The following is a 111,555-nucleotide window of genomic DNA, read 5'->3' on the forward strand; positions in this document are numbered from 1 at the left end:
ACCGTTCACCTGGTTGAAGAAAAGTTGATTTCCGCCGGGCTTGGCGGAGACCTGCAACGCCTGTTGCTGATGGACAACGTTTCCGACTGGAGCCATCGGCCCGAACCCGACCAGTTGTTCTATTTCAGCGGCGGCCCAGGTGACTTCGATTTGCCGAAGGACCTGCGCCATCTGGATCGTGGTTTTCACGAAGTGTTTCGCGAACAACTGTCCTATCACGCCATGGTGGAAATCGTCGACGGTCGGCATTACGTATTGCTCCAGGACCAGAGCGATTTCGAAGAGCGCGAGCGGGTACTGTTCGCCGTGGTGCTGGTGGGCTTCGTGCTCAGTCTGGCGCTGGCGGTATTCCTCGGTTGGGTGCTGGCACGCAGGGTGATGGCGCCGGTCGTGCGCCTGGCTCGCCAGGTTCGGCATCGCGACCAGCTCCTCGGACTTGCTCCTCCGCTCGCTCCGGACTATGCCGCCGACGAAGTGGGCGAACTCGCCGTGGCGTTCGATGCTACGTTGGGGCGACTGCGCCAAGCCTTGACCCGTGAGCGGTTGTTCACCAGTGACGTCAGCCATGAGCTGCGTACGCCACTGATGGTGCTGGCTACTTCCTGCGAATTGCTGCTGGAGAACCCGGCGCTCGACCCGCGGGGTCGTACCCAGGTTGAACGCATCAACCGCGCCAGTGAAGAAATGCGCGAATTGGTGCAAACCTTCCTCATGCTTGCCCGCGCCCAGCGCGAGGACAATGCAATCTCCCCTCGGTCGACCCTTGGACAGGTCGCGGACAACCTGCTGGGTGTCTGGCGCGCGCCGATCGAGTCAAAAGGGCTGAGCTTGATCTTCGAACCAGGACAACCCGCTGATACGCAATACAACGCCACGTTCCTGACGGCCGTCATGGGCAACCTGCTGCGCAACGCCTTGCATTACACCGACCAGGGGTTTATCCGCGTCTCCCTGACGGCCACTGGATTTGTGGTCGAGGACAGCGGCGTGGGCATTCCCGAAGAGAAGCGCGAGGCGATGTTCGAGCCGTTCGTGCGCGGCAATGAAAAGCGTGGCGAGGGCTTGGGACTGGGTCTCTCGCTGGTTCAACGAATCTGTGAGGACCAGGGTTGGACAGTGAGCCTCAGCACGATGGAGCCGAACGGTTGCCGTTTCGAGGTGGAGCTGAGTCCAAGAGGTGAAAGGCGCTTCGGAAAATCTTGAAATGACTTGTTCGGTTCGGTGACGGGTTTTTCACAAAGCGATGACATAGCTGTTCATAGGGTGGGGTCCTATCTATAACGGAGAGCCCCCATGTCCAAGGCCATCGAGCTGAATTTTTCCGCAAAGTATGACGAACAGCACGCCAGGCAATATCTCCATAAACACCGCAGCGGCTTGAGCCGCCGCCTCTCAAACCGTCGCGACCGTCAACTGGCCCGCCGCGCCCTGGCGTTGGCCGGTGATCCTGGCTTGGTGTTGGACCTTCCCTGCGGCGCCGGGCGGTTCTGGTCGTTGCTTGCCGAAAAATCGAATCGGGTCATCATTGGCGCGGATAATTCCGAAGCCATGCTGCAAGCGGCGATGAACTTCCAATCCGCCGATGTCGTAAATCGGGTACAGCTTTTGCACACATCTGCATTCGACATTGCCTTGCCTGATAACGCCGTCGACAGCATTTTTTGCATGCGCTTGTTGCACCACATTGGTGAGCCCGCGCACCGGCTGGCGATGCTCCGCGAATTCGGGCGTGTCAGCCGCGACAGTGTGATCGTTTCATTGTGGGTTGATGGGAATTTCAAGGCTTGGAAACGCAAGCGTCTTGAGCGCACTCGTGGGCAAAAAGACTACCAAAATCGATTTGTGTTACCAGTCGCTACAGTTGAGAGTGAATTTCGACAGGCTGGCTTTCGTGTCCAGGAACGCCTGGATTTCCTACCGCTGTATGCCATGTGGCGAGTTTATGTCTTACGCAAGGGGTAACGGGCATGGTGGTATTGGCAACGGAAGCCCCAATGGCTTCTCGTGGTTGCTTTGAGCATTTCTGGAGTCTGTGCGGTGAATGGGTGGAGCCAGCCAACACGCGGCGGGGCGGTGAAAGCGGTGTGCAGCGGATCCATAGCGACGGTGGATTGCTTTATTTCAAACGCCAGACCGGCCACATCTACCGTAGCCTGCTATACCCATTTGGCCGTCCCACTGTGTTGCGCGAAGAACAAGCGCTGGCGGCGTTGACGGAACTTAACATCACGGTACCGCGAATCGTTTTCTGCGGAGCGCAGAGGGATCCGGTACATAAGTGGCGCGCACTGCTGGTTACCCATGCACTGGATGGCTTCGAGCAAATCGACCATTGGTATGCAGCAGGCGGCCGCGAACGCCATGGCGAGGCCGTGCATGACTGTGTCCTCCAGGCGTTGGCAGAAGACCTGGCCCGCATGCACAAGGCGCGTTGGCAGCATGGTTGTCTCTATATCAAGCATGTATTCGTTCGCGTGACAGCGGAGGGCGAGTCGATCAAGGCCGAGGTGGCATTGCTGGACCTGGAAAAAAGCCGTCAACGTTTGACTGCCCGCAGCGCCGCCTCCCATGACATGAGGCAGCTACGGCGCCATTCGTCGTTCCATGAGGATGACTGGGAAAAACTCGTCTACTTTTATACAGCGGCGTTTGGCAGCGCTATCAAAGGTTTGTAGCGATGAAACTAGAAATTGCTAGAGGTTTGTTTTTGGTCGGAGCCCTGGCAGTTGCGTCAATGGCGGTGGCGGTATGGGAACAGCCGCGCTCGCAGATTCTCAGTGCCTCCGCAGTTGGCGCTCATTGTCCGGTGCCTCGAGTTGCCAAGGCCAGCGAGGCGATCCGACCGGACAACGATCTGTTGTTGTTCATGTTTGGCCTGTCCCAGGGGATGAAACCTCAGAGTTGAGCTTCGATTAAAACAAAGGCCTCGCAATTGCGAGGCCTTTGTTTTTGCACGCCAGCCAGCATCGCAACCGGCAACGTGTCTTAATGCTTGTCCGGTTTTGCCAGCAATGTGTAGACGCAAGGCAATACGAACAAGGTGAACAGGGTGCCAATCGACATCCCCGTCGCGATCACCGTACCGATGTCGAAGCGGCTCACGGCCCCGGCACCGGTGGCCAGGATCAACGGCACCATGCCGAACACCATTGCCGCTGTGGTCATCAGCACAGGCCGCAGACGAATCGACGCAGCTTGCTCCACGGCTTCGCGCGGGCTCAGGCCTTGTTCCTTGCGCAATTGGTTGGCGAACTCAACGATCAAGATGCCGTGTTTGCTGATCAGGCCGATCAACGTCACCAGCCCCACCTGGGTATAGATATTCATGCTCGACCAACCGAGGAACAGCGGAATCAATGCACCACAAATCGATAAAGGCACGGTTACCAGGATCACCAGCGGATCCCGGAAACTCTCGAACTGCGCCGCCAGCACCAGGAAGATAATCGCCAAGGCCAAGGCAAAGGTCGCCCACAAGGCGCTGCCTTCCTGCACGAACTGGCGCGAAGCCCCTGCGTAATCGAAGGCGAACCCCACCGGTGCTTCCTCGCGGGCAATCTGTCGGACGGTCTCGATGGCCTCGCCCATGCTCACCGTGGGAAAACCCGAAATCGTTACGGCGTTGAGCTGCTGGAACTGGTTCAGTTGCCGCGGTCGTGCCTGGTCGCTGACCTTGATCAACGTCGAAAGCGGGAGCGATTCGCCCTGGGCATTCTTGACGTAGTAATTATTCAGCCAGTCCGGATTGTCCCGGAACGGTCGTTCGACCTGGGCAATGACCTTGTAGCTGCGTCCCTCGAGGGTGAAGCGGTTGATCTCCGATTCACCCAATAACGTGGCGAGGGTTCCGCCCAGGTCCTGCATCGAAACGCCCATCTGGGCAGCCTTGGCGCGGTCGATGTCCACGACCACCTCGGGTTTGTCGAAGGCGAGGTCGATGTCCATGAACGCAAACTTGCCCGACTCCAGCGCGCGTTTCTTTACCCGTTCGGCAATTTGCAACAGCGTCGTGTAGTCCTTCGGCGAGTTGATGACGAATTCGAAGGGCAAGCCTTCGCCAGTGCCCGGCAGCGAGGGCAGGTTGAAGCCGAAGATCTGAAGCCCAGGGATGCTTTCCAGTTTGGCCTGGACTTCGGGCAGGATTTCCATCTGGGTGCGGCTGCGTTCGTTCCAAGGCTTGAGCAGGAAACCGCCGATGCCTGACTGCACACCGTTATAGCCGTTGATCTGGAAGGAGGAATAGTACTCAGGGAACTCCTTGAAGATCGTGATGAAGTGATCGGTGTAGGCGTTCAGGTAGTCGAGGTTGGTTGTCTTCGGCGCGTTGGCCATCATGAAGATGATGCCCTGGTCTTCGTCTGGCGCCAGTTCGGATTTGGTGAACATGACCAGCACAGGAATCAGCAGCAGGACCACCACCGCGAACACCAGCACGACTGGCCGAGTTTCGAGCGTGCCGTGGAGCATGCGTTGGTAACGGGTCTTCAGGCGTTCGAAGATCACGTCCAGGCGATGGGCCAGCCCCGAGGGATTCTGCTCATGGCGCAGCAGCATCGCGCACATCATCGGCGACAGGGTCAGTGCGACGATGCCGGATATCACCACCGCCCCAGCCAGGGTCAGGGCGAACTCCTTGAATAATGCCCCCGTCAGGCCTTCGAGCAGACCGATGGGCGCATACACCGCTGCCAGCGTGATGGTCATCGAGACCACCGGCATGGCGATTTCCCGGGCGCCTTCGATCGCGGCGTCGAACGGGGTCTTGCCTTCCTCGATATGCCGATGGATGTTTTCCACCACCACGATCGCATCGTCCACCACCAGACCGATCGCCAGCACCATGGCCAGCAGCGTCAGCAGGTTCATGGAATAGCCCATCAACTGCATGAAGAACATGACGCCGATCATCGACAGTGGAATGGTCACGACCGGGATGAGCACCGAGCGCAAGGCGCCGAGGAACAGGAACACCACGACGATGACAATCAGGACCGCCTCGAACAGTGTCTTCACCACCTCATCGATGGAGGCCTGGATGAAGAGGGTGGCGTCGTAGGCGATCTCGGCCTTGAGGTTGGTCGGAAGCTGGGCTTCCATCTCCGGCATGATCTTGCGCACTTCCTTGATCACATCCAGAGGGTTGGCGCCGGGGGTGGCCTTGATGCCGATGTACACCGAGGGCGTGCCACCAAAGGAGCTGATGGTGTCGTAGTTTTCGGCGCCCATTTCCACTCGCGCCACGTCCCGCAGTAACACGCGGCTGTCACCGTCGGTCTTGAGCGGGATAGCGGCGAAGGCTTCGGCGGACTTGAGTTCGGTGTTGGCGTTGATGCTGGTGACGACGTACTCGCCTTTCACTTCGCCGGCAGCGGAAAGGAAGTTTTGCTGGCGCACGGCATTGGTCACGTCGGCGGCGGTCAGGCCAAAGCCCGCGAGCTTGACCGGGTCCAGCCACAGGCGCATGGCAAAGACCTGGTTGCCCAGGATCTCCGCTTCAGCCATGCCGGGCAGGGTCGCCAGCTTGGGCTGGATCACCCGCGACAGGTAGTCGGTGATCTGCGGGTTGTTCAGTTCCTTGCTGAAGAAGCTGATGTACATCAGCGCCGAGGCATCGGCTGCCTCACGGCTGAGTACCGGGTCCTCGGCGTCCTGGGGCAGTTGGTTCTTGACTTCGTTGGCCTTGGCCAGCAGTTCGGTGAAGAGCCGGTCGCTGTTGGAGCCGATGCGGGCATAGACCGAGATCACCGAGAAATTCTGCCGGCTGACCGAGGTCATGTAGTCGATACCCTCGGCGCTGGCCAGGCTCTGCTGCATCGGCTGGGTGATATAGCCCTGGATGGTCTCGGCGTTGGCGCCGGGATAGGCCGTGGTCACCGTGATCAGCGCGTTTTCCATCTGTGGGTACTGGCGCAGGGGTAGTTTGCTCCAGGCCTGGAAGCCCAGCAGCACGATCAACAGGCTGACCACAGTGGCGAGCACCGGGCGGCGGATGAACGGATCGGTAAAAGCCATGGGGGTTCCTTGATCAGTCCGCGCGAGGCGTGCTGTTCTGTTCGGTCAGGGTCGTGTCGTCGCTGATGGCGATGTGCGTGCCGTTGTCCAGCTTGATCTGGCCGGCTATCACCACTTCCTCGCCGCTTTGCACGCCCTTCGTCACCAGGACCTGCCCGTCGCGACGCTCACCCGTCTCGACGAAGCGTCGCTCGGCGATCAGGATCGGCTGGCCCTTGTCGTCTTTCTCGACGTTACCGTCGGAGGTTTTCTTCTGGGTGACCACGTACATGGAGTTGCCGTAGAGCGTATAGGTGACGGCGCTTTCCGGGACGACGATCCCGGCAGCCACGTCTGGCAGGATCACCTGAAGGTTGGCGAACATGCCCGGCAACAGCTTGCCGTCGGGGTTGGCGAGGGTGGCGCGCACCAGCACGTTGCGGGTGGTGTCCTCGACCTTGGGGTTGATGGCGCTGATGGTGCCGACGAAGGTCTGGCCTGGGTAGGCCGAAACACTGACGTTGACCGGTTGGGCAACGGCTAGCCGAGGCACCGTCTGTTCCGGGACATAGAAATCGACGTACAGGCTGCTGAGATCCTGCAGGGTGGCGATCACCGTGCCGCTGGCGAGGTAGTCGCCGACGTCCACCCGGCGAATGCCGATGGTGCCGCTGAACGGCGCGACGATGTGTTTCTTTGCCAGCGCGGCCTTGAGCTGGTTGACCGTGGCCTCGTCTTTCTTCAATCGGGCCCCAAGCCGGTCGAATTCACCTTTGGAAATCGCCTGGCTGCCCACCAGTTGTCTGCCCCGGCCGAAATCCAGCTGTGACAGGCCGAGGTCGGCCTTGGCGGTTTCCAGCAGGGCGCTTTCGACTTCGCTGTCCAGTTGCAGGAGCGGTTGGCCGGCCTTGACCTTTTGTCCCGATTCGAACTGCAGCTTTTGTACCGTCCCGGCAATTTCCAGGCTCAGGTCAACGCCTTGCGAGGCCTTGAGGCTGCCAACGGTGGGCAGGCGAGACTGCCAGGGCTGCTCGGTGGCCTTGGCCACGGCAACACTGACCGGCGGTTTCGGGGCAGAAAACATCTGGATCTGCTGGTAGATGGAGAAGGCCTTGTAGCCTGCCAGCAACAGCACCACCAGCAGGACAACACCCAACATGATCAGCATGCGGCGTCGCAGCATGTTCCACTTCCTTGGAAAAGAGCTGAGAGAAACTACAGATAGGCGGGCACATTACCCTGAGTACGCAGGGTATTCCAGATGCTGTCGGGTCCGTGGTGCGTGGGATTTTTCCGAAATTTCATAGCTCCCCGCACCAACGGGCTTCGCTTCTCCCCTCAGACCAGATGCAAATGGTTGTCCCAGAGCCCCGCCGGCAGATCCAGCGGTTTCGCAGCCAGTTGTGATTGCCGGCAATCGTAGTAGCGGCAACGCCCTTGGCCCGACGTCACGACGAAACCGTCGGCCACCGCGCCGACTCCTGCGCAGTCCGGCAAAGGCGCATCCAGGCGAACCTCGCCGCTGTCCAGGTCCCAGATGAAAAAGCGGTTGCCCCGTGGTGCCGTCAGGGCCACCAGGCGCAGTTCGCTGTGCACGGCGACGCTGGCAGTGTAATGCCCCATGGCTTGTAATTGATGTTCGGGCACGGGGAACGCCTGGAACGGTTGGCCCGGACGCTTGATCGCCAGCAGTTGCGACGGCTCGTGCGCCGCGCCCATGAATTGCTGGCCGGAGACGATGGTCCCGTCGCTGGCGATACCCAAATGGCGCACGCTGTTCATTTGCTGGGCGAGGGTTTCCTTGCTCAACAGTGTGCCATCGCGCTGCATCAGCACCAGGCTCGGTTCCATGGCGTCGAGGTTCATCTCGACCCGGCTCTCGGCCTCGGTGCGGATACCGCCGTTGGCCACCACGAGCGTTTCACCGTCGGGCATCCACGACACTTGATGGGGGCCAATGCCGTGGGTGGAGATCTCGCCGTTGTGCACCAGCCGCTCGCCTTCGAAACGGTATACGCCCAGCAAGCCGCGGCCCGGATCGCGGGTGTCGTTCTCCGTGGTGTACAGCCACTCGCCACTCTTGTGGATCACCGCATGGCCGTAGAAATGCCGGTTCGGCAGCGAAGCGATGGTCTGCAGCAGCGTCCCGTCGCGCAGGTCGACCAAATAGCTTTCGGTGCCCGGACGGCGGGCGACGAACAGTGCGATCGGCAGCGTCGGGTGATTGATGATGTCATGGCAGCGCTGACTGACCCGGGTAGCGAACACCCGGGTGCCGTCCAGTCGATAGCCGACGGCATAGTGATTGCCGTCGCGATCGTCTCGTGCCGAAAGCAATAGCGGACTCTTGTCCTTTTGCTTGAACAGCGTCCAGCCGCCCAGGGTGACGGCGCCCAGCAGCAGACTGCCGAGCGCCAGAGCCTGACGTCGAAACATGATCAGTCACCGTCGTTGGCGTTGAAGCCCAGTTGAATGCCCAGCGCCTTGGCCAGTTCGCCTTCATGCAGGCGATGGACGACGTTGAGGCTGTCGTACAAATCGTTGAGTTGTTGGCGCCCGGCGTCGTCACCGAGCATTTCGGTCAGCGAGCGCTGGCTGCTGGCGAACAACTTCAGCGATGCGTCGTAGGCAGCGTCGATCTTGTCGGCCAATGGTTTCTGGTCGCTTGGCAGCAAGCCTCGCAGGCCCTTGTTGTCGACGCCGACCCACACGGTCCTGGCGGCGTTCAGGCTCGCTTCAAGCCCTTGCAGTGACGACTGGCTGCGCCAGGCATCGGCTTGGAACGGTTGCGGCACGCCCTTGCTCTGGCGGCCCATCGGCGTGCCGAGCTTTTTCTTCAGGGTGTCCAGGGCGGTGACCTGGACTCGCAGCAGATCGGCGATCGCTTCGTGGGAATCGGCGTAGCGCTGGTTAGGAAACTTGCTCATCTGGGCGAGCATGCCGTCGTTGCTGTTCCAGCTCGACAGGATCTCCTCGGCCAGTTGCTTCTGGCGTTCGCCGATGGCGATGAGCAGCGGGCAGTACTTGGCTTTCTGGGCGCTGTCAGCCATGTCGATTTTCGCGTCGAACAACAGATATTCGTAGGCCGAAAGCCCTTGCACGACCACGCTGGACTTGGCCAGGCCGGCGGCGTCGATCTGCGGCTGGCTATTGACCAATTGCTCGACCTGGCGGCCGACCAGGTTTTTCTTGTCGGGCCAGAACTGCACCTGCCAGGCACGGTTGCCTTCTGCCAGCGGGCCGATCAGCAGCGGCTGCAATTCGGCCCAGGCCTTTTGCGCCTTGAGGAAATCGGCGCGCGCGGTTTCCAGGTTTTCCTTGCCTTGGCAGAACGCCAGGGCACTGCTCGCCAATTGCCGGTCGGCCTCGACCCAGCGGCTGTAGGTCGGCAGGATCACTTGCTTGGCGATGGCGGCCGACGTAACCGCTTGCGGGTCCTGGGGCGAGCAGGCACCGAGGACGATGGCAGCGAGGCTGGTGAACAACAGCTTGGGACGGAACATGTCGGGCTCCCGTTTCGGAAATTACGTTTAAAGGGAATTCAGGAAGGCCAATAGCGCTGCGCGCTGCTCGGCGTTGAATGCTAGAACCTGTCGCTGCGCCGCCTGGGCTTCGCCACCATGCCAGAGCACGGCTTCGAGCAGGTTTCGGGCGCGACCGTCGTGCAGGAACTGGGTATGGCCGTTAACGGTTTCGGTCAGGCCGATGCCCCACAGTGGCGGGGTCCGCCAGTCACGACCGCTGGCCTTGAACTCGCTGCGGTTGTCAGCCAGGCCTTCGCCCATGTCATGCAGCAACAGGTCGGTGTAGGGACGGATGACCTGGTTTGCCAGCTCCGGTTCGGCAGCCTTGGCAGACGTGGTGTATTTAGGGGTGTGGCAGGACTGGCAGCCCGCCTGGAAAAACAGATTCTTGCCCGCCAGCACCTGGGGCGAGTCCACGTCGCGGCGGGCCGGCACCGCAAGGTTGCGGCTGTAGAACAACACCAGGCGCAGAATGTTATCGCTGACTTCCGGCTCGCCCTGCGGGCCGTTGCCGTTGGGTGCGCGCTTGCAATCGACCTGGGCCTCGGTGCAATCGTCGAACGGCCGCAGGCTGGTGGTCAGGCCCATGTCGCCGGAAAACGCATGGACGTTCTGTTGATTGAGGTTCGGCTGCCCGGCCTTCCAGCCGAAACGCCCCGGCACGGTCTTTTGTTGGACATCGTCCCAGACCATGTTCGGACGGCCGGCAATGCCGTTTTTCTCCTGCGCCTGAGCCTGCGCATTCGCCAGGATGGCGTCGTCGGGGATGGCCTCGAGCAGACCCAGGCCGATCATCGGCGGGGCGACGCGGGCCGAAAAGCGCGTGTCGGGGTGCATCGGGCCATAACCCAATTGGCTGATCCGCAAGGTCGGCTTGCGCAGTTCCACCACGGTGCCGTCGGCAAAACGTACCGGCACCGGGGTGTAGTCGACTCGTACCTTGCCTTCCGGCGCGACGCCTGGAACCGACATGTCTTGCAACTGGCCGCCGTAGACCGGCTCCGGCACGACGCCGAGTTGCTCGATGACCTTGGCGTACGGCGCTGCATCGGGGATCGACAGGCGTACCAGCATCGATACGGCGCTGCTCGCATCTGGCGCTGGCGGGTGGCCGCGCCCGTCCTTGATATGGCAATTCTGGCAGGCGTTGGTATTGAACAGCGGTCCGAGGCCATCGCGGGCAGTGGTGGTCGACGGCGCAATCACCCACGGGCTGCGAAAGAAACTGTTGCCAACGCTGAAATCCAAACGCCGCGACGGCGTCAGGTTGGCCGAAGGCAGGGAGAACGCGTTCTGATCGGCCTTGCGTACCGTCGCGCCGCCGCCGGACTTGGCTTCGCCGGGTTCGGCCTGGGTGAAGCGCGGGGCGTCATCGCAGGCACTCAGGCCCAGGGCCAGAAGCAGAGCACATAAGCGAAGAGGCAACGACAACATCGGGAATCCTGCGGGACGAGTGAAACGCGGGCGCAAAGTCTAACAGGGCGACGCGGTTTGAATAAGAGGAATTATCGTTTGGTTTGATCGGGGCGTTTGATTTCCTGTGGCGAGGGAGCTTGCTCCCGCTGGGTTGCGAAGCAGCCCCAAAACCAGGCGCCGCGGTGCAACAGGTAAATCCTGCCAACCGGTTTGCGACTGCTGCGCAGCCGAGCGGGAGCAAGCTCCCTCGCCACGGGATTTACTGTTGGTCTGTAGGGGGGACTACCGCCCCCGGCACCAACGGCAATTCCAGCGTCGCAATGAACCCGCCCTCAGGATGGTTGGCCAGTCCCAATGCACCGCCATGGCGTTCGGCGGCGCGGCGCGCGATGGCCAGGCCCAGGCCGTGGCCGGCGGCGGTCTGGCCGGGGGCGCGGTAGAAAGGTTCACCCAATTGGCCCAGATGCTCGGCCTCCACGCCTGGCCCGTGATCGCGCACACTGACCAGGATTCGCTCCCCCTGGCGCACCGCGCGCATTTCGACGGGCTGCCCGTCCGGACTGAAGCGCTGGGCATTGCGCAGCAGGTTATCCACGGCCCGTTCGATCATGGTCGGCCAGCCCTTGAGGATCAGGTTCGGCTCCGCTTCCAGTTGCACGATCTGTTCTGGCGAAGCCATCTGCGCGTCTTTTTGCAGGTTGACCAGCAGGCCATTGAGATCGACCTCTTCGGCGCTGGCGTTGTCGGCATCGACCCGCGCCAGGACCAGGATTTCACTGATCAGCGCCTCCAGGCGATCGCACTCGCGGGTCAGCCTCGGCCAGAGCTTTTCACGCTCTTCGGGGCTGGCCCGCTCTGCCAGTGCCAGGGCGATGCGCAGTCGGGCCAGGGGCGAGCGCAATTCGTGTGAGACGTCGCGCAGCAATTGGCGCTGGCTGGCAATCAGGCTTTGCAGGCGCGCGCCCATGCGGTTGAAATCCGTGGCCAGCACGCCGAACTCGTCCCGGCGGTTGGCCAGTTTGGCGAGGCTGTTCTGCTGATAGGTCGCCTGTCCCAAATCATGCACCGCGCCCCGCAGGCGGCTCAGCGGCCGGGTGATGGAGAGGGTCACCAACAGGCTGAACAAGGTCAGTACTACCAGGGCAATCGCCAGGGCACTGAGGGGCCAAAGCAAGCTGCCGCGGTGCCAGGCGTCCAATTCGGGGTGGGGTATGCGGTAGATGAACAGGTACGAGTCGCCGGTCTTGGCACTGGTGAATTCGTCGGTCAGGCGCCGCCAGGGCAAGCGTCGATCATCGTTGTTCTGTCGCGCTTCGAAGGCCGCGGCACGATGCGGGAACGTGCCGCGCACCACTGGATCGCCACTTTCATTGAGTACCTGGACGTCAATGTGGTACTGACGCTTGCGCTGTTTGAGGATGTCTTGGGCTGCGTCTTCGCCCAGGCTTTCGTAAGTCTGCGTCCACTCCTCGGCCAAGGTGTTGAGACCCGGATGGCGGCTGAGGATCCAGGCGTCCTGGTTCAACATGTGGCCCAGGAGAATCGAAAGTCCCGCCACCAGAGCAATGGCCAACCAGAAGCTGGCCAGGACGCGCCAGAACAATGAGCGCACGGAGTTATCCTCGAAAAACAAAGAAAGCCCAACGGCGGCGTGCCGTTGGGCTGGGGCATTTCATTTCATTATTGCGCTTTTTGCGGTTGTTGCGCTTTCCAGGCCTTGAATTCGGCCCACTCGGCCCGACGCTCGGCCTGTTTTTTCTGAATCGCGTCGAATTCCTTTTGCTGCTCAGGTTTCAACAGGCCGCGGATCTGTGCGTCGACTTTCTGATGCCGAGCCTCCATCTCGTCCTTCATGGCTTTCTGGTCGGCCGGCGACAGCTTGGCCAGGTATTTGTCGATCAGTTCCCGTTGCTCGTGGCGCTGCTCGCCCATGATCTGGCGAATCTGCTGGCGTTGCTCGCGGCTCAGGTCCAGTTGGCTGTATGGGCCTTTATCGTGCATCTGGCCGCCGTGACGCGGGCCGTCCATCGGCCCCATCGGACCTGGGCCTTCGGGCATGGCCATGGCGACGGTCGGCAGGGCAGCGGCGAACAGCAGGGCGGTAAGGGTCTTGCGCATGGTGTCTCTCCTTGTCTCATTCCCGGTCAGTTCCGGATGTGTGCAGATTACGGAGATCAAGGTCAGCGGCGGTCAGGGGTGGGTAAAGCTTGGGTAAAGACGGTTTGCCGAGGTGCTTACAAACCGCCCCCCCATGTGACGAGGATGCTTGTTGTGGCGATCAGTGTTGCTCAAAGGCTGTAGTAATAGCCCCGGCTACGCAGCGCCACGATCCGTGGACGGCCGTCGGCGTGGGGGCCGATTTTCTTGCGCAGGTTGCTCACGTGCATGTCGAGGCTGCGGTCGTACAGCGTCAGCTTGCGGCCCAGGGCGAGCTGCGCCAGCTCCTGTTTGTCCAGCGGCTCGCCCGGTTGCTTGAGCAGCGCTTCGAGCAGGCGGCTTTCGGACACGGTGAGGGTTTGTTCCTGTTCATCGATACTAACCACGCCCCGGACCGGGCTGAAGGTCAGGTCTCCCAGTTCGATCTGGCTGGACACGGCCGCAGGATGGCTGCGCCGCAGTACGGCGCGCAGGCGGGCGGTCAGTTCCCGAGGGTCGCAGGGCTTGGCCAGGTAATCGTCGGCGCCCAGTTCCAGGCCGAGGATACGGTCCAGCGGTTCGCCACGTGCCGAGAGCATCAGCACCGGCAGCTCCGGATGTTCGTTACGCAACTGCTTGAGCAGTTCCAGGCCGCTGCCGTCGGGCAGCATCACATCCAGCACCACCGCCGCCGGGGCGGTTTCGGCCAGGGCCTTGCGGGCGCTCAGGCCATCGTGGCAAGCGCGGACCTGAAAACCTTCCTGGCCCAGCCAACTGCCGAGGAGCTCACACAGCTCCTGGTCATCATCTATCAGTAACAGCTCGCTCATGACTCACTCAATTTAGCCATTGCCGACGTTGTCTACGTCCACCGCTGGCAAAGATACCGCAGAGCAGGGCCAATAGCGCTACCCCTGCGCCGACGACGAACCACTGTTGCTGTTCGGTCAGCAGGCGGGGCAGGGGACTGGACTGGGCTTCCTTGAGCTGCAGCTTCAGGCGCTGGTTTTCCTGGCGCAACCGTCCCACCAGCGCAGTCTCGCGTTCGCCATTGGCATTCTGCAATTGTTGGGTCAGTTCTTCGCGCATGCGCTCGCTGTCTTTCAAGCGCTGTTGCAAATCGGCGATCTGGCCGCCTGCGCTCAGGGACAACGGCGCCGAATGGGCGGCCTCGGTGCTTTCCTCGCCATGGGCGGGCGCCCCGATCGCCAACGTGACCAACAACAGGCACAACGGACCTTTGCGCATTGCAACTCCTGAATTCCAATCGAGATTAAGCAGATTAGACAGGTTGTCGGCAGGCCGGCGAGAACAATGAGCAATTGAACGCGATGAGCCAGGAAGGCCCACCGCGTCGAGGGCGTTACGGCAGGACTTGCTTGAACGGCTTGACCACGACATCGGCATACACGCCGGCTGTCACGAACGGGTCGGCCTTGGCCCAGGCTTGCGCGGCGGCCAGGGAGTCGAACTCGGCCACGATCAGGCTGCCAGTGAAGCCGGCAGCGCCTGGGTCGTTGCTGTCCACCGCCGGATGGGGGCCGGCCAGCACGATGCGGCCTTCGGCCTTGAGCTGTTGCAGGCGTTCCAGGTGTTCGGGGCGGGCGGCCAGGCGTTTTTCCAGGGAGTTGGCAACATCGGTGGCAATGATCGCGTAGAGCATGTCAGTCCTCGGTTTTTGGCGTGGTGGGGTCGGCATCGTGCAGGTGACGGGACAGGTAGATACCCTGGCCGATCAGGAACAGCAACGTCATGCCCAGGCTGCCGAAGACCTTGAAGTCGACCCAGTACTCCTGGAACGTGAACGCAACGAACAGGTTGGCGGCGCCGCAGAACAGGAAAAACGCGATCCAGGCGATGTTCAAGCGGGTCCAGATCACCTCGGGCAGGTTGATGGCATGGCCCATGATGCGCTTGATCAACAGGCGATCACCGATGAAATGGCTGCCGATGAAGGCCAGGGCGAACAGCCAGTTGACCACCGGGGCTTTCCATTTGAGGAAGGTTTCGCTGTGGAACGCCAGCGTCAGGCTGCCGAATACAAGGCAGGCGATCAGGGTCAGCCACTGGCTTTTCTCCAGCTTGCGCTGGGAAATGAACAGCGCGCCGTAGACCACCAGGGAGCTGATGATCAATACCGCGGTGGCGCTGTAGATGCCACCTACAGTCAGGGAATGACCGGCGAGGTCGACGGTACGGGGATCGAGCTTGTAGACGATGAAAAACAGCAGGAGCGGGATGAAATCGATGAATTGTTTCACAGTGGCAGCCAGGAGCAGGATGTGGCGGCATAATAACAAACATCCTTGGCCGCGATAGGGCCAGCTGATTTGAGGTAACAAAGTCTCGTGAATGTTGATTTGCACTGCCACAGCACGGCCTCCGATGGCGCCCTTGCGCCTGCGGTTCTGGTGGCGCGGGCGTTCGAGCACGGCGTGCGAGTCCTGGCCCTGACCGATCACGACACGCTTGAAGGCCTCGACGAGGCGCGTAGCGCCGCGACTGCGCTGGGCATGCAACTGGTCAACGGGGTCGAGTTGTCCTGTACCTGGGGCGGGGCGACCATCCATGTGCTGGGCTACGGTTTTGATGTGTCGGCACCGTCCCTGGTCCAGGCCATCGCCGAGTTGCGCGATGGCCGTTGGCTGCGCTCCGAGGAAATCAGCCGCAAGCTTGCCCTCAAGGGCATGCCCGGCGCGCTGGAAGGGGCCCGGCAGATCCAGCAGGAGCTGGGCGACAGCGGCAATGCGCCGGCCCGTCCGCATTTTGCCGACTGGATGGTGCGCGAAGGCTTCGTCAAAGACCGCGCCGAAGCCTTCCGCAAATGGTTGGGGGCCGGCAAGCTGGGGGACGTCAAGCAGCACTGGCCGACGCTCGAGGAAACGGTCGGCACGCTGCGGGCCGCGGGCGCCTGGATCAGCCTGGCACATCCCTGGCACTACGATTTCACCCGCAGCAAACGCCGCCGCCTGATAGCCGACTATATTCAAGCAGGGGGCCATGCCATCGAAGTGGTCAATGGCCATCAGCCGGCCGAGCAGGTCGGCAGCCTGGCGATCCTCGCCCGGGAGTTTGGACTGTTGGTGAGTGCCGGCAGCGATTTCCATGGCCCGGGGGGCTGGTCCGAGATTGGCGAATACCGCCCGTTGCCGGAAGATCTGCCACCACTATGGTGTAGATTCAAACATGATCCCGTTATCGCCGACGTCTGAACAGGTAGAACACGTGAGTCAATTTTTCCAGATTCATCCGGAAAACCCGCAAGCGCGCCTGATCAAACAGGCAGTGGAAATCATCCGGAGCGGTGGCGTAGTGGTTTACCCCACGGATTCGTCCTACGCCATTGGTTGCCAGATCGGCGACAAGAATGCCGTCGAGCGGGTAAGACGCCTGCGTCAGTTGGATGACAAGCACAACTTCGCGCTCATCTGCAGCGATCTTTCGCAGTTGGGGCTGTTCGCCAAGATCGACACCGGTACTTTCCGTCTGCTCAAGGCTCACTTGCCGGGACCGTACACGTTCATTCTCAATGCGACGCGGGAAGTCCCGCGGCTGCTGCTGCATCCAAAGAAACGCACCATCGGCCTGCGCGTGCCGAGCCACCCCATTGCCCTGGCGCTGCTGGCGGAGCTGGGTGAACCGCTGATGAGCGTGACGCTGATCATGCCCGGCGAGACCGATCCGCTGACCGACCCCTATGAAATTCGCCAGCTATTGGAACATCAGGTCGACCTGATCATCGACGGCGGTTCCGGTGGCATGAAGGCGTCCACGGTGATCAACCTGGCCGACGGCGAGCCGCAGGTGGTGCGCGTCGGCTGCGGCGACCCGACGCCGTTCATGGTCGAGGCCTGAATGTCCGTTGTGGAAACTGCCGTCGACAGCGTAGACAGTCAGGCCGGCGCACAACAGGAGCTGCCATTCGCTATGGTCTATGGCCAGGCGGTCATGGAAATGCCCCTGGACTTGTACATTCCGCCGGATGCGCTGGAGGTTTTCCTCGAAGCTTTCGAGGGGCCGCTCGATCTCTTGCTGTACCTGATCCGCAAGCAGAACATCAACATCCTCGACATTCCCGTGGCGGAGATCACCCGCCAGTACATGGGCTACGTCGAGTTGATGCAGTCGGTGCGCCTGGAACTCGCGGCGGAATACCTGGTGATGGCGGCCATGCTGGCCGAGATCAAGTCACGCATGCTGCTGCCGCGCTCGGCCGAGGTCGAAGCGGAAGAGGACGACCCACGTGCCGAGCTGATCCGCCGCCTGCAGGAATACGAGCGCTTCAAGGTCGCCGCCGAAGGCATCGATGGCCTGAGTCGCGTCGGACGTGACGTCGTGGTGCCCAAGCTCGACGCTCCCGAGGCGCGGGCGCGCAAGTTGTTGCCCGATGTCAGCCTGGAGGAATTGCTGATGTCCATGGCCGAGGTGCTGCGCCGTGGCGATATGTTTGAAAGCCACCAGGTCAGCCGCGAAGCGCTGTCCACCCGCGAGCGCATGAGCGATGTGCTGGAACGGCTCAAGGGCGGCGGCTTCGTGCCCTTCGTCGAGCTGTTCACCGCCGAGGAAGGGCGTCTGGGCGTGGTGGTGACGTTTATGGCGATCCTGGAATTGGTCAAGGAATCCTTGGTCGAGCTGGTGCAAAATGAGCCGTTCGCAGCGATCCATGTGCGAGCCCGAGCCGAATAACGAGCAAATCAATGAACCTGACTGAACCCCGCGAGCTGGCCCCCTTGCTTGAAGCTTTCCTGTTGGCCTCGGGAAAGCCGCAATCGATGGAACGCCTGTTCGAACTCTTCGAAGAAGGCGAGCGACCCGAGCCGGCCGTCTTCAAGAAAGCGCTGACGCTGCTGGGCAAATCCTGCGAGGGGCGGGCTTTCGAGCTCAAGGAAGTTGCGTCCGGCTATCGCCTGCAGATCCGCGAAAAATTCGCGCCTTGGGTAGGGCGCCTGTGGGAAGAACGGCCGCAGCGTTATTCCCGCGCATTGCTCGAAACCATGGCGCTGATCGCCTATCGCCAACCGATCACTCGCGGCGAGATCGAGGACGTGCGGGGCGTGGCGGTCAACAGCAACATCGTCAAGACGTTGCTGGAGCGAGAATGGATCCGCGTCGTTGGTTATCGCGATGTGCCGGGCAAGCCCGCCATGTTCGCCACCACCAAGGCGTTTCTCGATCACTTCAACTTGAAGAACCTCGACGACTTGCCGCCGCTGGCCGAACTGCGGGAACTGGAGCCCGAGCCCATGCTGGAGTTCGACGACGCTCCGGTGCCCCAGGGCTTGCAGGAACTGGCGGACGCCAGTGCCGAGCCCGAGGAGCCGAAGGAAGAGACCAGTTTCCATTCGTTGCTGTTGGAACTGGACAGCATGGAGGAGGGCTTGAAGACCGACTTCGATGACCTGCTGCGTGAAGGTCCGGGCGCCGAAGGCGAGACGGGTGAACCGGCGCCGCCCCTGAGTGAAATCGAGCACGCACCGGAGCCTGAGCCTGAGCCGGAAGAGGATATGCTCGGTGTTGCCGAAGCCCGTGAAAAACTGCTGGCCGCCGTCGCCGCCCTTGAGCCGCCGGAACCCGAACTGAGCGACGAAGAGGCCGAGGCTCGCGCCTTGGCTGAAGCGATCGAAAACGAACGGCGCCAGTTCGACGACTGATCCTGCCTAAACTCCGCCTCTGCGAGGGCAAGTGAATCATGAACTCCACCAAAGACCCTTGCATCAGTCTCTGCAAGTTCGACGCAGATATTTGCATTGGCTGTGGGCGCAGCAAGCGTGAGATCAAAGCCTGGAAAAAACTCGATAAAGACGACAAGCGCGTCGTGTTGGCCGAGGCGGCGCTGCGCCTGATCAAGCTTGGCGCCACCGGTCGGCGGAAAAAACGCTAAGCGCGTTTCTATCAGCTAGTCTCTGATGCGCAATCACCTCAACGAGCGTATGATTCGCGACCCTTTGACGATCCCTTCGCCGAAGACCTGTTTTCAAGTGTCAGGCCAAGCCTGGCTCGACCACACCGGGAGGTGCCCAGAAATGAACGACCAAGACCAGAACGACAGCCAGGAAATCGGCCCAGCAGGCGAAAAACTGCAAAAGGTCCTCGCCCGCATCGGCGTCGGCTCGCGCCGTGACGTGGAAGCCTGGATCACCCAGGGCCGCATCAAGGTCAACGGCAAAGACGCCACCTTGGGCCTGCGTGTCGACATGCATGACGCCATCACCATTGATGGCAAGGTGATCAAGCGTGAAGAGGCCGCCGAAACGGTGCGCCGCGTGATCATGTACAACAAGCCAGACGGCGAGATCTGCACCCGTGACGACCCGGAAGGCCGTCCTACCGTGTTCGACAAGATGCCGCGTCCGAAAGAAGGCCGTTGGATCAACATCGGTCGCCTGGACATCAACACCACCGGTTTGCTGATGTTCACCACCGACGGTGAGCTGGCCAACCGCCTGATGCACCCGTCCTACGAGATGGACCGCGAATACGCGGTACGTGTGCGTGGCGAAGTCGATGACGAGATGATCGAGCGCCTCAAGGCCGGCGTCGTGCTGGAAGATGGCCCGGCGCGTTTCACCGACATCAAGCAGGCGCCCGGCGGTGAAGGTTTCAACCACTGGTACCACTGCGTGGTGATGGAAGGTCGTAACCGTGAGGTGCGGCGCCTGTGGGAATCCCAGGGGTTGGTGGTGAGTCGCCTGAAGCGCGTGCGTTTCGGCCCGGTGTTCCTCAACTCCGACCTGCCGATGGGCCGCTGGCGCGAAATGACCCAGCAGGAAGTCGACATCCTCGCGGCTGAAGTGGGCCTCAAGCCTGTGGCGATGCCGCAGATGACCGCCAAGAGCAAGGACAAGCTGGAGCGGATGCAGCGCAAGTCCTCGCGTCCGATGGGCAAGACCGAGCGCGTGCGTACACTGCGCCCGGCGGCCGACGGTGTAGCGACTGGCCCACGTCCGTCCCGTGAGCCGCAGATCGAAGGCGAGCGCCCGGCCCGCAAACCAGCAGCGCGTCAGGACGGCGAGCGCGGCCCGCGCGCGCCACGTCCGGCCAACGGTCGTACCGAGCGTGGCGAAGGCCGCGCCCCGGCCGGTCGTGGCACGCCAGTCGCTGATCGTCCAGCCGACACAAAGCGTCCGGCCAAACCGGCGCCGAAAAAGCGTCCGGGTATCATCCTGGCCGACCGCGACGCGCCATCGGGTAAACGCCGTGGCGCACCGGCAGGTTCGGGTCAGCGTCCGGGGTTTGGGCGTCGTAAGCCGGAGTGATCGGCGAGCGCCCATGAAAAAAAGCCAACTTTCGAGTTGGCTTTTTTTTTGAGCTGGCTTTAGTGATGAAGCGCAGGTGAGCATCACCGCTGCCTTAAAGCACAAACCGCCCATCAAACATCGGCTCATTATCCAGCGCCAACATCCCCTTCTCGAAAATCAGATCCAGGTGATGGCTGCCCTTGGCCCCGCCACCGAGCCCCAGGTGAAGGCCGCAATGGCGCTCTTCAAAACCGGCATTGCGCGCGTACAGGCTCTTGACCCCTTCGTTGGTGCCGATCCCCAGTTCCTCGATGCGTCGGTTGGACGGGTTGGCGTCCAGGTACCGATTGAAATCGTGTTCAAGACCCGGGACATCGGTGGCGATCTTCTGGATCGTGGAGTCTTCGATCCACAGCTCCAACGGCGACTGCAGCACGCCATATTTGCGCGCAAAGGGGATGGTGCTGAGGAAGGTGCCGACGAATTTTACCCGGCCATTGATGGTGTCGCTGTGGGTGGCGATTTCGCCAGGCGCCAAATCGTAGTTGCCGACGCCGTTGATGTCCGTCCACTTCTTGATACTGTTCAGCGCGGTGTCGAAATACGAGCCGTGCTCGTCCTCGAAGCTCAAGGTGGTGGCCTGGGACATGCGGCGGATCAGGTGGCTGTTGAGCCCGGCAATACGCTGGGGAATTACGCTGAAGGTGTCGTAGAAGTATTCACCGTAATCTTTGAATAACAGTGATTTTTTCCAGTTGTCCGCCATCACCCCTTGCAACGCGCGGACAAAATCGGGGCCGTCGGGGCGCGGGTTGGGAAGGGTGGAAGAGTCGTAGAAGAAAATGTACAGATCGCTGTCGGCAATCGCTTGGGACAGGCGCTCCGTGGTTTCAAGGTCCAGGCGCATGGCGCTGAATCGGAACGGTGATGTGCCGCCGGCCTGTTCGGCAATGCTGCCGGCCAGCGCTTCGTAATCGGCGGTGTGGCCGAGCAATACCTTGGCGGGCTGGATGCCGGCCAGGGCGGGATGATGTTCGAGGTAGTAAAGGAAATGTGAGATGGCTCGTTGTGTGTCCATGCTTATTCTTCCCTGACGATTGATTTGGCTTCCTGGCAGCAGGATGGCGGAGCCGACCGGCCGGATCAGCTCCGCCGGGTATCGCTTACAGAGGCCACATCGCCGTGCCGAACGGAACGACGGCGTCGGCTTGCATCATTTCAACGGCGGCTTCATGGGTCGGTGCCTCGAACCATTCGTCCAGTTGCAGTTCGGTTTCCAAGTCTTTGTCCAGTGCTTGCATAGTGAATCTCCTAGATGACTTTTGCGGAAAACGCGGGCCGATTCGGCGAGTCAAACCCGGCAGAATCGGCACCGCAAAAACTCGCCGGCACGATGCCTGGGCAAGTGGCTGAAAACCTAGTCGAGGGTTTTTTGGAATGCAAAAAAATATTTTAGTTTTTTCTTTTGAACTTTTTGTTCCATTTTTGAAGCGTTGGTTAACCGTTGGAAAACAGCTGATTGCCCCTCTTATTTTGATAGGTAGCTACCTACCGTCAATTTGCAGTCAGTCCTCGATAGTTTCCCAAGTGGAAATCCTGCGTTACGTCTCGTAAAGAAATGCTGACGGAAAACGCCCGTCGCCTTGGCGGCGAGCGAGGTTTTGTTCGCCTGTAAGAAAAAGCTTCCGCACCGCCGTGGCTTAAGTCGTTTTGAAGGCTCTGGCCCGGTTGTTTCAGGCGCGCTTCAAGGGTGAGATGCGCTCCATGCCTGTCGTGCAGGCGAATAACAAAAAGGAGGCGCAATGAACGCCGTAGCTCCGTTTCCATTCTCCCGTGGTGGCGTTTTTTGCGTCGCTCACATCAACGGCTCGCAAGGGCCCGGACATCTTTTCGCAGCCGCCCGACACGCTCGGGGTGGCCCCGTGCGATCCCGGCAACTGACACGCTGATCCGGTGGTGTCTGGCAGCAGGGGGTCAGCGGTGTACAATGCGCCGCGTTTTACTGTGACCCTTCGCGTACCCACGCACTTTCAAGGTTATCCGCCTTGTTCACTCCGCCACGCCACAAGCGTGTCGGGTTCGATTTCGTCACAGATAAAAACAAACAGGTGACGCATGACCGTTGTAAAAACGCTGAATTCCTGGTGCCTGCGCTGGGGTTTGATCGGCGCTGCTTGAGATCCGATTCGAGCGGCAACGTCTAACGAACATCATCAAACCTTGCGTGAGACTTTTTTCATGAGTGGACAAAACTCGCATTCGGGCGAGCTGAAACGCGGCCTGAAAAATCGCCACATTCAACTGATCGCCCTCGGTGGCGCGATCGGCACCGGCCTGTTCCTCGGCTCGGCGGGGGTGCTGAAATCAGCCGGCCCGTCGATGATCCTCGGCTACGCCATCTGCGGCTTCATCGCCTTCATGATCATGCGCCAGCTCGGTGAAATGATCGTCGAAGAGCCGGTGGCCGGTTCCTTCAGCCATTTCGCCCACAAGTACTGGGGCGGTTTTGCCGGGTTCCTGTCGGGTTGGAACTGCTGGATTCTCTACATCCTGGTGGGCATGTCCGAACTGACCGCGGTCGGCAAGTACATCCATTATTGGGCGCCGGATATTCCGACCTGGGCGTCGGCGGCGGCCTTTTTCATCCTGATCAACGCGATCAATCTGGCCAACGTCAAAGTCTTCGGCGAGGCCGAGTTCTGGTTCGCGATCATCAAAGTCGTGGCGATTGTCGGCATGATTGCCCTGGGCAGCTATCTGCTGGTCAGCGGTCACGGCGGCCCGCAAGCGTCGGTGACCAACCTGTGGTCCCACGGTGGGTTCTTCCCCAATGGCGTCAGCGGCCTGGTCATGGCCATGGCAATCATCATGTTTTCCTTCGGCGGCCTGGAGATGCTCGGTTTCACCGCCGCTGAAGCCGACAAGCCGAGAACCGTGATTCCCAAGGCCATCAACCAGGTGATTTACCGGATCCTGATTTTCTACATCGGTGCCTTGGTGGTGCTGTTGTCCCTGACACCATGGGACAGCCTGCTGACCACGCTCAATGCCTCCGGCGATGCCTACAGCGGCAGCCCGTTCGTGCAAGTGTTCTCGATGCTGGGCAGCGACACCGCCGCGCACATCCTCAATTTCGTGGTGTTGACCGCTGCGCTGTCGGTCTACAACAGCGGCACCTACTGCAACAGCCGTATGTTGCTGGGCATGGCCGAGCAGGGCGATGCGCCCCGGGCCTTGGCAAAAATCGACAAGCGCGGCGTGCCGGTGCGTTCGATCCTGGCTTCGGCGGCGATCACGCTGGTGGCAGTGCTGCTGAACTACCTGATCCCGCAACATGCGCTGGAGTTGTTGATGTCGTTGGTGGTTGCCACCCTGGTGATCAACTGGGCGATGATCAGCTACTCGCACTTCAAGTTCCGCCAGCACATGAATCAGTCCGGCCAGGCACCGCTGTTCAAGGCGTTGTGGTATCCGTATGGCAACTATGTCTGCCTGGCATTCGTGGTGTTCATCCTCGGCGTGATGCTGCTGATCCCTGGCATTCAGATCTCGGTGTACGCGATTCCGGTGTGGGTGGTGTTCATGTGGGGGTGCTATGTGATCAAGAACAAGCGCGAGGCTCGGCATGAGCTGGCGGTGGCTGCTGCTGCCAAGTAAGCAAGCCCGAAATACAACAAACCCGGCCAAGTGCCGGGTTTGCTGTTTCAGGCAAGACACCAATCCCCTGTGGGAGGTGTTGTCTGGGGGATTCGCGGTATCCTGTGGAACCTGACACCGGACACTTTCCATGCTGGTCATTTCCAACACCGTGCACATCCCGGACGCCGAGATCGAGCTGACGGCCATTCGCGCCCAGGGCGCCGGCGGGCAGAACGTCAACAAGGTGTCCAGCGCCGTGCATTTGCGCTTCGACATCCCTGCCTCGTCGTTGCCCGAGTTCTACAAGGAACGGCTGCTGGCCCTGCGCGACAGCCGCATTACCAGCGACGGTGTGTTGATCATCAAGGCCCAGCAATACCGCACGCAGGAACAGAACCGGGCGGACGCATTGGAGCGCCTGACCGAACTGATCCTCAGCGCCACCAAGGTGGAAAAGAAGCGTCGCCCGACCAAACCGACGCTGGGCTCGAAAAAGCGTCGCCTCGAATCGAAGACCAAGCGCGGCTCGATCAAGGCCGGGCGCGGCAAGGTGGATTTCTAGTTCTTCTCCCGCTCCTCACGGTAGCGAGGCGCCTGACGGAACAGGTAGACGCTCAGCGCCAGCCCAACCAGGGCCGCCAGCGCAGCGAACAGAAAGATCGAGGCAAAACCGAAACCGGCGGCAATAGCACCGGCCAGTGGCCCGGTGATGCCCAGCGACAAATCGATGAACAGCGAATAAGCCCCCACCGCCGCCCCACGGCTTGAGGCCGGAACCAGGTTGACCGCTTCCACGCCCAACGCCGGGAATACCAGTGAGAAGCCGAAACCACTCAACGCCGCGCCCGCCAGGGCCCATTGCGCATCCGGGGCCAGCCACAATAGCAACAGGCCCAGGGTTTCCACCGACAGGCAGGCAATCGCCACCCTGAACCCTCCGAGACGGTTGATCAGATTACCGAACAACAGGCGCGCGCCAATAAAGCTGGCGCCGAACAGGCTCAGGCACAGCACGGCGTTGTCCCAATGCTGCGTGGCGTAATACAACGTAATGAAGGTGGCGATGGTGCCAAATCCGATGGAACCCAGGGCCAGCCCGCAGCCATGGGGCAGCACGCGCCCCAGCACGTGCATGAATGGCAAGCGTTCGCCGACGACGATGGGCGCTGCGGTTTTTCGCCAGGCCAATGCCAGCCCCAGCACGCCCAGCAAAATGATACTGACGCCCATGCTCCACAGCCCGAGCGCATTGACCAGCCACACTCCCAACGGCGCGCCGATCGCCAGCGCGCCGTAACTGGCGATGCCGTTCCACGAGATGACCTTGGCGGTGTTCGCCGCGCCGACCCGGCCGATGCCCCAGCCAATCGATCCCGAGCCCACCAGGCTCTCTGCGCTGCCCAGCACCAGGCGACCGATCAGCAGGCTGGTCAGGCTCAGGACCGGCATGCTGGCGGACCAGGCGGAAACCAGCATGAATACGCCACTCAAACCACACCCGGCCAGGCCAAACATGACCGCGCGCTTGCTGCCCAGGTTGTCGATGATGCGTCCCGCATACGGACGGCTGAGCAGGGTGGCCAAGTACTGGACGCTGATCACCAGCCCCGCGATCACCGCGCCAAATCCCAGCTCGCCATGGACGAACCCCGGCAGGACGGCCAAGGGAATGCCGATGTTCAGATAGCCGATGAAGGTAAACAGGACAATGGAAACGACTTGCAGCGTGACCGCCATGGGGCGCTGGAGATCTGGCATGGGGAAAAGGTCCACGGGCAGCAGGATAGATAGGCTGCTTATGATAACGGTGACCGCAGGGGTGGAGCGTGGAAAAGTAAAACTATTTGCCGGACGGCGGTTCAGTGGTGGGCTTGCCAGCGACCAGGTGGGTGGTGACCAGCGCGGCCAGGGCATTCTCTTGCGTGCCGAACCGAGCCAACAGGGTGGCTTGTTTTTCGGGAGAGAGGCGGGTCCAGATTTCGACCATTTTCTCGGCGGTGCCGATCAGCGCACTGGCCTGGGCCGGGCTGAAGGAGGAAGTGTCGTCGGTCATGGTGGGGGCTCGGATTCAGGCGGTGTGGAAAGCGCATCTTAGCGCTTTCCACACAGTCTGGTGGTGCGGGTGAATCAATCCTCGCTGTCGGCCAGGCGGCGTTCAGCGGCTTGCTGCTGCTCGGGTTGCTGGGCGTCGGGTTGCCCTCCGGCTTGTTGCGGGGTCGTCTGCTCAGGTTCGTGCAGGCTTGGGAAGGGGAGATTAGGGATCTCGTGCATATCGCGCTCCTCGCAAAGTCTGTTGATAGATCTGGTAGATCCGCGCTTCTAAAAAGCCTGGGCAGGATACCCCAGGACAAATGACAAAAAGACTTTTAAATCCTGGCGGAGCGACCGATGGGCTTGTCTGGACAAGTCATGTCCAATCCGCGGACCGCTGTCGCTACCAGTGGTCGCCACGGCTCAAGAACGGTAGCCGCGGGCCGATGCCGTGTACATATCCTCCACATTCAGTAGCGAGAGTGGACCCTGGACATGGAGGTCCTTTATTCGAAGAGATCGACTCCATGTTTCTACAAAAATCCCTGAGAGCGCAGATTCTGGCCCTGTTGAGCGGCAGCCTGCTGGCGATGCTGCTGATCGCCCTGGCGTCCTTTCACTTCCTTTCCGATGGCATCCATAATTATCGCAACCTGATCGATGGTCCGTTGCGCGCCTCGCAACTGATCGATGAGGCCAATTTGCAATTCAAGGTCCAGGTCCAGGAGTGGAAGAACGTCCTGCTGCGTGGCAAGCAGCCGGCGGACATGGAGAAATACTGGAAGCAGTTCGAGGAACGCCAGCGCGACGTTCAGAATTTGCTGGGTGAGTTGATCAAGCATGAAGGTGTTCCGACGTCGATCAGGACACGTATCGAACGTCTGCGGGGCGAACACGCACAATTGGGCGCGGCCTATCAAAAGGGCCGTGATGCGTTTGTCGCTTCTGGCGCGGACGCCGCGGCGGGGGATGCGGCGGTCAAGGGTGTGGACCGTGCCGCCAGCGAGCAGATGAGCGAACTGGTGGTAGAGCTGCATAAACTGGGCGACGAACAATCGGCGCTGATCAGTGCCGGTGCTGATCGCACGATCCTGCTGGGCACGGTGATCATGCTGGTGTCGGGGTTGCTGGTCGGCTTACTGAGTCTGTGGTTGATCAACCGCAACCTGGTGCAGCCAATCCGTAACCTGATCGAATACGTGACTCAACTGAGCCGTGGGCGTTTTGCCGAGCGCGTAACGAGCACGCGTCAAGACGAATTGGGCGACTTGGCCCTGGCGGCGAATACGCTGCGTGATTTCCTCGCTGAAACCTTTACCCGCCTACAACGCAGCGCCACGGAGCTGGACAGCGCCAGCGGTGAGCTCAACGCCATCGCCAGCCTGATGAGCCAGGGCACCAGCGAACAATTCGAACGCACCGACCAAGTGGCAACCGCGATGAATGAAATGTCCGCCACCGCCCAGGAGGTCGCCCGCCATGCCGCCGACGCGGCGCGGGCCGCCGATGATGCCGATCATTCGGCGCAGCTGGGTGAAAAGGTCATGCAAGGCACTATCCACACCATCACCCAGATGCGCGGCGAAATCTCCAACACCGCCACGGTGATCCGTCGCCTGGAAACCGACAGTGGGCGCATCGGCAAAGTGCTGGAAGTGATTCGCGGGATCGCCGAACAGACCAACCTGCTGGCCCTCAACGCCGCCATCGAAGCGGCCCGGGCCGGTGAGGCCGGGCGTGGTTTTGCGGTAGTGGCCGATGAGGTGCGCAGCCTGGCCCAGCGTACGGCGTCGTCGATCATCGAGATCAACCAGATCATCCAGACCGTTCAAACCGGTGCGGTGGACGCGGCCCAAGCCATCGAAAGCGGGCAGTCGCGCAGCGAAGAAAGCGTCGAACAGGTGACCCAGGCCGGCGAGATGCTCGAACGCATCACCCAGGCTGTCGAAGCGATTCGCGACATGAACCGCCAGATTGCCACGGCGGCTGAAGAGCAGACTTCGGTGGCCGAGGACATCTCGCGCAACCTGACCGAAATCACCTGCATCGCCAGCACTAACCTCGACAACGTACAGCGCACCGAAGCGGCCAGTCGCGATTTGCACGGGTTGTCGGGGCAGTTGAATGAAGTGACGGCGCGGTTGAGTGCCTGATCACTGTTTGGAATAACACACCCGTGGCGAGGGAGCTTGCTCCCGCTGGGTCGGCTGGCGCTCCAGTGCGCAGCGGCCCCAAACCCATCCAGCGTGGTGCGACAGCTTTTACGACTGCTGCGCAGCCGAGCGGGAGCAAGCTCCCTCGCCACGAAATAGCGGATTGGATTCAATAATCGCGCCGCTTGCGAAACGCCCAGCGGCCGGCGAACAGGGTGAAAGTAGCAACCAGCGCGACGAGAATCCAGAAGCCGTGGGGGTCCCCCTCCAGCGGCACGCCGCCAACGTTCATGCCGAAGAAACCGGCGATGATGTTGATGGGCAGCGCGAGCACCGTGACCACCGTCAAGGTGAACAATGACCGGTTGGTTTGCTCGTTGAGGTTGGCGGCGATTTCTTCCTGTAACAGCTTGATCCGTTCGCCCAACGCGGTGAGGTCGTTGATGATCAGCGCAAATTCCTCGGTGGATTTGCGCAGTTCCTTGACGTCTTCTTTCTGCAACCATTGCGGTGGTCGATTGAGCAGGCGCAGCAGCGACCCGGGCTCCAGCGCCAGAAGGCGCTGCAGGCGAACCAGTATGCGGCGTTGGCTGCCCAGTTCGGCGCGATTGGTCGACACTCGCGAAGACAGCAATTGGTCTTCGATCTGGTCGACGCTGAGGCTGGTTTTGCGCACGATCTGGGTCAACACTTCACCTTGGTCGCGCAGCAGATGCACGAGCAACTCCAGCGGTGAGCGAAAGCTTTCCCCGGCCTTGACCGATGAGCGCAGCTTGTCGACCGAGTGCAAGGGTTGCAGCCGTGCGCTGACAATCAGCCGACTGCTGACGCAAACCCACAAGGTGGAGACGTCCGAAGACACCAGGTTGCTGAGGTTGAACACAACGTCGTTCACTACGGCGAGCAAGGCCGAGTCCACATGCTCGATGCGGGTCGAGCGCGAGCCTTCATGCAGGGCTTCGAAGAATTCCTCGGGCAAGGCCAGATGATTTTTCATCCAGCGCTCGCAAGCCGCGTGGGCGAGGTTCAAGTGCAACCAGAGGAATTCATCGGCATCCTGGGGTTGTTGCAAGCATTGCAGGGCCTGGGCCGAACCGATCTCCCTGCCGCGCTCACCGGGGCGAAAGCGAAAGCCGTAGAGCAGGCCAAACAGGTCCGGATCGCGATGGCTTTGGTCGATGCTGTGGTTCATGGAGGCTCGCTGGCGGGGAGCGCCTGTCGCGGCGATGACAGGTTCACTTGAGCGGCATCATTGCAGGGATTCTTGAAGGTTTTGTGACGGTTGGGTTGCGGTAGCAGTTAGATACATCCACGAAAAAGCCGCGCAACTTGAAAGTTGCGCGGCTTTTTTTACGACTGATTAGTTATCCTTTCTGTCGCTCAGGACTTTACCGGTGGTGGCGTCGAAGTCGACATCCCATTCTTGACCGTTGGCGTCGCGCAACTCCACTTCATATTCATAACCATTGAAATGGTTATCCAAATCGGTGTCGGTGATAGTGGCACCTGGGTGCAACTTCAGGGCTTCTTCATTCATCGACTCGAGGGATTTGATCTTGCCGTCCTTGACCAGTTGAGGAATCTGATCGATACGGACGTCCGCCTGGGCAAGGCCAGCGGTGAGGGTCAGGGCGGCAGCGGTGAACAGGGCAGTCAAAGTTTTCATATTGTCTTTCCTTGGTGTCGTTAAAGGGTGATTCGTTTAAGTGGGTTCAGATTATCCCTGGCAACTTAATTCACCCTTAATTCGAAAAACTTGCAGCGACTGCACCGATCCGGCCCTGATTCTTCAGTAACCGACCTTCTCCAATAGTTGCGTCACACTGCCTGCTTCGGGACGCTTGAAGTACTTGAGCAATTCACTGGCCCGGTTGGTGAAAATACCATCGACGCCGGCATCTACCACTTTCTTGAAGTCCACCGGCTCATCCACAGTGTAGACATGTACCAGCAACCCCTGCTCATGGGTGTACTGGTTCATCCACGGTTTCACCAGGTCCGAATAGCTCTGGCTGCCGCCGTGGGTCAACGCCGCCGAAGGGCCGGTGCCGATCGCGCCGTGGGCCTTGGCGTACTGGACCCATTGCTCGAACTCGGCCTTGTCCTTGGGCTCCTGCTTGGCGTAGTACGCAGCCTTGTCGGTTTCGCCAGACTCGGCGAACGTCACTTTGGATTTAGGCTCGATATTGCCTTCGCCCACCCACAGCAGCAGGATCTTCGGCACCTTCGGCATCTCTTTGTGCAGCAGTTCCAGGCTGCTCTTCTCGAAGGTCTGCAAAACCACCTTGCCTTTGCCCTGGCCCACACCGAGGGCGCGCTTGGCCAGCTTGGAGCCGGATGGGCTCAGCCAGCCACGGTCCTGCAGCTTGTCCTTCAGGTCGCGCTCGATGCCTGGAAACAGCTTTGGCTCCTTGGTCTCGATGTACAGCCCTGGTTTTTGCTTGGGGTTGCCCTCGGCGATGTCGATGACTTCATCCAGCGTCAGGATCTTCTGGCCCGCGAATGACGGCCGAGCACGCTCCGGATAGGCGGCGTTGAACCAGCTGCCGGCATCCAGCGTCTTGAGTTCCGCCATGGTGAATTCGTTGGCGGTGCTGTCCTTGCGTTCGGGAAACTTGGTCGCGACATCGGTGGTGCGCAGCAGGCTGTCGTCATGCAGGACAAACAAGACCCCATCCTTGCTGCGCTGCAGGTCCAGCTCCAGGTAATCGGCGCCCAGGTCGCGGGCCAGTTTGTAGGCGGGGGCGGTGGATTCCGGTGCGTCGAACGAGGCGCCACGGTGTGCGATGACCGCGGGATGAGGAATACCCTGAAGGTTCGCCAGGGCCTTGGGGGACGGGGCCTCGGCGGCATTGGTCTGACTGAGGCCGAGCAGCAGGCTCAGCATCAGGGCGCTGCGGGAAAAGGTGACGGGCATGCTCGAAATCCTTTCGTGGGTTTCTGTAAAACCTCTCTTTTAACAATTGAACGCGGCGGACGCTATCGCCATTCCGACATTGACCTGCGTAAAGCAGATTTTCCCCACGCACTTACGAACCACTTTGAAGTACCCTTGGCCGCACCAGTTTCCCCGGCAGAGGGAAACCTGAATATCAACATTCGCTTGCCCTGCGTGTAAACCATCGATCAGACGTCCCGAGGGACGCATCCATGAGGTTTACCATGCGCACCACTTCGACACTCATCTGCCAGGCCGCCGACCAGCTCAAAGGTTTTGTCGGCCTGAACCGCAAGACCGGCCACTATATCGTGCGATTCAGCGAAGACGCCTTCGGCATGGACGTGGCCGACGACGGCATCATCCCGACCAGTGAGTTTGTCTGGATTCCCGCGGCAGACGGCACCATGGCCCTCAAGCGCGAGCGAATCCAGCTACTGCTGGAGCAGAATATCGACGATCGAATCAACCTTACCGAACCCCTACGGGTGTACATGGCCCGCGGCGATCTGCCGGAGATCGTGGCGGTGCGGCAGTTGATGGAAGGCTGAGCCCCAATCTTGAAGTGAACAAAAAACCTGAGGGAGCGAGCCTGCTCCCACAGGGATTTGTGTCTTGGCATCAGTTCTGGCGTTGGAAGGTATAGTCCCGTTCGACTTTGCACACCCTCGTCTGGCAATGGGCATACCAGGTCGATCGGCCTCGCTCACGGATCGCGGCGTGTTCGGGATGTGTCTTCCAAGCCAGGATCGCCGCCTCGTCGCGCCAATAGGACACGGTAATTCCCAGGCCGTCGTCGCCACGGGCCGATTCAACGCCTAGAAATCCGGGCTGCTCCCTGGCAAGGGCCAGCATGCGCTCGGCGGCCTCGGCGTAGCCTTGATCCCCCTCGGTACGCAGGGAAGTGAAAATCACGGCGTAGTAATAAGCGCTCATGCCATTTTCGCTGCGCAGGCTTCGACAAACGCGCTGACCAGTGGCGGCACGCGGCCTTCCAGTGCGGCCCGTTCAGGCTGGAACAGCGTTGCGACAAAAAATGGATGGTCGCGCAATTCCACTGCGCGCAGGTCCCCGGCCAAATCCCGGGCCACGGCGTGCAAGTGTTCGCCCAGCAAGTCTTGTTCAAATTGTGGATTGACCCCGAAGCGGCAGTGGTAACCCTCGAACGCGTTCTGTCGGCCGTAAGCCTTGGCAATCAAGGAATCCGCATTGAGCTGAAGACTGTCAATGGTTTCGATCAGGGCACAGCTCAGCGGCGTCAATAATGCACGTTCAGCTTCGGGCGCCGTCTCGCCATGGACGGCGTCGGCCCAACCCACCACGTTACGGGCATATTCCAGCACGGCATGCTGGAAGCCACCGCAGGTGCCCAGGAACGGGCGACGCTGTTCACGGGCAAAACGAATGGCTAGCAAGGCGCCGTCTTCGTTCTGATAGGGGCTGCCGGGAACACACCAGACACCGTCGAAATCCTCCAGCACGGCGGTACCGGCGATGAGCGAGGTTGCCAGCCAGTGAAAGCGAATGGCATGGCCGGTTTGCTGGCCAGATAGCTCAAGTGCGAGGGGGATCGCCCGGTGAGCGGTGATGGTTGGGTCATGATCGCCGATCAGGGCGATGTTCAAAGCATGCTGTTTTTCCATGGGAGGCTCGCCGCTTGTTGATTCCTGGTGGCCACTATAGATTGGCGTTCACGCAATCAATATTGGCGTTTACCCAAGTGATCAATGCAGCTATGCACTATCGACTGGACTATCCCGATCTGTCGCTGATCCTGGCGCTGGTCCGTGGCGGCTCGCTGGCCCGGGCCGCCCGGCTGCTTCAAGTGGATGTGTCGACGGTGTTTCGTTCGGTACGTCGGCTGGAGGCGGCCCTGGGCCTGCCTTTGTTCGAAAAAAGCCGTTCCGGGTATTTGCCCACGAGCCTGGCCCAGGCGTTGGCCGAACAAGCCGAGCGCGCCGAGCAGGCACTGGAGGCGGCGCGGGTGGGGGTGGAGCAGGGTGGCGAGGTCATCAGCGGGACGGTACGCCTGACCTGCAGTGACTCAGTCCTGCAAGCGTTATTGCTGCCAGCGCTGGCGCGTTTCATGCCCGCTTATCCGGCATTGACCCTTGAGCTGAGCACGTCGAATGACTTCGCCAACCTCAGCCGCCGCGATGCCGACGTCGCTTTGCGACTGACCCGTGCACCGCCGGAACACCTGGTCGGTCGCAACCTGGGCAACGTGGCTTACCGGGTCTGCGCCGGCGCCACGTACCTGCGCTCGGCGGATGCCGATGACCTGGCTGCCCTGTGCTGGATCGCGCCGGACGATTTCCTTCCGGATCACCCCACCGTGGCCTGGCGCCGCCAGCATTTGCCCGGCGTGATGCCCGCCTATCGCTGCAACAGCATGCTCTCGGTCACCGAGCTGGTGCGGGCCGGTCTTGGGGTTGCGGCGCTGCCGGACTTTCTGATCGACGAAAACAAAGGCCTGGTGCCCCTTGGCGAACCGCTGGAGGGATACGACACTGCATTGTGGCTCCTGACCCGACCGGACTGCCGAGCCTTGCGCTCGGTGGTGACTTTGTTCGATGAGTTGGGGCGCAATCTGCGCTGGGGTTGAGACTCAGGCTTGATAACGACTCAGGAACATGTCGAGGGCCGATTCGATCACCTGGGTCTGCTCCTGCTCGGTCAGGCTCGGTTGCCCCATCGAAACCTGCGGCCAGAACGCGAACGTCTTGAGCAGCCCATGCATTTGTTGGGCGGCGAATGCCGGCTCCACGGGTTTCAAGCGGCCATCGGCCTGGGCCTGGCGAATCCAGGCAGTCAGGCCTTCTTCGCGCTGCCCCATGCGCGACACCATGTCCTGGGCTCGCTCCGGAGAGTGAATCGTTGCGGCGATGGCAATGCGCGCCAGGTCGAGGAAGTTCTCGTCCGCCAGCATATGCAGTTTGGCTTGTAGCAACGTTTGCAGCTGTTCCCGTAGAGGCGTTTGCGGGTTATAGGGCATGTCCTGCTCAGCGGTGATGCTGTTCCATAACCGATTCAGAATTTCGGAAAACAGTTCTTCTTTACTCGGGAAGTGGTTGTACACCGTACGCTTCGACACGCCTGCCGTTGCTGCAATCTTGTCCATGCTGGTGATTTCAAAACCGCTGCTACGAAATTCAGCAATCGCGGCCTGGAGAATCGCTTCGCGTTTTCGCTCGGTAAGGCGTTGCGGTACGGTCATGGGTACTCGTCGGTAGAAAGAGAAAACTTACACTCGGCAGTTTACTTGCTCTTGCGATTCATGCAATCTGGAAACTACACCGAGTGGTGTAGTCCTGAGTGAAGCGGCTGAGCGTGCATGCAAAGGCCATCCAGCGTCCACAACGGCGAAGCACATAGGTGCCGACGCCCTTGGAGTTATCGCACCATGACCCATCCCTCTTTTTCGACCGACAATCCGTCTGCCCCTGAGCCCTCGCGGCAAGACCACGGCAAATATCGCAATCACGCTTTCACACCGCGTGAAGGCTTTGGCACAACGCTGCGCATCATCTGGAACATGATCTTCCACAAGCCGCGCACAACTCGGCCCGCAGGGGCCATCGACGTTCAGCCGCTGACGCGCGCCGCACTGCTGGCCGCCCCGAACCACAGCGTCTTCCGCCTCGGCCATTCCACCGTGCTGCTCAAGCTGCGGGACAAATTCTGGCTCACCGACCCGGTGTTTTCCGAGCGTGCCTCACCCGTGCAATGGGCCGGCCCGAAGCGTTTCCATCAGCCACCCATCAGCCTGGAGGAATTGCCGCCGATCGAAGCGGTGATTCTGTCCCATGATCATTACGACCACCTTGACCATCAGGCCATCCTCAAGCTGGCGGCCAAGACCCGCCACTTCCTGACGCCCCTGGGCGTGGGCGACACCCTGGTCAAATGGGGCGTCGACGCCAGCAAGGTGCGCCAGCTGGACTGGTGGCAAGGCACCGAGGTGGACGGTATCGAGTTCGTCGCCACGCCCTCCCAGCATTTCTCCGGACGCGGCTTGTTCGACAGCAACAGCACCTTGTGGGCGTCGTGGGTGATGATCGACGGCGCCACGCGAATTTTTTTCAGCGGCGACACCGGTTACTTCGAGGGTTTCAAACGCATCGGCGAGCGATATGGCCCCTTCGACCTGACGCTGATGGAAACCGGCGCCTATAACGTTGATTGGCCCCATGTCCACATGCAGCCGGAGCAAACCCTGCAGGCCCATATCGATCTGAAGGGGCGTTGGCTGCTACCAATCCACAACGGCACGTTCGACCTGGCGATGCATGCCTGGTATGAACCCTTCGATCGCATCCTGGCCCTGGCCTGGGAGCGCAACGTTTGCATCACCACACCGCAAATGGGCGAAGCATTCACCCTGACGCAGCCGCAACGTGGCCGGGCCTGGTGGTTGGACGTGGAACCCTCGGCCTATCAGGACCAGGCCGGTATCGCCTAGGCTTTGTACGACAAGTGCCTGCTCAGAGGGGGTTATTCGATCATTGCGTAATCGGAGCGCCCCATCGGGTCTGGCGTCGCGCCCTTGATGTTCATGCCGCGCCCCGGTGCGAAGCCGGGGAAGAACACCAGGCCCTCGGCCTCCAGGCGGAACGCCAGGGCCAGGCGAGTCACGTCGAGCAATTCGCCACCGGCCTCAAAGCGGCGGATGGCCTGGACCGAAACGCCGGATTGGCGGGACAGCTCCTCGACACTCCAGTCCAGCATGGCTCGCGCCTGTGCACTGTGGGCGGGGGTGAATTGATAGACAGCGATGCGTTCCAGGGTGGTTTTGATTGCGAGAGAGGCCATGGGGTGCTCCAAAGCTGTGGGAATAAAAAAACACTGTGTTTTTGTACAGTTGTTTTGAATCCCGATCAATCTCATTTTTTTGATCAATGACCGGCGGTCTTCTCCAGCCAGGCGCTTGGGGCGTGACCCAATACCCGACGGAACATGGTGGAGAACGCAGCGGGACTGTCGTAGCCCAGATCCAGGGCTATGCGTGTCACCGAATCCCCCTCGGCCAGGCGGGCCAACGCCGACATCACGCAAGCCTGTTGTCGCCACTGACCGAAACTCAGCGTGGTCTGTCGGCTGAACAGGCGATTGAATGAACGCAGGCTGATATGCAATAGCGCCGCCCATTCCACGGGCGAGGCGTGGGCGTCGGGGTGTTCCAGGAACGCCTGGCACAGGCTGAGCAGGCGAGGGTCCTTGGGCAGCGGAAGGTGCAGCGGCAGGTGGGTGCTGCGCAGCAACTCGTGTAGCAGCAGATGAATCAACGCCCCGTCCCGACCCGCCTCGTCGTAGTCCGGCGCAAGCTCCACGGCCTCCATCAGCAACTGGCGCATCAGCGGCGACACACTGATGACCTGGCACCGCGTGTCCATGGCCGTTACCGCGGCCGGTTCGATGTACAGGCTGCGCGTACTCACGCCCAGCATCAGCACTGCATGATCGACCCCCGGCGCAATCCACACCGCCCGTTGCGGCGGCACCACCCAATTGCCATCCGCTGTGCTGACCTGCATGACCCCGGTGGCACCGTACAGCAACTGCGCTCGGCGATGGCGATGCAACGGCAAGACTTGCCCGTGAGCGTAATCGGTGCCGATGGCAACGACGGCCCTGGGTGTCGCATCCAATAAATCGATCGAACTGTTGCGCATTGGCAGGGCATCCAGGATTGGCGTGAACGCAAACATTATTGGCCTGATTGCTACAGCAGGCCAAGCTTCGCGTCCCCTATCGTGGAAGTCTTTCCACTCCACGGATTCGCCTCGATGTTTTATGTATTGCTCGCCTGTTTCGGCTGCCTGAGTGGCACCACCGCCGTGCTGTTCGGCTTCGGCGGCGGCTTCGTCGTCGTGCCCTTGCTATACCGGATGCTCACCGCCAGTCACGGTGCCGACGACCCTGTCGGCCAATCGGCGATGCACATTGCCGTGGCCACCTCGACCTGCGTCATGATCGTCAACGCACTGATCGCCACCGTGAAGCATCACCGCGCCGGCAACCTCATTCGCCATTATGTGTGGCCGTTGGGCGGCTTCATCGGCCTGGGCGCTGTCATCGGCGCCATTGCCGCGATGTGGGCGAGCAGCGAAGCGATTCGCTATGCCTTCATCGTTTATTTGGGCATAACCATTGTGGACTGCTTGTTCAGACGCGGTTTTCTGACTCAGTCTGACGCTGCAGTCCCACGGCGATTGGGCAGCGCAGAGGTCTCGGCAGGCGGGATCAGCATCGGTGTCATTGCTACTTTCCTGGGCGTGGGTGGCAGCGTTATGACGGTCCCGCTGTTGCGCCGTTGCGGACTGAACATGTCACGCGCCACGTCCATGGCTAACCCGTTGAGTTTGCCGGTTGCGGTGGCTGGGACGCTGACTTACATGGCGCGTTAGTGGGGATTCGTCTGGCAACGCCGTGGATCGGGCGGATACCGGATGGGGTTCATGCCTGGGTCTATATTGGATTGTTGGTCGTTGTGATGCTGGGCATATCGATACAATAAAATTTCCATGCAGCGTTGCCGATGTCTTGTAGAAGGAGGATGGCATGTCGGTATCCGATAGTGACTGGAAGCTTTACAACGGACTCCGCGATCTGGCGCTGGAGCGCTTCTGCCAAGGCGTTCTTTCGGATGCGCAGGCGGTGGTCCAGAACGAAGCGTTATCAGCTCACGCTCGATATCGCACGCTCTACGACCTCATGCGAGAGCGGGACAAGAGCTTGGCGATGGCGTTCAACATAGGTCGACGTCGAGACATTTCTTTATCTTTGAGATTGCTGATTGCGTACGATCTGCTGAGCGATGAGGAATTGGCGATTCTGAGCGAGGAGCTTCGTGAAAGGGTTTCCGACGCTGTCCGTCAACCCTTTGGAATCGAATGGGCCGAAGACGCCTGATATTTTCCGAGAGTTTAAATGCTGATCTTCAACTGCACCGAAGCGGCCAGCAATTTTTTCAGCCGCGTGAGCAAAGGTAAGAAAGTCACCCCGGTAGGAAAACCGCCATCCCCTGTTATCGAGGACGATGAGCTGGTTGAGCTCGACGAGCAATGGCTGGTGCATGTGATCACTGTGCAGCGCAAACATGTGTTGTTCGTCATCCATGTGCAAACCCGTTACTGCATGATTTTCGCCGGTGCCAAAAAAGCGGACATCGAAGGTTTTGTTTACCGGTTTTCCGAACGATGGATCCATGGCCTGATGCGTCACGCGGGGCAGCACGATCTCCTTCGCTGGGTCGATGACGAACCGATGATGGAGCGCTTCCAGGAAAGTTGTCGTGAGTACATCTTTTATAAACGTGGCCACCGTGGTGCGCAAAAGCACCTCAACGAGATTTCCTGGATTTTTGAGGACTGCGCCGCCGAATGGGGCACGTTACCTTCCGATGAGTTCTCTGCAGGCCGCTTCGACGGCAATATGAACGACACTCCCAGAAGCAGTAAGGGGCATAAAGATTATTACTACCCGGACGAGGAAATGACCGTCCACTGGTTGCGGCGTTATGGCGGTTTGGATGAGTCCGCCGCCCAGGCCGCACGTGAGCGGCGCATGGAAGTGAAACGGGAGATGCGGGCGTTCGAACGTCAACTTGCTCAAGAGGCGCAATGAAGAAGGCCTAGCGCCACGGCTAGCCTAGGCGAAGTCACTTATCGGCCAACCCCGGTGCCTCCCGAATAATGAAGTGATCCAAGTTCTCGATATTGGCACTGAACACCCCGAACGTTTCTTCGGGGTTCTTCTTGCTCGGCACCTGCTTCAACTCCGGCGTCACGCCATAAAAGAAGCAATACAACGGCGCGTCACTGTCGATGGCATGCTTGATCTCTGCCAGGAACGCCTTGCGCTTGCGGTAGTTGTCGATCAGCTTCTTGCTCAGGTAAACGTTGACCGAGTAAGGCTTCTTCTTCGCCTCGTCCGGCTGCTTGAACCAGACCTTTGCTTCGAAATCGATACGAAAGCTCAGGGTGTAATCTTTGATCTCCTTGATCTTGCCCCAGTAAATCAAGCCCCTGTTGTCCTGCAAATACTCGATCCTCTTGAAGAACGAGCCATAGGGCGCCGTGTGCTCGCCAATCTTCAGCGGCTTGCGCTTGAGCAAATCCTTGTTATCGAAATTCGAAACGAAACACTCCACCGGATGGGCGAAGACACTGGTCTTGTCCGGTGTTGAATCCTGCGCGGAATGAGCGCTATCACCGTGGAAAGATACGGAGGGAGGCGTAGGCCGAGTCGCGTCAACGTCCTTCGATGGGTCGGACGGCTTACGCAGGTACTGACGCCGTGTCAGCAACAGCTCCGACGGAAAATGTTCTTCGCGATCATCCTCCGCCTCAATACTATCCGCATCCAGCCCCGGCGTTTTCGGACTGACATAAGGACAGCCCTCGATATGCTGGGTCGTCGGCTGGTTCTTGAAATGCGGCGTGCGGATGTAATTGACGTTCTTGGCATTGAACGTCGTCAGCCGATTTCCCTCATCGAACGCCGCCCGATAGACATCATTGGGGCACTGAAAGCGCTCCTTGGCCGAATCGAATGCCATGGTCTCGTCGAAATTCAAATCCCGAACGTCATAGATCGAAAGCTTGGCATCGAGGCTGAGGCAATAGGCGGTATCGAATTTCATCGGGGCTCGGGTCCGTGAGAGGAAGTGTATTAATACCGAAGGACGCGGCGGGCTGCACCCAAAGTTTCAACCCACCACAAACCCCCTGTGGGAGCGAGCTTGCTCGCGATTCCCAAAACCAACCCCGCCATCAAGCCTGCCACCCACCTGCACCCTGACACGCGTGGCGAGGGAGCTTGCTCCCGCTGGGCTGCAAAGCGGCCCCCGTTCCGCAGTTTCGTACTCGGGGAAATCGATATCATAATGCTGGTTCTCAGCTCGATCTTTCAGGTGGCCGGAATTGTTATGCCTGCTTAGCTAAATCCATGGAGGCCGTTGTATGAGTGAACAGGTGCAAGTAACCCTGCAAGAAGCAAAATCCCAGCTCTTACAACTGGGCGCACGTGCATGGCAGGGCGACAGGGTGGTGATCACCAAGGCCGGCAAGCCTTATCTGGATCTGCTGCCCCATGTCGATACACCGCAGGCGCGCAAACCTGGACGGTTGAAGGGGACGATTCGGATGCCGGCGGATTTCGACCGCACCCCCGAGGACATCATCGATGGTTTTGAGGGCCGGCTCTGAATGCAGACGAGTCTTCCTGATCTGAGATTTCAGCAGATACCTCAGCCATGCAGGCCTCGTCAAACTCTCGCATAGCGGCCTTGTCGATAGCGCCGATTTTCAACAGCGCCTCGGCCGAACTGTGAATCGACTCGAAGGCCTCACTTTTTATTTTTTTAGTCATTTGCATATCCCGTAGATTATTTTCGTCCAATAAAAGCCGGACTGAACGCTGGTGTTCTCAAGGCTAACACCCGTGGCGAGGGAGCTTGCTCCCGCTGGGCTGCGCAGCGGCCCCAATCCACATTCCCAACAAAAAACCGCCGCCCGAACAACGGACGACGGCTTCCGATTGAACCTCAAAACCCTCGCAAAATCCGAGAAGCTTTTCGCCACCAGGATTCATGCTGGCTAAACGGATCATCCACCAGCACCGCTGGCATATCCCGCAAGCGAATCCATGGCTCATCCTGCCAGTGCAGCATGCAGAGCGACATCTTCGGCCAATCCAGCACGCTCAAGGTAGGCCGTTCCACCTTATGCGAGTAGCGCTCATCTCGCAGGGTTGGCACTACCTGATGCGTGATCCACTCACGCAGCAATCGATATTCAGGGCAGTAGTGATAAACCAGCAATGCATAGACGCCTGACTCGCTCAGCATCAGACGCTCTTCGGTCAAACCGTGGACATGCACGAACATCATCCGGCGCTGGTCAGGGTCAAGCTTGCGGGTCATGCGTTCATCAAGGTGCTTGCTCATCAAACGACCCAAATCGGACGCGCTGAACCAAGCTTGGTTTTCAACCAAGAGGGCATGCAGATGAATATTATGTCGAATAAATTGAGTAGGAATCAGTGGATCAGACATGACAGACCTCCAGAAGCGGCTGTGCATGAGCTGACGTGCGGGTAGGGCTGGTTACCTTCATCGTGAAGGTCAGGTTTGCAGGCATATCCTTTACCTCTGGCTGCTTTCTTAGGGCATTCGTTATGGGTGTCGGGAGCTAAGAAACCCACCAGAGACGGGCCGGACATATTCCCCTTTCGGGTCTTGTATTCGCCCACTCCCGACATAACGGGGAATTTTCGCAGGCGTAGAGAAACCGCAGACGAAAAAAAGCCGCTGGCTGTCGGGTGCGGAGGACCGCTCTGGTTGAGGCGTTTCTTAGGCGCCGGATGCAAAGCGTAGGTGGACATTATCGTATCGTCAACCCTACGAAACACTTTCAGTGTTTTTCCGTTTTAAATGCGTCGGGCATTAAAATCGACCGTCCTGTGGTCTCCAGACCTTAGAATTTTCTATTTCTACTCTCGCATTTTCGACGGCCGTCACTCAGCATTAGCGAGAGCGATTTTGTGAGTGTTCGGAGCTCGTCCAATGTTCCCAACTGCTTCGATGGCTACTACCAGAGTATTGCGAAAACGTTAAAGGAATGAATAATAGGATAGATGGACGTGATTTTGGTAGCGAGTTGTGTGCTGATAATTTGGTTTAAATCACTCTAGGAGGGTGTATGCACTGTGTTTTTAGGGGGGATGTATATGAATTGGCAAAAAAAATTCGTAGGGGAGTCATAAAGAAAAAAGATATTTTATCGATTATTAATTCTAAGGATGACGCTTCTGCCTTTTTGGTTTCGGGGCGAATATTTTCCCTGCCTGGAGAAATACGTGAAAAGGTGTTGGAAAAAATAATTGCCATTTATTCAAGAGAAGGTGGGCTGGATAATGCAGTCTTTCTCAAATGGGCTATGGGCGTAGCCGAGCGAGCATATTCTGATGCCGAGAGTAAAATTTTTGAAGTGGGACAGGATCGCATTTTAGAGTACCTTGAAACGGCGATTATGCGGATGGAGGTGAGTGGGGTAAGCGTTGATGGGAAAAAATATCCAGAACATATATTAGTGTCCCAAGCAGGGCATTTGGTTTCGACGTTAATTTCAGTTTTATATTTTCTGTCTAGAAAAAATATCTCTACCAAGAAGGTAAAGGATAAAAGGGGTGATAGCGAAGGTGCTATTGCTAGTTTCTGGAATGATATGGCTCATTATGAATCCATAAAAGAATTTATTCAGGAGGTTTCATGTGGGAACTGTATCCCTGTTGACGTCTCATCCTTAAGTCCGGCAGTTTCGGCAAAAGGCCTTGAAGGATTTGTACAGCGGGCAAAATATTATATGGATTGGGTTGATCCTAAGTGGCGAGACTTGGAGATATATCGAGATCTTAATTATAAGTTCTACAATTTGTATGAGGATGATGCAACGAGATTGGAGGGGGTAATTAAGCGTAGCGGAATGGGGAGGCTCAATGGTGGTGTTATGCATTTTGATTTGAGTCGTGGAAAAGATTTTGAGTTGGAGTTAAAGCGTTCTAATATCATTAAGTTGTTAGAGCTTATGTATGACGTTGACGCTGTCTGCACATACAAGCGCTGCGTCTTTACGATAAGAGAGCTGGTGGAATACCTTATTTCCTTGTATGTGTATGCCTGTGCGTTGGATGAGGAGAATCGAGGGCGAGTTGCTAATGGAGGAGCTGCTAGAATTCAAAAATTGGGTATTCATCGTATTTGCAAAATTTTAGGGTTGCCCGCAACAAAAAAAGAGTTGCTTGATTTGCTTTCGTGTAATTTAAATATTCAGAGTCCAAGTGCGGATGTGAGTATTTATTTGCTGGGACAAGATCACTATGTAATACCATCTCGTATTATGTCGCTGTGTTTTGAGAAGGTTGTTGATCGTATTGTTGTTCGTGACGATGTTATATTTTCCGACGAGGTGTCCATAGATAAAGGATACTTTTTCGAGGGCGTGGTTAAAAGCATTGTTGAAAATTCGGGCCGTAATTTCTACAAGATTAATCGCGACGCCCGAAAGGGAACGCCAGAAATAGATGGCATCTTTAAGGTTGATGGTCATGCGTGGGCAATTTGTGAAGTTAAGTGTAGTGTGAAGCCGGAATGTAGACGTGATGCTTATCAGTTTACTGAAAATCATATTTCCGGAGCTCTAGCTCAATTGGATGAGCGTTACGATTATCTTGCGCGTGTCAATAATGTTGTGCAGGGGCTGGTGTTTGATGAAAACGAAATTTTACTTTTGATTGTTACTAATCATAATTATTTTACAGGTCTGGGTTTGAGGACTCCCAAGGGGCGTGAAGTTTTTGTTGTGGATTCCTTGTACTTAAATGACGTGTTAAACGGCGGGTTTGTTCCTGTGTGGGATTATAGCGGGGAGGGGCAGAAATATATTAGAACGCAAAGAAAGGTTAAGGTGGGTGAGGTGGTTGATGCCATAAAAAATCCTATTGCGAATCTTCAAAGTAAAGAAAAAACCTCTTTTCAGATTCAAGAGTCCGGTATCGCTATCCGAATTCACAAAGAATCCGTTGTGGATGAGCGCTCTTTTTATGATGAGAAATTTAGAGCGTTTGTTGAATGATAGTAAGAAGGAAGCTACTTTTCTTCGCTGCTTTTCGTAATAAGTAATCCGGATATCACATATAAAAATATGTATGGCTAAGAGCTTTGAATCAATGCTTTCTGAATTTCGGTCTGTAGGATTTCTCTGTTTTTTGTCTGGCATTCCCAAATAATGGTTACGCGCCATCCAAGCGTTTCCAGCGCCTGCAGGGCATGGAGATCTCGTTCCACGTTTCTTGCCAATTTAGGTAGCCAAAATTCCGGCCTGCTTTTGGGCGTGTAGGCGTATTTGCAACCAGGATGTCTGTGCCAAAAACAGCCGTGAACGAATATGCACAATCGATGCTTGGGTAAGACCAAGTCGGGCTTCCCTGGAAGATTTTTCCGATGCAGACGATAGCGAAGCCCCATCGCATGGCACACCGATCGCACGATCATTTCGGGCTTGGTATTTTTCCCCTTGATTGTTGCCATGATCCTGGAGCGGTGTTCGGGGGTGACTATATCTGCACTCATTCAGAACTCACTCAGCGGAAAACTCGTCTTCAGCCATGTCTGGACAGCAGAACTATCACGTAATCCCGTTTCCCGCAGAAGCTCAACGACGTCTCTGCCCGCAAGAATCATCACGGGATGGCCATCCTCCACGATCTCCTTGTAGGCTTGGTCATGCAACCAGGAAGTCGTAATAATCACTCCGAATTGACGATGGCGCAGGCGAGAGATCAATCTTGATACCTCTCGCACGCCAACCGAATTGCTCGTTCCATAACACTTGGCCTCGATTGCGAAATCCACGAGAACAGACGTCTCTGCTCGTCCGATCCTGAGCTTGCCAATGCCGTCCCTACCACCATCTCGATAACGTCTTGTCAGATCTAGATCTACGATGTCAGGCAGACATATCCTTATCAGATGCGCGGCACAGGCTTCGAACGCATAAGGATCCGACTCAAAATGCTTGTGCAAAATTGCGAGCATCTTGATGTCCTCTTTCGCGGAGGGAAGCTGATCTTTCTTCGAGCGTATGGGTTGAGAGCGTTTGGTAATCAGTGGTGTGTACTGCCCGGATCTGACCCATTTCAGCCATTCGGTTGGCGCGTGCTCGCTTTCACTTGCTCGGACTCCATTGATTACGTCCTCCAGCCATGATCTCGGTATCTCTGGCAAGTCAAGGATGGTGAAGGTGGCTCTGTAATTCTGAAAGCGCTGACCTTTGCTTGCGTGCCACACAGCCACCAAGTCGTCATTGTGAGTGCTGCCTATCCGGCCGGGGACTGCCAAACCTCGGAAAATCACATCTCGATAGATTCCTGCCTTGGTGAAAACAAGAATGGGTGGGATTAATGCACGTAATCCTGAATGCTGCCGCTCGAAAATCAGCTCCAAAAGGTTGTTGCCATACCGGTTGGTTTCGTCCAATTTACGCCCGGGTTTCTTGTTGTCACCGTAGTAGGTAAATACGCCCGTGGAGAGGTCCAGCTCATCGGGCCAGTCAAAATCCTCCATGCTCGATAAAAGTGCTATCAGGCGCGGATCATTGCGTTTGCCTCTGATCCTGAAGCCGCCTTGGTTGCTGAGGCTCAGCAGTTTCGTCAGGGGATCATCGCTGGAGTTGCCATTTCGGCTCCCTGAGTAGCGAGCGTCGATCCTCAAATCTGAGCTTGACAGCTCGTCAACAGAGTAAACCAGATTGTCGGTCATCGTGGTGCCCTAGTGCCATTATGGTTGAATGGTGCCGGGAACCTGGTAACCTGGCTAGAAGATAAATTTGAAGGTTTCCAAATGGATCAGATTCGTACGTTTGACATGTTTTGTGGGGCGGGGGGGAGCAGTTTGGGCGCGCGGGAAGGGGGCGCAAAAATTGTTGGTGGTGTGGATTTATGGGGGCCAGCGGTAGAGTCCTTTAAGCTGAATTTTCCGGAGGCCCACGTTTTTCAAGAGGACCTTCGAATTCTGACGCCAGAGCGTGTATTAGAAAAAACTGGGCCAATAGATCTTTTAATTTCCTCGCCTGAGTGCACCCATCATACCTGCGCTAGAGGAAGCAAGCCTAGATCTGAGGAAAGTAAGGATACGGCATTCCAAGTAATCCGATATGCAGAAGTTATGAAGCCGCGATGGATTACATTGGAAAATGTCGTTCATATGAAGCCTTGGGGTCGGTACAAAGAGTTGATGGCGGAACTAGTTAACTTGAAGTATAAGGTACGAGAGCAGATTATAGATGCTTCAGGTTTCGGAGTTGCCCAACGTCGACGAAGACTTTTCATGATAGCTGACCTGATGGAAATGCCTTCTCCAGTGATGCCCGTCAGAACTACATATAAAAATGTATGGGATGTCTTGGATAAAACTGAAAAATATAAGATGACTCTGTTGCGGCGGCCGAATCGTGCAAAGGAGACGCTTGCTCGAGCTGACAGGGCTATTGCTGAGTTGGGAGAGGATAAGCCATTTTTAATTGTTTATTATGGAACTGATGGAGGGGGGGGGTGGCAACGGATGGACTCTCCTCTTCGTACCATTACCACCGTTGACCGGTTTGCATATGTAAAACCGACCGCAGATGGACATATGATGCGAATGCTTCAACCTGACGAGCTTAGAAGCGCAATGGGCTTTCCTGAACATTATCGCTTTCCCAATGTTACGAGACGCGAAAAGGTGAAGTTGATGGGGAATGCCGTCTGTTCACCTGTTATGGAAGCTATTGTCGCGTCATTACGCTCTTCAGAAAGGCTTAATAAAAATAGTAAGGATGCTGCCTGAAATATTCATGCCGTCCTTTGCGACGGCATGCTGGCCTGAGTTGACGATGAGGCTAATAGAACCGCATAACCCCAGGGCGTCTCGCGTGTGTAGTGTAGTGGTGTATTATTTCTTCCAGCGTGTTTCGTCTTAATCTAGCAATAGGATCCACAGGAAAAGAAAGGCTGGCTGAATGCTCGCTGGTGAAACGCCGACATGAAACCAAAATGCATTTGGCTGCTCCTCCTACCATGATCATTCCGATATTCTGTAATGCTGCTCTTGCTGGATTCCCGCTTCGAAGGAAAAATTTTACGTCTGCTGGATCAAATATGACACCTAAAAGATATCTGTGGCTCGGAATTTTCCCTTGCACTTCATCACATTCTGCTGAAAGAGATATTAAGCAGGGGATTGACCTTGCAGCCAGGGTTGAGTCTTGAGATGCGGTGTCTCCATTGAGCACAAATTCCTTATATAAAACGTCAATCCATTCGGCGCCAAAATGTTTCAATATAAAATCGAGATTGCTTGCTTCGATTTTTGAAATAACGCCTCTAAAATTATATGGCTGTGTGGCGTCCGCTTTAAAGTCCTCAACTAAATAAAAAGAGTTAAGTGATGCGCGATTAATTGAAGGTGCCAGTTTAAGCTTTGCAGCACCCTGCGCAGACAAGGTCTCACTAATGGGATCGTCAACTCTCGGGGTATCTGAGGTTAGAGTTCTAAGTTGATCTTCCAATACGGGGAGTAATGCGTTGTCCAATGCGTTAGATGCATTTAATATTGCTGAGTTTTTACCTACGGCTTCTTGGCTTAAGTAGGAAAGTAATTTAAGCCACTCATCAGATACGCTATAGTTTTCACCGTCTGGAGGGCTGGCGATAATTTGGAAAAGATTGTTGCTGGCCTGTGCGGCAGCCAAAAGAATTCGCTCTTCCCAGTTCATCACAATTGAAAGGGACTGGGATTTGGATATCTGCTCGTTTATAAGATTTCCGAATAACTCGTAGTCTATGTCCGGATCCGATTGTCCAATTCCCACTTGGTTTTTGTCCATGAATCCAAAAAAAACTGGGAGGTTGAACCCAATGTATTTCGCCCTGGAAATAAGTTCGTTAACGATATTTTTTTCATCGGCTTCGTGTTTGGACCAGAAAATTACTCCGTATGGACCTACAGGTACTATCTCTTTTAAGAAATTTCCAATGGTTGAGGCGTGATCGACTCCATTTATACTGCTTGTGGGTGTTAGATGTATATCTGAAAAGACCAGTCTTAAACCGGCGCAGGGCTGCGTGATGGCTGGTACAAAAGTGCCCACGTCAAAAAGATAGGGAATTGCGCTATATCCTGCTCTACCTAGTGCGCGGACTATCGCGTCGAGGTCTTCTTGATCGTTGTCTAGGGCGACTACTCTGGAGAAAGGTTTCATGTTCTATTCCTTGAAAGTAAATACTACAGCCGCCCCATCATAAGAGGGGGAAAAACTAAAATCGTCACGCAACTCATCTGCACTGCAAACCATAAATCTCCCTCCCATGGACTCAAGTACAAGCCTAGAGAAGTAGAGGCCTAATCCTGAGCCGCCTGCTTTCATAGTCATAAAAGGTTTTGCGATTGAGTCGGGGTTAAGTTGAAAACCCATGCCGTTGTCAATTACAGCCAGGGTGCCCTCTTTTAGTTCTTGATCCCAGGAGGAAAGAATTAAAATCGCTGCTGGATCAGATCGATTTTCCAGCTCTTTTCTATACCGTGACCAATAAATTGCATTATCAATTACGTTGCTAATAGCCCCGATTACGAGATTTAGTGGTCCTTTAACTTTGAAGTTTACGGCCTTGTCTTTATCGTTGGTCCAATCGGATAGCGTTACTTCGTGCCGTGGAAATCTATGCTCTTGCATTTTTATAACTCGAGTGGTGAGCTCGTTAATCGGCAAGGAGCGATTTTTTTCACGCTGTAGCAGGGGTTTGAATGTGTCCAGCAAACTTCTGAGATGGCGTACAGTACTTAAAATTATTTCCTTGTTTGAATTGCGTTCAAGTTGGCCGACGATATTGTCCACGCCATGAACCATCTCATGAAATGCTAGTCCAATATTCATATTTGCCATGCCTGAGCCAACCATTACCTGCTTAAAGCTTTCAAGTTCATTTTTTATCGAGGCAACCGCGGGTAGAATCTCTTGTTCGAGTTTGTGTTTCTTCGCGACTTTTATAATTTCTTCAAAAGCACTTTCAATTGGAGGTAATTTTTCTGTGTTTTTTATTGCTTTGTCTACTGCGTCTCGATCGGGTGCTAGCTCTCGTTCAAATTTATCAAATATACTTAAAGCGATCGCGCGCAGGTTGTCAAAAAAAACGTTTTCGTCGAATCCTTCGCGATTAGTTTTTTCCCTAAGTCCCGAACTTTTGTCTAAATCCAGGTCAATATACGAGACTATACTATTTGAGCCTAATTTTTTTCCGGGGGTGTTGATTCTGCGCGCATTTAGACGAAGCCAGTCATCCCCGGGCTCGCCATAGTTAAAAACTCGAACTTTATCGCGATAAACCCTGACGCCTGACTGACCCGCTAGCCAAGCTTTCATTTGTTGGCTGTCACCAAAAAGTCTGAGTATCTCAGGGCTTTGGTGAAAGGCATAAATACGACCTTTGATAGGCCCGATGTTTTTTAGAATGTCTGCTGTTATAAATATTTTTTGTTCTTTTTTTTGTTTTCCAGTCTTAGTATCTTCTCCTTTCTCGGGGAGCATATCTAGGCGCCCGGTATAACGTTTAAATCTACGCTGGAGTCCCTTGTATTTTGGAGGTTGGAAAAAATATGCCCATCTGAAAATGCCCTTTTCATCAAGGCGATAAGTCAGCTTCCACATCGCCCTATCAAGCATGTCTTCGACATCGGGGAGACCGCTAATTTCATCCTGTCTTCCAGGTATGTTTAGCTTTACGTTGAATGAGCCGACGCGATTAAATGGGTTGCTCAGAGATTTTACTAGGCGATACAGCTCTCTTATATCTCCGCGCTTCCAATCTGTAAGATATAGGTCTGATATTTTTATAAAAGTGCCGTGCCCACTTTTGAAGTGGGATGGAGAAGTCCGTTCAATGACCTCGACAGATAAAGTGTCATCAAGGTATTTTGAGCTGCCTATCAGGGCGTCCCAGTCAATATTGAACTCGTACTCTGAAGAACCTTCTTCTTTTGTAATGACCTGTAGTTTTCGGCCGAGTTTTTGTACTGCGAGGCGACCCACACCTTTCTCACCTAATGGAAGACGATTATAGACCTTGGAGCGAGCTCTGTTTTCTTTTGTGCGTTTTGAGTCTGTTCCTACTTCTAGCCATGCGCCAGTGATTACGGATAGATTCATGCCTGATCCGTTATCTTCAACTTTCACGCAGGGATCTGTGTCATTAAGCTCTATAGTGATAGAGACCTCGCTGGCATCAGCATCATAGGAGTTTTTTACAAGTTCGAATACAGCTAAGCGGTCATGTCCAATTAACTGATCACCCAGGAGTCGCAGGATATGAGATTGAACACGAAGAGGATGTTTGTTTGGCATGCTATTCCCTGAATTTCATTAATTCTTTGAGGAAATGCTTAAGTTTTTGGCCGATACGTACGCCGTCTGGACCGGTATGTGCAGTTCTGAATTAGGAAAGATGTCGTATTGCATAGCCATTGCATCCTTGCGATCGGAGAGTTAGTTTGTATTATGATGGCTTTTTGGCTTCCAGCAACCATTACGTAACGAAATTTAGATTTTTGGCTTGGCCCGTTCAGCGTTTCATATATGTTGACAAATACTTCCTCACGAGCATATGAGACTTTTTTCTGAAAATAAGAGGGGCATCAGATGTAAGGAGGTACAAAAAAGGCCGCCTAAAGGCAGCCTTTTTGTACTAACGGGATCAATCCCAGCTCAAAGCCCCACCCGTCTGATACTCAATCACCCGAGTCTCAAAGAAATTCTTCTCTTTCTTCAAGTCCATGATCTCGCTCATCCAAGGGAATGGATTCGTCGTCCCTGGATACTCTTCCTTCAACCCAATCTGCGACAAGCGACGGTTGGCGATGAACTTGAGGTAGTCCTCCATCATCGCCGCGTTCATGCCCAGCACGCCGCGAGGCATGGTGTCGCGGGCGTATTCGATCTCCAGTTGGGTCCCTTGCAGGATCATCTGGGTCGCTTCTTCCTTCATCTCGGCATCCCACAGGTGTGGGTTTTCGATTTTGATCTGGTTGATCACGTCGATGCCGAAGTTCAGGTGCATGGATTCGTCGCGCAGGATGTACTGGAACTGCTCGGCGACGCCGGTCATTTTGTTGCGGCGGCCCATGGAGAGGATCTGGGTGAAGCCGCAGTAGAAGAAGATGCCTTCCAGGACGCAGTAGTAAGCGATCAGGTTGCGCAGCAGCTCTTTGTCGGTGTCCGGGGTGCCGGTTTCGAACTTCGGATCGGAGATCGAACGGGTGTATTTCAGGCCCCAGGCGGCTTTTTTCGCGACCGATGGAATCTCGTGGTACATGTTGAAGATTTCGCCTTCATCCATGGCCAGCGATTCGATGCAGTACTGGTAGGCGTGGGTGTGGATCGCCTCTTCGAACGCCTGGCGCAGGATGTACTGGCGGCATTCCGGGTTGGTGATCAGGCGGTACACGGCCAGGACCAGGTTGTTGGCAACCAGGGAGTCGGCGGTGGAGAAGAAGCCCAGGTTGCGCATCACGATGCGGCGCTCGTCGTCGGTCAGGCCTTCCGGGGTTTTCCAGAGGGCGATGTCGGCGGTCATGTTGACTTCTTGCGGCATCCAGTGGTTTGCGCAGCCGTCCAGGTACTTCTGCCAGGCCCAGTCGTATTTGAATGGCACGAGCTGGTTGAGGTCGGCGCGGCAGTTGATCATGCGCTTTTCATCGACGGCGACACGGGCGGAGGCGCCTTCGAGTTCGGCGAGGCCTTCGGCAACGTCGAGTTTGTCGAGGGCGGCCTTGGCGCGAATGATCGCGGCCGAGTCGCTGGCCGTCACGGCCCGGGCTTCGAGGGCGGCGGCACCGCCGGCGCTGTCGAGGCGGTCCATGTTGGCTTCAGAAGCGTGGCCGGCGTTGGCGCCTTTTACAGCAACTTCGCCGTCTTCTTTGTCGAATTCGTCCCAGCTCAGCATGACGTGTCGTCTCCTGCGTGAGGGCCAGATGCCCAATGAAGGCCTACTGGCCGCGGTGGCTCTTGGAAAATCGTTTGTTGCAGCAGCTGACGCAGGCAATAAACAGAAAAATGTACGGGTCATTCCGGAGCGGCGGTGGGCGCGAGGAGGCGATTGGCCCCTGCGTCGGCTCCAGGCTGGCGTGATCCCCTGTAAGGGAATATTGCAGGCCCGTTTAAGGCGGCATTATAAGGACTTTTTTGCCTACGTGCTGCGGCGAAATAGCTCACAGAAGGGGTGGCGGGGGGGATATCCGCATGGGAGCGAGGGTTTACAAGGCTTTGGCCGTTGAAGATTTTTTTTGCAGGGTGCGGATCGCGATTTTTTTTGATCAAAAAACCAGCGTTTTTTGTAATTTTGCACTACATGTTGTGTTTGTTTAGGCTTTTCGGCGGTTACAGACACAACCTGGCCCGACCGAAATCGGGCCATGGAAGTTGCCAGTAATGATCAGTCGGTACGGGCCGAGTCGGTGTGATTACGGTTATCGGTGGCGACAGTCGCTGGGCGAGTGCTGTCCAGATCGTCGGTGGCGATCGTGGCTGAATCCGTCAAGTCGTGACGCTTGAGCGCTGCAGCGGAACCGGTGCGATCAAAGCCGTCGGCGGCGAAGGCATTGGCAGCCAGTACGGACAAGGTAAGGGCTACGATCAGTTTGCTTTTCATGAGGGGTGTTCCTGGTTCGATGACGTTGATCAGCCGTTGGAGCAGCCGTTACCCATGACGCTGTAGCGCAGGATGTGGCGTTGGCCGTTGGAGTCGTCGTATTCCATCTTCGCCGGGACCACTTCGCAGACATTCGGAATCTCGCTCATGGAGATGACTTTGGCGATATCCAAGTGGGTGGAGTAGGTGTATTCCTCGATCACCGGTTTTTGCTGTGCGACATCGGTCGGGGCCTCATCCGCCATCGCGGTGGCGCAAAGGCTGCCGAGGACCAGAACCCATAAAGCTTTCATCTGTATTTCACCTTTTTTGAGGTCGAATGGGGTCGCGCAACCTTTTTGGGGTTGCGTGTGGAGCTGATTTTGGAAGTTTGATCAACGGCCTTCGTGGGGGCTGTGTTGCGTCAATCGTGTTTGCCGGTTGGCGAAGTGGATTCTAGGAGCCGGGGGCGGGGGTAAACAGACTCGGTTTTGATAAACACTGTTGGTTGATCTGGTAATAATCGTCGTAGGAAGCGGTGGCTGTCTGTTACATCTGTATTGGATCTACCGCCGCCTTCGCGAGCAAGCCCGCTCCCACAGAGGATTTGCTGGGTGCGCAGGTTAGTACCGACATTTTGTAGGGACTTGTTACTACCATCGTCGAATGGTTCTATAGGCCCGCCCCGAGCTACAACGGAACCATACAAAAACAACTATTGTCACCGAGGTAAGAAAGATGAGTGCGGCTTCTGTGTATCCCGTTCGTCCCGAGGTAGCGGCCAACACGCTGACTGACGAGGCGACCTACAAGGCCATGTACCAGCAGTCGGTCGTCAACCCCGATGGCTTCTGGCGCGAGCAGGCCAAGCGCCTCGATTGGATCAAGCCTTTCACCACGGTGAAGCAGACGTCCTTCGACGATCACCATGTCGACATCAAGTGGTTCGCCGACGGCACCTTGAACGTTTCCTACAACTGCCTCGACCGTCACCTGGCCGAGCGCGGCGATCAAATCGCGATCATCTGGGAGGGCGATGACCCGTCCGAGAGCCGCAACATCACCTATCGCGAACTGCACGAAGAAGTCTGCAAGTTCGCCAACGCCCTGCGCGGTCAGGACGTGCACCGCGGCGACGTGGTGACAATCTACATGCCGATGATCCCTGAGGCCGTGGTCGCCATGTTGGCCTGTGCCCGCATCGGTGCGATCCACTCGGTGGTGTTCGGTGGTTTCTCCCCCGAAGCCCTGGCCGGCCGGATCATCGACTGCAAATCCAAAGTGGTGATCACTGCCGACGAAGGCATTCGTGCTGGCAAGAAGATCCCGCTCAAGGCCAACGTCGATGACGCGCTGACCAACCCGGAAACCAGCAGCATCCAGAAGGTCATCGTGTGCAAGCGCACGGCGGGCGACATCAAGTGGAACCAGCACCGTGACATCTGGTACGAAGACCTGATGAAGGTTGCCGGTACCGTCTGCGCACCGAAGGAAATGGGCGCCGAAGAAGCGCTGTTCATCCTTTACACCTCCGGTTCCACCGGCAAACCCAAGGGTGTGCAGCACACCACGGCTGGCTACTTGCTGTACGCGGCACTGACCCATGAGCGCGTGTTCGACTACAAGCCGGGCGAGGTCTACTGGTGCACCGCCGACGTGGGTTGGGTCACTGGCCACAGCTACATCGTCTACGGCCCGCTGGCCAACGGCGCGACCACGCTGCTGTTCGAAGGCGTGCCGAACTATCCGGATATCACGCGGGTGGCCAAGGTCGTCGACAAGCACAAGGTCAGCATTCTCTACACCGCGCCGACCGCGATCCGCGCGATGATGGCCTCGGGCACCGCCGCGGTCGAAGGCGCCGATGGCAGCAGCCTGCGCCTGTTGGGTTCGGTGGGCGAGCCGATCAACCCGGAAGCCTGGGACTGGTACTACAAGAATGTCGGCAAGGAACGTTGCCCGATCGTCGACACCTGGTGGCAGACCGAAACCGGTGGTGTGCTGATCAGCCCGCTGCCAGGCGCCACAGCGTTGAAGCCGGGTTCCGCTACTCGCCCATTCTTCGGTGTGGTGCCGGCGCTGGTGGACAACCTTGGCAACCTGATCGAAGGCGCTGCCGAAGGCAACCTGGTGATCCTCGATTCGTGGCCAGGCCAGGCGCGTACGCTGTACGGTGACCATGACCGTTTTGTCGACACTTACTTCAAGACCTTCAGTGGCATGTATTTCACCGGTGACGGCGCCCGTCGCGACGAGGACGGCTACTACTGGATCACCGGTCGGGTGGATGACGTGCTCAACGTATCCGGCCACCGCATGGGCACCGCCGAGATCGAAAGTGCCATGGTTGCCCACCCGAAAGTCGCCGAAGCGGCGGTGGTGGGTGTGCCGCACGACATCAAGGGGCAGGGCATCTACGTGTATGTCACCTTGAATGCCGGCGAAGAAACCAGCGAGGCTCTGCGCCTGGAGCTTAAAAACTGGGTGCGCAAGGAGATCGGTCCGATTGCTTCGCCGGACGTGATCCAATGGGCGCCAGGGCTGCCGAAAACCCGCTCCGGCAAGATCATGCGCCGCATCCTGCGCAAGATCGCCACGGCGGAGTACGACGGCTTGGGTGATATCTCCACCCTGGCCGACCCGGGTGTGGTGGCGCACCTGATCGAGACGCACAAGACCATGAACGTCGCCTGACGGTAGCGTGTAACACCGAAAAGCCCCGCTCGGCGTTTGCCGGGCGGGGCTTTTTTTGTAAGCGTGTGGCGCTCACTTTTGTGGCGGGTTTGGTGGATGAATAAATATCGGCGTTTAAAGTAGGAGGTGTCTGAACGTTACCGACGTTTCGAAATGTGTAACCAAAGGCGCCATAACGGGGCGATGTGAAACGCGAAGCCCCGTCACAGGGCGGTTCGAGGCCTCTCTGAAAATAAGCCGACACGCTGTGCTTGCCGGATTAGAAGGGTTTGCCAATAATGGGCCCGCTATTTGCAGTATAGATCGGTTTACCTTCTTTTGCTCTTGCATGAATTTGCAAGACTGTCAATGTGCTCGAACAGCTTTCTCGGTGCTTCTGTAATTTGTTGTCGCATTGAAGAAATATCGGCTTCGGGCCTGTCGTTAGAATGCCGATCACTCGCTCGTCGTGGCCTGCGTTGAATAAAATGCGCGCTTGTCGGACGCAGCACCAAAGTTCGTTCCACCCATTCGCATATTGGGCTGTTGCTCACTCTGCCGTTTTCGCCCTTTACCGATGGAGTCCCAAGATGAAGAAACTTGTGCTGCTTGGCGCCCTTGCACTGTCCGTGCTGTCCCTGCCGACCTTCGCTGATGAGAAGCCCCTGAAAATCGGTATCGAAGCCGCTTACCCTCCGTTTGCTTCCAAGGCTCCGGACGGCAGCATCGTCGGTTTCGACTACGACATCGGCAATGCGCTGTGTGAAGAGATGAAGGTCAAGTGCGTGTGGGTCGAGCAAGAATTCGACGGCCTGATCCCGGCGCTGAAGGTGCGCAAGATCGACGCGATCCTTTCCTCCATGTCGATCACTGAAGACCGCAAGAAGTCTGTTGATTTCACCAACAAGTACTACAACACCCCAGCCCGTCTGGTGATGAAGGCCGGCACCCAGGTCAGCGAAGGCCTGGCCGAGCTCAAGGGCAAGAACATCGGCGTGCAGCGCGGTTCGATCCACGAGCGTTTCGCCCGTGAAGTCCTGGCTCCACTGGGTGCCGAGATCAAGCCGTACGGCTCGCAGAACGAAATCTACCTGGATGTCTCCGCCGGCCGCCTCGACGGCACCGTGGCGGACGCTACGCTGTTGGATGACGGCTTCTTGAAGACCGATGCTGGCAAAGGCTTCGCATTTGTAGGTCCAGCCTTTACCGATGAGAAATATTTCGGCGACGGCATCGGCATCGCGGTTCGCAAGAATGATGCGCTGAAAGACAAGATCAACACGGCAATTGCCGCCATTCGCGAGAACGGCAAGTACAAGCAAATCCAGGACAAGTACTTCGCCTTCGATATCTACGGCAAGTAACCACGTCCCGCCACTCGTGTGAAATGGCGCAAGCAACAGGATCTCTGCGGTTTGCGCCATTTTTTCATCCCACTTTCGAGGACCTGAATCATGTTGAAAGGCTACGGGGCTGTCATCCTCGATGGCGCATGGTTGACGCTTCAGCTCGCCTTGTCGTCCATGGCCCTGGCCATCGTCCTGGGGTTGATCGGCGTCGCCTTGCGCCTCTCGCCGGTGCGCTGGCTGGCGTGGCTGGGCGACCTGTATTCCACGGTCATCCGCGGCATTCCCGACCTGGTGCTGATCCTGCTGATCTTCTACGGCGGCCAGGACCTGCTCAACCGCGTCGCGCCGATGCTCGGCTATGACGACTACATCGACCTGAACCCGCTGGCGGCCGGCATCGGCACCCTGGGATTCATCTTCGGTGCGTACCTGTCGGAAACCTTTCGCGGTGCATTCATGGCGATCCCCAAGGGCCAGGCGGAGGCGGGCATGGCGTATGGCATGAGCGGCTTCCAGGTGTTCTTCCGGGTGTTGGTGCCGCAGATGATTCGCCTGGCGATTCCGGGCTTCACCAACAACTGGCTGGTGTTGACCAAGGCCACCGCGCTGATTTCCGTGGTGGGCCTGCAAGACATGATGTTCAAGGCCAAGCAGGCGGCGGATGCCACTCGCGAACCTTTCACCTTCTTCCTCGCAGTGGCGGCGATGTACCTGGTGATCACCAGTGTCTCGTTGCTGGCGTTGCGTCACCTTGAGAAGCGCTACTCGGTAGGCGTAAGGGCGGCTGATCTATGATCTTCGACTACAACGTCATCTATGAAGCCTTGCCGCTGTACTTCAGTGGCTTGCTGACCACCCTGAAGCTGTTGGCCCTGTCGCTGTTCTTCGGCCTGCTGGCGGCGCTGCCCCTGGGGCTGATGCGGGTGTCGAAGCAGCCGATCGTCAACATGACGGCCTGGCTCTACACCTACGTGATCCGCGGCACGCCGATGCTGGTGCAGCTGTTCCTGATCTATTACGGGTTGGCGCAGTTCGAGGCTGTGCGCGAAAGCTTCCTCTGGCCGTGGTTGTCCAGCGCGACGTTCTGTGCGTGCCTGGCGTTCGCCATCAACACCAGCGCCTACACCGCCGAAATCATCGCCGGCAGTCTGCGGGCCACGCCCAATGGCGAGATCGAGGCGGCCAAGGCCATGGGCATGTCGCGCTACAAGCTGTATCGCCGGATCCTGCTGCCATCGGCCCTGCGCCGGGCACTGCCGCAATACAGCAACGAAGTGATCATGATGCTGCAGACCACCAGTCTCGCCTCCATCGTGACCTTGATCGACATCACCGGTGCCGCGCGTACGGTGAATGCGCAGTACTACTTGCCGTTCGAGGCCTACATCACGGCCGGCGTTTTCTACCTGTGCCTGACCTTCATCCTGGTGCGCCTGTTCAAGCTGGCCGAGCGCCGCTGGCTGGGTTACCTGGCCCCGCGCAAGCACTGATAACGCATCGATCCGATCGACTGCACAACGACTGACGTTTTGTGAGAACCGACCGCATGTACAAGCTTGAAGTCCAAGACCTGCATAAACGCTATGGCAGTCACGAAGTGCTCAAGGGTGTGTCCCTGAAAGCCGCCGCTGGCGATGTGATCAGCATCATCGGCTCCAGTGGCTCCGGCAAGAGTACTTTCCTGCGTTGCATCAACCTGCTTGAGCAACCCCATGCCGGCAAGATCCTGCTCAACAACGAAGAGCTGAAGCTGGTGGCGGGCAAGGATGGCGCCATGAAGGCCTCGGACCCCAAGCAGCTGCAGCGCATGCGTTCGCGGTTGTCGATGGTGTTCCAGCATTTCAATCTGTGGTCGCACATGACTGCGCTGGAAAACGTCATCGAAGCACCCGTCCATGTGCTGGGTGTGGCCAAGGCTGAAGCGCGGGAGAAGGCCGAGCACTACCTGAACAAAGTTGGCGTGGCCCATCGCAAGGACGCCTATCCTGGACACATGTCCGGCGGCGAGCAGCAGCGGGTGGCAATCGCCCGTGCGCTGGCGATGGAGCCTGAGGTGATGCTGTTCGACGAACCGACCTCGGCGCTGGATCCGGAATTGGTCGGCGACGTGCTCAAGGTGATGCAGGCCCTGGCGTTGGAAGGCCGGACCATGGTGGTGGTGACTCACGAAATGGGCTTTGCCCGTGAAGTGTCGAACCAGTTGGTGTTCTTGCACAAAGGCATCGTCGAAGAAAGCGGCAACCCGCGCGAAGTGCTGGTCAACCCGCAATCGGAGCGTTTGCAGCAATTCCTGTCGGGCAGCCTCAAGTAATCTCGCTCCCGTTACGCAACTGATTTGGATCATGCTGCGCGCCATGCGCCAGATGGTCTAATTTGGTTGCAGCCGCTTTTGGCTTTAACACTGTTTTCGCTTCGGATTGCCCGCCATGACTGCCCATCGAATAGGTTTCCTGATTTGGCCCAGCACTAAAGCCTTGACGCTGGCGCTGGCCGAGGAGGCCTTGCGTGTCGCTCAGCGAGTGCATCCGGACGTGGTCTACGAGCTGTCGTTCTTGCAAGCCGAGCCACCCGCCGAGGGCGCCTGGCAGTTACCCGGTGAATCCTGGGTCGGCAAGCTCGAGGGTTTGCAGAAGCTGTTCCTGCTGGCCGACGAGCCGCCGACCACGCTGGCCTCGCCACTGAGCAGCGCGCTCAAGCAGTTGGTGCGCGCCGGTTGTGTCATCGGTGGTTTGTCCGCCGGCGTCTATCCCCTGGCCCAGTTGGGCTTGCTCGACGGTTATCGGGCTGCGGTGCACTGGCGCTGGCAGGACGATTTTTCCGAGCGTTTTCCCAAGGTCATCGCCACCAGTCATCTGTTTGATTGGGATCGTGATCGGCTGAGTGCCTGCGGCGGCATGTCGGTGCTGGACCTTTTGTTGGCGGTGCTGGCGCGAGATCACGGTGCGGAATTGGCCGGCGCGGTGTCGGAAGAGCTGGTGGTCGAGCGCATTCGCGAAGGTGGCGAGCGCCAGCGCATCCCGCTGCAGAACCGTCTCGGTTCCAGCCATCCGAAGCTCACCCAGGCTGTTCTCTTGATGGAAGCCAACATCGAGGAGCCGCTGACCACTGACGAAATTGCCCAGCATGTGTGCGTCTCCCGTCGGCAGTTGGAGCGGATTTTCAAGCAGTACCTCAATCGTGTGCCTAGCCAGTATTACCTGGAGCTGCGCCTGAACAAGGCCCGCCAGATGCTGATGCAGACCAGCAAATCCATCATCCAGATCGGCCTGTCCTGCGGTTTCTCTTCCGGTCCTCATTTTTCCAGCGCATACCGCAACTTCTTCGGCGCCACGCCTCGGGAAGATCGCAACCAGCGGCGCAGCAGTAGTCCGTTCGAATTGTCCTCGGTGCCGTCCGAGCGCGGCTGAGGCAAATCTTCAGTCCAGCGCCTCAAGTCCTGCGACACCGTTTAAACTGCGCCTTTGCGACGCTATTTGTCGCATTGCCGTAAACCCGCGAAAAACGTGGGTTGGCGCTATAAGAAGTTGTCGCTTGGCGGCAAGGCCGGGCTGAAAACTGTCCTTACAATCCTTACCAAGCCCGCCAGTTCCAGGCGGGTGTTCCTCATCAGGAGACTCCGATGTCCGTTGAGCAAGCCGCGGTACAACGCGCCGATTTCGACCAGGTTATGGTTCCCAACTATGCACCTGCTGCCTTCATTCCTGTGCGTGGTGCCGGTTCCCGCGTATGGGACCAATCCGGTCGCGAACTGATCGACTTTGCTGGCGGTATCGCAGTCAACGTACTGGGCCATGCCCACCCGGCGCTGGTCGGCGCACTGACCGAACAGGCCAACAAGCTGTGGCACGTCTCCAACGTCTTCACCAACGAACCGGCCCTGCGCCTGGCTCACAAACTGGTCAACGCGACCTTTGCCGAGCGTGCGTTCTTCTGCAACTCCGGCGCCGAGGCCAACGAGGCCGCCTTCAAGCTGGCCCGTCGCGTTGCGTTCGATCGTTTCGGCAGCGAAAAATACGAAATCATCGCCGCGCTCAACAGTTTCCACGGCCGTACGCTGTTCACCGTCAACGTCGGCGGGCAATCGAAGTACTCCGACGGTTTCGGGCCTAAAATCACCGGCATCACCCACGTTCCTTATAACGATCTGGCTGCTTTGAAAGCCGCCATTTCCGACAAGACCTGCGCCGTGGTGCTGGAACCGATCCAGGGCGAGGGCGGTGTACTGCCGGCCGAGCTGGCTTACCTGCAAGGCGCCCGTGACCTGTGCGATGCCCACGATGCGCTGTTGGTATTCGACGAAGTGCAGACCGGCATGGGCCGTAGCGGCCACCTGTTCGCCTACATGCATTACGGCGTTGTCCCTGACATCCTCACCAGCGCCAAGAGCTTGGGCGGTGGTTTCCCGATCGCGGCGATGCTCACTACCGAAGCGCTGGCCAAGCACCTGGTTGTCGGCACCCACGGCACCACCTACGGCGGCAACCCGCTGGCCTGCGCGGTGGCCGAAGCGGTGATCGATGTGGTCAATACCCCTGAAGTGCTCCGTGGCGTCAAAACCAAGCACGACAAATTCAAAGCGCGCCTGGAACAGATCGGCGAGAAATACGGCCTGTTCACCCAGGTGCGTGGTTTGGGCCTGCTGATCGGTTGCGTGCTGAACGACGCCTGGAAAGGCAAGGCCAAGGACATCTTCAACGCCGCCGAGCAGGAAGGCCTGATGATCTTGCAAGCCGGCCCGGACGTGATTCGCTTCGCCCCGAGCCTGGTGGTGGAAGACGCCGACATCGACGAAGGCCTGGATCGCTTCGAGCGGGCTGCGGCGAAGTTGACCCAAGCCTGAGGCTGACCCGGACCCCCTGTGGGAGCGAGCAAGCTCGCTCCCACAGGGGTCTTGCAGTGGCTGAAAAATCGAAGACCGCCGCAGATGCAATGCGGGCCTGGGTGTTCGTTTAGTTTTTTTCTGTGTATCGACTCTTTGGTCGAACCGTTTATTTCAAGTTAAGGAGTGACACCATGCTGGTGATGCGCCCCGCGCAAATGGCTGATCTGGGCGAGGTACAGCGTCTGGCTGCGGACAGTCCGATCGGTGTCACCTCCTTGCCGGATGACGTGGAACGCCTGAGCGACAAGATCGCCGCAAGCGAAGCCTCGTTTGCCGCTGAAGTCAGCTTCAACGGCGAAGAGAGCTATTTCTTCGTCCTCGAAGACACCGCGACCGGCAAGCTGGCCGGCTGTTCGGCGATTGTCGCTTCGGCCGGTTACTCCGAACCGTTCTACAGCTTTCGCAACGAGACCTTCGTTCACGCCTCCCGCGAGCTGAAGATCCACAACAAGATCCACGTACTCTCTCAGTGCCACGACTTGACCGGCAACAGCCTGTTGACCAGTTTCTACGTGGTGCCGGAATTGGTGGGGTCGCCGTGGTCGGAGCTCAATTCACGCGGGCGGCTGCTGTTTGTCGCCAGCCACCCGGAGCGATTCGCCGATTCGGTGGTGACCGAGATCGTCGGCTACAGCGACGAGAATGGTGACTCGCCGTTCTGGGACGCTATCGGTCGCAACTTCTTCGACCTCAACTACGCGGCGGCCGAGCGTCTGTGCGGGCTGAAAAGCCGGACCTTCCTCGCCGAGCTGATGCCGCATTACCCGATCTACGTGCCGCTGTTGCCGGATGCCGCCCAAGAAGCCATGGGCCAGGTCCACCCGCGTGCGCAGATCACCTTCGACATCCTGATGCGCGAGGGCTTCGAGACCGATCACTACATCGACATCTTCGACGGCGGCCCGACCCTGCATGCCCGTGTCTCGGGGATCCGCTCGATCGCCCAGAGCCGCGTGGTGCCGGTCAAGATCGGTGAACCGGTCAAGGGTGCCGGTCGGCAATACCTGGTGGCCAATGCCCAATTGCAGGATTACCGCGCCGTGCTGCTCGAACTCGACTACGCGCCAGGCAAACCTGTAACCCTGGACATGGAAGCAGCCGAAGCCTTGGGCGTTGGCGAAGGTGCGAGTGTGCGCCTGGTAGCGGTTTAACGCCTTACAGCTGAGTTTCGCGGGTGGCGTGAGCGGCCCGTTTGAGGAGATAGCATGATCGTTCGTCCCGTACGCAGCAGCGATTTACCCGCTCTGATCGCCCTGGCCCGCAGCACCGGCACCGGCCTGACCACCCTGCCAGCCAATGAAGAGCGCCTGGCCCATCGGGTCGGTTGGGCCGAGAAGACTTTTCGCGGTGAAGCCGGGCGAGGCGATGCGGACTATCTGTTCGTGCTCGAGGACGACGACGGGCGGGTGGTGGGCATTTCCGCCATCGCCGGTGCCGTGGGCCTGCGTGAGCCTTGGTATAACTTCCGGGTCGGCCTGACCGTCAGCGCTTCCCAGGAACTGAACATCTACCGGGAAATCCCGACGTTGTTCCTGGCCAACGACCTGACGGGTAACTCCGAGTTGTGCTCGTTGTTCCTCCACGCGGACTACCGCAACGGCCTCAATGGCCGGATGCTGGCCAAGGCGCGGATGCTGTTCATCGCCGAGTTCCCGCAGCTGTTCGGCAACAAGATCATCGCTGAAATGCGCGGCATGTCCGACGACAACGGGCGTTCGCCGTTCTGGGAAAGTCTGGGCCGGCATTTCTTCAAGATGGAATTCAGCCAGGCCGATTACCTGACCGGTGTCGGTAACAAAGCGTTCATCGCCGAGCTGATGCCCAAGTTCCCGCTGTACACCTGTTTCCTTTCCGAAGATGCCCGGGCCGTGATTGGCCAGGTTCATCCAGATACCGAACCGGCATTGTCGATGCTCAAGAGCGAAGGCTTCAGCTACCAAGGGTACGTCGACATCTTCGACGCCGGCCCGGCGGTGGAATGCGAAACCGGCAAGATCCGCGCGGTTCGCGACAGCCAGGCGCTGGTGCTGGCCATCGGTACGCCGGGCGATGACGCCACGCCGTTCCTCATTCATAACCGCAAGCGCGAAGAGTGCCGCATCACCGCTGCACCGGCCCGCTTTGCCGCAGGCACACTGGTCGTCGATCCGCTGACCGCCAAACGTCTTCAACTCAACGCTGGCGACCAGGTGCGTGCCGTGGCGTTGTCCGCTGCACGGGAGTCGAAATAATGAAATCGTTGTACATTGCTGGAAGTTGGCTGGAAGGCCAGGGCGACGTCTTTGAGTCGTTGAACCCGGTGACCCAGCAAGTGCTGTGGTCTGGAAAAGGCGCAACCGCAGCCCAAGTGGAGTCTGCCGTGCAGGCGGCGCGCCAGGCGTTTCCGGACTGGGCGCGACGCCCGCTGGATGAGCGCATCCAGGTGCTGGAAGCGTTCGCCGGCACCCTGAAGACGCACGCTGACGAATTGGCCCGTTGCATCGGTGAGGAAACGGGCAAGCCCCTGTGGGAAGCGGCTACCGAAGTCACCAGCATGATCAACAAGGTCGCGATCTCGGTGCAGAGCTACCGCGAGCGTACCGGCGAGAAAAGCGGCCCCCTGGGCGACGCGACTGCGGTCCTGCGCCACAAGCCCCACGGCGTGGTGGCGGTGTTCGGTCCCTACAACTTCCCTGGCCATTTGCCCAACGGGCACATTGTGCCGGCGTTGCTGGCGGGCAACTGCGTGTTGTTCAAGCCGAGCGAGCTGACGCCGAAAGTCGCCGAGCTGACGGTCAAGTGCTGGGCCGAGGCCGGCTTGCCGGCGGGCGTGCTGAACCTGCTGCAAGGCGCGCGGGAAACCGGCATTGCCTTGGCAGCGGAGCCGGGGATCGACGGGTTGTTCTTCACCGGCTCCAGCCGCACCGGCAATCTGTTGCACCAACAGTTTTCCGGCCGTCCGGACAAGATCCTCGCGCTGGAAATGGGCGGCAACAATCCGTTGGTCGTGGATGAGGTGGCCGATGTCGATGCGGCGGTGTACACCATCATCCAGTCTGCATTTATTTCCGCTGGCCAGCGCTGCACCTGCGCACGCCGCCTGCTGGTGCCGGACGGCCCATGGGGCGATGCCCTGCTGGCGCGCCTGGTACAGGTCAGTTCGACCCTCGACGTAGGGGCCTTCGACCAACAACCGGCGCCATTCATGGGCTCGGTGGTTTCCCTGGCCGCCGCGAAGGCCTTGATGGATGCGCAGAACCATTTGTTGGGCAAGGGCGCCTTGCCACTGTTGGCAATGACCCAGCCACAGCCCCAGGCTGCATTGTTGACGCCAGGAATCCTCGACGTCACCGCCGTGGCCGAGCGCCCCGACGAGGAACTGTTCGGGCCGTTGTTGCAGGTCATCCGCTACAAGGATTTCGCAGGCGCGATCGCCGAAGCCAACAACACTCAATATGGCTTGGCCGCCGGGTTGTTGTCGGACTCCCAAGAGCGCTATGAGCAGTTCTGGCTGCGAAGCCGCGCCGGTATCGTCAACTGGAACAAGCAACTGACCGGCGCTGCCAGCAGCGCCCCGTTCGGTGGGGTAGGCGCCTCGGGCAACCACCGCGCCAGCGCTTATTACGCGGCGGATTATTGCGCGTACCCGGTGGCTTCCCTGGAGACACCAAGCCTTGTGATGCCGGCTGCCCTGACCCCCGGCGTGAGAATGGTGTGAACCCCGATCGCGGTTGTTACTTGATGTCTATAAAAAAACAGATTCTCGTGGAGCCTCGCTGATGAAATCCTATGAAGTCAACTTTGACGGTCTAGTGGGGCCGACCCATAACTACGGCGGGCTCTCGTACGGCAACGTCGCCTCCCAGAGCAACAGCCAGCAGTCTTCCAACCCCAAGGAAGCAGCGCTGCAAGGCCTGGCGAAAATGAAGGCGCTGATGGACATGGGCTTCCAGCAAGGTGTGCTGGCGCCGCAGGAACGTCCGGATGTGGCAGCGTTGCGTCGGCTGGGCTTTGCCGGCAGTGACGCGCAGGTCATCCAGAGGGCCGCGAAAGAAGCGATGCCGCTGCTGGTTGCCAGTTGCTCGGCCTCGAGCATGTGGGTGGCCAACGCCGCCACGGTCAGCCCGAGCGCCGACACCGCCGATGGCCGCGTGCATTTCACTGCAGCCAACCTGAACTGCAAATACCACCGCAGCATCGAGCATCCGACCACCAGCCGTGTGCTGGGAGCGATGTTCGCCAACCAGCAACACTTTGCCCACCACGCCGCGTTGCCGGCGGTGGCGCAGTTCGGAGATGAAGGCGCGGCCAACCACACCCGTTTCTGCCGCGCGTATGGCGAGGCCGGTGTCGAGTTCTTCGTCTTCGGTCGCAGTGCCTTCGACAACCGTTATCCGGCTCCGCAGAAATACCCGGCGCGCCAGACCCTCGAAGCCTCCCAGGCCGTTGCCCGCCTGCATGGGTTGAGGGAGGAAGGCGTGGTCTACGCCCAACAGAACCCGTCGGTGATCGACCAGGGCGTGTTCCACAACGACGTAATCGCGGTGGGCAATGGCGAAGTGCTGTTTTATCACGAGGACGCCTTCCTCGAGACCGACAATATGTTGGCCGAACTGAGCAGTAAACTCGCCAAGGTCGGTGGGAAATTTCAATCGGTGTGCGTACCGCGTTCGGCGGTTACCGTCGATGACGCGGTACGTTCCTACCTGTTCAATAGCCAGTTGCTGTCGCGTCCTGACGGCTCGATGCTGTTGATCGTGCCGGAAGAATGCCGTAGCAACGAACGCGTCTGGCAATACCTGCAAGGCCTGACGGGCGCTGGCGGGGTGATCCGTGAAGTGAAGGTCTTCGATCTCAAGCAAAGCATGCAGAACGGCGGCGGCCCGGCTTGCCTGCGGTTGCGCGTGGCGCTGAACGAAACCGAACTGGCGGCCGTCAACCCAGGGGTTATCATGACCGCGCCGCTGTACGATTCGCTGACCCAATGGGTCGAGAATCACTACCGCGACCGCATGACCGAAAACGACCTGGCGGACCCGCAATTATTGCTCGAATGCCGGTCGGCCCTGGATGAGCTGACACAAATCCTTAAACTTGGCTCGGTCTATCCTTTCCAGATCAATTGAAAGCGCGCGCGACCTGACTACAGTCAAGGCAGGGCGCGTTGCCTTATCCCCAGACGAGAATGTAAAAACATGAGCGATACCCTGCAGCTGATCCTTGAAGACACCGACGGCACGCAACTGGAAACCTCCTGCACCCGCGTCGCGGTGATGTGGCAGGGCAAGGAGTTGTGGATCCAGCAAGATGGCCGCGGTCAGCTGCTGATCGGCGTCGACGTCGAAGAAGGGGACGAGGAATACGCCAACCTGCTGTTGCGTCCGTTAGCCACCAACCTGGTCAGCCTGCAACTGGAAATGGAACCAGCGGACATGGGCGATGACGACCACGTCCATGGCCCGGATTGCGGCCACGACCACTAAGGAAACCGCATTATGCTCGCCCTCGGCAAACTGCTTGAACTGACCCTCGCCGGCCGTGAACCGGCGGAGAAGACTCAACTGACTGTCGAAGGCGTAAGGATGCGCTGGTTGAGCGAGGGCGCGCTGGAGGTCAAGCCGCCCGAAGCCCGGGATAATGGCCTGGACCTGCTGCTGTCGGCCGGTATCCACGGCAACGAAACCGCGCCGATCGAATTGCTCGACCGCCTGCTGCATGACATCGCCCGTGGCGACCTGAAGCCCCGGGCACGCATTCTTTTCCTGTTTGGCAATCCGGAGGCGATCCGTCGCGGCGAGCGCTTCGTCGAACAGGACGTCAACCGGTTGTTCAATGGTCGCCATGAGCTGAGCGGCGGCCCAGAGGCGTTGCGCGCCTGTGAACTGGAACGGCTGGCCGCGAGTTTTTTCAGCGTGCCGGACCGCAGCCGCTTGCACTACGACCTGCACACCGCCATTCGCGGTTCGAAGATCGAGCAGTTCGCTTTATACCCGTGGAAGGAAGGCCGCCAGCATTCACGCCGTGAACTGGCCCGTCTGCGTGCGGCGGGCATGGAGGCGGTGTTGTTGCAGAACAAACCATCCATCGTGTTCAGCGCCTACACCTACGACCAGCTTGGCGCCGAATCCTTCACCCTGGAACTGGGCAAGGCCCGGCCATTTGGCCAGAACGACGGGGTCAATGTCGGCTTGTTGGAAACCCGTCTGCACCAGATCATCGAAGGCAACGAGCCGGAGACGAAAGGCAGCCTGGACGGCCTGCAACTGTTCAGTGTTGCGCGGGAAATCATCAAGCACAGCGACAGCTTCCGCTTGAACCTGCCAGCGGACATCGAGAACTTCTCGGAGCTTGAAAAAGGTTATGTGCTGGCTGAGGACATCGCCCAGACCCGCTGGGTGATAGAAGAAGAGGGCGCACGGATCATCTTTCCGAATCCCAAGGTCAAGAATGGCTTGCGGGCGGGGATTCTGATCGTGCCGGCGACGGATGAAGGTTTGGTCTGACCCAAATCTCACCCACGCTGCTGAATCCCACAGGTTTTTTTTTGCAGCTTTTAAACCGCTACCGCCCGCTGTTCACTGCGACGCAGCGCCCGGGTTTTGTGCAAGGTATCGGCACAGGTCTTCGCCGCTTCCTGGCCCTTGTGCACGAAATGCTCGAAGAAGAACTTCTGGTGTTCCTCCCCAGCGTGGAAGTGATGCGGCGTCAGCACGACCGAGAACACCGGAACTTCGGTTTCCAATTGCACCTGCATCAGGCCGCTGATCACCGACTGGGCGACGAATTCGTGGCGGTAGATGCCGCCATCCACCACCAGGCCGGCGGCAACGATGCCGGCGTAGCGGCCTGATTTGGCCAGCAGCTTGGCGTGCAGTGGAATTTCGAAAGCACCGCCGACTTCGAAGAAGTCGATGTCACTTTCCTGGTAGCCCTGGCTGAGCATTTCAGCGACGAAGCCTTTACGGCTCTGGTCGACGATTTCCTTGTGCCAGCAGGCCTGGATGAACGCGACGCGCTCGCCCGGATGGGTTTTGGTCTTGCTGTCGATTGCGGTGGGTTGCATGTTCTGGTTCCTGTTTGTGTGAAAAACAGGGCGTCATGAATTGAAGGGGATTCGAGGGTGCGCCGCGCACAAGACAGTCGCAGGCGGCCCTTGGGTGTCGATCCCGTTCTCTCTTCATCCGGACTATGACCGTCGGCCCCGGGATCACACCGGGTCTGCTGACCTTGTCGCTACACCCCAAAAGCGATGTACCGCCAAGCGCTCGCGGGCTATGCGCATTGCGCGCAATTACCGCCGGTGGGGAATTGCACCCCGCCCTGAGAACGTTTTTGCCGCCACGTTTTGTGACGGCGGACGATTTTTAACACATATTCCGGTGCAGTGCATGACTTGGAAGCCTTGAGCACACATTGTGGCGAGGGAGCTTGCTCCCGCTCGGCTGCGAAGCAGCCGCAAAAGATGGGCCTGCTTCGCAGTCCAGCGGGAGCAAGCTCCCTCGCCACGGAAATTACTTCGAGCGGGCTTGATTATTCTTGCCCATGCCCGCAGTAATTGCCCTCCGAAAGGGAATTCCTCCACCAGAACCCGAGGCCAGATTCATGAGTGTTATCGATCTTCGCAGCGACACGGTCACCCAACCTTCCGCCGGCATGCTGGATGCCATGGCCAGCGCGCCGACCGGCGACGATGTGTATGGCGAAGACCCGACCGTCAATCGTCTCGAAGCCGAGCTGGCCGCGCGCCTGGGGTTCGCTGCGGCGTTGTTCGTGCCCACGGGCACGATGAGCAATCTGTTGGGATTGATGGCCCACTGCGAACGCGGCGATGAATACATCGTCGGCCAACAGGCCCACACCTACAAATACGAAGGCGGCGGAGCGGCGGTGCTCGGTTCGATCCAGCCCCAGCCCCTCGAGGTGCAGGCGGATGGCTCTTTGGACCTGGCGCACGTCGCCGCGGCGATCAAGCCCGATGACTTTCATTTTGCCCGCACCCGCTTGCTGGCCCTGGAAAACACCATGCAGGGCAAGGTGCTGCCGCTGGAGTACCTGGCTCGTGCGCGGCGTTTCACCCAGGAGAATGGCTTGGCCCTGCACCTTGATGGCGCGCGGTTGTACAACGCGGCGGTCAAGCTGAATGTCGATGCCCGGGACATCACCCAGTATTTCGATTCGGTGTCGGTGTGCCTGTCCAAGGGCCTCGGCGCTCCGGTAGGCTCGGTCCTGTGTGGCACGACGGAGCTGATCGGCAAGGCCCGCCGGCTGCGTAAAATGGTGGGGGGCGGCATGCGCCAGGCCGGGATCCTCGCGGCGGCGGGGCTGTATGCGCTGGAGCACAACGTCCAGCGGCTGGCCGATGACCACGCCAACGCCCAGCGACTCGCCGAAGGCTTGCGCGCGGCGGGCTATGAGGTCGAGCCGGTGCAGACCAACATGGTCTACGTGCAGATGGGCGAGCGGGCCGAGGCAATCAAGGCGTTTGCCGGTCATCGGGGCGTCATGCTCAGCGCGGCGCCACGCCTGCGAATGGTGACGCACATGGACGTCAGCTCGGCGCAAATCGATCAAGTGGTCGGCACTTTCGTCGAATTTTCCCGCCAATGACCCGCCAACCGGGGCAATTGACAGTTTCTATCGCATAAACACGCTGTACCCCAAGCGAAGGGCCGATATAATGCGGCCCTTTGCCGTTGCTTCGTCTGTTGACGTTTTGCACAGGCCTTTGGCCGCAGCCTCCGTGGAAGAACCTAATGAAAAGCGCAGAAATCCGTGAAGCCTTCCTTCGCTTCTTCGAAGAGCAAGGCCACACCCGAGTAGCCTCCAGCTCTTTGATTCCGGGCAACGACCCGACCCTGCTGTTCACCAACGCGGGGATGAACCAGTTCAAGGACTGCTTCCTGGGCCAGGAAAAACGTGCCTACACCCGTGCGGTGAGCAGCCAGAAATGCGTACGTGCCGGCGGCAAGCACAACGACCTGGAAAACGTCGGCTATACCGCCCGTCACCACACGTTCTTCGAAATGCTGGGCAACTTCAGCTTCGGTGACTATTTCAAGCGCGACGCCATTACCTTTGCCTGGACCTTCCTCACGTCCGACAAGTGGTTGAACCTGCCCAAGGAAAAACTCTGGGTAACGGTCTACGCCACCGACGACGAAGCCTATGACATCTGGACCAAAGAGGTCGGTGTCCCGGCAGAGCGCATGGTGCGCATCGGCGACAACAAGGGCGCGCCTTACGCTTCCGATAACTTCTGGACCATGGGCGACACCGGCCCGTGCGGCCCTTGCACCGAGATCTTCTACGATCACGGCGCCGACATCTGGGGCGGCCCACCCGGCTCTCCGGAAGAAGACGGCGATCGCTACATCGAGATCTGGAACAACGTCTTCATGCAGTTCAACCGCACCGCCGATGGCGTGTTGCATCCGCTGCCAGCGCCGTCGGTCGACACCGGCATGGGCCTGGAGCGGATCAGCGCGGTGCTGCAGCATGTTCATTCCAACTACGAAATCGACCTGTTCCAGAGCCTGCTGAGCGCGTCGGCCAAGGCCATCGGTTGCACCAACGACAACCAGGCTTCGTTGAAAGTGGTCGCCGACCACATCCGTTCGTGCGGCTTCCTGATTGCCGACGGCGTGCTGCCGTCCAACGAAGGTCGTGGCTACGTGCTGCGCCGGATCATCCGTCGCGCCTGCCGTCACGGCAACAAGCTGGGTGCCAAGGGCAGCTTCTTCTACCAGATCGTCGCGGCACTGGTGGCCGAGATGGGCGAGGCGTTCCCTGAACTCAAGTCCCAGCAAGCGCACATCGAACGCGTGCTCAAGGGCGAAGAAGAGCAATTCGCCAAGACCCTGGAGCAAGGGCTGAAAATCCTCGAGCAGGACCTGGCCGAGCTCAAGGGCAACGTGGTCCCGGGCGACGTGGTGTTCAAGCTGTACGACACCTACGGCTTCCCGATGGACCTGACCGGCGACATCGCCCGCGAACGCAACCTGACCCTCGACGAGGAAGGTTTCGAACGCGAGATGGAAGCCCAGCGTGTACGTGCACGCTCCGCCAGTTCCTTCGGCATGGACTACAACAGCCTGGTCAAGGTTGACGTGGCGACCGAATTCACCGGCTACACCGCAACCACCGGTTCGGCGAAGATCGTCGCGATCTATAAGGACGGACAATCGGTCGACATCCTGAGCGAAGGCCAGGAAGGCGTGATCGTGCTGGACAAGACCCCGTTCTACGCCGAATCCGGCGGTCAGATCGGCGACAGTGGTTACCTGCAAGCAGGTAGCTCGCGTTTCGACGTACGTGACACCACCAAGACCGGCGGCGCGTTCCTGCACCACGGCGTGCTGGCTTCCGGCAGTCTGATGATCGCCGCGCCCGTGGCCGCCCATGTCGATGCCGAGGTTCGTCACGCGACGTCGCTGAACCACTCCGCCACGCACTTGCTGCACGCAGCGTTGCGCCAGGTGCTGGGCGAGCATGTCCAGCAAAAAGGTTCGTTGGTGGACAGTCAGCGCCTGCGCTTCGACTTCAGTCATTTCGAAGCCATCAAGCCTGAGCAGATCAAGGCGTTGGAAGACATCGTCAACGCCGAGATTCGCAAGAACTCCCCTGTAGAGACCGAAGAAACCGACATCGAGACCGCCAAGGGCAAGGGCGCGATGGCGTTGTTCGGTGAGAAATATGGCGACAACGTGCGCGTGCTGAGCATGGGCGGTGATTTCTCCGTCGAGCTGTGCGGTGGCATCCACGCCAATCGCACCGGCGACATCGGCCTGCTCAAGATCATCAGCGAAGGCGGCGTGGCCTCCGGCGTACGGCGTATCGAGGCGGTCACTGGCGCAGCGGCGCTGGCGTACCTCAACGCGGCGGAAGAACAACTCAAGGAAGCGGCGAGCCTGATCAAGGGCAGCCGCGACAACCTGATCGACAAGCTGTCGGCTGTGCTGGAGCGCAACCGTGCGCTGGAAAAGCAACTCGAGCAGTTGCAGGCCAAGGCCGCCAGCGCCGCGGGCGACGATCTGTCGGCCCAGGCCGTGGACGTCAAGGGCGTGAAAGTGCTCGCCGCGCGTCTCGACGGCCAGGATGGCAAGGCGCTGCTGGCGCTGGTCGATCAACTGAAAAACAAACTCGGTCGCGCAGTGATCCTGCTCGGCGGTGTCCATGAGGAAAAGGTCGTTCTCGTCGCAGGCGTGACCAAAGACCTGACTGGCCAACTCAAAGCCGGTGATTTGATGAAGCAGGCCGCTGCGGCAGTGGGCGGGAAGGGCGGTGGTCGTCCGGACATGGCGCAAGGCGGCGGTACCGACGCCGGCGCATTGGACGCGGCACTGGCCCAGACCGTTGCATTTGTAGAGCAGGGTATTTAAGACGGCGCTCCGGGCTCGCCAAGGTGGGCCCGGCCGCTGTTGATTGATTATTTGGGCGCCCTTCATGGGCAGAGGCGGCTTTGAAATGGCTTTGATCGTACAGAAATTTGGAGGCACCTCGGTCGGCACCGTCGAGAGAATCGAACAAGTCGCCGACAAGGTTAAGAAATTCCGTGACGCTGGCGACGACCTGGTGGTCGTGCTGTCGGCCATGAGCGGCGAGACCAACCGTCTGATCGATCTGGCCAAGCAAATCAGCGGCGACCAGCAACCGGTCCCCCGTGAACTGGACGTGATCGTTTCCACCGGCGAGCAGGTGACTATTGCCTTGCTGGCCATGGCGCTGATCAAGCGTGGCGTGCCGGCGGTGTCCTACACCGGCAACCAGGTGCGCATCCTGACGGACAGCGCGCACAATAAAGCGCGTATCCTGCAGATCGACGATCAGAAAATTCGTGGTGACCTGAAGGCCGGTCGCGTCGTGGTTGTCGCCGGTTTCCAAGGCGTGGATGAGCACGGCAACATCACGACGCTGGGCCGTGGCGGTTCAGATACCACTGGTGTTGCGCTGGCGGCAGCCCTCAAGGCTGACGAGTGCCAGATCTACACCGATGTGGACGGCGTCTACACCACCGATCCACGGGTCGTGCCCGTGGCTCAGCGCCTGGACAAGATTACCTTCGAAGAGATGCTGGAAATGGCCAGCCTCGGTTCCAAGGTGTTGCAGATCCGTGCCGTTGAGTTCGCCGGCAAGTACAACGTTCCGCTGCGCGTCCTGCACAGCTTCAAGGAGGGTCCGGGCACCCTCATTACTATCGATGAAGAGGAATCCATGGAACAGCCGATCATTTCCGGCATCGCTTTCAACCGCGATGAAGCCAAGCTGACCATCCGTGGTGTGCCAGACACCCCCGGCGTGGCCTTCAAGATCCTCGGCCCGATCAGTGCCGCCAACATTGAAGTCGACATGATCGTGCAGAACGTTGCCCACGATAACACCACCGACTTCACCTTCACCGTGCACCGCAACGACTACCAATCCGCCGAAGCCGTACTGAAGAAGACGGCCGACGAGATTGGTGCCCGGGAAGTGGTCGGCGACACCAAGATCGCCAAGGTCTCGATCGTCGGTGTCGGCATGCGTTCCCACGCAGGCGTGGCCAGCCGCATGTTCGAATCCCTGGCCAAGGAAAGCATCAACATCCAGATGATCTCCACGTCGGAAATCAAGGTTTCCGTGGTGATCGAAGAGAAGTACCTGGAGCTGGCCGTGCGCGCCCTGCACACGGCTTTTGAACTCGACGCTGCGGCCCGACAGGGCGAGTAATGCGTTGTGCCGAGGGCGCGGTTTTCACCGCGCCCTTTGTTTTTCTGAATGGCGTGTCCCAAAACTGTTCTTTTGCGCGCGCTGGTCAATACTAGGCCTGTAGGCTGCGACCGTTTCGGTTGTAGGTCCCATGCCTTTTTTTTGCAGACGGTTGTCCCTTAAGTGAATTGCGTGAGGAGAAAGGTATGCTGATTCTGACCCGTCGGTGTGCAGAGAGCCTGATTATTGGCGATGGCGAAATCACCGTGACCGTGCTCGGCGTCAAAGGAAACCAAGTGCGCATCGGCGTCAACGCCCCGAAAGAGGTTGCTGTACACCGGGAGGAAATCTACCTGCGTATCAAGAAAGAGAAGGACGACGAACCAAGCCATTAATTTTTATCGATTTTTATGTTTGCAAACGGAGATGAAGGTGGTTAATATACGCCCCGTGTTGCGGAGAGCTGGCCGAGTGGCCGAAGGCGCTCCCCTGCTAAGGGAGTACACCTCAAAAGGGTGTCGGGGGTTCGAATCCCCCGTTCTCCGCCATTATTCGTTTAGTGCGTTAGAACCTGGCTTGATCGGTAAGTGATTGAAATTACTGAAAAAAGCGCTTTACAAAAGGATTTGACGACCTATAATGCGCGGCAACAAATGCACTCGTAGCTCAGCTGGATAGAGTACTCGGCTACGAACCGAGCGGTCACAGGTTCGAATCCTGTCGAGTGCACCATTTAAGAGTTGCTTGCAGTAATGCAAATAACTTGGCTTCAACCAGTTGTGATCTGGTATAAAACCACAACTTGCACTCGTAGCTCAGCTGGATAGAGTACTCGGCTACGAACCGAGCGGTCACAGGTTCGAATCCTGTCGAGTGCACCAAACACCAAAAAGCCTGCGTTGAACGCGGGCTTTTTGCTGTCTGCGATTCAGCTTTTTACGCATCCTCTCTCATCGAATACGACTTCTGCACTGCGACCCCTCTTGGTTTTGTAGGTGTACCGCGTGCTCGAATTCCGAACCTTGATCGTGTCCGGTTTGCCCAGCGCGCTCACGACATCCCCCTGGCTCATGCCGACAACGATTCGTTGGTTCAGGATGGCATCGCGGCGCTGGCTGGCGTTGATCAGGTTTCCACAGCTGTCTTCTTGTCGGCCGACAATGGTCGGTTCCTTGCGCCTGGTTTTGTTGCTGGATGTTTTCCGGCCCTCGGCTTCGGGCAGTATCGGTTCGATGTGGTCCGGGGTGAATGAATGAATTTGTTGCAGGGTGAGGGTTTCTCCCTGATCGCAACTAAGGGTCGTGAACGTGACTTGCCCTGCGTTGTTTTCGCAGCGATGCACAACGTGATCGGCAGCCCACAGAGGCAGGCAGGGCAGGGTGGCGAATAAAAACAGATAGCGGCATAAGGGCATGCAACCCGTCCTCCTTGGCGGTAAATGAAGAAGGTTAGCCGCTGCATTTTTGCCTGAGGGTGTGTTTTCTTTTCAGGATAAGTCGTCGTAGAAACAGACATTCAGCCTGTGTTCAGGTTTGTCTCGCAAGCGCTTGTTCTTGCCATGATTTTTTAACGTGTTACGGCGCCAAGCGGTGTATGATTGCGCCCGTCAGCCCCGCCGGGGCTTTGGAATATCTTCATGGACTTACCCAGTAGTTACTCAACAGCTTGTTTTGCCAATCATGAATTAACTGATTGATCCTTCCGGCGTGCTCCACTGCTGGGAGTGGAGTTCGCCTATGACCGAAATAGAAGTAAAAAAAACGCAGGAAAGCCTTCAGGATCGCCTCGCTCAAGTCGTTGAGCTGCTGCATCGCCAGCGGGTCGTGGAAGACCTGACGCATCGCCAGGAAGGTCCGCATTCCGATCGGGTCGAGAACCTGGTCCACCGGCAGAATCTCGTCGAGTTGCAGCGCAAGCTCGACGATCTGCACTCGGCCGACGTCGCCTACATTCTTGAAGCCTTGCCGCTGGAAGAGCGGCTGACGGTCTGGCAATTGGTCCAGGCCGATCGCGACGGCGACATCCTGCTCGAAGTGTCCGACTCGGTTCGCGAAACCCTGATCGCCGACATGGATGATCATGAGCTTCTCGCCGCAGCCAAGGAGATGGACGCCGACGAGCTCGCCGACCTTGCCCCTGAACTGCCCCGCGACGTTGTCCACGAGCTGATGGAAGCCCTCGATGGGCAGCAGCGCGAGCGTGTGCGCTCTGCACTGTCCTATGACGAGGAGCAGGTCGGTGCGCTGATGGACTTCGAGATGGTGACGATCCGCGAGGACGTCAGCCTTGAAGTGGTCTTGCGTTATCTGCGTCGCCTCAAGGAGTTGCCAGGGCATACCGACAAACTCTTCGTGGTCGATTACGACGGTGTGCTCAAAGGCGTGCTGCCAATCAAGCGCTTGCTGGTCAACGACCCGGAGAAGCAAGTGGCCGAGGTCATGGCCAGCGACCCCGTGAGCTTCCATCCCGACGAAAACGCCTACGATGCGGCCCAGGCGTTTGAACGTTACGACTTGATTTCTGCGCCGGTGGTGGACAAGAACGGCAAGCTGATTGGCCGTCTCACCATCGACGAAATGGTTGACCTGATCCGTGAGGAAAGCGAAAGCGAAGTCCTCAGCATGGCGGGTCTGCGGGAAGAAGAAGACATTTTCGCCTCGGTCTGGAAGTCCTTGCGTAACCGCTGGGCCTGGCTGGCGATCAACCTGATCACGGCGTTTGTCGCGTCTCGTGTCATCGGCTTGTTCGAAGGCTCAATTGAAAAACTGGTGGCCCTCGCGGCGCTGATGCCCATCGTTGCCGGTATCGGCGGCAACTCCGGTAACCAGACCATTACCATGATTGTCCGCGCGATGGCCCTGGACCAGGTCAGCACGGGCAATACATCGCGGTTGATGCGCAAGGAATTGGCGGTTGCCTTGATCAACGGCGTCATCTGGGGTGGGGTGATTGGCGTGGTGGCCTATCTGCTGTATGGCAGCTGGTCGCTGGGCGTGGTCATGACTGCAGCGATGACACTCAACCTGCTATTGGCCGCGTTGATGGGCGTCTTGATTCCCATGACCCTGGCGCGCTTGGGGCGCGACCCGGCAATGGGCGCCAGTGTGATGATCACTGCCATGACGGACAGTGGCGGGTTCTTCATTTTCCTGGGCCTGGCGACGATCTTCCTGCTCTGAATGGCTTATCAAGCAGCCCGCCCGACCGGCGGGCTTTTGTCTGGGCGATGGTTTTTCCTGGCTGCCAGATTCCAAGCAAAAAAAAGCCAGCACTAAGCTGGCTTTATTACCCTGGACACGATCAGGACGCGTCTGCGGCCATCTCGGCATCATGAGCAATCAGCGAAACGAGGGCGTTCTGCTGGCGATGAGAGAGTTGTCGGAAGCGTTGGAGCAACTCGCGCTCATGCAGCGACAGCTCCGGGCTGTCCAGGCGCATGCTCAATTCTTCACCCAATGCACCTTCCTGAATCAGGCTTTGCTCAAGGCGCGCGATGATTTCGGAGTTCATGCTGCGGTGATGATTACGAGCCACCTCGGCAATGCGTTCCCGCATTCCGTCTGGCAGACGTACGACGAACTTGTCAGCCGTACGGCTGGAATAAATTGCCTGTTTCATTGGGCGCATATTTATTTAACCGGTTAGTTCAGGGGAGCGGTTCTGGGATTGGCCGCAGGATGTCGATAGGACAAGGCCCGCAGCCAAATGTTCAACCTGAATTGTTAAGAGGCCCGCATCATGCCTCAAAATTGCCAGATCATTGGCGCCAATTCTGTGACAAATTCTGATCCGGGTAAAGGCGTTATGCCAGTACCCTTCATCAAAAAATGCGGACTGGTTTGAAAAAACACACAGGTTCCGCAGTTGTGACCACTGCATCGTGTCGTTGTGCCATACCGTTGGGCGGATAACCGATACGCAACAAAACGCCTGCCGTCCTTGCTTTGTATAGGATAGTGGCAAAATGCCGATTTACTAGGTCGGCAGGTCGGGGAAGGATGAATGGTGCTGTATTTGCGCGGTCTTTCCTCGGCGCGGCGCTTGGGGCGAACCATTTGCCTACACTTAAAAGGCAGCGACGACATGACAAACGCGAGAGTGGCCGTTAACATGCTCGCCGTCCAACGCACCGCGTTTCTCGTGGTCGACCCGTGTCTCAGTAGCTCAATTGGATAGAGCATCCCCCTCCTAAGGGGAAGGTTGGCAGTTCGAACCTGCCCTGGGACACCATTTTATTATCCCGCTGTCCTGCAACTCCTACGATCTCCTTAACGGAACGCCATTTGCGGCCGATAACCCTATGAGTCTCCTTTCCTGACGTCCCGGCGTCCTGGAACGGCTCGCGGTATGCGTCGCGGGTGTCTATCATCTGCGCGCCTCGCCAGCCGTGAGGCGATGTTTCGTTTGTTTTGCCATTGAGTTCATTTTTTTATCTGCCTGGACATCCTCGATGCTGGCGTACCACCAAAAAAGTTTTCTGATCGTCGATGATTTTTCGGATTTCCGCAGCTCCGTCCGGTCGATGTTGCGGGAGTTGGGCGTCAAGGACGTGGACACCGCCGACACCGGTGAAGTGGCACTGCGCATGTGCTCGCAAAAGCGTTATGACTTCATCTTGCAGGATTATCACCTGGGTGACGGGCGCAAGAACGGCCAGCAGGTGCTGGAAGACCTGATGGTCGAGAAGTTGATCAGCCATGAGAGCGTGTTCCTCATGGTGACTGCCGAGACCAGCCAGGCAATGGTGCTCAGTGCCCTGGAACATGAGCCGGATGCCTACCTGACCAAACCTTTCAATCGCTCCGGCCTGGCCCAGCGGTTGGAGCGCCTGGAGCAGCGCAAGACGTTGCTCAAGCCGATCCTGCAGGCGCTTGATCGTGGCAAGCCGATGGAAGTGCTCAATGCTTGCATCGCCCTGTGCAAGCAGGATCCACGCTACGGGCCGCTGTGCCTGCGTTATCGGGCCGATGCGCTGCGCGACCTGAATCAGAACGAGGCCCTTGAGCGGTTGTACAACTCCATCATCGCGGATCGCCCGTTGCCATGGGCTTATGCGGGGTTGGGAAAGTTGCTGTTCAAGCGTGGGCAGATAGGCGAAGCCAAGGCTGTCTATGAAAAAGCCCTGAAAGTCTTCCCGATGATGCCGGCCCTGTATGACGGCATGGCCGATGTGCTGGTGGCCGAGGGCGACACGAAGCAAGCCCAGAACATATTGGAAGAAGCGGTGCGCCTGTCGCCGTTGGCGGTGCGTCGGCAATCCCTGTTGGGCAAGTTGGCGATGACCAACGAGGATTACGAGACCGCGTCCAAAGCCTATCGCCAGGCGGTTGGGCAGGGCGCGCAATCGCGATTCAAGGATCCGGAAAGCAACCTTGGCCTGGCCCATGCCTTGATCAGCAAGGGCAGCGAGAAAGGCCTCGACACTCGGACAAGGCTGGAAATCAACACCACGCTCAGCGCGGTGGCGAAGGACAACCCCAGCGATCCGGGCCTGCAAGTTCGAGCGCGGCTGATGAAAGCCACCAGCCTGTTGCTCAACGATGCCGAAACCGCCGAGAAGCTGACCGAACAAGCCTTGCAGCGTCTCGACGGCATGGAGCAATTCATGAGCGCCGAGGCCGCTTTGCTGGTGGCCAAGCAATTGCAGATGCTCGGCCAGACCAGTGCCGGCGAGTCGATGCTCAAGAACTGCGCGGAAATCTACGGTGATGATCCGGCCGTGATGCAGGGCATCGCCAAGCTCACCGACGACCCGAACATCCTCAACCAGGGCAACGCCGCCGCCGAGCTGAACCGCGAGGGCGTGCGCGTCTACAAGACCGGCGCGTTGCCCGAGGCGCGGGAGCTGTTCCGGCGTGCCCTGAAGATGCAACCGAAGAACATCAGTATTGCCCTGAATATGGCGCAATCGCTGCTGCACGGCACCGATACCAGCGTGGAATCGGAGTTGCTTCAGGAGTGTCGCGCCTGCCTGAAACTGGTGGGCATGATGCCCGATACCGATGCGCGTCATGCGCGTTATCAGAAACTGCGGAGCAAGGCATTTGGCGATGAATGACAGCGAACAGGCGCTCGATTTTTCCACGGTGATCGCGTCTACCGTGCATGACATGAAAAACTCCCTGACCTTGCTCATGCAGGCTCACACGCAATGGCTCGAGCGCTTGCCGGAGCCTGAGCGGCAGACCTCGGAGCAGGGCGTGATCGAGTTCGAGTTTGCCCACCTCAATGGCCTGCTGGTGCAGTTGCTCGGGTTGTACAAGCTGGGTGTCAATCAGTTGCCGCTGCATCCGGCCTACCATGAGCTGGATGACTTCATTGAAGCGCAATTGGCCGGTCATCAGGATGTGTTCCGCAGTCGCGGCATCATGGCCACCTATGAGGTCGATCCGCTGAGCCCGTTGGGTTTCTTCGATCGCGAGCTGATTGCTTCGGTGCTCGACAACATGATCAACAATGCCATTCGCCACGGGCGCCAGGCATTGTTGATCAGCGTGAGCGACGAGGCCGGGCAGTTGGTGCTGACCATCAATGACGACGGCGAGGGCTACCCGGCCGAGATGATCGAGCGTCAGGCCGAGTACGTGCAGGGTATCAACCACAGCAGTGGCAGCACTGGGCTGGGCTTGTATTTCGCCGCCAGGATCGCCGGGCTGCACCAGCGCGGCGGCTTGAGCGGGCGTACCGAGATTGCCAACGGCGGTGTGCTGGGCGGCGGCGTGTTCAGGCTGTATCTGCCCTGAGCCAGCCTTCGGTCGGTACAGAACCCTGTGCGTTCCATGTCAGATGTTTATTGTCTCGGAGTGCTTGATATTCCGAACAGCCGGAGCCTATTTTGTACGGGTTGCCGTTCGCGGCTCGCACATAACAAGGATTGCGTCATGACGACCGATGGCCAGCGTTCACTCGCACAGCGATTGACGGGCATTGATGAGATTGAATGTGTCACGCCGGATTTGAATGGCGTACCCAGGGGCAAGGTAATGAGCGCCGAGGGCTTCCTTGAAGGCCGGCGGTTGCAGATGGCGCGGGGTGTGTTGCTGCAATGCATCATGGGCGGTTACCCGCCAGCGCGCTTTTATGGCAGTGACGATGGCGACTTGGCGTTGGTGGCCGATCCGCAGCAGATTCATCGCTTGCCGTGGAGCCATCCGCCACGCGCCTTGGCGATCTGCGATGCCGACGAGCTCAGCGGTGAAAGCTCGCCTTTGTCGACGCGTGGCCAGCTCAAGGCCGTGATCGCTCGGTATGCCGCGCTCGGGCTGGCGCCGGTCGTGGCGACGGAGCTGGAATTCTTTGTGTTCGCCCCCAATCCGGATCCTGCCCAGCCGTTCCTGCCGCCGGTGGGCCTGGACGGTCGACGCGAAGATGGCCAAGCGGCGTTCAGCATCAGTTCCAACAACGGCCTGCGTCCGTTCTTCGCTGAAGTTTATGAATGCATGGCGGCCTTGGGCTTGCCTCGCGACACGTTCATGCATGAAATGGGCGTCAGCCAATTCGAAATCAATCTGCTCCACGGTGATGCTCTGCTGCTGGCGGACCAGACATTCCTGTTCAAGCATCTGCTCAAGGAAGTGGCCCTCAAGCATGGCCTGACGGTGGTCTGCATGGCCAAGCCGCTGGCGCGGACGCCTGGCAGTTCGATGCACATTCACCAGAGTGTCGTCGAGCTGGACAGTGGTCGCAATGTGTTCAGCGACGAGGCGGGAGAGCCGACGGCAACGTTTCGGCACTTCATTGGCGGGCAACAGGCCGGCATGGCGGATTTCACCGCGCTGTTCGCGCCGAACGTGAACTCCTACCACCGCCTCTGCCATCCATTTGCCTCGCCAAACAATGCGTGCTGGTCCCATGACAATCGTTCGGCCGGATTGCGGATTCCTGCGAGTCCGCCGGTGGCCCGGCGGGTCGAGAATCGTTTGCCGGGAGCCGACGCCAACCCTTACCTGGCAATTGCCGCCAGCCTGGCGGCGGGGCTCCATGGCATAGAAAATCGCCTGGAACCGGGCGACGCGATCCAGGGTGAGTTCGAGGTGCCGGATAATCTGTCCTTGCCATGTACCTTGCATGCAGCCCTCGAACGTCTCAAGCGTAGCCACTTGGCGAAGGAACTGTTCGGTACCGAGTTCATCGAAGGCTACATTGCCTCGAAGACCCTGGAACTGACCAGTTTCTTTGACGAAATCACACCCTGGGAGCGGCGCGTCTTGGCGGCCCAGGCATAACGAACCGTCGCATTCGGGCTATCTTCGAACGATAGCCCTTACTCACCTCAAGGAGCCGCTCGGAACGCCGATGCGCCAAATCTGGAAACCTTTTCGAGCGCTTTATTTCGCCTCGCTGATGATGCTTATCGGCTCGGGCCTCTTGAGTACTTACCTGGCCCTGCGCCTGGCCGCCGACAACGTGGACAGCCTGTGGGTCGGTGCGCTGATGGCAGCGAACTACTTCGGCCTGGTGCTGGGCGGCAAGATCGGCCACCGCTTGATTGCCCGGGTCGGGCATATTCGCGCCTATTCGGCTTGCGCCGGGATCGTCGGCGCGGCGGTGTTGGGCCATGGCCTGGTGGACTGGCTGCCGGCCTGGATCGTGCTGCGGATGATTGTCGGCCTGGGCATGATGTGCCAGTACATGGTCATCGAAAGCTGGCTCAACGAGCAGGCCGATGCCAAGCAGCGCGGGGTGGTGTTCAGCGGCTACATGATCGCTTCGTACCTGGGACTGGTGCTGGGCCAACTGATCCTGGTCATGCATCCGGCCCTGGGACTGGAATTGCTGATGTTGGTGGCCTTGTGTTTCGCCCTGTGCCTGGTGCCAGTGGCGTTGACCCGGCGGATCCACCCGGCTCCGCTGCATCCGGCCCCCATGGAGCCGCGCTTCTTTATCAAGCGTGTGCCGCAGTCGCTGACCACGGTGTTGGGCTCCGGGCTGATCGTTGGCTCCTTCTACGGCCTGGCGCCGCTGTACGCCTCTCAGCAGGGCCTGAGCACCGAGCAGGTCGGCCTGTTCATGGGTTGCTGCATCTTTGCCGGCCTGCTGGTGCAATGGCCGTTGGGCTGGCTGTCGGATCGTTATGATCGAGCCCTGTTGATCCGCTGCTTCGCGCTGGCCCTGGTGGTGTGTGCATTGCCGCTGGCCATTTTGTCGAAGGTGCCGCTGGAAGTGTTGTTCGTCGCGGGGTTCTGCTGTTCGCTGGTGCAGTTTTGCCTGTACCCATTGGCGGTGGCGTTTTCCAATGACCACGTCGAAGGTGATCGCCGGGTGTCGCTCACCGCGATGCTGTTGGTGACCTACGGCGTTGGCGCGAGTATTGGCCCGTTGGTGGCGGGTGTGCTGATGAAGCTTTTCGGCAGCCAGATGCTCTACGGCTTCTTCGCGTTGTTCGCGTTGGTACTGGTGTGGCGGATTCGGCCGAAAGCGGTCACCAACTTGCACCAGGTCGACGACGCTCCGCTGCACCATGTGGCCATGCCGGACAACATGACCAGCTCACCGCTGGTGGCGTGCCTCGATCCGCGGGTCGACGAGCAGGTGGTGCAGGAGCAGATGCAGACGTCGCCCGATCCGGACGCCGAGGTGGAGCCAGAGCTGGAGCCGGTCACCGAAGACGCCGGTGACCAACCGCCACCGTCCGATTTCACCCAGGCCAGGCCATGAGTCCGGCATAAAAAAACGGGCAATCCTTGCAAGGGATTGCCCGTTTTTTTATAGCGCGCGAGAAACTCAGAAATCGTCTTTATCGAACCGGCGGGCTTCACGCTGCAATTGATACACGAACCGTTCAACCTGGCGCTGTACCAGGCCGCTGATATTGTGGAAGCGCACGCCAGCGAAGGTGGTGTTGATGCGCTCTTCGAAATGCAGGTAGCGCAGCTCCACGGGTGCAGTCATGTTGCCGAACGGCAGGGCGGCGATGAAGCGTTCATAAACCTGGCCCAGTTGCAGCCGCTCGGTGATGTCGCCGTCGAAGCGCAGCTTGCATCCGGTTGCGGAGATATCCAGCAGTTTGCCGTTGACCGGAGACTTGAGCTTGTCGCCACCCAGTTCCACGTTAACCAACTGCGCCAGTTTCAGTGCGGCCCGGAAGGCGTTGCGACGTTGGTGGTAAACCACTTCTTCAGGCAAGGCGCCGCGATAGCAGCGACCGTCGCTCGACTCTTGGATGGTCAGCGGACCGTTGCCTTCCCACGCAATGCGCACGCCGTCATGGAAACCCTCGACGCGAAACGGCTCGCCCGCCAGTAGGAAACGTTCACCGTCCCGAGGAATCATTTCGTCCAGGGCGATGGTGTTGCTGTCGCGATCGACATCCACCAGGTAGCTCTGGAACCGCTGGCTGCGCTCGTGAAAGGTGATGATCAGCGGGTCATGGCTGTCTTGCAGCATCCGCAGGTTGCCGGAGATTTCCAGAGGGGTGGTGAGGACCTTGGGTGGCTGCGGAGCATCATCCGCGTTTGAGGCATTGAACACGGTGGGTCAATCTCCAGGCAAAATACGACTACAAAGAGCCAGCATTTTGCCAGCATGTATCGCGCGTTGATAGTGCGCCGGCATCGTTCGCTTCATGCCTGGCTGAGCGGGCGGTGCTTGACCATTTTTGCGGTCGAGCCGCGGGCGTCATAGAGCGTCGGGATTTCGCCGCCGTTGAGAATGCGCAACTGATTGGCGGTGGCGGCCTGCTGCATCTGGATGGACTGGCCGTTTCGAGCGTTGGCGGCCTGGCATTGGTTGAGCAGGTCGTTGAGCACCGCGCTTTGCGACAACAGCTGATCGCCGATCGGCGATTGGCTGGCCAATTGCTCGAGGCCACTGTTATCGGCGGGCAGGTTGAGGCTGGCGAGAATTTCGCTGCGCTTGCGGCCATGCTGGTCGAGCAAAATGATCAATGCCTGTTTCTGCGCCAGAATGTTTTCCAGCAGCGGCATGTCCCGCCCGTGCAATGCCAGGGCTTCGGTCTGCAACAACTCCAGTAATTGTTGCGCTGGAGCGAAGTCGTCGGTGATCAGTTGCAATAAATGAGTGTCGTGCATGGCTGGCCTTGGGTCTTAAGCGTCCAAAAGCCTGGCGCAGGCGTTGGCCTAGCGCTGGGCTTCGAAGTTGAGCAGCTTGCTGGCTACACGGTTGCTGTCGACTTGATAGCTGCCATCGGCGATTGCTGCTTTCAACGCGGCCACGCGGGCGTTGTCGACGACAGGTTGATCGCGCAGCTTGTCAGTGACCTTCTGCAACTGTTGAGCCTCATTGCTGAGGTGTACCGACTCCCCGTTCTTGACAGTGGCGGCCTGGTCGGCTGGCTTGGATTTGTCGGTTTCGACGGTTTCCTTGCTGGCGCTGGTGCGCGTTGTGCCTGTCACGGGCGAGGAGCTGTTTAAACGATTGAAATCGATGACCATGGTAAAAAACCTCTGGGTATTTGGACGCTTGCCATGTTTTCGGCCATCCCCAAAAAAACTTTAGGCTCATTTTTTCAAATGAACGAGCGCACGTCTGCGCTTGCCCTGTACAAGGCACAGTCTAGGGAACACCGAGGTCAAGCGCCAGCCTGTCTACCCTCCTTGCGGCCTCTTACATAGCCACTTCTACCTGGCCAGGCGCTATCACCTGGGCCTTGATGACTCGCTGGGAGTTGAGGTTCTTTACCCGAATCTGTTCACGCATGCCGCCGTTGGCCAGGGCCTCGCCGGGCATCCGCACGGCCAGGGTTCCGCTGCGAGCGGTAATGACCACCTGGTCGCCCTTGCGAACCACTTCGGCCTGTTCCAGATGCACCTGGGTAATCACTTGGTCGGCGACCATTGGTCGGACAAGTTTCTGACCAATGGCCTCATCGACGGAGGTCAAGAAGCCCTGGCTGATCTGGCTGACGTCGCGTTCACGCAAGACCACGTCCTGCGGCTCGACAATCCCGGCGCGCTTGAGTGGACGAGTGGTGGTGACAATTTCCCGATACAGACGCACTTGAGCGGGCACGAACACGGTCCAGGGCGCCGCGCTGTCGCAACGAACCCTCACCGTGACGCGGCCCAGCGGCCGGGCCGGGCTCTCCAGCGAGGCAGTCAATTCCCTGTCACACATTGGCATGCGCAGGCGAGGGTCGAGCTGGTTGACTTCGATCTCGTAGCGACCTTCGGTTTGACTGGTTGCCAGGTAGTCTTCTACGGTGAACTCAAGAAAGCCCTGAGTGACGCCGATAAGGAGATCAGGCAAGGTTACAGCAGCAGCACCGACGGCAGGACCGCCAGACGCGAGCAGGCAGGCAGCCAGCAGTGCACCGAGCCAGTGGCGGCAGTGAGTGGTCAGGCGTCGAGAAAATGTCGTTTGTGCGTTCATGCCGGTTCAATAGCAAGCCCCGTGCCGTTTAGTGATGAATGCGCGACGGACACATTAGCGTGAGTAGGAGTCAGGGCATGGCGGGAGTGATGGATTCGGTAAACCAGCGCACACAGCTGGTGGGTCAGAATCGCCTGGAGCTGTTGTTGTTCCGTCTCGACGGCCAACAGTTATATGGAATTAACGTGTTCAAGGTTCGCGAAGTGCTGCAATGCCCTAAGCTCACCCTGATGCCGAAATCCAGTCCCGTCGTGTGCGGTGTGGCGAATATCCGGGGAGCGACCATCCCGATTCTCGACTTGGCGATGGCGACCGGTTCCGGCCGGTTGCTGGACCAGAGCAATCCGTTTGTGATCATCACCGAGTACAACACCAAGACCCAAGGGTTCCTGGTGCGGTCGGTGGAGCGCATCGTCAACATGAACTGGGAAGAGATCCATCCACCACCCAAGGGGACCGGCCGCGATCACTACCTGACGGCGGTGACCCGGGTTGATAACCAATTGGTGGAAATCATCGACGTGGAGAAGATCCTCGCCGAAGTGGCGCCGACCCCGGAGACCATTTCCGTTGGCGTGGTGGATGCCGAGACCCAGCACAAAGCAGTTTCCCTGCGTGTGCTGACCGTCGACGATTCTTCGGTGGCACGCAAGCAGGTTACGCGCTGTCTACAAACGGTCGGCGTCGAAGTGGTCGCCCTGAACGACGGACGGCAAGCGCTGGATTATCTTCGCCAGTTGGTCGATGAGGGCAAGAAGCCGGAAGAAGAGTTCCTGATGATGATCTCCGACATCGAGATGCCGGAGATGGACGGCTACACGCTGACATCGGAGATACGCAGCGACCCACGCATGCAAAAGCTGCACATCATCTTGCATACTTCGTTGTCCGGGGTGTTCAACCAGGCGATGGTAAAGAAAGTCGGCGCCGACGATTTCCTGGCGAAGTTCCGGCCCGATGACCTGGCTTCCCGGGTTGTCGAACGAATCAAGACAGCAGGCTAAAGGTCGGGCGCGTTGTGCGCCCGGCAAGTCAACACAGTGAAAAGAGGCGGTATCTTGTCTACGGGTAATTTGGATTTCGAACAGTTCCGGGTCTTCCTGGAAAAAGCCTGTGGCATCTTGCTTGGTGAAAACAAGCAGTACCTGGTGTCGAGCCGTCTCAATAAATTGATGGAACAACAGGGCATCAAGTCATTGGGCGAGCTGGTCCAGCGTATCCAGACCCAGCCGCGCAGTGGCTTGCGCGAAATGGTCGTGGACGCGATGACCACCAACGAAACCTTGTGGTTTCGCGACACCTATCCCTTCGAGGTATTGAAGAACAAGGTGTTGCCGGCGGCCATCAAGGCCAGTCCGGGCCAGCGCCTGCGGATCTGGTCGGCGGCCTGTTCGTCGGGGCAGGAACCTTATTCGCTGTCGATGTCCATCGACGAATTCGAGCGGACCAACATCGGCCAGTTGAAGGGCGGCGTGCAGATCGTCGCCACCGACCTGTCCGGGACCATGCTCAATAACTGCAAGACCGGCGAGTACGACAGCCTGGCCATCGGCCGCGGCCTGTCGCCCGATCGCCTGCAACGTTATTTCGACGCTAAGGGGCCCGGCAAATGGGTGGTCAAGGCGCCGATCAAGAGCCGCGTGGAGTTCCGCTCGTTCAACCTGCTGGACAGCTACGCCAGCCTGGGCAAGTTCGACATCGTTTTCTGCCGCAACGTGCTGATCTACTTCTCCGCCGAAGTGAAGAAAGACATCCTGCTGCGTATCCACAGCACGCTAAAGCCAGGCGGTTATCTGTTCCTGGGTGCTTCCGAGGCGCTCAACGGTTTGCCGGATCATTACCAGATGGTGCAGTGCAGCCCGGGAATCATTTACCAGGCGAAGTGATTGGCTTGGGTTGTAAAAAAACGGGAGTCCCAAGGGGCTCCCGTTTTTTTTCGGCAACGTCCCACCGTTTGGATCTCAATTGCGCCTGAGAAGCGGCAGAAAAGCGGCAGCCAGCGGAAACCGATTGCCGCTTTTCTGGCATTGCCGCCTTGCCGATCCTCGCAAAGCCCCGGTTTACGGGCTTCTTAAAAGTGGCACGACGCTTGCTAAAGCCTTCGTACGTACATTCTGGTCACCCAAAGGTTTCCGACATGAGCATCAGCTTCGATAAAGCGCTCGGTATCCACGAACAGGCCCTGAGCTTCCGCGCCCAGCGTGCCGAAGTCTTGGCCAACAACATCGCCAACGCCGACACCCCGAACTACAAGGCCCGTGACTTGGACTTTTCCAAGGTGCTCGCCGAGCAGAACGAGAAAACCAAGAACGGCCACTTCGCCTTGAACATGACCAACAGCCGTCATATCGAAGCCGAGGGCGTGGGCAGCGGCGACGAATCGTTGATGTATCGCACGCCGATGCAACCGTCGATCGACCAGAACACCGTGGACGCTCAACTGGAACAGTCCAACTACGCGGAAAACTCCGTGAACTTCCAGGCCAGCTTCACCCTGCTCAACAGTAAATTCAAAGGGCTGGTATCGGCCCTGCGTGGAGAGTAAGCCATGTCGATCGCGAGCGTTTTCAACATCGCCGGCAGTGCCATGAGTGCCCAGACCACTCGCCTGAACACCGTCGCCAGTAACATCGCCAACGCCGAGACCGTTTCGTCGAGCATCGACCAGACCTATCGCGCCCGCCACCCGGTGTTCGCCACCATGTTCCAGGGCGGCCAGTCCGGCGGCAGTGACTCGCTGTTCCAAGACCAGGACGCGGCGGGGCAGGGCGTACAGGTCCTTGGCGTAGTCGAAGACCAGAGCAACCTCGATGCACGTTATGAGCCAAACCACCCGGCCGCGGACGCCAAGGGTTATGTCTATTACCCGAACGTCAACGTCGTCGAGGAAATGGCCGACATGATTTCCGCCAGTCGTTCGTTCCAGACCAACGTCGAAATGATGAACACCGCCAAAACCATGATGCAGAAGGTCCTGACCCTCGGTCAGTGATAAGGGGCGAGTCACATGAGCGTCACCAACACTACCGGCGGTTTGAGCCTCAACGAGATTCTCGCCAACTCCTCGGTCAAGACCAACACCACGACCGATGGCCTGGGCGCGGCAACCAATGCGGCGAGCGGCAACCAGGAATTGGGCAAGGATGCGTTCCTGCAACTGCTCGTTACCCAGCTGAAGAACCAGAACCCGCTGGAGCCCCAGGACAACGGCGAGTTCGTTGCCCAGTTGGCGCAATTCAGCAGCCTGGAAGGCATCACCACGCTCAACGATACGGTTAGCGGCATCGCCGGCAACTACAACTCGTCCCAGGCGTTGCAAGCTTCGTCCCTGGTCGGGCGTTCGGTGATCGCTCCCGGCGACAAGGCTGTGGTCGACACGTCCAAGAGCTTCAACGGCACCGTGGTGGTACCGGCTTCGGTCTCTTCCGTCGCGGTCAAGATCATGGACAAGGATGGCAAGACCGTCCGCACCATTGACTTGGGCAGCCAGAATGCCGGCAAGTCCGCTTTTATCTGGGACGGCAAGGACGACGCGGGGAACACGCTCGAGTCGGGCACTTACAGCTTTGGCGCCTCGACCACCATTGATGGCCAGGCCACATCACTGATCACCAACCTGCCGGCCACGGTCAGCAGCGTGACGATCAGCCAGACGGGCGGTGAACTGATGCTCAACCTGGCCGGGCTGGGCAGCATTGCCCTGTCCAAAGTACAAACTATTGGTATGTAGAGCCGACTAACCGGCAAAAGGAGTCAACATGTCTTTCAACATCGGCCTTAGCGGTCTCTATGCAGCCAACAAACAGCTGGACGTGACCGGCAACAACATCGCCAACGTGGCGACCACCGGTTTCAAATCGTCCCGTGCGGAATTCGAAGACGTCTACTCGGCCACCAAGCTGGGTTCGGGCAGCAAGACCGTCGGCAACGGCGTGCGCCTGGCCAACGTTTCCCAGCAATTCGGCCAGGGTGACGTGAACAACACCGGCAACGTGCTGGACATGGGCATTCAGGGCCAGGGCTTCTTTGTCCTGAGCAACGACGGTTCCCTGAGCTACACCCGTGCCGGTACCTTCAAGACCGACAAGGAAGGTTTCATCACCAACAGTGATGGTACCGCGCGCTTGCAGGGTTATGGCGTGGATGCCAATGGCAAGATCCAGAACGGCATCCTGACCGACCTGCGTATCGACACCTCGAACCTGCCGCCGCAAACCACCAGCCTGGTTTCGTCGACGATTAACCTGAACTCGACGGCCCCGATTATCAACCAAGCGGCCCCTTACGTGTTCAACCCGGCCGATACAGCGACTTTCACCAAGCAATTCACCACGCCGATTTACGACACCCAGGGTAACCAGCATTCCATGGACCAATACATGGTCAAGACTGGCGAGAATGAATGGGATGTCTACACGCTGATCGACGGTCGTAACCTGGACGGTAGCTCGCCGACCGCTGCCGCTACCCTGGCGGTGCCTTCGACCATGAACTTTGACGCGAACGGCAGGTTGACCACGGTCACCACTCCACCCGCGACCACCAGTAGCGACTTGGAACTGGATGATTGGATCCCCGGCACCGTGACCAACGGTGTGTGGACCGCCAATGGTGCCGACGGCGCCGATACAATTACCATCTCCATGGCCAACACCACCCAGTTCAACGCCGACACGGCACGGTCGATTCCGACCCAGAACGGCTACGCCACTGGCCAGATCACCAACCTGACCATCGACGGCAGCGGTGTACTGCTGGCCAACTTCAGCAACAACCAGACCAAGCCGATCGGCCAGCTCGCGCTCGCCAGCTTCACCAACGAGCAGGGCCTGCAGCCGGTAGGCGGCACCGGTTGGAAGGAAACCTTCGCCTCGGGTATCCCGGGCTACGACGCGCCACAAACCGGCACCCTGGGTTCGATCGTCTCCAACTCCCTGGAAGAGTCCAACGTCAACCTGACCAACGAACTGGTCGAGTTGATCAAGGCGCAAAGCAACTACCAGGCGAACGCCAAGACCATCTCCACCCAGAGCACCATCATGCAGACCATTATTCAGATGGCTTGATGTCGAAGGTTGCTTGAAGCTGCACAAGAAGCCCCTCGAAAGAGGGGCTTTTTCATGAGCTTCAGTTTTGTATTGCTTGGGCCGGCCTCATCGCGAGCAAGCTCGCTCCCACAGGAGTACGCATTCCAATGTGGGAGCGAGCTTGCTCGCGATGAGGCCAGCCCAGGCGCCGAATTTTCTTCAGGCAAAAGAAAACCCCCGATAAACCAGCGGTCTATCGGGGGCTTCTTCAGCAGGCGTTTCGCAACACCTACCCGCTCAGCTTATTGGCAAGCTTCGCAATCCGGCTCGTCGATCGCGCAAGCCTTTGGCACGGGTGCCGGGCCTGCCGGAGCAGCCAGGACCGAGTCGTCGCCGTGGTTGCCGCCAGCGGAAACCGCGTTCAGCTTGCCGGTGTTGACGGTCGACTTCTCGGTGCTGGTCGCGGCCAGGGCACGGAGGTAGTAGGTGGTCTTCAGGCCACGGTACCAAGCCATGCGGTAGGTCACGTCCAGCTTCTTGCCCGAGGCGCCGGCGATGTACAGGTTCAGCGACTGAGCCTGGTCGATCCACTTCTGGCGACGGCTGGCGGCGTCGACGATCCACTTGGTGTCCACTTCGAACGCGGTGGCATAGAGCTCCTTGAGTTCTTGCGGGATGCGCTCGATCTGCTGCACCGAACCGTCGTAGTACTTCAGGTCGTTGATCATGACCGAGTCCCACAGGCCGCGGGCCTTGAGGTCGCGAACCAGGTACGGGTTGATCACGGTGAATTCGCCCGACAGGTTCGATTTCACGTACAGGTTCTGGTAGGTCGGTTCGATCGACTGCGACACGCCGGTGATGTTGGCGATGGTGGCGGTCGGTGCGATGGCCATGATGTTCGAGTTACGGATGCCTTTCTGCACACGGGCGCGAACCGGTGCCCAGTCCAGGGTTTCCTTCAGGTCGACGTCGATGTACTTCTCGCCACGCTGGGCGATCAGGATCTGTTGCGAGTCCAGCGGCAGGACGCCCTTGGACCACAGCGAACCCTGGAACGTCTCGTACGAACCGCGCTCGTCGGCCAGGTCGCAGGAAGCCTGGATCGCGTAGTAGCTGACCGCTTCCATGGACTTGTCGGCGAACTCGACGGCAGCGTCCGAACCGTACGGAATGTGCTGCAGATACAGCGCATCCTGGAAGCCCATGATGCCCAGGCCGACCGGACGGTGCTTGAAGTTCGAGTTCTTCGCTTGCGGCACCGAGTAGTAGTTGATGTCGATCACGTTGTCGAGCATGCGCACGGCGGTGTTCACGGTGCGTTGCAGCTTGGCGGTGTCCAGCTTGCCATCGACGATGTGGTTCGGCAGGTTGATCGAGCCCAGGTTGCAGACCGCGATCTCGTCCTTGTTGGTGTTCAGGGTGATCTCTGTGCACAGGTTCGAACTGTGGACCACGCCCACGTGCTGCTGCGGGCTGCGCAGGTTGCACGGGTCCTTGAAGGTCAGCCATGGGTGGCCGGTCTCGAACAGCATCGACAGCATCTTGCGCCACAGGTCTTTGGCCTGGACGACTTTGAACAGCTTGATCTTGTTGTACTCGGTCAGGGCTTCGTAGTACTCGTAGCGCTCTTCGAAGGCCTTGCCGGTCAGGTCGTGCAGGTCCGGCACTTCGGATGGCGAGAACAGGGTCCACTTGCCGTCATCGAAGACGCGCTTCATGAACAGGTCAGGGATCCAGTTGGCGGTGTTCATGTCGTGGGTACGACGACGATCGTCACCGGTGTTCTTGCGCAGCTCGATGAACTCTTCGATGTCCATGTGCCAGGTTTCCAGGTAGGCACAGACCGCGCCCTTGCGCTTGCCGCCCTGGTTGACCGCAACGGCGGTGTCGTTGACCACTTTGAGGAACGGCACGACGCCCTGGGATTTGCCGTTGGTGCCCTTGATGTACGAGCCCAATGCGCGAACCGGGGTCCAGTCGTTGCCCAGGCCACCGGCGAATTTCGACAGCATGGCGTTGTCGTGGATCGCGCCGTAGATGCCCGACAGGTCATCCGGAACGGTGGTCAGGTAGCAGCTCGACAGCTGTGGACGCAGGGTGCCGGCGTTGAACAGGGTCGGGGTCGAGGCCATGTAGTCGAAGGACGACAACAGGTTGTAGAACTCGATCGCGCGGTCTTCACGCTGTTTCTCTTCGATCGCCAGGCCCATGGCCACGCGCATGAAGAAGATCTGCGGCAGTTCGAAACGCACGCCATCCTTGTGGATGAAGTAACGGTCGTAGAGGGTTTGCAGGCCCAGGTAGGTGAACTGCTGGTCGCGCTCGTGGTTGATCGCCTTGCCGAGTTTTTCCAGGTCGAATTCGGCCAGGACAGGGTTCAGCAGTTCGAACTCGATACCCTTGGCGACGTAGGCCGGCAACGCCTTGGCGTACAGGTCGGCCATTTCGTGGTGGGTCGCGCTCTCGGCGACTTCCAGGAAGCTCAGGCCTTCGGCGCGCAGGGTGTCCATCAGCAGGCGGGCGGTGACGAACGAGTAGTTCGGCTCGCGCTCCACCAGGGTCCGCGCGGTCATCACCAGTGCGGTGTTGACGTCCTTCAGGGCGACGCCGTCATAGAGGTTCTTCAGGGTTTCGCGTTGGATCAGGTCGCCATCGACTTCTTCCAGACCTTCGCAGGCCTCGGTGACGATGGTGTTCAGGCGGCCCATGTCCAACGGCGCCAGGCTGCCGTCGGCGCGTGCGATGCGGATCGAAGGGTGGGCCTGGACCGGTGCGTCGGCAGGGGAGCGGGTAGCACGTTCCTTGGCGCGGGAGTCACGGTAGATCACATAGTCGCGAGCCACTTTCTGCTCGCCGGCACGCATCAGCGCCAGTTCGACCTGGTCCTGGATTTCTTCGATGTGGATGGTGCCGCCCGACGGCATGCGACGCTTGAAGGTCGCGGTGACCTGTTCGGTCAGGCGGGCCACGGTGTCATGGATTCGCGACGAGGCGGCAGCGGTGCCGCCCTCAACTGCGAGGAACGCTTTAGTGATGGCGACGGTGATCTTGTCATCGGTGTAGGGAACGACAGTGCCGTTACGCTTGATCACGCGCAGTTGGCCCGGCGCGGTGGCGGACAGATCCGGGCTCGAATCGGTGGCCAGCGGCGCGGTGCCCTGCGGGTTCTCGCGAGTTGTGTCGGTGTGCATGGGTGTCTCCACGTTCTCTATGTTTATTTGGGCACCATCACGGTGCCCACCGTTCCGTCCTGAAGCACTACAACCGACTGGCGCCGGGTATAACAACTTCGGGACAGTAGGACGCGGGCCTCTGGCGTCGCGTCCATCCGAAGTTCTTGGGTTGCGAGCCTGGGCTCGAAACCGGGTTTGCCAAGGTGGCAGCAAAGGACTGCAACACCCGTACCGTTCCGGTCGGTTTCGACCTGGGAAACGGTTGCCATCCGCAGCGGCGGTCTGGACTGGGAAAACTACGGTGTTGCAGGAGGACAGAGGCAAGAAAAGCGCTTGAATTCTCTATCCGACTTGTGTTTGGTTTTTGGCCTGAAACCCTACATGTAGGGTTTTTTACGCGGCGGGCTACAAGATAATGCGTTTTTGGACATGAATCAACGTGCTACCTGTGGATAAGCCTGTGCGTAATTTGTGTGCGAAACGTGGAACTGCTCTGTAGGCCGCGACCTAGCTGGAGCGAGCCTTTTTTCATCGATTTTGACGACTCGAAAACAGCCCGGAGTTTTTTGCGGGCGCGGACGTTACCACACAAATCCAGCCTGACCGAATGCATTTGTCCGCTTGTTTTCTGCGCAGGTCGCGTTTATACAATCGGCCGGTGCGTGGGCGTGTTTATCCTCCTTTGATATGACAAAAGATGGAGGGGCGGTAGTCATTGTGGGAGCGAGCTTGCTCGCTCCCACAGGGTTCGCGTTTATCCTTCCTTAATATGTACAACAAGACGAGGCCCCCCAGTGGAACAAGAAGCCTGGCAGATATTGATCGTCGAGGATGACCAGCGTCTGGCCGAGCTGACCCGCGAGTACCTGGAGAGCAATGGCCTGCACGTCGCCATCGAAGGCAACGGCGCGGTGGCGGCGCAACGGATCATCGACGAGCAGCCGGACCTGGTCATCCTCGACCTGATGTTGCCTGGCGAAGACGGCCTGAGCATTTGCCGCAAAGTGCGCGAGCGCTTCAACGGACCGATCCTGATGCTGACGGCGCGTACCGATGACACCGACCAGATCCAGGGCCTGGACCTTGGGGCCGATGACTACGTCTGCAAGCCGGTGCGCCCACGCCTTTTGCTGGCACGCATCCAGGCCCTGTTGCGGCGCAGTGAGCCGGAACCGCCGGTGCCGCAGAAACCGCGGCGCCTGGAATTCGGCCCGCTGGTGGTGGACGACGCCTTGCGTGAAGCCTGGTTGCAGGGCAACGGTATCGAACTGACCAGCGCCGAATTCGACCTGTTGTGGCTGCTGGTGTCCAACGCCGGGCGCATCCTGTCCCGGGAGGAAATCTTCACCGCCCTGCGCGGCATCGGCTACGACGGTCAGGATCGCTCCATCGATGTGCGCATCTCGCGCATCCGTCCCAAGATTGGCGACGACCCCGACCATCCACGACTGATCAAGACCATTCGCAGCAAAGGCTACCTGTTCGTGCCTGAAGCTTGCGTAGACGCCGCTCCGTGAACTCGATCTTCCTGCGTATCTATGGCGGCATGTGCGCGGCCCTGGTGTTGGTCGCGGTACTTGGCGTACTGGCGCTGCACCAGCTTAATCAGACGCGCGCCGAGCAGTACCGCGAGCGCCTGGCGCACGGGACGTTTTCCTTGATGGCCGACAATCTGCGGCCGATGAATGACACCGAGCGCCGTCGAGCGCTGGCGGTGTGGGCGCGTCTGCTGGGCATTCCGCTGGAACTGCAGGTGCTCAGCCAGGGCGACCTCGACCTGGGCCAGCGCACCCGCGTATTGCGCGGGCAGGTTCTGGTGGAGCAGACCGGCCCCCACGCGGCCAAGGTCTATCGGCTGGTCAGCGATGGCGAGCAGTTGACGTTGGTAGGCGAAGTTCGCCAGATCAGCGAGCAATTGGCCCGGGCGACGATCTACTTGTTGGCCGACGAGCTGGTGCGCTACCCCGTGGCGGAGCAGCCCGAGCGGCTTGCGCAACTCAAACAGGAAAAGGGCTTCGGTTTCGACCTGCGCCTGATGACCGTCGACCAGGCGGACATGGACGAAGACCAGCGCCGGCGGGTCTCCGAGGGCGACACGGTGATGGCGCTGGGCAAAGGCGGCGACTCGATCCGGGTGTTCGCCGGGATGGTCGGCACGCCGTGGGTCCTTGAAATCGGACCGTTGTACCAGATGAATCCGTATCCGCCCGAATGGCTGGTGCTGATCGCGGCGCTGGGCTTGAGCCTGATCGGCTTGATCGTCTACCTGCTGGTGCGTCAGTTGGAGCGACGCTTGCGCGGCCTGGAATCAGCCGCCACCCAGATTGCCCAGGGCAGCCTGGAAACCCGCGTACCGGCTCGGGGCGCCGATTCGGTGGGGCGTCTGGCTGCTGCGTTCAATGGCATGGCCGAGCACTTGCAGCAATTGTTGGCGATCCAGCGGGAGCTGGTGCGCGCGGTGTCCCACGAATTGCGCACGCCGGTGGCGCGCCTGCGCTTCGGCCTGGAAATGCTCGGTAGCGCCAGCACGCCCGCGGCCCGGGATAAATACCTGGCCGGCATGGACCACGACATCGAAGACCTGGATCGCCTGGTAGACGAGATGCTGACGTATGCGCGCCTGGAGCAAGGCTCGCCGGCGTTGAATTTCCAACGGGTGGACCTGGATGCGCTGGTCAATCAGGTCATAGAAGAGTTGGGACCTTTGCGCGCCGGGATCACGGTGGAGCGTGGCCTGTGCCTGTCCGCCGCCGATTGCGACGGCGCCTGGGTCGAGGCCGAGCCGCGTTTCCTGCATCGCGCCCTGCAGAATCTGGTGGGCAATGCCATGCGCCATGCCAAATCCCGGGTCACTGTGAGTTACCAAGTGGGCCAGCTGCGCTGCCGGGTCGATGTCGAGGATGACGGGCCGGGCGTGCCGGAGGCCGCATGGGAGCGGGTATTCAAGCCGTTCCTGCGCCTGGATGACAGCCGGGCGCGGGCGTCGGGGGGACACGGGTTGGGGCTGTCGATCGTGCGGCGGATCATCCACTGGCATGACGGACGCGCGCTGATCAACAGAAGCAAAAGCCTGGGCGGGGCGTGTTTCAGCTTGAGTTGGCCGAGGCATCAGGATCGGTCCTGAAAGGTACGGCGCTCCAGATGCTACAAGTCTCGGGCCTCGATCCCCACCAGGCTCAGCAACTGCCCATCCTTCACCCCAAACTGCCCTTGCAATTCGCTGCCATGACGCCACTCGGGCGACAGGTCGGTCAGTAGCCGCAGGCGCACTTGGCCGTCGTGGGACCACTCCAGGACTTCGGCATGCTCGAAATAGAAACGCTGCCCGACGATCGGGTACAGCGCCTTGAACAGGCTTTCCTTGACCGAAAAAGTCAGCGTAACCAGCAGCGCCCGGTCGTCGTGCGCAACGGTCGCCATGCGTAGCAGTTCAGCGGGGGTGAGGATCTCACCCGCCAGGCGCTCGGCACGTTCGGGGTCGAGCAGGTTCTCCAGGTCCATGCCCAGCCCTTGCCAGCGTCGTTTTTGCGCGACGATGGCCGCCGCCCGGCCGGTACTGTGGGTAATCGAACCGCTGACATGGGCGGGCCACACCGGGGCGCGGTCTTCGCCGATGGCAGGAACACACGCCATTCCGTCAAGCTTATGCAAGGCCGCCCGGGCGCAGATTCGCCCGGCGAGGAATTCCGCCTGGCGCTTGGCAACCGAGCGTTGGATGCTCGCCGGCGGTTCAATGGCGCTGTCCGGGAAATCAGTCGCGACGAGCAGCAGCGGATCGAAGCGAGTACTGAGCAGCACGGTATCGGACAGAGCGTCGGGCAGCAGCCAATGATCGTCCAGAGGCGAGCAGCAGGCGGGCAGGGCGGGGATTGGGTTCATGCCGGGCATTTTGCCGGGTTGGCTGGGAGCTGGATAGTGGGAGAGACTCGAGCGGGATGGCTTTTATGGCGAGGGAGCAAGCTCCCTCGCCATAGGCATGGTATGTACTAGAAAATCTTCTTGAAGAACTTCTGCATATCCGCCCACGATTTCTCATCGGCCGCCTTGTTGTAACCGATATCCGGCCCGCCATGCTCGCCGTGGCTCAGGCGATCGGCGTCGGGGTTGCTGAAGCCGTGCTTGGCGCCGTCGAGGCTGACGAACTCATACTTGGCGCCGGCCTTGTCCATCTCGCTCTTGAAAGCGGTCACGTTGTCTTCGGTGACCATGCTGTCCAGCGCGCCGTGCTCCACCAGGATCCTGGCCTTGACGCTGCCGGGGGTGGCCGGCGTGTTGGTGACCAGGGCGCCGTGGAAACTCACCACGCCGGCCAGCGGAACGCCTTGGCGCGCGGCGTCCAACACCACCTTGCCGCCGAAGCAATAGCCGATGGCGGCGAGTTTGTCAGGATCGGTCTGGGGTTGTTTCTTCAAGAGGTCGAGCCCGGCCTGGAAGCGCGCGCTGGCAGCCTTGCCGTCCTTGAGCGCCGCCTGCATGAAGGCCAGGGCGTCCTTGGGGTGCTCGGTGTTCTTGCCGTCGCCGTACATGTCGATGGCCAGGGCACTGTAGCCCAGGCCGGCCAGGTCACGGGCGCGACGCTTGGCATAGTCGTTCAGTCCCCACCATTCATGCACCACCACCACGCCCGGGCGCGGGCCCTTGATCGCATCGTCGTAGGCGTAATAGCCGACCAGCTTCGTGCCGTCGGCGCTGGTGTAGGGAATCTCCTGGGTCTGGATGGCGGCGTGGCTTGCGCCACTCAAGGCCAGAAGTACAACAGCAAGCAACCTGCGCATGATCGATCTCCTTAAAAAAGTGGTGCACACAGACTAGCCGATTCATTCAGCCCAGGTTCAGAGAACGTTCAAGAGGTGTTCAGGGAGCAATGGCTATCGTGGCGGCGACTTCACACAACCATCGCTTCAAAAGGAACCTGATCATGACCCATATGAAAACACTGCTGCTGGCCTTCACCGTGTTGGGTGCCAGCGCCATGGCCCACGCCGATGACAACTTCGCCAGCCTGACCCTCGGCCAGACCAGCGACAAGGTCAAGAAGTCCAGCGCGCTGGACCAGAACCTGAACAACCCGAATGCAGACGGCGTGATCGGCAAGGACACCACCTACGGCCTGCGCCTCGGCCGGCAGAACGAGCAAGGTCGTTACTACGCCACCTATGACAACGTGTCGGGCAGCCACAACGGCATCAAGCTGCGCCAGGAAAACCTGCTGGGCAGCTATGACGTGTTCTATCCAGTCACCAGCAGCACCAAACTGTTCGGCGGTGGGACGGCGGGCCTGACCAAATTGACCCAGGACTCGCCAGGCTTCAGCCGCGATACCGATATCGGTTACGCGGTGGGTTTGCAAGGCGGCGTCCTGCAACAAATTTCGCAAAACACCTCGGTGGAACTGGGGTACCGTTACCTTCGCAGCAATGCCAGCACTGAAATGAGTCCGCACGGTGGCGCCAAGGTCGGTTCGCTGGACCTGACCAGCAGCGCCCAGACCTACCTGTCGGCGAACTACACGTTCTAGGCGGCAGGAGATGGAAACGTGCAGCCGGGTCGGCCCAAGACGACCCGGCGCCTTGTTTGACATGGCTGTTCTGAATCGCCTGGGAGAGGCCCATGAAACTATTGGTTGTCGAAGACGAAGCGCTGTTGCGTCATCACCTGCAAACCCGTCTCACCGACAGCGGGCATGTGGTGCAGGCCGTGGCCAATGCCGAAGAAGCCTTGTACCAGGTCTGCGAATTCAATCATGACCTGGCGGTGATCGACCTGGGCCTGCCGGGCATCAGCGGCCTGGAACTGATTCGCCGCCTGCGCTCCCAGGACAAGTCCTTCCCGATCCTGATCCTGACCGCCCGCGGCAATTGGCAGGACAAGGTCGAAGGCCTCGCCGCCGGGGCCGACGACTACGTGGTCAAGCCTTTTCAGTTCGAAGAACTGGAGGCCCGGCTCAACGCCCTGCTGCGCCGGTCCAGCGGGTTCACCCAATCGACGATCGTCGCCGGTCCGTTGCAGCTGGACCTCAACCGCAAGCAGGCGTCCCTCGGTGAAGAACCGCTGGCGCTGACGGCCTACGAGTACCGCATCCTCGAATACCTGATGCGCCATCACCAGCAAGTGGTTGCCAAGGACCGCTTGATGGAACAGCTGTACCCGGATGACGAGGAGCGCGATCCCAATGTCATCGAAGTACTGGTCGGGCGCCTGCGCCGCAAACTCGAAGCCCCGGCCGGCTTCAAGCCGATCGACACCGTGCGGGGCCTGGGTTACCTGTTCAACGAGCGCTGCCAGTGATCCGTTCGCTTCGACTGCGCTTGATGCTGGCCGCCATGACCTTGGCGGTGCTGTTCATGCTGGCGTTGTTGCCGGCGATGCAAGGCGCGTTCAGCCTGGCCTTGCAGGAATCCATCGAGCAACGCCTGGCCTCGGATGTGACCACGCTGATATCCGCCGCCCGGGTGGAAAACAATCGACTGAAAATGCCGGCGCAGTTGCCGGACGAGCGATACAACCTCGCCGATGCGCGCCTGCTGGGCTACATCTATGACCGGGAGGGACGGCTGGTCTGGCGGTCGAAGGCGACCCAGGAAGAACGCATCAATTACTCGCCACGCTATGACGGGCAGGGCAACCAGTTCGCGCGTATCCGCGAGGACAACGGCCAGGAGTTCTTCGTCTATGACGTCGAGGTCAAGCTGCTGGGCGGCCAGAGCGCGGCGTTCAGTATCGTTACCCTGCAGCCGGTGCGCGATTATGAAATCACCTTGCAAGGGCTGCGGGACAATCTTTACCTGGGGTTTGGTGCTGCCCTGCTGGTATTGCTGGCGCTGTTGTGGATCGGCCTGACCTGGGGCTTGCGCGCCTTGCGACGCCTGAGCCAGGAGCTGGATGAAATCGAAGCCGGCACCCGCGAAAGCCTCAGCACCGCCCATCCCCGTGAGCTGTTGCGCCTGACCGGCTCCCTCAACCGCCTGCTGCACAGCGAGCGCGAGCAGCGCAGCCGTTATCGGGACTCCCTCGATGACTTGGCCCACAGCTTGAAAACCCCCCTGGCGGTACTGCAAGGTGTCAGCGAAGACATGGCCCGGCGGCCGCAGGATCGTGGTCAGGCTTGGGTGCTGCAAACCCAGATCGAACGCATGAGCCAGCAGATCGGCTATCAGTTGCAGCGCGCCAGCCTGCGTAAAAGCGGCCTGGTGCGCCACCAGGTGCCCTTGCGCCCGGTCCTGCAAAGCCTGTGCGACACCCTCGACAAGGTCTACCGGGACAAACGCGTGCACGTCGAATTCGATTTGCCGGAGCATTGCCAGGTGCCAATCGAACAAGGCGCGCTGCTGGAAATGCTCGGCAACCTCTTGGAGAACGCCTACCGGCTATGCCTGGGGGAAGTCCGGGTCAGCATGCACCAGACCCTCGGTGGTACGGAGTTGAGCGTCGAGGACGATGGCCCGGGCGTGCCGCCGGACCAGCGTGCACGGATTCTCCAGCGAGGCGAAAGGCTGGATCGCCAGCATCCGGGGCAGGGGATCGGGTTGGCGGTGGTCAAGGACATCATCGAAAGCTACGGCGCGCGGTTGACCTTGGGGGATTCGGAATTGGGCGGGGCGGCATTCCGGATTCATTTTCCGGTGGTTTGATTGGAGATTTCGGATGTCTGCGGGCTCCCTCGCCACGGGAACCGGTACATGCAGCAAAGAAGCTGGATGTCCCCACTCAGTTTTCCTGCTCCCGATAAGCTCCCGGCGTCAACCCCGTCCACTTCTTGAACGCCCGATGAAACGCCGACGGCTCGGAGAACCCCAACTGCTCGGCAATCTGCTGCAACGATAGGTCCGCGCGCCCCAAATGGTAGATGGCGATATCCCGCCGCAACTGATCCTTGAGCTCCTGGAAGCTGGTGCCTTCTTCGCGAAGATGCCGGCGCAGCGTCTGGGCGCTGGTATGCAGATGCGCGGCGACGGTGTCCAGGTCGGGCCAGCGCGCCGTGTCGCGGCTGAGCAGGCGACGCAGTTGGCTGGTCAGGCTGTGGCCGTCGTCCGGGCGCGACAGCAGGTCTGCAGGGGAGCGTTCGAGAAAATACTTGAGGGTTCGCTCGTCCTGCAGCAACGGCATTTCCAAGTAACGCCCATGGAACAATACGCTGCTGCGGCGGGCCTCGAATACCAGTGAGCAAGGGAACAGTAGGTCGTATTCCGCGCCATGGCTGGGCTTGGCATAGCTGAAGGTCGCCTGTTCCAGGCCGATTCGCTGGCCGATCAGCCAACTGCCGAGGCGATGCCAGATGACCAGCAGGCTTTCAGCCAGGAAGTGATCGGGGTCGCGCAGCGTCGATTCGTCCAGGCTCAACCGTACCCGGTCGCCTTCGGTTTCCAGGGTCAGGCTCGGCGCATCGGGAAACAGGCTGTAGAACAACAAGCCGCGCTGCAGGGCTTTGCCCAGGGTCCGACAATGAATCAACGTGTGGCACATCATGGCAAACGTCCCGGGTTTACTCGGGGCCTGGCCAAATCCCAGGAATTCATCGCCCAAATCCGCCCATAACGCCTGCAACAGGCGGGCGAACTGCTCTGGGGCGATTCGCGCTCGCGGTTCATCTAGCAGTTCCGGGCTGATGCCCAATCGTTGCAGCAAAGGAAGGTAGTCAAACCCTTCCCGGCGCGCCCCGCCCAGGGCTGCGCGGGCGAAGTGGCTGGCAATGGTGCGTTGGCGCATGGCTCAAATCCGTCCGTTAAGCGGGCGATGGTAGCAGGGCGTCCGAGCTGGACAAGGCGGATATCCGCCAAATCCAGGAGCGAGAAACCGCGTCTTGGCGGATATCCGCCATCCTTCGCCACCTGTTTAATCGACGACGAATAAACAAAAGCGTGATGCGACGCGGGCTGTAGGGCATTTCTTAAAAATGGCACGGGCCTTGCGATGCCCTGTGCAGGTCTGCCGCGTGCAGCCGACAAAACAAATCCCTCCAGTGCAGGAGGGTTCGCAATTGAGGTGTCGTGGACAACAGGTGGATGTTGTCACACGGGACTCTTGAGGAAAGTTTGCCATGACGACTCGTCAGCCCCTGTACAAATCCCTGTATTTCCAGGTGATCGTAGCCATTGCCATCGGCATTTTGCTCGGCCACTTCTACCCGCAGACCGGCGTTGCCCTCAAGCCGTTCGGTGACGGGTTCATCAAGTTGATCAAAATGGTCATCGCCCCGATCATCTTCTGTACCGTCGTCAGCGGCATCGGCGGCATGCAGAACATGAAGTCGGTGGGCAAGACCGGCGGCTACGCGCTGCTGTACTTTGAAATCGTCTCCACCATTGCCCTGCTGATCGGCCTGGTCGTGGTCAACGTCGTGCAACCGGGCGCCGGCATGCACATCGACGTAACGACCCTGGACACCAGCAAGATCGCCGGCTTCATCAATGCCAGTAAAGACCAGAGCATTGTTGCCTTCATCCTCAACGTGATCCCGAACACCATCGTCGGTGCGTTCGCCAACGGTGACATCCTGCAAGTGCTGATGTTCTCGGTGCTCTTCGGTTTCGCCCTGCATCGCCTGGGTTCCTACGGCAAACCGGTGCTGGATTTCATCGACCGTTTCGCCCACGTGATGTTTATCATCATCAACATGATCATGAAGCTGGCCCCGATCGGTGCGTTCGGTGCCATGGCCTTCACCATCGGCGCCTACGGTGTCGGTTCGCTGGTGCAACTGGGCCAGCTGATGATCTGCTTCTACATCACTTGCGTAGTGTTCGTGCTGGTGGTGCTGGGCGCCATCTGCCGTGCCCACGGCTTCAGCGTGGTCAAGCTGATTCGCTACATCCGTGAAGAACTGCTGATCGTGCTGGGTACCTCTTCTTCTGAATCGGCCCTGCCACGCATGCTGATCAAGATGGAGCGCCTGGGCGCCAAGAAATCCGTGGTGGGCCTGGTTATCCCGACTGGCTACTCGTTCAACCTCGACGGTACTTCGATCTACCTGACCATGGCTGCGGTGTTCATCGCTCAGGCCACCGACACCCCGATGGACCTGACTCACCAGATCACCCTGTTGCTGGTACTGCTGCTGTCGTCCAAGGGGGCTGCCGGCGTAACCGGTAGTGGCTTCATCGTGCTGGCGGCCACGCTGTCGGCCGTGGGTACCTTGCCGGTTGCCGGCCTGGCGCTGATCCTGGGTATCGACCGCTTCATGTCCGAAGCCCGCGCCCTGACCAACCTGGTGGGTAACGCCGTCGCCACGATCGTGGTTGCCAAGTGGGTCAAGGAGCTGGACGAAGACCAGTTGCAGACCGAACTGGCTTCCGGTGGTCGCGGTATCGCCGACGTGCGCGAAGACGACGACGCGGTTGCCGCGCCAGAAAGCGCTCTGCCAACCAAGTAAGCTTCAGCCTGAATGAAAAACCCGCTTCGGCGGGTTTTTTATTGGGCGCAATCTTGAGATGAACATGCTTCCGTGGCGAGGGGATAAATCCCCTCGCCACAGGTTTTTCCATCAGCCATCGAGCACAATTGTCAGCCCAAACGCTACCTCTGGTGATTGCTCCGCCGCCAGCCCCTGCCTAGTCTTGGATGCATATCAACGCGGAGATCTTCCATGCAAGGTCCACTGGCATCGCTCAAGGTACTGGATTTCTCGACCCTGCTGCCGGGGCCGTTCGCCTCGCTGTTGCTGGCGGACATGGGGGCCGAGGTGCTGAGGATCGAATCGCCAGAGCGTCCGGATCTGCTGCGGATCCTGCCGCCCCATGACCAAGGCGTCTCTGCCAGCCATGCGTATCTCAACCGCAACAAGCGCAGCCTGGCCCTGGACCTCAAGCAACCGGCGGCGCTGGAAATCATCCAACAGCTACTGAACGACCATGACATCCTCCTGGAACAGTTCCGCCCCGGCGTGATGGAACGGTTGGGCTTGGGCTATGAAGCCTTGAAGGCGATCAATCCGAGGCTGATTTATGTCTCGATTACTGGCTACGGCCAGACCGGTCCTTACAAGGCGCGCGCCGGCCACGACATCAATTACCTGGCCCTGGCGGGTTTGGCGAGCCACACCGGCCGTGCCGGCAGCGGCCCGTTGCCGCTGGGGATCCAGGCGGCGGACATCGCTGGCGGTTCATTGCACGGGGTCATCGGGCTTTTGGCGGCGGTGATCGCCCGTCAGCAGACCGGGCTGGGCCAGCACCTGGATGTGAGCATGACCGACTGCGCCTTCAGCCTCAACGCACTGGCCGGCGCCGGTTACCTGGCTTGCGGTGTGACGCCCGGGTGGGAAAACCATGTGCTCAACGGCGGCAGCTTCTATGACTATTACCGCAGCCGTGATGGTCGATGGATGTCGGTGGGCAGCCTGGAGCCGGCCTTCATGCAGGCGCTCTGCGAGGCGCTGGGGCGACCGGAGCTGGCGGCCCAAGGGCTTTCGCCCAAGCCTGAACAGCAAAAAGCCCTCAAGCAGGCTCTGCAAGCCGAGTTCGAGAAACATGATTTTGCCGAGCTGTGCAGCTTGTTTGCCGGGATTGATGCCTGCGTCGAGCCGGTGCTGGGGCTGGACGAGGCGCTTGAACATCCCCACTTGAAGGCTCGGGCACTGGTCACCCAAGTGCCCCGTGGCGATGGTTCGAGACAGCCGCAGATTGCGTGTCCCGTGAAGTTTTCCGAAGGGCTGCCCGAGCCGCGGCATATCGGCGCGAGGTTGGGGGCGCATACGGATCAGGTGTTAAGGGCGTTGGGGTTCAGTGATGAGCGGATTGCCCAGTTGCGCGATGCAAAGGTGATTTTGTAGGGCCGGCCCAGACACCACAAAAACCTGCTATTCCACCCTGGTCTCGCCACTGAACACCAAGGTATTGCGGCAACTGCGGCACAAATACCGCCGCCCCTGGCGCACCAGGCGGTGGCGTTGCGCCGTGAATGGGAAATCGCTGCCGTCGCAAGGGCATCTATAGATATAGCGGGTCGCGGTGCGGCGCTTGATCTCGTAGGTGTGGCAACGGTTGGGCGGCAGCTCGTAGACCCCACGCATGATCAGTTGCCATTCTTCACCATGGGCCTGGATGCGGTCGCCGAACAGTTGGTGGGCGATCAGGTGCGCGACCTCGTGGGCCACCGTCTGTTTGAGAAAGTCCTCGGCGTTTTCCTGGTACAGCTGAGGATTGAAGCGCAGCAGGTTTTCGTGAAGGTGCGCGACACCGGCCTTCTGGCCACGCAACTTGAGGCTGACCACCGGGCGTTTGAAAGGACGTTTGAAAAAGGATTCGGCTTGTTGGTAACACTCTTCGACGCGGGTATTGAGTTGCTCGAGCATGCTTTACGGGTCTCCAGAAAGGCGAGTATGCCGCAAGCGCTGGCCGTTGCGAATCGTCGAGGCGCCCAATGGTCGTCTCGACGGGTCCAGATACAGAGTAAGGCCGCCTTGCGGCGGCCTGTGGTGGCAGATCGTTTGTTGTTGGAGAACCTCAATCCTTCAATTGGTGTAGACCGGACCAACGCCCAGTCCCCAGACAATCACGGTGAACGCCATGATAGCCACCAGCACGACCAGGCCGACGGCGAGCACCGAGCTGGAAAACAGAAAGCCTTCGTCCTGGGGAATGTTCATGAACGTCGGCAGGCCCACGTACAACAGATAGACCGTGTAGCAGATCGCTGCGGTGCCGACGATCATCCCCAGCCACATATGGGGATAGAGCGCCGCCAGGCCGCCGATGAACAGCGGTGTCGCGGTGTAGGTGGCAAACGCGACGCAGCGGGCCAGGCTCGGGTTGGCGTCATAGGTGCGTGCCATCCAGTGGATGAACGCCCCCATCACCGCCACGCCGCCCAGCATCGCCAGGTACGACATGATGGTCATCCACAGCGCGCTTTCCTGGGTGAGCATGACCGGTGGACGATTGCCGATGACCCATCCCACCTGCGTGGTGCCGATGAACGCCGATACTGCGGGGATCGCCGCAAGGATCAGCGTGTGGGTGAGGTACATGTGGCTGATGCTTTCCTCCTGATCGCCACGGATTTCCTTCCATTCTTGATCAGGGTGGGTAAAGAGCCCCACGACATGATGGATCATAGTCAGTCACTCCTTTGTTATTGCCATCGCCCCCCAACGGAGCGCCTACGGGCCAAGTGGCCGGGTAAGTTAAGGTCTGTAAGTGTGTGCGACCTTATGCCGCAGTATAGAAAGGAGTGGGCGTCAAGGGGATGGGCGGCTTAGAGCAAATCGCGCTGTAACGAAGCGGGTTAATCGCGGCGTGATCTGTGCGCAGGTCCTGGGATCGGGAAAATCTCGTGGCGAGGGAGCTTGCTCCCGCTCGGCTGCGAAGCAGACGCCAGGATACGAGACGTCGTGGGGCCGCTGCGCAGCCCAGCGGGAGCAAGCTCCCTCGCCACAAAGGGCCGTGCCATGGCGGGGATTTTTTGCGTAAAATGCCCGCCTTTCGTCACATCTCACGGATTTCGCGTCATGGGCACTCTTACGGTCAACCAGAACAAACTGCAAAAGCGCCTGCGCCGCCTGGCCGGTGAGGCGGTCGCCGACTACAACATGATCGAGGACGGCGACAAGGTCATGGTCTGCCTGTCCGGCGGCAAGGACAGCTACACCTTGCTCGACGTGCTGATGCATTTGCAGAAGGTTGCACCGATCAAGTTCGAGATCGTCGCGGTGAACATGGACCAGAAGCAGCCCGGGTTCCCGGAGCATGTGCTGCCGGCCTACCTGAAGTCGCTGGGCGTTGAATACCATATCGTCGAGAAAGACACCTATTCGGTGGTCAAGGAGCTGATTCCCGAAGGCAAGACCACCTGCTCGCTGTGCTCGCGCCTGCGCCGCGGAACGCTCTACACCTTCGCCGACGAGATCGGCGCGACCAAGATGGCCCTGGGTCATCACCGCGACGACATCGTCGAGACCTTCTTCCTCAACATGTTCTACAACGGCTCGCTCAAGGCCATGCCGCCCAAGCTGCGGGCCGACGACGGGCGCAACGTGGTGATCCGCCCGTTGGCCTATTGCAATGAGAAAGACATCCAGGCCTATTCCGATTTCAAGCAGTTCCCGATCATCCCCTGCAACCTGTGCGGCTCCCAGGAAAACCTGCAGCGCCAGGTGGTCAAGGAAATGCTGCAGGAATGGGAGCGCAAGACCCCGGGGCGTACCGAGAGCATTTTCCGGGGCCTGCAGAACGTCATCCCATCGCAACTGGCGGATCGCAATCTGTTCGATTTCACCAACCTGCGCATCGACGAAAACGCCACGCCGCGATTCGTCAATGTGGTGAACCTCTGACGGTCTCAGCGATAGCTATTCACGGCGCTTGAGGGCGCCGTTTATATTTTTGACCCATAGGAGAGGGCATGCGCGATTACAAGTGGCTGCACGAGTATTGTCTGAACCGCTTCGGTTCGGCGGCTGAACTGGAAGCCCACCTGCCTGTACCCAGGACCCCGGCGCAACTGCGCAAGATCAGCGACGACCGCTACCTCTCGACCATGGCGCTGCGAGTGTTTCGGGCCGGGCTCAAGCACAGCCTGGTGGACGCCAAGTGGCCGGCGTTCGAAGAGGTGTTCTTCAAGTTCGATCCGGAGAAAGTCGTGCTGATGAGCGCCGAGCACCTGGAGCGACTGATGCAGGATGCGCGAATCATCCGCCACCTGGGCAAGCTCAAGAGCGTGCCGCGCAACGCGCAGTTGATCTTGGACGTGGCCTATGAAAAAGGCAGCTTCGGCGCGTTGATCGCCGACTGGCCGGTGACCGATATCGTCGGCCTGTGGACCTACCTGAAAAAACACGGCCATCAACTGGGGGGCCTGTCGGCACCGCGTTTCCTGCGGATGATGGGCAAGGACACGTTCGTGCCCAGTTACGACGTCGTAGCGGCGCTCAACGCCCAGGACATCATCGACAAGGTTCCCACCAGCCTGCGGGACCTGGCGACGGTGCAGAGTGCCTTCAACCAGTGGCATGAAGAAAGTGGTGGGCGGCCGATGTCACAGATTTCGATGATGCTGGCTTACACCGTCAATCATTGAGACCGCGTCGCGCCCATCGCGAGCAAGCTCGCTCCCACACTTGATCTTTGGTGTTCACAAAACCCCTGTGGGAGCGAGCTTGCTCCGGGCGGCGATCCGACGATGGCGGCCTATCAGGCGACGGAGATCTCTCCCTCGCCCGCCAGCCGCCGATTCAACTGAAACCGCCAGCGCACATACAGCAACGCCGAGCAGAACACCGCAACGCTCGCTGCCATTTCCAGCAAGCCGAACACATGCCGGTTCGGATCGTAGGCGGCCAGCGCTCCCTTGATGAAATAGAGATTGACCACGAAGCACATCCAGGAATGCCCGCGTGGACTGCCGCTGAGCATGCCCGGCGCGAGGATGAGCAGAGGCACCAACTCGATCAGCAAGATGACCCACGGGCGCGCGCCGTGCAGGTCGGCGATCAGCAGGTAATACGCGCTGAGCAACCCCACTAAACCGAAAAAGCACAGCAGGCTCAGCACACGGGCAATGCGTACGCGCGGTTCCAGCCATTGGATGGGCGGCAAGATTTTCGGCTTCTTAGCCACGGCCGTTCTCCAGTAGCAGGGCGGTTTTCGCCAGGCGCAGGCCCAAGGCCCGGCACAGCTCGACTTCATGCGTGTTCAAGCCGCTTTTACCGTCGGCGCCGGCGTGATGGCTCGGGCCATAGGGCGTACCGCCACCCTGGGTGTCGATCAGGGCCGATTCGCTGTACGGCAGGCCGGTAATCAGCATGCCGTGATGCAGCAGTGGCAGCATCATCGACAACAGCGTGGTTTCCTGGCCACCATGCAGGCTCGCGGTGGAGGTAAACACACCGGCCGGCTTGCCCACGAGGGCGCCGGTCAGCCACAGGTTGCTGGTGCCGTCGAGGAAGTACTTGAGCGGCGCGGCCATGTTGCCGAAGCGGGTCGGGCTGCCCAGGGCCAGGCCGGCACAGTTCTTCAGGTCATCGAGCGTGGCGTAGAGCGGGCCCTGCTCAGGAATATCCGGGGACACCGCTTCGCATTCGGTAGAAATCGCCGGCACCGTGCGCAACCTGGCTTCCAGCCCGGCTTGTTCGACGCCACGGGCAATTTGCCTGGCCATTTCGTTGGTGGAGCCGCTGCGGCTGTAATACAACACCAGGATGTACGGTGTGGTCACGGCAGGATCTCCAGGATCTTTTCCGGTGGACGGCCAATCACGGCTCTGTCACCGGCTTCGAGGATTGGCCGTTCCATGAGCTTCGGGTGGGCAACGATGGCATCAATCAAGTCGTCCTGGCTCAGGCTCTGGTCAGCCAGGTCCAGGGTTTTGTATTCGTCCTCGCCGGTGCGCAGCAGTTGCCGCGCACTGATGCCGAGCTTGCCCAACAAGCGCTTCAGCTGCGCGGCATCGAGCGGGGTTTCCAGATAACGAACCACGGTGGGCGCCAGGCCACGGGCCTCCAACAGTTCCAGCGCACCGCGGGATTTCGAGCAGCGCGGGTTGTGATAAAGCGTCAGATCGGTCATGAGCAGGTCGCATCTTGCGTAAGGTGGCGGCTATTCTACTGTGCAGCGCCGCGCCTAGCACCTGATGGTCGGCCAGCGTTCATATTTCAGACAAGGATCGACACATGACAAGGCGATTGGCGGCGGCACTGACATTCATCGGCATTTTGTTGCTCGCCGGCTGCGGAAACGACTACGGGGTTGATCAGAACGGCCAGCCGATTGCTTCGCAACGGTTGGACAAACAATGGGTGGTCCTCAACTACTGGGCCGAATGGTGCGCACCCTGCCGCACTGAGATTCCGGAATTCAATGCGCTGGCCGAACAGCTCAAGGGACGCAACGTGGGCGTGTTTGGTGTCAATTTCGACCAGGTGCAGGGCGAAGAACTCAAGAGCGCCAGCGACAAGATGGGGATTCGCTTCAGTGTGCTGGCCCAGGACCCGGCCGAAATCTTCGATATTCCTCGCAGCGAAGGATTGCCGGTGACGTACATCATCGACAACCAGGGCAAGGTGCGCGAGCAACTGCTGGGCGAGCAGACGGCGGCCGCGGTGATGGCGAAGCTCGAGGCGTTGCAGGCGCTGAAATAGCGGGATTTTGGGGCGAGGGTGCAAGCTCCCTCGCCCCTGCTTGGTCAGGCCAGGCCTCAGCCTTCCTCCAGCCACCAACGCAGCGGCTTGCCCTGGGCCGGC

109 protein-coding genes, 4 tRNA genes, 1 pseudogene and 1 riboswitch (2 of these 115 only partly in view) are annotated in these 111,555 nt (G+C 59.0%); of the genes and pseudogenes, 64 read left to right on the forward strand and 50 right to left on the reverse strand.

The features are described from left to right. The 4 genes from J3P79_RS06565 to J3P79_RS06580 form a co-directional block, all read left to right on the forward strand. On the forward strand, positions 1-1,203 hold the 3' portion of the coding sequence (locus J3P79_RS06565) for a sensor histidine kinase (protein WP_434609114.1). 96 nt of this gene lie to the left of the window's left edge; only the last 1,203 of its 1,299 coding nucleotides appear in the window; its start codon lies off the left edge, out of view; it ends in the stop codon at positions 1,201-1,203. Positions 1,204-1,293: 90 nt separating this feature from the next. Next, complete coding sequence (locus J3P79_RS06570) at positions 1,294-1,962, forward strand: class I SAM-dependent methyltransferase (protein WP_434609116.1); 669 nt, start codon at positions 1,294-1,296, stop codon at positions 1,960-1,962. Between the two features lie 5 nt (positions 1,963-1,967). Beyond that, positions 1,968-2,675 carry a lipopolysaccharide kinase InaA family protein gene (locus J3P79_RS06575; protein WP_434609118.1) on the forward strand — a complete coding sequence of 236 codons (708 nt, stop codon included), beginning with the start codon at positions 1,968-1,970 and terminating at the stop codon, positions 2,673-2,675. Positions 2,676-2,677: 2 nt separating this feature from the next. Next, a complete protein-coding gene (locus tag J3P79_RS06580) occupies positions 2,678-2,905 on the forward strand; it encodes a hypothetical protein (RefSeq protein ID WP_434609120.1) in 228 nt (75 codons plus the stop codon). 80 nt (positions 2,906-2,985) lie between these two features. On the opposite strand, the gene J3P79_RS06585 is transcribed toward J3P79_RS06580, so the two are convergent. The 11 genes from J3P79_RS06585 to J3P79_RS06635 all read right to left on the reverse strand — a co-directional run bounded on the left by J3P79_RS06585 (position 2,986) and on the right by J3P79_RS06635 (position 15,328). Next, the gene (locus J3P79_RS06585) at positions 2,986-6,012 is read right to left on the reverse strand and encodes a multidrug efflux RND transporter permease subunit (protein ID WP_434609122.1); all 3,027 of its coding nucleotides are present in this window, start codon (positions 6,010-6,012) and stop codon (positions 2,986-2,988) included. Positions 6,013-6,025: 13 nt separating this feature from the next. After that, positions 6,026-7,174 (reverse strand): efflux RND transporter periplasmic adaptor subunit, encoded by a 1,149-nt coding sequence (locus J3P79_RS06590; protein ID WP_434609124.1) that lies wholly within the window; start codon positions 7,172-7,174, stop codon positions 6,026-6,028. Between the two features lie 155 nt (positions 7,175-7,329). Further along, complete coding sequence (locus J3P79_RS06595; RefSeq protein WP_434609126.1) at positions 7,330-8,427, reverse strand: DUF1513 domain-containing protein; 1,098 nt, start codon at positions 8,425-8,427, stop codon at positions 7,330-7,332. Between the two features lie 2 nt (positions 8,428-8,429). Beyond that, entirely contained in the window at positions 8,430-9,494 is a 1,065-nt protein-coding gene (locus J3P79_RS06600; RefSeq protein WP_434609127.1) for an imelysin family protein, read from the reverse strand. Between the two features lie 27 nt (positions 9,495-9,521). Then, positions 9,522-10,949, reverse strand: a complete 1,428-nt coding sequence (locus J3P79_RS06605; protein WP_434609129.1) for a di-heme oxidoredictase family protein — start codon at positions 10,947-10,949, stop codon at positions 9,522-9,524. A 241-nt stretch (positions 10,950-11,190) separates the two neighbouring features. Next, positions 11,191-12,543, reverse strand: coding sequence for a sensor histidine kinase (locus J3P79_RS06610; RefSeq protein ID WP_434609131.1), 1,353 nt, complete (start codon positions 12,541-12,543; stop codon positions 11,191-11,193). Between the two features lie 68 nt (positions 12,544-12,611). Beyond that, the gene (locus J3P79_RS06615; protein WP_434609132.1) at positions 12,612-13,049 is read right to left on the reverse strand and encodes an LTXXQ domain protein; all 438 of its coding nucleotides are present in this window, start codon (positions 13,047-13,049) and stop codon (positions 12,612-12,614) included. 170 nt (positions 13,050-13,219) lie between these two features. Continuing rightward, positions 13,220-13,897, reverse strand: a complete 678-nt coding sequence (locus J3P79_RS06620) for a response regulator transcription factor (protein WP_434609133.1) — start codon at positions 13,895-13,897, stop codon at positions 13,220-13,222. 7 nt (positions 13,898-13,904) lie between these two features. After that, entirely contained in the window at positions 13,905-14,315 is a 411-nt protein-coding gene (locus tag J3P79_RS06625) for a translation initiation factor 2 (protein ID WP_434609134.1), read from the reverse strand. 115 nt (positions 14,316-14,430) lie between these two features. Continuing rightward, entirely contained in the window at positions 14,431-14,730 is a 300-nt protein-coding gene (locus J3P79_RS06630) for a YciI family protein (RefSeq protein WP_434609136.1), read from the reverse strand. A 1-nt stretch (position 14,731) separates the two neighbouring features. Beyond that, entirely contained in the window at positions 14,732-15,328 is a 597-nt protein-coding gene (locus J3P79_RS06635; protein WP_434609139.1) for a septation protein A, read from the reverse strand. 87 nt (positions 15,329-15,415) lie between these two features. Between J3P79_RS06635 and J3P79_RS06640 the strand changes: the two genes are divergently transcribed. The 6 genes from J3P79_RS06640 to rluB all read left to right on the forward strand — a co-directional run bounded on the left by J3P79_RS06640 (position 15,416) and on the right by rluB (position 20,323). Further along, the gene (locus tag J3P79_RS06640; RefSeq protein WP_434609141.1) at positions 15,416-16,279 is read left to right on the forward strand and encodes a PHP domain-containing protein; all 864 of its coding nucleotides are present in this window, start codon (positions 15,416-15,418) and stop codon (positions 16,277-16,279) included. Between the two features lie 13 nt (positions 16,280-16,292). Further along, entirely contained in the window at positions 16,293-16,922 is a 630-nt protein-coding gene (locus J3P79_RS06645) for an L-threonylcarbamoyladenylate synthase (RefSeq protein WP_039591791.1), read from the forward strand. Positions 16,923-17,054: 132 nt separating this feature from the next. Beyond that, on the forward strand, positions 17,055-17,753 hold the full coding sequence (locus tag J3P79_RS06650) for a segregation and condensation protein A (protein WP_434611381.1): 699 nt from the start codon (positions 17,055-17,057) through the stop codon (positions 17,751-17,753). Positions 17,754-17,764: 11 nt separating this feature from the next. Next, positions 17,765-18,718, forward strand: coding sequence for an SMC-Scp complex subunit ScpB (gene scpB, locus J3P79_RS06655; protein ID WP_434609144.1), 954 nt, complete (start codon positions 17,765-17,767; stop codon positions 18,716-18,718). 38 nt (positions 18,719-18,756) lie between these two features. Beyond that, entirely contained in the window at positions 18,757-18,948 is a 192-nt protein-coding gene (locus J3P79_RS06660; protein WP_045156714.1) for a DUF1289 domain-containing protein, read from the forward strand. Between the two features lie 142 nt (positions 18,949-19,090). Then, positions 19,091-20,323, forward strand: coding sequence for a 23S rRNA pseudouridine(2605) synthase RluB (rluB, locus tag J3P79_RS06665; RefSeq protein WP_434609147.1), 1,233 nt, complete (start codon positions 19,091-19,093; stop codon positions 20,321-20,323). Between the two features lie 94 nt (positions 20,324-20,417). On the opposite strand, the gene J3P79_RS06670 is transcribed toward rluB, so the two are convergent. Beyond that, on the reverse strand, positions 20,418-21,383 hold the full coding sequence (locus J3P79_RS06670; RefSeq protein ID WP_434609149.1) for a leucyl aminopeptidase: 966 nt from the start codon (positions 21,381-21,383) through the stop codon (positions 20,418-20,420). A gap of 85 nt (positions 21,384-21,468) precedes the next feature. Then, the gene (locus tag J3P79_RS06675; protein ID WP_003178782.1) at positions 21,469-21,606 is read right to left on the reverse strand and encodes a hypothetical protein; all 138 of its coding nucleotides are present in this window, start codon (positions 21,604-21,606) and stop codon (positions 21,469-21,471) included. 937 nt (positions 21,607-22,543) lie between these two features. Here J3P79_RS06675 and J3P79_RS06680 point away from each other — a divergent pair. Both J3P79_RS06680 and arfB read left to right on the forward strand, forming a co-directional pair. Continuing rightward, positions 22,544-23,962, forward strand: a complete 1,419-nt coding sequence (locus J3P79_RS06680) for an amino acid permease (RefSeq protein ID WP_434609150.1) — start codon at positions 22,544-22,546, stop codon at positions 23,960-23,962. A 130-nt stretch (positions 23,963-24,092) separates the two neighbouring features. After that, positions 24,093-24,506, forward strand: a complete 414-nt coding sequence (gene arfB, locus J3P79_RS06685) for an alternative ribosome rescue aminoacyl-tRNA hydrolase ArfB (protein WP_018604539.1) — start codon at positions 24,093-24,095, stop codon at positions 24,504-24,506. Here the strand turns inward: arfB and J3P79_RS06690 are convergent. The 3 genes from J3P79_RS06690 to J3P79_RS06700 all read right to left on the reverse strand — a co-directional run bounded on the left by J3P79_RS06690 (position 24,503) and on the right by J3P79_RS06700 (position 26,215). After that, positions 24,503-25,702, reverse strand: coding sequence for an MFS transporter (locus J3P79_RS06690; RefSeq protein WP_434609152.1), 1,200 nt, complete (start codon positions 25,700-25,702; stop codon positions 24,503-24,505). The genes arfB and J3P79_RS06690 overlap by 4 nt on opposite strands. Before the next feature lie 82 nt (positions 25,703-25,784). After that, on the reverse strand, positions 25,785-25,997 hold the full coding sequence (locus J3P79_RS06695) for a hypothetical protein (protein ID WP_434609155.1): 213 nt from the start codon (positions 25,995-25,997) through the stop codon (positions 25,785-25,787). Positions 25,998-26,071: 74 nt separating this feature from the next. Next, entirely contained in the window at positions 26,072-26,215 is a 144-nt protein-coding gene (locus J3P79_RS06700) for a hypothetical protein (protein ID WP_434609157.1), read from the reverse strand. A gap of 287 nt (positions 26,216-26,502) precedes the next feature. Here J3P79_RS06700 and J3P79_RS06705 point away from each other — a divergent pair, with 287 nt between their 5' ends. Next, on the forward strand, positions 26,503-28,128 hold the full coding sequence (locus J3P79_RS06705; RefSeq protein ID WP_434609159.1) for a methyl-accepting chemotaxis protein: 1,626 nt from the start codon (positions 26,503-26,505) through the stop codon (positions 28,126-28,128). 169 nt (positions 28,129-28,297) lie between these two features. Here the strand turns inward: J3P79_RS06705 and J3P79_RS06710 are convergent, their stop codons facing one another. The 3 genes from J3P79_RS06710 to J3P79_RS06720 form a co-directional block, all read right to left on the reverse strand. Further along, the gene (locus tag J3P79_RS06710) at positions 28,298-29,320 is read right to left on the reverse strand and encodes a transporter (RefSeq protein WP_434609161.1); all 1,023 of its coding nucleotides are present in this window, start codon (positions 29,318-29,320) and stop codon (positions 28,298-28,300) included. A 168-nt stretch (positions 29,321-29,488) separates the two neighbouring features. Further along, a complete protein-coding gene (locus J3P79_RS06715; protein WP_434609163.1) occupies positions 29,489-29,794 on the reverse strand; it encodes a PepSY domain-containing protein in 306 nt (101 codons plus the stop codon). Between the two features lie 123 nt (positions 29,795-29,917). Further along, positions 29,918-31,045, reverse strand: coding sequence for a glycerophosphodiester phosphodiesterase (locus J3P79_RS06720; protein WP_434609166.1), 1,128 nt, complete (start codon positions 31,043-31,045; stop codon positions 29,918-29,920). A gap of 245 nt (positions 31,046-31,290) precedes the next feature. Between J3P79_RS06720 and J3P79_RS06725 the strand changes: the two genes are divergently transcribed. After that, positions 31,291-31,617, forward strand: coding sequence for a DUF2025 family protein (locus tag J3P79_RS06725; protein ID WP_434609167.1), 327 nt, complete (start codon positions 31,291-31,293; stop codon positions 31,615-31,617). Positions 31,618-31,687: 70 nt separating this feature from the next. Here J3P79_RS06725 and J3P79_RS06730 read toward each other — a convergent pair whose 3' ends face one another. Beyond that, a complete protein-coding gene (locus J3P79_RS06730) occupies positions 31,688-32,002 on the reverse strand; it encodes an antibiotic biosynthesis monooxygenase family protein (RefSeq protein WP_434609169.1) in 315 nt (104 codons plus the stop codon). Further along, positions 31,999-32,709 carry a CTP synthase C-terminal region-related (seleno)protein gene (locus J3P79_RS06735; protein ID WP_434609171.1) on the reverse strand — a complete coding sequence of 237 codons (711 nt, stop codon included), beginning with the start codon at positions 32,707-32,709 and terminating at the stop codon, positions 31,999-32,001. Before J3P79_RS06735 ends, J3P79_RS06730 begins: the two co-directional genes overlap by 4 nt. 14 nt (positions 32,710-32,723) lie before the next feature. Here J3P79_RS06735 and J3P79_RS06740 point away from each other — a divergent pair, with 14 nt between their 5' ends. Beyond that, positions 32,724-33,671, forward strand: a complete 948-nt coding sequence (locus J3P79_RS06740) for a LysR family transcriptional regulator (RefSeq protein ID WP_434609173.1) — start codon at positions 32,724-32,726, stop codon at positions 33,669-33,671. A gap of 3 nt (positions 33,672-33,674) precedes the next feature. Here J3P79_RS06740 and J3P79_RS06745 read toward each other — a convergent pair whose 3' ends face one another. Further along, complete coding sequence (locus tag J3P79_RS06745) at positions 33,675-34,283, reverse strand: TetR/AcrR family transcriptional regulator (protein WP_434609175.1); 609 nt, start codon at positions 34,281-34,283, stop codon at positions 33,675-33,677. A gap of 186 nt (positions 34,284-34,469) precedes the next feature. On the opposite strand from J3P79_RS06745, the gene J3P79_RS06750 reads away from it, so the two are divergent. Next, entirely contained in the window at positions 34,470-35,528 is a 1,059-nt protein-coding gene (locus J3P79_RS06750) for an MBL fold metallo-hydrolase (RefSeq protein ID WP_434609176.1), read from the forward strand. Between the two features lie 32 nt (positions 35,529-35,560). Here the strand turns inward: J3P79_RS06750 and J3P79_RS06755 are convergent, their stop codons facing one another. Beyond that, positions 35,561-35,878, reverse strand: coding sequence for a helix-turn-helix domain-containing protein (locus J3P79_RS06755; protein ID WP_434609177.1), 318 nt, complete (start codon positions 35,876-35,878; stop codon positions 35,561-35,563). Positions 35,879-35,961: 83 nt separating this feature from the next. Beyond that, the gene (locus J3P79_RS06760) at positions 35,962-36,738 is read right to left on the reverse strand and encodes an AraC family transcriptional regulator (protein WP_434609179.1); all 777 of its coding nucleotides are present in this window, start codon (positions 36,736-36,738) and stop codon (positions 35,962-35,964) included. Positions 36,739-36,852: 114 nt separating this feature from the next. On the opposite strand from J3P79_RS06760, the pseudogene J3P79_RS06765 reads away from it, so the two are divergent. From J3P79_RS06765 to J3P79_RS06775, 3 genes and pseudogenes are all read left to right on the forward strand, one after another. Continuing rightward, positions 36,853-37,583 (forward strand): annotated as a pseudogene (locus J3P79_RS06765) (sulfite exporter TauE/SafE family protein). A 44-nt stretch (positions 37,584-37,627) separates the two neighbouring features. Continuing rightward, complete coding sequence (locus tag J3P79_RS06770) at positions 37,628-37,978, forward strand: hypothetical protein (RefSeq protein ID WP_434609181.1); 351 nt, start codon at positions 37,628-37,630, stop codon at positions 37,976-37,978. An 18-nt stretch (positions 37,979-37,996) separates the two neighbouring features. Continuing rightward, on the forward strand, positions 37,997-38,692 hold the full coding sequence (locus J3P79_RS06775; RefSeq protein WP_434609183.1) for a DUF6933 domain-containing protein: 696 nt from the start codon (positions 37,997-37,999) through the stop codon (positions 38,690-38,692). A 34-nt stretch (positions 38,693-38,726) separates the two neighbouring features. Here the strand turns inward: J3P79_RS06775 and J3P79_RS06780 are convergent, their stop codons facing one another. Beyond that, positions 38,727-39,710: a hypothetical protein gene (locus tag J3P79_RS06780; RefSeq protein WP_434609185.1), complete on the reverse strand. Its 984-nt coding sequence runs from the start codon at positions 39,708-39,710 to the stop codon at positions 38,727-38,729. Positions 39,711-40,029: 319 nt separating this feature from the next. Here J3P79_RS06780 and J3P79_RS06785 point away from each other — a divergent pair, with 319 nt between their 5' ends. Further along, a complete protein-coding gene (locus J3P79_RS06785; RefSeq protein WP_434609187.1) occupies positions 40,030-40,275 on the forward strand; it encodes a type II toxin-antitoxin system Phd/YefM family antitoxin in 246 nt (81 codons plus the stop codon). 338 nt (positions 40,276-40,613) lie between these two features. Here J3P79_RS06785 and J3P79_RS06790 read toward each other — a convergent pair whose 3' ends face one another. Further along, on the reverse strand, positions 40,614-41,123 hold the full coding sequence (locus J3P79_RS06790) for a BRO-N domain-containing protein (RefSeq protein ID WP_434609189.1): 510 nt from the start codon (positions 41,121-41,123) through the stop codon (positions 40,614-40,616). 646 nt (positions 41,124-41,769) lie between these two features. Here J3P79_RS06790 and J3P79_RS06795 point away from each other — a divergent pair. Then, the gene (locus J3P79_RS06795) at positions 41,770-43,701 is read left to right on the forward strand and encodes a hypothetical protein (protein ID WP_434609192.1); all 1,932 of its coding nucleotides are present in this window, start codon (positions 41,770-41,772) and stop codon (positions 43,699-43,701) included. A 77-nt stretch (positions 43,702-43,778) separates the two neighbouring features. Here J3P79_RS06795 and J3P79_RS06800 read toward each other — a convergent pair whose 3' ends face one another. After that, positions 43,779-44,198 carry a very short patch repair endonuclease gene (locus J3P79_RS06800; protein WP_434609194.1) on the reverse strand — a complete coding sequence of 140 codons (420 nt, stop codon included), beginning with the start codon at positions 44,196-44,198 and terminating at the stop codon, positions 43,779-43,781. Next, on the reverse strand, positions 44,199-45,386 hold the full coding sequence (locus J3P79_RS06805) for a restriction endonuclease (protein WP_434609196.1): 1,188 nt from the start codon (positions 45,384-45,386) through the stop codon (positions 44,199-44,201). A gap of 81 nt (positions 45,387-45,467) precedes the next feature. Between J3P79_RS06805 and J3P79_RS06810 the strand changes: the two genes are divergently transcribed. Next, complete coding sequence (locus J3P79_RS06810; RefSeq protein ID WP_434609197.1) at positions 45,468-46,454, forward strand: DNA cytosine methyltransferase; 987 nt, start codon at positions 45,468-45,470, stop codon at positions 46,452-46,454. 52 nt (positions 46,455-46,506) lie between these two features. Here the strand turns inward: J3P79_RS06810 and J3P79_RS06815 are convergent, their stop codons facing one another. From J3P79_RS06815 to J3P79_RS06835, 5 genes are all read right to left on the reverse strand, one after another. Then, positions 46,507-47,868: a hypothetical protein gene (locus tag J3P79_RS06815; protein ID WP_434609199.1), complete on the reverse strand. Its 1,362-nt coding sequence runs from the start codon at positions 47,866-47,868 to the stop codon at positions 46,507-46,509. Positions 47,869-47,871: 3 nt separating this feature from the next. Then, positions 47,872-50,004, reverse strand: a complete 2,133-nt coding sequence (locus J3P79_RS06820; protein WP_434609201.1) for an ATP-binding protein — start codon at positions 50,002-50,004, stop codon at positions 47,872-47,874. A gap of 349 nt (positions 50,005-50,353) precedes the next feature. Further along, on the reverse strand, positions 50,354-51,601 hold the full coding sequence (locus J3P79_RS06825; protein ID WP_025215114.1) for a ribonucleotide-diphosphate reductase subunit beta: 1,248 nt from the start codon (positions 51,599-51,601) through the stop codon (positions 50,354-50,356). Positions 51,602-52,090: 489 nt separating this feature from the next. Continuing rightward, positions 52,091-52,306, reverse strand: a complete 216-nt coding sequence (locus tag J3P79_RS06830) for a hypothetical protein (RefSeq protein WP_434609202.1) — start codon at positions 52,304-52,306, stop codon at positions 52,091-52,093. Between the two features lie 29 nt (positions 52,307-52,335). Further along, positions 52,336-52,599, reverse strand: coding sequence for a DUF2790 domain-containing protein (locus tag J3P79_RS06835; protein WP_434609204.1), 264 nt, complete (start codon positions 52,597-52,599; stop codon positions 52,336-52,338). Between the two features lie 424 nt (positions 52,600-53,023). Between J3P79_RS06835 and acs the strand changes: the two genes are divergently transcribed. From acs to astE, 13 genes are all read left to right on the forward strand, one after another. After that, the gene (gene acs / locus J3P79_RS06840; RefSeq protein WP_434609205.1) at positions 53,024-54,979 is read left to right on the forward strand and encodes an acetate--CoA ligase; all 1,956 of its coding nucleotides are present in this window, start codon (positions 53,024-53,026) and stop codon (positions 54,977-54,979) included. A 569-nt stretch (positions 54,980-55,548) separates the two neighbouring features. Further along, complete coding sequence (locus J3P79_RS06845) at positions 55,549-56,322, forward strand: ABC transporter substrate-binding protein (protein WP_434609207.1); 774 nt, start codon at positions 55,549-55,551, stop codon at positions 56,320-56,322. Between the two features lie 90 nt (positions 56,323-56,412). Next, positions 56,413-57,102, forward strand: coding sequence for an ABC transporter permease (locus J3P79_RS06850; RefSeq protein WP_025215109.1), 690 nt, complete (start codon positions 56,413-56,415; stop codon positions 57,100-57,102). Next, entirely contained in the window at positions 57,099-57,797 is a 699-nt protein-coding gene (locus tag J3P79_RS06855) for an ABC transporter permease (protein ID WP_186635882.1), read from the forward strand. Before J3P79_RS06850 ends, J3P79_RS06855 begins: the two co-directional genes overlap by 4 nt. A gap of 56 nt (positions 57,798-57,853) precedes the next feature. Beyond that, on the forward strand, positions 57,854-58,618 hold the full coding sequence (locus J3P79_RS06860; RefSeq protein WP_434609209.1) for an ABC transporter ATP-binding protein: 765 nt from the start codon (positions 57,854-57,856) through the stop codon (positions 58,616-58,618). A 115-nt stretch (positions 58,619-58,733) separates the two neighbouring features. Then, positions 58,734-59,714, forward strand: coding sequence for a GlxA family transcriptional regulator (locus J3P79_RS06865; RefSeq protein ID WP_264430580.1), 981 nt, complete (start codon positions 58,734-58,736; stop codon positions 59,712-59,714). A gap of 212 nt (positions 59,715-59,926) precedes the next feature. Beyond that, positions 59,927-61,147 carry an aspartate aminotransferase family protein gene (locus J3P79_RS06870; protein ID WP_434609211.1) on the forward strand — a complete coding sequence of 407 codons (1,221 nt, stop codon included), beginning with the start codon at positions 59,927-59,929 and terminating at the stop codon, positions 61,145-61,147. A 173-nt stretch (positions 61,148-61,320) separates the two neighbouring features. Beyond that, positions 61,321-62,340: an arginine/ornithine succinyltransferase subunit alpha gene (gene aruF, locus J3P79_RS06875; protein WP_003178851.1), complete on the forward strand. Its 1,020-nt coding sequence runs from the start codon at positions 61,321-61,323 to the stop codon at positions 62,338-62,340. A gap of 54 nt (positions 62,341-62,394) precedes the next feature. Next, entirely contained in the window at positions 62,395-63,420 is a 1,026-nt protein-coding gene (gene astA / locus J3P79_RS06880; RefSeq protein ID WP_434609214.1) for an arginine N-succinyltransferase, read from the forward strand. Next, positions 63,417-64,886 carry a succinylglutamate-semialdehyde dehydrogenase gene (gene astD, locus J3P79_RS06885; RefSeq protein ID WP_434611383.1) on the forward strand — a complete coding sequence of 490 codons (1,470 nt, stop codon included), beginning with the start codon at positions 63,417-63,419 and terminating at the stop codon, positions 64,884-64,886. The genes astA and astD overlap by 4 nt, the downstream gene beginning before the upstream one ends. A gap of 61 nt (positions 64,887-64,947) precedes the next feature. After that, positions 64,948-66,294: an N-succinylarginine dihydrolase gene (astB, locus tag J3P79_RS06890; protein WP_434609217.1), complete on the forward strand. Its 1,347-nt coding sequence runs from the start codon at positions 64,948-64,950 to the stop codon at positions 66,292-66,294. A gap of 69 nt (positions 66,295-66,363) precedes the next feature. Further along, positions 66,364-66,651: a hypothetical protein gene (locus tag J3P79_RS06895; RefSeq protein WP_047228780.1), complete on the forward strand. Its 288-nt coding sequence runs from the start codon at positions 66,364-66,366 to the stop codon at positions 66,649-66,651. A gap of 12 nt (positions 66,652-66,663) precedes the next feature. Continuing rightward, positions 66,664-67,671 (forward strand): succinylglutamate desuccinylase, encoded by a 1,008-nt coding sequence (gene astE / locus J3P79_RS06900; RefSeq protein ID WP_434609219.1) that lies wholly within the window; start codon positions 66,664-66,666, stop codon positions 67,669-67,671. 50 nt (positions 67,672-67,721) lie between these two features. On the opposite strand, the gene J3P79_RS06905 is transcribed toward astE, so the two are convergent. Further along, a complete protein-coding gene (locus J3P79_RS06905) occupies positions 67,722-68,231 on the reverse strand; it encodes a 6,7-dimethyl-8-ribityllumazine synthase (RefSeq protein ID WP_434609221.1) in 510 nt (169 codons plus the stop codon). Positions 68,232-68,332: 101 nt separating this feature from the next. After that, a riboswitch (FMN riboswitch) is annotated at positions 68,333-68,500 on the reverse strand. Positions 68,501-68,770: 270 nt separating this feature from the next. Here J3P79_RS06905 and ltaE point away from each other — a divergent pair. The 7 genes from ltaE (at position 68,771) to J3P79_RS06940 (ending at position 74,733) form a co-directional block, all read left to right on the forward strand. Further along, on the forward strand, positions 68,771-69,775 hold the full coding sequence (gene ltaE, locus J3P79_RS06910) for a low-specificity L-threonine aldolase (RefSeq protein WP_434609223.1): 1,005 nt from the start codon (positions 68,771-68,773) through the stop codon (positions 69,773-69,775). A gap of 146 nt (positions 69,776-69,921) precedes the next feature. Further along, the gene (gene alaS / locus J3P79_RS06915; protein WP_434609224.1) at positions 69,922-72,546 is read left to right on the forward strand and encodes an alanine--tRNA ligase; all 2,625 of its coding nucleotides are present in this window, start codon (positions 69,922-69,924) and stop codon (positions 72,544-72,546) included. Between the two features lie 85 nt (positions 72,547-72,631). Further along, entirely contained in the window at positions 72,632-73,873 is a 1,242-nt protein-coding gene (locus J3P79_RS06920; protein ID WP_039591870.1) for an aspartate kinase, read from the forward strand. 185 nt (positions 73,874-74,058) lie between these two features. Beyond that, positions 74,059-74,247 (forward strand): carbon storage regulator CsrA, encoded by a 189-nt coding sequence (gene csrA / locus J3P79_RS06925; protein ID WP_003178872.1) that lies wholly within the window; start codon positions 74,059-74,061, stop codon positions 74,245-74,247. Between the two features lie 62 nt (positions 74,248-74,309). Then, a tRNA-Ser gene (locus J3P79_RS06930) sits at positions 74,310-74,400 on the forward strand. Between the two features lie 107 nt (positions 74,401-74,507). After that, a tRNA-Arg gene (locus J3P79_RS06935) sits at positions 74,508-74,584 on the forward strand. Positions 74,585-74,656: 72 nt separating this feature from the next. Further along, a tRNA-Arg gene (locus J3P79_RS06940) sits at positions 74,657-74,733 on the forward strand. A gap of 47 nt (positions 74,734-74,780) precedes the next feature. Here J3P79_RS06940 and J3P79_RS06945 read toward each other — a convergent pair. Further along, positions 74,781-75,266, reverse strand: a complete 486-nt coding sequence (locus tag J3P79_RS06945; protein ID WP_434609225.1) for a cell envelope protein SmpA — start codon at positions 75,264-75,266, stop codon at positions 74,781-74,783. Between the two features lie 322 nt (positions 75,267-75,588). Here J3P79_RS06945 and mgtE point away from each other — a divergent pair, with 322 nt between their 5' ends. Beyond that, positions 75,589-77,031, forward strand: coding sequence for a magnesium transporter (gene mgtE / locus J3P79_RS06950; protein WP_420767492.1), 1,443 nt, complete (start codon positions 75,589-75,591; stop codon positions 77,029-77,031). Positions 77,032-77,152: 121 nt separating this feature from the next. On the opposite strand, the gene J3P79_RS06955 is transcribed toward mgtE, so the two are convergent. Beyond that, positions 77,153-77,479: an Arc family DNA-binding protein gene (locus J3P79_RS06955; protein ID WP_010226671.1), complete on the reverse strand. Its 327-nt coding sequence runs from the start codon at positions 77,477-77,479 to the stop codon at positions 77,153-77,155. Positions 77,480-78,005: 526 nt separating this feature from the next. Between J3P79_RS06955 and J3P79_RS06960 the strand changes: the two genes are divergently transcribed. The 5 genes from J3P79_RS06960 (at position 78,006) to J3P79_RS06980 (ending at position 83,509) form a co-directional block, all read left to right on the forward strand. Next, positions 78,006-78,082 (forward strand) — tRNA-Arg (locus J3P79_RS06960). A gap of 220 nt (positions 78,083-78,302) precedes the next feature. Beyond that, positions 78,303-79,910: a tetratricopeptide repeat-containing response regulator gene (locus tag J3P79_RS06965; protein ID WP_039591871.1), complete on the forward strand. Its 1,608-nt coding sequence runs from the start codon at positions 78,303-78,305 to the stop codon at positions 79,908-79,910. Beyond that, positions 79,903-80,595: a sensor histidine kinase gene (locus J3P79_RS06970; RefSeq protein WP_434609227.1), complete on the forward strand. Its 693-nt coding sequence runs from the start codon at positions 79,903-79,905 to the stop codon at positions 80,593-80,595. Before J3P79_RS06965 ends, J3P79_RS06970 begins: the two co-directional genes overlap by 8 nt. Before the next feature lie 240 nt (positions 80,596-80,835). Next, entirely contained in the window at positions 80,836-82,077 is a 1,242-nt protein-coding gene (locus tag J3P79_RS06975) for a glutamine synthetase family protein (protein WP_434611386.1), read from the forward strand. Positions 82,078-82,147: 70 nt separating this feature from the next. Continuing rightward, positions 82,148-83,509: an MFS transporter gene (locus J3P79_RS06980; protein WP_434609229.1), complete on the forward strand. Its 1,362-nt coding sequence runs from the start codon at positions 82,148-82,150 to the stop codon at positions 83,507-83,509. A 66-nt stretch (positions 83,510-83,575) separates the two neighbouring features. On the opposite strand, the gene J3P79_RS06985 is transcribed toward J3P79_RS06980, so the two are convergent. From J3P79_RS06985 to flgA, 4 genes are all read right to left on the reverse strand, one after another. After that, positions 83,576-84,322, reverse strand: a complete 747-nt coding sequence (locus J3P79_RS06985) for a flagellar brake protein (RefSeq protein WP_039591875.1) — start codon at positions 84,320-84,322, stop codon at positions 83,576-83,578. Between the two features lie 92 nt (positions 84,323-84,414). After that, complete coding sequence (locus J3P79_RS06990) at positions 84,415-84,882, reverse strand: flagella synthesis protein FlgN (RefSeq protein ID WP_039591876.1); 468 nt, start codon at positions 84,880-84,882, stop codon at positions 84,415-84,417. A gap of 48 nt (positions 84,883-84,930) precedes the next feature. After that, entirely contained in the window at positions 84,931-85,245 is a 315-nt protein-coding gene (flgM, locus tag J3P79_RS06995; RefSeq protein ID WP_039591877.1) for a flagellar biosynthesis anti-sigma factor FlgM, read from the reverse strand. Positions 85,246-85,417: 172 nt separating this feature from the next. Beyond that, entirely contained in the window at positions 85,418-86,182 is a 765-nt protein-coding gene (flgA, locus tag J3P79_RS07000) for a flagellar basal body P-ring formation chaperone FlgA (RefSeq protein ID WP_434609232.1), read from the reverse strand. A gap of 77 nt (positions 86,183-86,259) precedes the next feature. Between flgA and J3P79_RS07005 the strand changes: the two genes are divergently transcribed. From J3P79_RS07005 to flgE, 6 genes are all read left to right on the forward strand, one after another. Further along, a complete protein-coding gene (locus tag J3P79_RS07005; protein WP_434609233.1) occupies positions 86,260-87,186 on the forward strand; it encodes a chemotaxis protein CheV in 927 nt (308 codons plus the stop codon). 54 nt (positions 87,187-87,240) lie between these two features. After that, positions 87,241-88,068 carry a protein-glutamate O-methyltransferase CheR gene (gene cheR, locus J3P79_RS07010; RefSeq protein WP_434609234.1) on the forward strand — a complete coding sequence of 276 codons (828 nt, stop codon included), beginning with the start codon at positions 87,241-87,243 and terminating at the stop codon, positions 88,066-88,068. Between the two features lie 251 nt (positions 88,069-88,319). After that, positions 88,320-88,727, forward strand: coding sequence for a flagellar basal body rod protein FlgB (gene flgB, locus J3P79_RS07015; RefSeq protein ID WP_039591881.1), 408 nt, complete (start codon positions 88,320-88,322; stop codon positions 88,725-88,727). Between the two features lie 3 nt (positions 88,728-88,730). Beyond that, positions 88,731-89,174, forward strand: a complete 444-nt coding sequence (flgC, locus tag J3P79_RS07020; RefSeq protein ID WP_186615025.1) for a flagellar basal body rod protein FlgC — start codon at positions 88,731-88,733, stop codon at positions 89,172-89,174. 15 nt (positions 89,175-89,189) lie between these two features. Next, positions 89,190-89,912, forward strand: a complete 723-nt coding sequence (flgD, locus tag J3P79_RS07025; RefSeq protein WP_434609236.1) for a flagellar hook assembly protein FlgD — start codon at positions 89,190-89,192, stop codon at positions 89,910-89,912. Positions 89,913-89,940: 28 nt separating this feature from the next. Then, positions 89,941-91,248 carry a flagellar hook protein FlgE gene (flgE, locus tag J3P79_RS07030; protein ID WP_434609238.1) on the forward strand — a complete coding sequence of 436 codons (1,308 nt, stop codon included), beginning with the start codon at positions 89,941-89,943 and terminating at the stop codon, positions 91,246-91,248. A gap of 263 nt (positions 91,249-91,511) precedes the next feature. On the opposite strand, the gene J3P79_RS07035 is transcribed toward flgE, so the two are convergent. After that, positions 91,512-94,403 carry a ribonucleoside-diphosphate reductase subunit alpha gene (locus J3P79_RS07035; RefSeq protein WP_434609239.1) on the reverse strand — a complete coding sequence of 964 codons (2,892 nt, stop codon included), beginning with the start codon at positions 94,401-94,403 and terminating at the stop codon, positions 91,512-91,514. A gap of 776 nt (positions 94,404-95,179) precedes the next feature. Between J3P79_RS07035 and J3P79_RS07040 the strand changes: the two genes are divergently transcribed. Further along, positions 95,180-95,902, forward strand: a complete 723-nt coding sequence (locus J3P79_RS07040) for a response regulator (RefSeq protein ID WP_434609241.1) — start codon at positions 95,180-95,182, stop codon at positions 95,900-95,902. Next, positions 95,899-97,509, forward strand: a complete 1,611-nt coding sequence (locus tag J3P79_RS07045) for an ATP-binding protein (protein WP_434609243.1) — start codon at positions 95,899-95,901, stop codon at positions 97,507-97,509. Before J3P79_RS07040 ends, J3P79_RS07045 begins: the two co-directional genes overlap by 4 nt. A 20-nt stretch (positions 97,510-97,529) precedes the next feature. Here the strand turns inward: J3P79_RS07045 and J3P79_RS07050 are convergent, their stop codons facing one another. After that, positions 97,530-98,264: a 4'-phosphopantetheinyl transferase family protein gene (locus J3P79_RS07050; RefSeq protein WP_434609246.1), complete on the reverse strand. Its 735-nt coding sequence runs from the start codon at positions 98,262-98,264 to the stop codon at positions 97,530-97,532. A gap of 107 nt (positions 98,265-98,371) precedes the next feature. Next, a complete protein-coding gene (locus J3P79_RS07055; RefSeq protein ID WP_434609248.1) occupies positions 98,372-99,160 on the reverse strand; it encodes a dienelactone hydrolase family protein in 789 nt (262 codons plus the stop codon). Between the two features lie 143 nt (positions 99,161-99,303). On the opposite strand from J3P79_RS07055, the gene J3P79_RS07060 reads away from it, so the two are divergent. From J3P79_RS07060 to J3P79_RS07070, 3 genes are all read left to right on the forward strand, one after another. Then, complete coding sequence (locus J3P79_RS07060) at positions 99,304-99,903, forward strand: hypothetical protein (RefSeq protein ID WP_434609250.1); 600 nt, start codon at positions 99,304-99,306, stop codon at positions 99,901-99,903. A 92-nt stretch (positions 99,904-99,995) separates the two neighbouring features. Continuing rightward, a complete protein-coding gene (locus J3P79_RS07065; protein ID WP_434609251.1) occupies positions 99,996-100,673 on the forward strand; it encodes a response regulator in 678 nt (225 codons plus the stop codon). Then, positions 100,670-102,016, forward strand: a complete 1,347-nt coding sequence (locus J3P79_RS07070; protein ID WP_434609252.1) for an ATP-binding protein — start codon at positions 100,670-100,672, stop codon at positions 102,014-102,016. Before J3P79_RS07065 ends, J3P79_RS07070 begins: the two co-directional genes overlap by 4 nt. 76 nt (positions 102,017-102,092) lie before the next feature. Here the strand turns inward: J3P79_RS07070 and J3P79_RS07075 are convergent, their stop codons facing one another. Next, the gene (locus J3P79_RS07075; protein ID WP_434609253.1) at positions 102,093-103,091 is read right to left on the reverse strand and encodes an AraC family transcriptional regulator; all 999 of its coding nucleotides are present in this window, start codon (positions 103,089-103,091) and stop codon (positions 102,093-102,095) included. Positions 103,092-103,422: 331 nt separating this feature from the next. Here J3P79_RS07075 and J3P79_RS07080 point away from each other — a divergent pair, with 331 nt between their 5' ends. After that, positions 103,423-104,754 carry a dicarboxylate/amino acid:cation symporter gene (locus J3P79_RS07080; protein ID WP_434609254.1) on the forward strand — a complete coding sequence of 444 codons (1,332 nt, stop codon included), beginning with the start codon at positions 103,423-103,425 and terminating at the stop codon, positions 104,752-104,754. A 213-nt stretch (positions 104,755-104,967) separates the two neighbouring features. Beyond that, positions 104,968-106,149: a CaiB/BaiF CoA transferase family protein gene (locus J3P79_RS07085; protein ID WP_434609256.1), complete on the forward strand. Its 1,182-nt coding sequence runs from the start codon at positions 104,968-104,970 to the stop codon at positions 106,147-106,149. Between the two features lie 27 nt (positions 106,150-106,176). On the opposite strand, the gene J3P79_RS07090 is transcribed toward J3P79_RS07085, so the two are convergent. Further along, on the reverse strand, positions 106,177-106,671 hold the full coding sequence (locus J3P79_RS07090) for a SprT family zinc-dependent metalloprotease (protein WP_434609257.1): 495 nt from the start codon (positions 106,669-106,671) through the stop codon (positions 106,177-106,179). Between the two features lie 159 nt (positions 106,672-106,830). Beyond that, complete coding sequence (locus J3P79_RS07095; RefSeq protein ID WP_039591896.1) at positions 106,831-107,433, reverse strand: Yip1 family protein; 603 nt, start codon at positions 107,431-107,433, stop codon at positions 106,831-106,833. Between the two features lie 393 nt (positions 107,434-107,826). Here J3P79_RS07095 and ttcA point away from each other — a divergent pair, with 393 nt between their 5' ends. Together ttcA and J3P79_RS07105 are read left to right on the forward strand one after the other, a co-directional pair. Further along, complete coding sequence (gene ttcA / locus J3P79_RS07100; protein WP_434609259.1) at positions 107,827-108,651, forward strand: tRNA 2-thiocytidine(32) synthetase TtcA; 825 nt, start codon at positions 107,827-107,829, stop codon at positions 108,649-108,651. Positions 108,652-108,719: 68 nt separating this feature from the next. Then, positions 108,720-109,394: a DNA-3-methyladenine glycosylase I gene (locus tag J3P79_RS07105; protein ID WP_434609261.1), complete on the forward strand. Its 675-nt coding sequence runs from the start codon at positions 108,720-108,722 to the stop codon at positions 109,392-109,394. A gap of 113 nt (positions 109,395-109,507) precedes the next feature. Here the strand turns inward: J3P79_RS07105 and J3P79_RS07110 are convergent, their stop codons facing one another. The 3 genes from J3P79_RS07110 to arsC are packed head-to-tail and all read right to left on the reverse strand — an operon-like array spanning position 109,508 to position 110,881. Further along, the gene (locus J3P79_RS07110; RefSeq protein WP_434609263.1) at positions 109,508-109,933 is read right to left on the reverse strand and encodes a DUF2069 domain-containing protein; all 426 of its coding nucleotides are present in this window, start codon (positions 109,931-109,933) and stop codon (positions 109,508-109,510) included. Continuing rightward, a complete protein-coding gene (wrbA, locus tag J3P79_RS07115) occupies positions 109,926-110,531 on the reverse strand; it encodes an NAD(P)H:quinone oxidoreductase (RefSeq protein WP_045156686.1) in 606 nt (201 codons plus the stop codon). Before wrbA ends, J3P79_RS07110 begins: the two co-directional genes overlap by 8 nt. Next, positions 110,528-110,881 (reverse strand): arsenate reductase (glutaredoxin), encoded by a 354-nt coding sequence (gene arsC, locus J3P79_RS07120; protein WP_434609265.1) that lies wholly within the window; start codon positions 110,879-110,881, stop codon positions 110,528-110,530. The genes wrbA and arsC overlap by 4 nt, the downstream gene beginning before the upstream one ends. A 104-nt stretch (positions 110,882-110,985) precedes the next feature. Between arsC and J3P79_RS07125 the strand changes: the two genes are divergently transcribed. Further along, complete coding sequence (locus J3P79_RS07125; RefSeq protein ID WP_434609267.1) at positions 110,986-111,453, forward strand: TlpA family protein disulfide reductase; 468 nt, start codon at positions 110,986-110,988, stop codon at positions 111,451-111,453. A 56-nt stretch (positions 111,454-111,509) separates the two neighbouring features. On the opposite strand, the gene J3P79_RS07130 is transcribed toward J3P79_RS07125, so the two are convergent. Then, on the reverse strand, positions 111,510-111,555 hold the final stretch of the coding sequence (locus J3P79_RS07130) for an META domain-containing protein (protein WP_434609269.1). It continues 359 nt past the right edge of the window; 46 of the gene's 405 nt are visible here — the last part of the coding sequence; its start codon lies off the right edge, out of view — the gene reads right to left on this strand; it ends in the stop codon at positions 111,510-111,512.

Source organism: Pseudomonas sp. R1-7 (assembly GCF_051132105.1).
Lineage (GTDB): Bacteria > Pseudomonadota > Gammaproteobacteria > Pseudomonadales > Pseudomonadaceae > Aquipseudomonas.

Bases quoted from the DNA above. Each gene is read 5' to 3' on its own strand.
- J3P79_RS06700 (WP_434609157.1), bottom strand. From the start codon at position 26,215: ATGCACGAGATCCCTAATCTCCCCTTCCCAAGCCTGCACGAACCTGAG.
- J3P79_RS06590 (WP_434609124.1), bottom strand. From the start codon at position 7,174: ATGCTGCGACGCCGCATGCTGATCATGTTGGGTGTTGTCCTGCTGGTG.
- J3P79_RS06585 (WP_434609122.1), bottom strand. From the start codon at position 6,012: ATGGCTTTTACCGATCCGTTCATCCGCCGCCCGGTGCTCGCCACTGTG.
- astE (WP_434609219.1), top strand. From the start codon at position 66,664: ATGCTCGCCCTCGGCAAACTGCTTGAACTGACCCTCGCCGGCCGTGAA.
- J3P79_RS06785 (WP_434609187.1), top strand. From the start codon at position 40,030: ATGAGTGAACAGGTGCAAGTAACCCTGCAAGAAGCAAAATCCCAGCTC.
- flgE (WP_434609238.1), top strand. From the start codon at position 89,941: ATGTCTTTCAACATCGGCCTTAGCGGTCTCTATGCAGCCAACAAACAG.
- J3P79_RS06865 (WP_264430580.1), top strand. From the start codon at position 58,734: ATGACTGCCCATCGAATAGGTTTCCTGATTTGGCCCAGCACTAAAGCC.
- J3P79_RS06975 (WP_434611386.1), top strand. From the start codon at position 80,836: ATGAGCGCCGAGGGCTTCCTTGAAGGCCGGCGGTTGCAGATGGCGCGG.
- J3P79_RS07060 (WP_434609250.1), top strand. From the start codon at position 99,304: ATGACCCATATGAAAACACTGCTGCTGGCCTTCACCGTGTTGGGTGCC.
- scpB (WP_434609144.1), top strand. From the start codon at position 17,765: ATGAACCTGACTGAACCCCGCGAGCTGGCCCCCTTGCTTGAAGCTTTC.
- J3P79_RS06815 (WP_434609199.1), bottom strand. From the start codon at position 47,868: ATGAAACCTTTCTCCAGAGTAGTCGCCCTAGACAACGATCAAGAAGAC.
- J3P79_RS06800 (WP_434609194.1), bottom strand. From the start codon at position 44,198: ATGAGTGCAGATATAGTCACCCCCGAACACCGCTCCAGGATCATGGCA.
- J3P79_RS06715 (WP_434609163.1), bottom strand. From the start codon at position 29,794: ATGAAAACTTTGACTGCCCTGTTCACCGCTGCCGCCCTGACCCTCACC.
- ttcA (WP_434609259.1), top strand. From the start codon at position 107,827: ATGGGCACTCTTACGGTCAACCAGAACAAACTGCAAAAGCGCCTGCGC.
- J3P79_RS07080 (WP_434609254.1), top strand. From the start codon at position 103,423: ATGACGACTCGTCAGCCCCTGTACAAATCCCTGTATTTCCAGGTGATC.
- aruF (WP_003178851.1), top strand. From the start codon at position 61,321: ATGCTGGTGATGCGCCCCGCGCAAATGGCTGATCTGGGCGAGGTACAG.
- astB (WP_434609217.1), top strand. From the start codon at position 64,948: ATGAAATCCTATGAAGTCAACTTTGACGGTCTAGTGGGGCCGACCCAT.
- J3P79_RS06710 (WP_434609161.1), bottom strand. From the start codon at position 29,320: ATGAACCACAGCATCGACCAAAGCCATCGCGATCCGGACCTGTTTGGC.
- J3P79_RS06795 (WP_434609192.1), top strand. From the start codon at position 41,770: ATGCACTGTGTTTTTAGGGGGGATGTATATGAATTGGCAAAAAAAATT.
- J3P79_RS06770 (WP_434609181.1), top strand. From the start codon at position 37,628: ATGTCGGTATCCGATAGTGACTGGAAGCTTTACAACGGACTCCGCGAT.
- J3P79_RS06720 (WP_434609166.1), bottom strand. From the start codon at position 31,045: ATGCCCGTCACCTTTTCCCGCAGCGCCCTGATGCTGAGCCTGCTGCTC.
- J3P79_RS06675 (WP_003178782.1), bottom strand. From the start codon at position 21,606: ATGCAAGCACTGGACAAAGACTTGGAAACCGAACTGCAACTGGACGAA.
- J3P79_RS06955 (WP_010226671.1), bottom strand. From the start codon at position 77,479: ATGCGCCCAATGAAACAGGCAATTTATTCCAGCCGTACGGCTGACAAG.
- J3P79_RS07005 (WP_434609233.1), top strand. From the start codon at position 86,260: ATGGCGGGAGTGATGGATTCGGTAAACCAGCGCACACAGCTGGTGGGT.
- J3P79_RS06830 (WP_434609202.1), bottom strand. From the start codon at position 52,306: ATGAAAAGCAAACTGATCGTAGCCCTTACCTTGTCCGTACTGGCTGCC.
- J3P79_RS06810 (WP_434609197.1), top strand. From the start codon at position 45,468: ATGGATCAGATTCGTACGTTTGACATGTTTTGTGGGGCGGGGGGGAGC.
- J3P79_RS06660 (WP_045156714.1), top strand. From the start codon at position 18,757: ATGAACTCCACCAAAGACCCTTGCATCAGTCTCTGCAAGTTCGACGCA.
- J3P79_RS06595 (WP_434609126.1), bottom strand. From the start codon at position 8,427: ATGTTTCGACGTCAGGCTCTGGCGCTCGGCAGTCTGCTGCTGGGCGCC.
- J3P79_RS06895 (WP_047228780.1), top strand. From the start codon at position 66,364: ATGAGCGATACCCTGCAGCTGATCCTTGAAGACACCGACGGCACGCAA.
- J3P79_RS06600 (WP_434609127.1), bottom strand. From the start codon at position 9,494: ATGTTCCGTCCCAAGCTGTTGTTCACCAGCCTCGCTGCCATCGTCCTC.
- J3P79_RS06825 (WP_025215114.1), bottom strand. From the start codon at position 51,601: ATGCTGAGCTGGGACGAATTCGACAAAGAAGACGGCGAAGTTGCTGTA.
- J3P79_RS06620 (WP_434609133.1), bottom strand. From the start codon at position 13,897: ATGAGCGAGCTGTTACTGATAGATGATGACCAGGAGCTGTGTGAGCTC.
- J3P79_RS06990 (WP_039591876.1), bottom strand. From the start codon at position 84,882: ATGCACGACACTCATTTATTGCAACTGATCACCGACGACTTCGCTCCA.
- J3P79_RS06945 (WP_434609225.1), bottom strand. From the start codon at position 75,266: ATGCCCTTATGCCGCTATCTGTTTTTATTCGCCACCCTGCCCTGCCTG.
- J3P79_RS07105 (WP_434609261.1), top strand. From the start codon at position 108,720: ATGCGCGATTACAAGTGGCTGCACGAGTATTGTCTGAACCGCTTCGGT.
- rluB (WP_434609147.1), top strand. From the start codon at position 19,091: ATGAACGACCAAGACCAGAACGACAGCCAGGAAATCGGCCCAGCAGGC.
- J3P79_RS06860 (WP_434609209.1), top strand. From the start codon at position 57,854: ATGTACAAGCTTGAAGTCCAAGACCTGCATAAACGCTATGGCAGTCAC.
- flgB (WP_039591881.1), top strand. From the start codon at position 88,320: ATGAGCATCAGCTTCGATAAAGCGCTCGGTATCCACGAACAGGCCCTG.
- J3P79_RS07075 (WP_434609253.1), bottom strand. From the start codon at position 103,091: ATGCGCCAACGCACCATTGCCAGCCACTTCGCCCGCGCAGCCCTGGGC.
- J3P79_RS07050 (WP_434609246.1), bottom strand. From the start codon at position 98,264: ATGAACCCAATCCCCGCCCTGCCCGCCTGCTGCTCGCCTCTGGACGAT.
- J3P79_RS06805 (WP_434609196.1), bottom strand. From the start codon at position 45,386: ATGACCGACAATCTGGTTTACTCTGTTGACGAGCTGTCAAGCTCAGAT.
- J3P79_RS06970 (WP_434609227.1), top strand. From the start codon at position 79,903: ATGAATGACAGCGAACAGGCGCTCGATTTTTCCACGGTGATCGCGTCT.
- J3P79_RS06980 (WP_434609229.1), top strand. From the start codon at position 82,148: ATGCGCCAAATCTGGAAACCTTTTCGAGCGCTTTATTTCGCCTCGCTG.
- arfB (WP_018604539.1), top strand. From the start codon at position 24,093: ATGCTGGTCATTTCCAACACCGTGCACATCCCGGACGCCGAGATCGAG.
- J3P79_RS06760 (WP_434609179.1), bottom strand. From the start codon at position 36,738: ATGCGCAACAGTTCGATCGATTTATTGGATGCGACACCCAGGGCCGTC.
- J3P79_RS07095 (WP_039591896.1), bottom strand. From the start codon at position 107,433: ATGATCCATCATGTCGTGGGGCTCTTTACCCACCCTGATCAAGAATGG.
- mgtE (WP_420767492.1), top strand. From the start codon at position 75,589: ATGACCGAAATAGAAGTAAAAAAAACGCAGGAAAGCCTTCAGGATCGC.
- J3P79_RS07055 (WP_434609248.1), bottom strand. From the start codon at position 99,160: ATGCGCAGGTTGCTTGCTGTTGTACTTCTGGCCTTGAGTGGCGCAAGC.
- acs (WP_434609205.1), top strand. From the start codon at position 53,024: ATGAGTGCGGCTTCTGTGTATCCCGTTCGTCCCGAGGTAGCGGCCAAC.
- J3P79_RS06920 (WP_039591870.1), top strand. From the start codon at position 72,632: ATGGCTTTGATCGTACAGAAATTTGGAGGCACCTCGGTCGGCACCGTC.
- J3P79_RS06605 (WP_434609129.1), bottom strand. From the start codon at position 10,949: ATGTTGTCGTTGCCTCTTCGCTTATGTGCTCTGCTTCTGGCCCTGGGC.
- J3P79_RS06755 (WP_434609177.1), bottom strand. From the start codon at position 35,878: ATGGCCTCTCTCGCAATCAAAACCACCCTGGAACGCATCGCTGTCTAT.
- J3P79_RS06570 (WP_434609116.1), top strand. From the start codon at position 1,294: ATGTCCAAGGCCATCGAGCTGAATTTTTCCGCAAAGTATGACGAACAG.
- J3P79_RS06725 (WP_434609167.1), top strand. From the start codon at position 31,291: ATGCGCACCACTTCGACACTCATCTGCCAGGCCGCCGACCAGCTCAAA.
- J3P79_RS06965 (WP_039591871.1), top strand. From the start codon at position 78,303: ATGCTGGCGTACCACCAAAAAAGTTTTCTGATCGTCGATGATTTTTCG.
- arsC (WP_434609265.1), bottom strand. From the start codon at position 110,881: ATGACCGATCTGACGCTTTATCACAACCCGCGCTGCTCGAAATCCCGC.
- J3P79_RS07125 (WP_434609267.1), top strand. From the start codon at position 110,986: ATGACAAGGCGATTGGCGGCGGCACTGACATTCATCGGCATTTTGTTG.
- J3P79_RS07085 (WP_434609256.1), top strand. From the start codon at position 104,968: ATGCAAGGTCCACTGGCATCGCTCAAGGTACTGGATTTCTCGACCCTG.
- flgD (WP_434609236.1), top strand. From the start codon at position 89,190: ATGAGCGTCACCAACACTACCGGCGGTTTGAGCCTCAACGAGATTCTC.
- J3P79_RS06705 (WP_434609159.1), top strand. From the start codon at position 26,503: ATGTTTCTACAAAAATCCCTGAGAGCGCAGATTCTGGCCCTGTTGAGC.
- csrA (WP_003178872.1), top strand. From the start codon at position 74,059: ATGCTGATTCTGACCCGTCGGTGTGCAGAGAGCCTGATTATTGGCGAT.
- J3P79_RS06780 (WP_434609185.1), bottom strand. From the start codon at position 39,710: ATGAAATTCGATACCGCCTATTGCCTCAGCCTCGATGCCAAGCTTTCG.
- J3P79_RS06775 (WP_434609183.1), top strand. From the start codon at position 37,997: ATGCTGATCTTCAACTGCACCGAAGCGGCCAGCAATTTTTTCAGCCGC.
- J3P79_RS06670 (WP_434609149.1), bottom strand. From the start codon at position 21,383: ATGGACACACAACGAGCCATCTCACATTTCCTTTACTACCTCGAACAT.
- J3P79_RS07090 (WP_434609257.1), bottom strand. From the start codon at position 106,671: ATGCTCGAGCAACTCAATACCCGCGTCGAAGAGTGTTACCAACAAGCC.
- J3P79_RS06790 (WP_434609189.1), bottom strand. From the start codon at position 41,123: ATGTCTGATCCACTGATTCCTACTCAATTTATTCGACATAATATTCAT.
- J3P79_RS06680 (WP_434609150.1), top strand. From the start codon at position 22,544: ATGAGTGGACAAAACTCGCATTCGGGCGAGCTGAAACGCGGCCTGAAA.
- J3P79_RS06750 (WP_434609176.1), top strand. From the start codon at position 34,470: ATGACCCATCCCTCTTTTTCGACCGACAATCCGTCTGCCCCTGAGCCC.
- J3P79_RS06905 (WP_434609221.1), bottom strand. From the start codon at position 68,231: ATGCAACCCACCGCAATCGACAGCAAGACCAAAACCCATCCGGGCGAG.
- J3P79_RS06850 (WP_025215109.1), top strand. From the start codon at position 56,413: ATGTTGAAAGGCTACGGGGCTGTCATCCTCGATGGCGCATGGTTGACG.
- astA (WP_434609214.1), top strand. From the start codon at position 62,395: ATGATCGTTCGTCCCGTACGCAGCAGCGATTTACCCGCTCTGATCGCC.
- J3P79_RS06855 (WP_186635882.1), top strand. From the start codon at position 57,099: ATGATCTTCGACTACAACGTCATCTATGAAGCCTTGCCGCTGTACTTC.
- ltaE (WP_434609223.1), top strand. From the start codon at position 68,771: ATGAGTGTTATCGATCTTCGCAGCGACACGGTCACCCAACCTTCCGCC.
- J3P79_RS06845 (WP_434609207.1), top strand. From the start codon at position 55,549: ATGAAGAAACTTGTGCTGCTTGGCGCCCTTGCACTGTCCGTGCTGTCC.
- alaS (WP_434609224.1), top strand. From the start codon at position 69,922: ATGAAAAGCGCAGAAATCCGTGAAGCCTTCCTTCGCTTCTTCGAAGAG.
- J3P79_RS06615 (WP_434609132.1), bottom strand. From the start codon at position 13,049: ATGCGCAAGACCCTTACCGCCCTGCTGTTCGCCGCTGCCCTGCCGACC.
- J3P79_RS06630 (WP_434609136.1), bottom strand. From the start codon at position 14,730: ATGCTCTACGCGATCATTGCCACCGATGTTGCCAACTCCCTGGAAAAA.
- J3P79_RS06695 (WP_434609155.1), bottom strand. From the start codon at position 25,997: ATGACCGACGACACTTCCTCCTTCAGCCCGGCCCAGGCCAGTGCGCTG.
- flgC (WP_186615025.1), top strand. From the start codon at position 88,731: ATGTCGATCGCGAGCGTTTTCAACATCGCCGGCAGTGCCATGAGTGCC.
- J3P79_RS06625 (WP_434609134.1), bottom strand. From the start codon at position 14,315: ATGCGCAAAGGTCCGTTGTGCCTGTTGTTGGTCACGTTGGCGATCGGG.
- flgA (WP_434609232.1), bottom strand. From the start codon at position 86,182: ATGAACGCACAAACGACATTTTCTCGACGCCTGACCACTCACTGCCGC.
- J3P79_RS07065 (WP_434609251.1), top strand. From the start codon at position 99,996: ATGAAACTATTGGTTGTCGAAGACGAAGCGCTGTTGCGTCATCACCTG.
- J3P79_RS06580 (WP_434609120.1), top strand. From the start codon at position 2,678: ATGAAACTAGAAATTGCTAGAGGTTTGTTTTTGGTCGGAGCCCTGGCA.
- J3P79_RS06730 (WP_434609169.1), bottom strand. From the start codon at position 32,002: ATGAGCGCTTATTACTACGCCGTGATTTTCACTTCCCTGCGTACCGAG.
- J3P79_RS07035 (WP_434609239.1), bottom strand. From the start codon at position 94,403: ATGCACACCGACACAACTCGCGAGAACCCGCAGGGCACCGCGCCGCTG.
- J3P79_RS06835 (WP_434609204.1), bottom strand. From the start codon at position 52,599: ATGAAAGCTTTATGGGTTCTGGTCCTCGGCAGCCTTTGCGCCACCGCG.
- J3P79_RS06575 (WP_434609118.1), top strand. From the start codon at position 1,968: ATGGTGGTATTGGCAACGGAAGCCCCAATGGCTTCTCGTGGTTGCTTT.
- J3P79_RS06690 (WP_434609152.1), bottom strand. From the start codon at position 25,702: ATGCCAGATCTCCAGCGCCCCATGGCGGTCACGCTGCAAGTCGTTTCC.
- J3P79_RS06745 (WP_434609175.1), bottom strand. From the start codon at position 34,283: ATGACCGTACCGCAACGCCTTACCGAGCGAAAACGCGAAGCGATTCTC.
- flgM (WP_039591877.1), bottom strand. From the start codon at position 85,245: ATGGTCATCGATTTCAATCGTTTAAACAGCTCCTCGCCCGTGACAGGC.
- J3P79_RS06870 (WP_434609211.1), top strand. From the start codon at position 59,927: ATGTCCGTTGAGCAAGCCGCGGTACAACGCGCCGATTTCGACCAGGTT.
- J3P79_RS06820 (WP_434609201.1), bottom strand. From the start codon at position 50,004: ATGCCAAACAAACATCCTCTTCGTGTTCAATCTCATATCCTGCGACTC.
- J3P79_RS06735 (WP_434609171.1), bottom strand. From the start codon at position 32,709: ATGGAAAAACAGCATGCTTTGAACATCGCCCTGATCGGCGATCATGAC.